Genomic DNA, 115,343 nt, shown 5'->3' with positions numbered 1-115,343 from the left:
CGTCGCCAGCCAGCAGGCATCTGCGCAAGACGCGGCCGCCAAAAAGCCGAACATCCTCGTCATCTGGGGCGACGATATCGGCACTTGGAACATCAGCCACAACAGTCGCGGCATGATGGGCTACAAAACCCCCAACATCGATCGCTTGGCTAGCGAAGGCCTCGCGTTCACCGACTACTACGCGCAACAGTCGTGCACCGCCGGCCGCGCCGCCTTCATCAGCGGCAGCGTCCCCGTACGATCGGGCATGACCAAAGTCGGCATGCCGGGCGCGAAAGAGGGCTGGCAGAAATCCGACGTGACGATGGCCACGGTTCTCAAGAGCCAAGGCTACGCCACCGGCCAGTTCGGCAAGAACCACCAAGGCGACCGCGACGAACACCTGCCGACGATGCACGGCTTCGACGAGTTCCTCGGCAGCCTGTACCACCTCAACGCCGAGGAAGAACCGGAGAATCGCGACTATCCCCGCGACATGAAGTTGCCCAATGGCAAAACGTTTCTCGAGCAGTTCGGCCCGCGCGGCATTATCAAGTCGAAGGCGGACGGCAAGGGCGGCCAGACCGTCGAGAGTCTCGGTGCGCTGACCAAGAAGCGGATGGAAACGATCGACGACGAAACTGTCGCTGCTGCAAAGGAGTTCATCACTCGCCAGGCGAAGGCTGGCAAGCCCTTCTTCTGCTGGTGGAACGGTACGCGGATGCATTTCCGCACGCACGTGAAGCCCGAGCACAAGAATCTGGCTGGTCCCAACTCCGACGAGTACAGCGATGGCATGGTCGAACACGACCTCCACGTGGGCGAACTGCTCAAGCTGATCGATGAGCTGGGCCTCGCCGACAACACGATCGTGCAGTACTCAACCGACAACGGCCCCCACTACAACACGTGGCCCGACGCCGGCACGACGCCTTTCCGCAGCGAAAAGAATTCCAACTGGGAAGGGGGCTTCCGCGTTCCGTGCTTCGTTCGCTGGCCGAACCATTTCCCTGCCGGAGAGACGTTGAACGGCATTGTGGCGCACGAAGATTGGCTGCCCACGTTCGCCGCCGCCGCAGGGGCCCCGAATATCAAGGAAAAGCTGCTCAAGGGGGGCGTCGAACTCAACGGACGCACCTACAAGAACCACCTCGACGGCTACAACCAGCTCGACTACCTCAGCGGCAAGGCGAAGGACTCGCCCCGCAAGGAGTTCATCTATGTGGGCGACGACGGCGCCGTGATGGCGATCCGCGTGGGCGACTGGAAGGCGATTTACCTCGAACAACGGGCCGAGCAACTGCAAATCTGGCGCGAGCCGCTCACCCACTTGCGTCTGCCGTTGCTTTTCAATTTGCGGCGCGATCCGTTCGAGAAATCGCAACACAACTCAAACACGTATCACGACTGGATGCTCGACCGGGCGTACGTCCTGGTGCCCCTCCAAGCGGTGGCCAGCGAGTTTCTCGTCAGCATGAGAGAATTCCCCCCCAGCCAGACGCCGGGCGACTGGAGTCTCGAATCGCTGGAGAAGCAGATTAAGAACATGACCGCCGGCGGCGAGTGACCGTACCGCAACCATGCAAGGGAGGCCGTCGTCAATGACGGCCTCCTTTTTTAATTGAGTTGATAATCGATAAGGATTATTTTACTAGCCTTTATTGCCGGTGCGAGGCTCACGCCGCCCGCCTTCGCCCCCTTTTCGCGAGGGAGAAGAGCTGGTGGCGCGGGCAGCATGTACGCGACGTGGCTGGCGGTCTAATGGTGACGCGGCGAACGCAGCCTCACGGCTCAGCGATTTCCAGCTCAAGCGAGCAATCCTCATGCAGAGGCTCGGCAAGCTCCTGCAGCCGCTCGGCGGTGACTAATTCCGCTTGCAGCGCCCGCTGCCGCTAGCGTGCTTAGTCGGCGGCCTTTCTAGCAAGTCGAATCACCTCGTGCCACATTCCCAGTGGAGAGACGCCGGCGTAGCCGCTCTCCTGGCCATCGTTGCACTCAATAACGATCCACTCGCCTTCGATCGTTTGCGCCATGTCGACAACCAGAAACGGGCAATCAATACGCTCTGCAGCCGGCCGCGCAACGGCGAGGCATTCTTGTCGCTCCCGTTCAGTCCAGGAGTATCGCGTTGCCTGCGACCAGTATGGCCCGGCGCCGACGAGTTGCTTCCGCCACCAGAAGGTTCGGAACTCAAATGAAGGCGATATCTTGATGGCGCCGTCGCAGGGTACGCTCCGCAAACGCACGAACTCACGGACGACGCACTGCTGCCAGTTCAGAATGCCGTCTCGACGATAGTCCTCGACCAAGCGTGCATACTCCGTCGGATTGCGCGCTATGCATTTTTGCGGATCGTGGCGGCTGGTCTGGCGCGCGCCCTTCACGAACACAGGCCAGCCCAGCCTATCCGCAAACGCATCCGCCGGCGGCGGCGCATCAAACCAAGCCGACTCCGGCGTCGACTCCTCAACGAACGGGTACCATTACGGCAACTCGCTGCCGTTGCGATGTTGCCTCGGCGAATTAATCAGTTTAACACCATACGATGTTAGTCCCGCGAAGAGCGCGTCGTAGTCAGCCGGGGCGCCGACGCGCGCAATCGCAGTCACGTCGCCTGGCGAGGCCCACGGACGCCGGCAGGCAAACGTAGAATCAAAAGGGAAATCGTAGGCAGCGTTGCCGGTCTGCTTCGAGAGCAGCCAGAACTCTTCCTCAACAAGCGTCAAATCGCAGCCTTCCGGTAAACGATGCATCATTGCTCGCCCTTGGTGTCCGTTGCCTACCGGCGTCGGTCGAGTCGATAGCTAGCCCCGCGAATTTAGCAATCGTCGACGAAAAACCGATGCCCATTGAACACCGCATGCGACTCGATTTCCGCCAAGGTCCAGCAGTGGTCGCACCTAAGGTCGCAAGCCACGCCTCGAAATTGATTCAGCACCAGCCGCGAAATCTCCCACACCTCGGTCTCGCCCGGAATTCGGCCGGAGACGTCCACCATCACGGAAACGTAAGGCAGGGCGCCCAAGGCCTCCTCAAGCATGACGAGATCCTCGTCCCAAGCCTCTAGCAGCAGATCGTCGTAGAACCCGAGGTAAAGCGTCGCCGACTCTGGCCCGATGGGCCACCGCCAGGCTTCGTCGCCATTCGCCTCGGCGATCTGGGAACAGAACGCCGCAACTTCATGCCGCGCAGCGCCCGCCAGATGAAAAAGGACTGATCGAACGTTAATTCAATCCTTTGTTAACGGAAATTACGATGCCAAGGTAGTTTCGAACCGCTCAATCGCATCAACGAGCTCAAGCCGAGTCTGACTCATCGCCACCGAGAGTGCGGCTGATCAGCGCGCCAACCACCCGAATATCCTCCATATCGCCAGCCCTAGCAACGTCCCCCTGGACTCTCTCAATCCTTCTTCGCATACCGCCGCAAATACTCTCGCATCTTATCCGCTTTCCTCGCTGAAATCTCCCCGCCTTCCAGCTGCCACACAATCGCCAACTCGATATCCGCCTCATTGAGCGAGCACCAGTCCCAAAGCATTCGCTCAAAGTTCAACCACCCCGCCGTCTCCCAGGCGAACATCCGCATCGCCGTCACTTCCTTCGGCGCCAGCCCGCGTCGATAAAGCTCCGCGAGCACCCGTTCGTAGTACTCCGACGAATACTCGGTGTCGACGACCTCCTCGCATACCAGTTCCCAAGTCGAAAACTTCGGCAGCGGCGCGTAACTCCCCACCGGCGCCAATCGCGACGCCGCTTCAGCGAGCGCTCCGTCGCGCCCGATTCGTTTCATGAACGCCTGTGTGATGAACTGCCGCATCGCCGCCTCCTAAGCAAACCCTCCGCTAATACGAGTTAACCAACTCAATAGTCCGAAACTAAGCTCGCAAAGGCTACTCAAGATAAGGATGACGCGACCGCACCACAGGTTCGGCCCAGTCGCCCGCTCCCCGCTCTTTACCAACCAGCCCCCTTCTCCCCACGGGAGAAGGGCCGTGGATAAGGGCTAACGCTCCCTCAAGCCCGCCTTTCTCACACTCACCCGCCACGCAAGCACCCCAACGCCATCCCCCCGCCACGCTATAATCACTTCCCGCCAAGTCCTCTCACTTCAAGGAGCCTCCCCATGAAACCTCTCGCACTTGTTCTCGTTGGCATCGCCGCCGGTTGGGCCGCGTCGGGCGTCGATTGGAGCCGTGACGCCGTCGGCCAGGAAGCCTCGATCATCACCGAGCGTCTCGCGCCCCCCGAAGCCGTTGCCAGCGCCCCGGCCGAGCCGATGATGATGGCCCCATTCCTCCCCCAACTGTCCGGTCGCTTCCAAATCGCCTCTGAAGCGGGCGCCTGCTACCGCCTCGACACCGTCACGGGATGCGTATGGCACATTACCCTCCACATGAAGCCCCGCGTCGTCGCCGAAGGGGTCGAAATGCCAATCATGCACTAAGCCGGCATGCTCAACGCCATCCGCAATGCGCCCAGGCGGCATGCTCTCGCCCCTCGAGGCATGAGCATGCCGAACCCTGCGTAGACGCCAACTCACGCCCCATTCGGCCTGAGTCGCTTCAGCGACCAGGCGATGCCGCGCCAGACGTTAGCTTAGCTCCTGAACTGCAGGCAGCACCTTCTGCAGCTCTCGATACTCGGAGACCGCGACGCAGCCAAGAATGCAATCTTGCCCGCCAAGATCGTAGTAAAAGTAGACCTTCGTCGGATCACACCGGCCGAGCAACATCACGAAATAACCGAAGAGCCCGGGATCGACCCAGTCGTCTTGTACCTTGCAGTCGATGCGCACCGGCTTTCCTTGGCACGTAAAACTGAGCCAAGCCGTCTCTTCGTCGACGTCCACATGATCCTGAACGTCCGCCAGCGGGAGCGATCCACGCGTCATGTCGGCCATGCGGCGCGCGATGCGGACGTAAGACCCGTCGCCTTCGATGCATTCAGTGTCGAAGTGCCACACGTTTTCGCTGTAAGGCGTCCATGGAGGCTCCTCTTGCGCCGAACCGAGGCAGAGTAGCGCCAGGTCCCAATCAGCTTCATCGAGCGCCTCGCGCCCCCATGCGTCGACGAGATCAGCGACGCTGAACTCCTCCTTGAGGTGAAGCCCGCAACGCGCCAACACATCCAATCGTTGCTCAATCGTCATCGAAGGCCTGTTGCGAGGGTGAAGGCTGAACTCGCTTTCATGTTCGCATTCTAGCGATGGCGGCGGGGCGAAAGCTACTCGCAACGCATCCACAGACGACCGCTTTCCCGCCGGGCCCCGTGCTCTTACGTCTCGCGGCATGCGCAAGCGAACCCTGCGTCGACGCCAGCTCGCACCGCAGCATGACGACGCGACGCGAGCAAATGCCGCCCGCCGTTATCCTCCGTAAGAACGGTCAAAGAACTTCTTGGCTGGCATCACGTCGGTATACCCAGGCCACTTCGCGTGAATCTGGCTGACTAAGCCATGCGCCGGCGATTCCGGCGAGCAAGTGAAGTCAAAGTCGCCGCACGCGTCTCGATAGTCGGGCTCTGAATCCTCAATGCAGTACCGCAGCAGCCATTCATAAGAACTCGGGAAGATCGCGACCCGCACCTCCACATCTCGATGGCGGCTGTCGTACACGGCGAGCGGGCTGGAAAACCTCTCGAGCAGCTCCTCCCAGGCAATCAGCGTCGGCTCCGTCAGAAAGCCGCCATGCTCGTGCCAATCGTCGCTGACGTAAACGTCCGGAAATGCGCCCTGTAATCGACCGCCCGCTAGAAGCAGCATTTCTTGTAGGATGCCCAGCTCGTGTTCGTCGCACGTCGCCACGACCATGCCGTCGAACGGTGCCGTAGCGGTCTGCCAACGGCGTTGCAGTTCGGGCGTCACGCTTCTTCCTTGGCTCCGAACGCAGTGGAAAGTGCCAGTGTACGGCTATCAAGCTACCTCTGCTGGGCGCCATGCTCTTGCCCTTCAAGGCATGAGCATGCGAACCCTGCGTGGCCGCCACCTCATCCCCCAGCATCCAGACGCTTCGCGACGGGCATGCCACCCGCCGCCCCGCTTCCCGGCCGGAGGCTCGATCGCGCTGCATCAGTCCCTGCGCTTCCATTCCGGAAATAACGCCGCCCAACAACTGCGCAGCCATAGTTCCTCATCTAGCTGCAGGCTCTCGTCGCGAACCGTTTCATCGACGTTGCTGACAATGATTTCTTGACTCCAATCGATGTCGCCGCTGCGCAGTTTCACCTCGCCGCTCAAGTCGACGGCGAGCACCCATTGCCTGCCTAAAGAGTTCTCGAAATATCCGCGGTAACGTAGCGGCTGGTCGCTTGTGATCGTGAACGGCGCCCCTCCCTTAACGTGATGGTTCGAAATTTGGAACAGCAGATTCTTCATCTAGTTGGTTTGCTGCACGGGACGAGGACGTCACTAGGAATCAAAGTATTTCAAAGCCGCTACTACACCCACTGGCGACGTGCGGAGCGAAAAAATCAACTGTCTCACTGCTGTTCAGCGACCGGGTTGTTCTCGCGTCTTCGGCGCCAAAAACGCCAGCCGTGGTGCCGAACAACATAATAGGGAATCAAGAAAGCGGCGACGAACACCGCAACGCCAATCGGATTCTTGCCGAAAGGTATGGTGGCAAGGAACAAAAAGAATAGCGCGCCTGGCAAGATTAAGCGGCGATATTTCATGCGAGCTTGTAACGGCGACCATGCTAAGTCTCGCCGATCACCTTCGTTTGCTGGGCGCACGTTCTCCAGCATCGTATCGTCGCACGCACCGATGGAGAGGTAATTCTGCTGCGACTGCCTTAGCGAGAATGGGTTCTGTCCACCCGCAAAGTCGGGGTTTTCAAATTGAACTGGATCGTCCTCCCAATAACAGATTGGGCATATCTCGGAACTCCCCCGCGATTCGATCGTGATGTAGCCACAGCATGGGCAAGTGCATTCCATGCCGCCCACTCTAGCCGCAGCCGAGGCGAGTGGCAAAGGAAAGCGCTCACCTCGCCACAACCATCCCCAGCAGCCCAGCCACAACCGTCGTAGCGATAATCGCCGAGCGGAGCATGAAGCGCCGGCCAAGACGGAGCGCGCCGATGCTGGCGAGAGCGAAGACTAGAGCGGCATACCAGAGAGGGAAGCGAGTATGCCCCTCTCCGAATGCGAAACGCCCCTCCGCGTCAACATCTGCTGCATGGGTTCGCGATCTCTCCGGTAAAATCGGCGAGGACTTTACCACCCAGTTGTCGGAACCCGCCAGGAACCCTCGCGCAGTGATCCGAGTGACATCGAGGCTCCCAGCGCACGACTCGAAAGCCAAACGCGAGTTCGGCGCGAGATGGAACACGTAAACATCCTGGCCGCTCAGGCTCCATCCCCACAGCCCCAAGCACGCCACGCTCAGCGCGAGGCAAATCGTCGCCAGGGCGTAGCGGAGGTAGGTGAGCATGCAGGGCAGTATAGCGGACGGCGAGGGAGGAAACTATTTGGTGGAAGCAATGCACTGGCTATAGTGGCCGAACGAGTCCATTCAACTCAGCCTGGAGAGTACGACAAATGCCAGCCGAAAGGGTGTTCGAGGCACTGGTTCACGTCAGATGTAGAACTCATCGCAAGGGGACAATGCTCAGGGATGTTCGCATTGAGATGCTCGGCGATCAAGCATTCATCACGGGGCGTGATAATATTGCACACTCCTGGCAACGCTAGGGATGGCTTGCCGGTCTGGTTGCCCGTTTCGGATATCGCCGGATTGGCTGAGTTTCCAGACGAGGAAACCGCTCGGCGGTGCTCCGACGAAATTGAACGAAGAGGCGAAAAAGACGAGTAGCTCAGCCAAAGGAGAAACCTGCCAGCTGCACACCGCCCGCAAAGCAGCCGGCGGAAGGTTCGCTATCCGCGTCCGCCGGCGGTTAGCCGAACAGCCCCAGTGCAGCCCAGACTCCCAAGATCGCGGCCACGAACGTCATCGCGAGAAATAGGCCTCTCATAGACACCCGCCAGTTCCGCTTTCGCCACTCAAAAATCGAGATCCCGATCGTGGAGAACACCAACATCATCGCGGATATCGAAAAGGCAGCCACACACCACGCGTGATCGATGAGCGACAAGCCAACTCCCGCCAGCATTCCCCAGCATGCAAATATCTGCATGTATCGCAGCGTCTGAATCGCCTTGGCCGAGGAATCGTCGTTCATGGAACGCTGATGATACGCATTCGTATGGCACGAGCGAAACGAGAAAGATTGCCCCGCCAGATTCGCGGGGCGAGTGAGTTGTCGAAACAGCCAAGTTTAGATCCCGGCGAGCAAGTCTTCGTCGTCGAACTCAACTACCGGCGCCACCCACCGCGCGCTCGTCGCCCAAGCCGAACGCCGGGCGCCACTGGCGTGTCGCCATTGCGAAGCGAGGTGAAAATACGACTACTCGTTGGCGTGCAAGTAGCCTGAAGGGAAGGCTACATGAGACCTAAACGGTTAGTTACTTACGACGACTCATTTCTTATTCAAGCATTACTACGATTCATTCGAAGCCAAACTTTTCGAAGAACCTTCACATTCGGATTGCAACTAACCTGCTTCTCCGTTGTGTTCGCCGTCACCGCTAGTTGCGAATCTGAGGACGTTGGATCGGCTAGGAATGCTTCGATCACTGCGATCTTCGATGCACCGCGTGATACACGCCCGCGTTTGGCGGTAAGGCAAACAGACTGCAGATACTCAGCGACAGGTCCCCAAGCGGCACGATCTTCCGCTAATCGCGACCCTTCAGCAAACCCAGCCGTATGCAAGTAACGCTGCAGCGCGCTGCCAACCGCTTGGTCTGATTCTCTAAACAGGTTCCGGCCAATCAGTCGCCCAAGCCAGTACCTGACCGTGACGAGCTCCCCACCCATCCACGCCGTCGATGCGAGCTGTTCATGCTCGACAGATCCGACTGACATTTCGAAAGCTAGCGCAAGTGATTCCATTTGCAAGGCACGTTATTAGCGGAATAGATATGTCGATCTGGCGGCAACCTCTTTAGTAAATATGCTCCAGCGTAAGCTTTGGTTTAATCCTGAAAATACCATCTAGAAAATGGCCACTCAATTCGCTATAGTGGTCGCATGTCCATGTTCCGCGCCACCGCGGTGCCTACGCGTCATCCGTCGGGAGGGGGCCATGCTCCATTCGCACTTCGGCCGCTCATAGCACCGTTGGTCGCCAGCCGGCTCGCCCTCGGCGGGGGAGGCGAGCAAGCCGCACGGTCGCCAGCGACGCGCCCGCTCCCTCCGAGACGCCCCATTCTGCCACTCTTGGCATTTCTGCCGCCGACAGCTTCGCCGCAAACCCAACGAACCCAACAACTTCCGAATTGTGTCGCCAAAAACGCGTGTGGCGACAAAATTCACCCTCTCGCAACCGGGTGGCTTTCGCATCGCCGTGGCCACTGGGCGGAAACAGACGTTCTCTCTGTGCCTCGATATCTACCACGACGCGCAATCTCCGGTCGGCCAGCCGCGGCCAAAAATGCCACCCCCTCGCCGCGCCCCGCATCAAGCAACGAACTTTCTCACTCTTCTCCTGTGACATCGCCCCCGTCCGCGCATTATTAGGGGTATGACGCACGATGTACCAGATTCGCCGAACGACGACGACGCCTTGCTGGTTCGGGCTCGGACCGATCGCGAGGCGTTCGGCGAGCTCTGCGATCGCTGCTATCCCCCGATTTTTCGCTACTGCCGGCGACGGCTGTTTCGGTGGGACGACGCCGAGGAGGTGACCGCCGAAGTCTTTCTGAACGTCGCGCGGTCGATGCACGGTTTTTGCGGCGGCGGGCATCGCGACTTCATGCGGTGGGTCTACGCCATCGCCGCGAATCAAGTGAATGCCCATTTGCGGAAGAGCGAGCGACGCGACCGGCTGCTGCTGGCGGCGGCCCAAAATGGGGCCGTCAATTCGTCGCCAGAGGCAAAGAACGTTGGCAGCTTCGCGGCGCTCGAGTGGCCGAGCGTCTATCAGTCGCTCCTGCGACTGAGTTTGCGTGATCAATCGATCGTGGTGCTCCGCTACTTCGAGAGTATGCCGCACCGCCAGATTGCTGAAATCTTGAGGATGCGTCCGGGCGCCGTGCGGACGGCGGAAATGCGGGCCATTGAAAAACTGCGACGCGATTTAGGAGTCATCACATGAACGAAGCCAACGACAATTTCGGCGAACTACTGCAAGGCTGCTCGTTTGACGATTCGATTCGCGACGCGCACCGACGCGAGGTCCGCGAGCGGGCAATGCAAGTCTTCGACGAAGCAGCGGCGGCGCGGGCTTCTGCCGTCGTCGTTGAGCGGCCGGCATCACAGCGCTGGACGAAACGGCAACTCGTGCGACGGTCGCTGGCCATGGCCGTGGCGGCGAGCCTCTTGTGGGGGCTGAACATGTGGCGGCAGGCGCCGGGCCCCTCAGCTGAGCCGAGCGAGCAGCTCATGCAATTGGCTGCCGCGCGATCGGAAGCTCGCGATGCGGCTGATGAGCGGCTGGCGACCGCGATTGATTTGCTGAGCACGTTCAACGACGAGCACGCAGCGCAGGCGTTCGCCCAAGGGATCGATGTCTGCGTGAGCGAACACAACGGCCGGCTGACGGCAATCGAACACTCGTTAGCGGGACTGGGAAGCTAGCGAGACTGGGAAGTCAGTCGAGCGTTTCATCGTGCTCGGCTGCGAGTTTCTTCACTTACGTAACGGATGAGTAGTCACGGACTTTTATTTGAAGGAGTTGGTTGCCATGAAGTTTGGATTTTTACTGGTTGTGTTGTTGATTTCGCGTCTGGCGTCGGCCGAAGCCTGGACCCCGCCAAAAGATCCCGATCCGATGAAGATCTTGCAGGAGGTCGACGTCGATACGCAAGCGAAGCGCTACGAAGAGTCGCTCGCGAAGCTCGAGTGGTTCTACGAGCACGCGCTGGAATATCAGCCGTCGCTGACGGGCGTCCGGTTGTCGTTCGCCCTCAGCAACTGGGGGAAGTTGGGCCAATCTTACCCGCCCGCGCTGGTGAAGCTTCGCGAGGTTCGCGACGCCGCCAAGGCCCGCATCACCCCCGAGGAGGGACGGAAGATCGCGTTCGAAGACTTCCAAGAGTTTACGAGCATCAACCGCGAGCTAGGCGACGCGGAGCAGACAGTGGACGCCTTCCGCGCCCTCGACGCCGCCGATACTGACGCGGCGCAACGGGTCTTCGCGTTGGCTGAACCCGCGCTCATTCGAGCGAAAGATTATGAACTGTGCGGGAAGTACATCGACGCCGATGAATCGCTCGAGCAGATTCTCAACAGCTACAAAATGGCCGAGAAATTGGCAAAGAACCCCAAAATAGGTGACTCGTATATTAAATATGCCAACAAGAAGTTTCTCAATGATTCGGCGACGCTGGTGGCTTTGCTCGTGGTGAACGATCGGACCGCCGAAGCCGAAGAAGTCGCCCACGAACTGAAGAAGGTCGAAGGCGACGGCAAGCTGCACGCCAAGCTGACGACGGAACTCGACAAGGCGATTCAAGGCGTCGTGCCGAAACCTTGGCCTTAATCGCGGCGAGCATGCTGGCTGGTCGTCGCGTCGACGTTGGGGCTATTCGCCGCCGCAGCCTCCGCGACGCCCGACGCTCCGCCTTCGACCGCCACCGGCGCGGCCGAAGGCGCCGTCGTTGGGGCAGGGGAGGGCGACGCCGCTGGAGCCGTAGCTCCTGCGAAGCCAACGCCGCCGCTCTCGCCCGTGTCGATCCCCTCATCGCCGCGAATGAAGTTCCGCGGATCGCTCCGCGGCAAGTCGCCCGGCAAACTCGCCGCCGCCGCCGCGGCTGCCGACGGGCTCATCGGATCGAGCGTGGGGTAGAACGGATTAAATCGCAACCGCTGGGCATCGAGCGCCGAGGCAATCTCTGTCCGCCGCCCCTGCTGCCGCTCTTGCGTGAGGAACCGCTCGATCTCGAACCGCGACTGCAGCCACTCGGCGCTGCGGCCTTGCCGCTGCCGAACGCTTTGCCGCGCGGCTTCTTGCTCACGCATCAGAGCGAGTGCTTCTTCCTGCTGGGCTTCCCGCGCCTCGTCCTCGACGGCCCGTTGCACTGCAATCCCGCGACGCTGTGCTTGTAGCCGCTGGAGCCACACGGTCATTTGTTCTGCCGAGAGGGCGCTAAGCCGATTCAAGAAGGCCTGCGCCTCGCGCTCGCTTGAGCGGGCGGATCGCTTGCCGACCTCAAGCACGTAGCGCCGCGCTTCGAGCATCTCCTCGCTGTTCCAAACGGCAAGCCGCGCAGCTTCTTCTCGCTCCGCGTTGGTGGCGGCGCTAGTTGCACCATCCGGCCGGTAGCGATCATCAACGCTGCTCCCCGGTTGACTCGCCGCCCGGGCCAGCGCCGCCACCGCCGCGGCCTGCCGATCATCGTCGGGCGACGCGCCAGTTGCCCGAGTGAGTGCCGGAACCATCGCATGCGGAACCTCGTCCGGCGGCGCGGCCATCGCGGTGAACGCTGCCAAACAACTCCACCAAGCTGTCCCGCTGAGCATGCGCTTCATTGATCTGACTCCACGCCGACTGGCCCAGGCGACCGCGCGAGCGCATCGCATTCCCAGCCTGGAGTCTAACCGAATCGGCCGCCAACCGCTTCACGGCGAAGAGGAATTCTCAGTTCACCGCAGCCGAACTGAGCACCGTGGAAAGCTCACCGCTTCTACGGGCCTCGTTGGAATAGAATTCCTCGCCGTTTACCATCAGCTCGCGCCGTCAGCCGCCAAAGGGTGGCCATCGCTGCCCGCCTCGGCGACTGCCGTCGCGGTCGCCATCGACTCAAGCGGTTTCGACGCTTTCGCGCTAGCGCGATCGTTTTTGAGCAACTCTTCCAGCCGATGGGCGACGCGTTCGAGTGCAGCGGCGGAATCGTACCACCAGTCGGGCGACCAAATGCGGATGACGTTCCAGCCGAGGTTTTCCAAAACCTGCTGCCTCGTCTTGTCGCGATCGCGCGCTGCCGCCGCTCGATGATAGGTAGCGCCATCGCACTCAATTCCGGCCAAATACGCGCCTGGCTTGTCAGGGTGAACGATGCCCAAATCGATCCGGAACCCCGAAACGCCCACCTGCGGGACAACCTGCCATCCTTTCGTAGCGAGCCGCGCCGCCACCGCTTCTTCGAAAGGGGAATCGAAGCTGCCGACCGACCCTCCGTAGCGGCGAGCAGCGCCAACGGCCCCTTGTCCGCGTACTCCAAGAAATTCTTCAGGTCGCGAACGCCTTGCTTGCCGGTTTTGTCGGCGCTGATCTGGTCCCCCTTGAAGGACGAATAGACAACCAACTCTTGCCGAGCTCGGGTAACGGCAACGTTCAAGCGACGCTCGCCGCCGTCGCGGTTGAGAGCGCCGAAGTTCGTCGACAGTTTTCCTGCAGCGTCGGCGCCGAAAGTGATCGAGAAGAACATGACGTCGCGCTCGTCGCCCTGCACGTTTTCGAGGTTCTTAACGATCGTCGGCTCGATGCGATCATCCGAGAAGTACCAATCGAGCTCCGGATAGTCGCGCTGCGCCTGATCGAGCAAGTCTTGAATCAACGACTGCTGCTGACTGTTGAATGTAATGACGCCGAAGGTCAATCGTTCGGCCTCCGGCAACTCCAGACAGCGCCGCATTCGCGCCACGGCGTCGGCGACGATCGCCGCAGCCTCGTCGCGATTCGTACGGCTTTTGCCGCGATCATACTTGTTCTCCGGCATGTGCCGCAGCGAGACGCCGCGATCGGCCGACTCGGCGGCGGGAAACGTCACCAACTTGTTGCCGTAATAGTGGTAGTTCGAGAATGCGATGAGCGATTCATGGCGGCTCCGGTAGTGCCAATTGAGTTGCATCGTCGGCAATCCCGACGCCTGCGCCTCGTCAAGAATGCTTTCTAGATCCTTCTCGTGATCCTCGAGTTCTTCGTTCGCCTCGTCATCGTCGGCTCGGCCGAAGAAGTTAGTCGGCGGCAGCTGTTTCGGATCGCCGACGATGATCGTTTGCCGTCCGCGGGCGATGGCGCCGATCGCATCCCAAGTGGTGATTTGCGACGCTTCGTCGAAGATTACCACGTCGAACGTCGCCTGGTTCGTCGGCAAGTACTGCGCGATCGACAGCGGCGACATGAGCAAGCAGGGAGCGAGCTTGCCAAACGATTCGGGCATGCCGCCGATCACTTCGCGAATTGACTTGCTCGGCCGCTTGAGACTCATCTGATGCCGCAACAATCCAAGTTCCGATTGCTTAGGCACGCCGTCTGGCGCCGGGAGATCGTGCGCCACGGCCTCTCGAGCTCGCACTGCGGCCGTGGCCCGCGCGAGTTCGTCGATCTTGCAAAAGTCGCTGATCGCCTCCTCATGCTTGAATCGCTGAAACTTCTGCAGCGTCTTGCTCCGGTCGATGGCGATCGGCAACCACCATCTTGAGTAGGCCGTTTTGAATCGCTTCGCCGCATCGCGCGGAGCGAGCCTTCGCGACTCGAGTTCGACGATGAACGTTGCGAGCCCCGCCGTGGCGGCGCGTCGTTTGACGTCGCACCAAGTAGTCCACCGCTGCAGCTGCGTTCGGTGGGTTTGAACATAAGCCGCGGCCCGCTGCGAGTCGCCGACGATGGTCTCCGACGTCTTCTTTACCGGGCTGCATCCCGCGATGGTCGAAAAGTCGCTCAAAGCGGCTAGGAATTGCTCGGTCGCACGCAAGAATTGACTTGCTAATTCAAGGGCAGCCGAGGAGTTCGTCGCCCCCTTCAACGTCGGTTGCAGCGTCTTCGTGATTTGATTCGTTGCATTTAACGGCTGACCGACGGCCAGAATCGACTGGCGAAGCTCCCCCGCACGCTGCAAGTGGCTCTGCAATGCGGGAACGTCGGTCTCGAGGCGTTTCCAACGCGGCGTTCCGTCTGCCAGCGGATTCTGAGAGATCGCTTCGAACTGTTCCCGCATCTTCCGTATCGCAGCGAGATCCGTTGCCGGGGCCGCCGCTCCCGAAGCGGCGTAGGTCTGCAATAGTTTGGCGACCTTTCGCTTTGCCAACCAGGACATCGGCCAGAAAGACGCGCATGCCTTTCTCCACTTCTGATCGAGATCGTCCAACGGAAGTTTGTGCAACGCATCCTCGCCGTACTCGGCTCGCAATGTCGCTCCTGCGTTGCGGTAAGACTCGATCGCCGAATTCAACTCGCCCGCTGCGGCCGGCAATTTAGCGAATTGTTTGTGGAAAATAATCCGCACGTCTTCCCCGGCGACTGCAAGCAGCGCCTTCGCCAACCGCCCTAAACCGGCGATGCGGTCGAAAGATCCATCGACTATTTCCGGCGTCCCCAACGCATGCCCGAAGTGCGAAATGGCCGCGGTCATTTGCGTCGCAGCTTCCGCCAGACGACTGCACTGAGCGAGTAACTTTGCTTCCCATGCAGCAGACCACTCGACGGTCTTCACCATCGACAACCGCACGTTCGGATCGATGTTGCCGAAGGTCAGCGCCGCGTCGTCGATGATCGCCTCGAGGTCGCGGTAAGCGGCGGCGTTGTGCTGCGCGCCGGGAGGCCACTCCAGCTTCGGACATTCATCCTCAGCTCCGCGCACCGACGTTCCCAGTCCGTCGAAGACGCTCCAACCGTTGGAATGTTTGGCATGAATCGCCCCGACGTAGGCATTGAGTTCGTCACGGCGGATTCGGAGTCGTTCGCTTACTTCCAGCCACTGCCTTCCCTGTACGCGCCGATTGCCTAGCCAGGCAGACTCCAACTGCTCAAGAAACCGGCGGCGTTCCGCGCGATTGGAGTGGAGTTCGACGCAGCAGTCCCCCAAACCGTGAGCGCGCAGTCGCCGATGGACGACGTCCAGCGCCGCCGTCTTTTCGGCGACGAACAGCACAGTGCGCCCCGTCGCCAGACACTGAGCAATCATGTTGGCGATCGTCTGGCTTTTGCCGGTCCCGGGAGGGCCGACGAGGACGAAGTCTTGCCCCTCCGACGCCGCCATCACCGCCGCGAGTTGCGACGAATCAGCCGGCAATGGGTGATAAATATCCTTCGGCTCGTACTTCACGTCGATTTCATGCGGAAGCGGGATGGCTCCTCCGCCGCCGGAAGTGAACGGCTTGTCGGGATCGCGAATCAAATGGCGAACCACGCGATTCTCTTCCAACTTCGAGACCCGATCGACCAAGTCCTTCCACATGAGGTACTTCGCGAACGAAAACGACGCGAGCGCCGCCTCGTCGATCACCTCGAAGCCGGGAATGTCGCGCACCGCCTGCCGCATCAGCTCCATGACTCGCGGCACGTCGATGCCGCTCGCGTCGGTCGGCAACTCGGTCTCAAACCGCGAGATGTCGCAACCGAAGTCCTTTTTGAGCAGCTGGATCAACGTTGCATTGAACCGCACGTCGTCTTCATGATGCATCAGGCAGAACGGCGAGACGGCGCTGCTCCGAATCAACTTCGCCGGAACCAACAGCAGCGGCGCGCGATACGACTTCGGATCATCGGCGCTTGGTCGCCACTTCAGAAAGCCAATCGCCAGAAACAGCGTGTTCGAACCTCCTTCAGCGAGATCGTTGCGTACGTTGCGATACAGCGTCGTGAGGCGACCCTGCAGATCACTAGACGAAATCGGGCAACAAATCTCGTCGCGTTGCAGCGCTTGCCGAGCGAATTCCAAATCAAGATCTTGCTGCGTTTGCTTGCGATGCAGCTGCGCGTCGCGCTGGCCGTGCGGGTTCTGCTCGGGCAGCGAAGTGAGCCGTAGTTTGCCGCCCGCCGCAAGCCGGTCTTCCAATTTCGACACATCGGGGCAGAGGATGGGCGTTGATTGCTTGTTGAGTTTAAAATTGAGCAAACGGTTGCGTAGCGATAAGTCGAGCAACTTTCGCTGCCAACGTTCGACGCGCCCGGCCGGAGTCGTCGGCTGGATTTCCGTTTCAGCAGCCGGCAATTCGCCGAATGACGTCGGAATGTGCAGCGCAGGAGCTCCGTCGGTTTCCACCGCCTCCCCGTTCGCTTCCGCCTTCTCATGCGACGCCAGCGGGCGAATCTGCGACATCCGCGCTCGCGTCACGTCGATCACCGCCGCAAACTGCTGTTCACGCGACTCGCGCGTCGCTTCCAGCGAGGCGTTGATTGCATCTTCGAAACGCCCCGCCGGTCGCTGGGTCGCGAGCGTGGTTTCGAACGTGACAAATTCCTTCGCCGCGATCGCTTTGCGAACTTCGCTGCAGTCGCACTCAACCATGCGTTTGAATGTTCGTTCGATTAGCCAGACGCCGGCAAAACTGTGCCCCTCGGTCATGATGATCGCGCTATTGAGCCCGACCGCTTCGAGCGCGGCGGCGAACAAAAGCGTCGAGTCGAGACAGGTCGCCAACCGTTCGGCGAGAATTGTCGCCGGGCGTCGAATTTTTTGCCCGACTTGCTCGAAACTACGCGGCGGATTGGCATACGTGAGCGACTCGTCGGCAATAGCTGACCAAATCGCCGACGCCAGCACGTAGGCTCGACGCGGATCGTGGCTTTGATAGCCATCGAGTGCCGACGGAAGATGATGGTTCTCCAGAATCGTGGCGGCTTTGCGCAGGATCGAAGCGACTGCAGGATCGTTTGGCATTACAAACGCAGCAAGCAACTCGGACATCGAAGGCATCCCGCCCCACTCGTCGCGTGCAAGTACTCGAATTTGACGAACGTCCTCCAGGAGGACTTTCTCATGATGGCGAATGCGGAATGTCGCCAAGCCAAGTTCCGCCTCGTTCAGCCCGTTGAGGTAACCAGGATCGAGTTGGACGTCGCGATCGCGGATTGTCAACGTTTCGCCTGGCCGCAGTTGCTGCAGCAGCCACGTTTTTGTTCGCACGAACGCCGGCGAGGTTTCGAGTTCGATTCGCAGATCGGCATAAGCTTCCGTCGAATCGTTCCGTATCTAGAGCGAACGCAGCAATGGCGTCGAATTCTGGCATGACGCCGCATTGACGCAGCGTGCGACGTCGGCCAAGAGCACCAGTTCCGGTTCGGTCGCCTCTGCAGCTTCGACTTCCATTTCTTCCAAACCTTCAACAAGTTCGTTTTCGCTCATGAGCGTCCTCTCTCCACACCGTTTGCGATGCGAATACTAGAACAACCCTGGAATACCCACTTCACAACAAGCTTTTAGGGGCCTAGCTCACCAGAAATTTGTGGGCGAGCATGGGAGGGCGCAATCCATACATCCGGCGAATAGCGGCCTTTTCTACCCAAATTGCCTCCGCTGGGCGGCCAGTAAGCTCCCTTCGGTCGGTGCGATTACCTAGCGGTAAATTGGCGCCATTTCAGCGGGCGAACACGCGTTCGCGCCGTTGTGAGAGCGCGCTCGCAAGCATGTTCTACCCACCCACTCGGTGGTGCGCCGCTCCGAAATCGCCTAGTTTCCTAGCTTCTGCAGCGGCTCAAGGCGGGGTGCGGGCTCGGCATGCTAGCTGCATGAGTGAGAAAGTACCCGCCCTTCCCGCAGGTTTTGGCGACACTTCCGAGCAGCAAACCCCTTCTCCGAAAGCACTTGCGGAAATATCGCGGACAATCGAATGCGATGCCGCACAGGCTCGCTCCTGTTCAATTGCCGGCCACCATCTCTAGCGTACCCCTCAGCTCCGCCCCCCATTTCCCCCGTTGCGGTCTGACGTAACTTCCGTATACTAAGCCGTTTACCCTACAACGACCGATCAATACTGGTCGCCCACGGGCTCACCAATGTGAGCCTCAGGCAGCGGTCATCGGATGGCCCGGCCTCACTCGCGGCGACCAGACACATAGCGTTTTTCGAGAAGTAGACAGGATTGATCATGGCCAGAAAGTGCGAAGTCTGCGGCAAGGGCCCTCAGGTTGGTAACCAGGTCACCATCCGCGGTAAGAAGAAGTACCTCGGCGGCGTCGGTACCAAGATCACCGGCATCACCAAGCGGACGTTCAAGCCTAATCTGCAGCGGGTCAACGTCGTGACCGCCGGCGGCTCCAACAAGAGCCAGCTCGTTTGTACCCAGTGCATCCGCTCGGGCGGCGTGAAGAAGATCGTCCGCGTCGCTCCGTTCAAGCTGCCCGTCGGCGCTGCGAAGGCCTAAGCCCGATGGCGCTCACGCGTGCCGACGTTGAAAAGGTCGCGCTGCTCGCCCGGCTCCGGCTTACCGAAGCCGAGCTGGGAACGATGACGGAGCAGCTGACCCAGATCGTCGGCTACGTCGACCAGCTTGCCGAAGTCGACACCGAAGGCGTTGAGCCGATGGCGCATGCCGTCGAAGTGACCAACGTCTTTGCGGAAGACGTCGTCGCGCCAAGCCTGCCGCGCGAGGCAGCGCTCGCCAATGCTCCGCGGCAAAATGGCCGTGGCTATTTGGTGCCGCCGGTCTTGGGTGAGTAGCAAGTCAGCGTTCAGCCGTCAGCGTTCAGCAGTCAGCCCGACGGCGTCGCGTGCATGTCTGGCTGACTGCTGAACGCTGAAGCTGAGAGCTTGCCGCCCATGTCTATCGTCGATCGCCCCGCCACGGAGCTTCGCAAGTCGTTGGCCGCGGGCGAACTCACGTCCGTCGAGCTGACGCAGGCGTGCCTCGATCGCATCGCCGCGCACGATCAGTCGATCGGCGCCTTTCTCCGCGTCGACGGCGAGCGCGCCTTGGAGCAGGCAAAGTCCGTCGACAAGCGGCGCGCTGCGGGCGAAACGCTTGGCCCGCTCGCCGGCATTCCAGTCGCGGTGAAGGACGTGCTGTGCGACTCGCAGGCGATCACCACCTGTGCATCGCAGATGTTGGCCGAGTTCCGCCCGCCGTATGATTCGACGGTCGTGGCGCGGTTGAAGCAGGCCGACGCGGTGCTGCTTGGCCGCACGAACATGGACGAGTTCGCCATGGGAGGCTCGACTGAGAACTCAGCTTTTCAACAGACGCGCAACCCGTGGGATCCGACGCGGACGCCGGGCGGTTCGAGCGGCGGTTCCGCTGCAGCGGTGGCGGCGCGCTTCGCTCCGTTGGCGATCGGCACCGATACCGGCGGTTCAATCCGCCAACCTGCGGGGCTCTGCGGCATCGTCGGCATGAAGCCAACCTACGGCCGCGTCAGCCGTTACGGACTCGTCGCGTTTGCGAGCAGTCTCGACCAAGTCGGCCCGTTCGCGACGACGACCGAAGACGCCGCACTGTTGCTCGAAGCGGTCGCCGGTCACGATCCGCGCGACTCGACGTCGATCAATCGCCCGACGCCGCCTTATACGGACTCGATCAACAAACCGCTTGCCGGTTTGAAGCTTGGCATCGTGCCGGAGCATTTTGGCGCCGGCCTCGATCCCGAAGTCGCCGCCGCGGTGAAGAGCGCGATCGAAGTTTACAAATCGCTCGGGGCCGAGGTGAAAGAGGTCGCCCTGCCGCACGGCAAGTACGGCGTCGCCGCTTACTACGTGATTGCTCCAAGCGAAGCCTCGAGTAACCTCGCTCGCTACGACGGCGTGCACTACGGCTTCCGTGCCGATCAATCGTCGGCGATTGCAGATCTCGCCGCGGAACGCCAAGCCTCCGTCGCCGCCGGCAATGGCGCCGCGGCCGACAACGTCGACTCGCCGCTGGTGCGGATGTATCGCAGCACTCGCGAAGCCGGCTTCGGGCCCGAAGTGAAGCGCCGCATTATGCTCGGCGCCTACGCGCTGAGCGCCGGGTACTATGACGCTTATTACCTGAAGGCGCTCAAGGTGCGGCGGCTTATCCGCCGCGACTTCGACGAAGCGTTCAAGCAAGTCGATCTTATTGTCGGCCCCGTCACCGCGGGCCCGGCGTTCAAGCTTGGCGAAATGGTCGACGATCCGCTGGCGATGTACTTGGTCGACCTCTACACCGTGAGCGCCAACCTCGCCGGCATCCCGGCGATCAGCCTCCCGTGCGGCATGACCAAGGCAGGCCTTCCCATCGGCTTGCAACTCCAAGGCCCGCCGCTCGAAGAAGACCGCCTCCTCCGCGGCGCCCGAATGTTCGAAGCGGCAACTGATTGGCACACGAAGCAACCCACGCTTGCGGGGGCGAAATGAGCGACGTTCCCTACACCACCGTCATCGGCCTTGAGGTTCACGTCCAGTTGGCGACGAAGAGCAAGCTCTTTTGCCGCTGCAGCACGCAGTTCGGCGCCGAGCCGAACACGCAGACGTGCCCCGTTTGCATCGGCATGCCCGGTTCGCTGCCGGTGATGAATCGCCGCGCGTTCGAGCTCTCGCTGAAAACGGCGGTCGCGCTCAACTGCAACATCCCCGAGTTCACCAAGTGGGATCGGAAGCAGTACTACTACCCCGACTTGCCGAAGGGATACCAGATCAGCCAGTTCGATTTGCCGATGTCGGCCGACGGTTATCTTGAGATCAGCGATCCGAAGGATAAGTTCGAGCCCAAACGCATCGGCATCATCCGCGCGCACCTCGAAGAAGACGCCGGCAAGAGCGTCCACGACGAAGCGCACGGCAAGGCCGACAGTGAGATCGATCTCAACCGCACCGGCACGCCGCTGTTGGAGATCGTCTCGCAACCCGATATGCGTAGTTCCGCCGAAGCGCGGGCCTTTCTTGACGAACTAAAATTGCTGCTCACCTACATTGCGGTCTCCGACTGCAACATGCAGGAGGGAAGCTTGCGCGTCGACGCGAACGTCAATCTTCATCTTGAGAAGGATGGCAAGAAAATCGCGACGCCGATCGTCGAAATTAAAAACATGAACAGTTTCCGCGCCGTTGAACGGGCGCTGGAGTACGAGGCCCCGCGCCAATACCGCGAGTGGCAAGAAACGGGCCGGCAACTCGGCGAGGCGCCGAAGCAAACCCGCGGTTGGGACGACGTCGCCGGCGTCACGCGCGGCCAACGCAGCAAAGAAGAATCAAGCGACTATCGCTACTTCCCCGACCCCGACTTGGCGCCGGTGATCACCTCTGCCGCCGAGGTGGAAGCGGTGCGTGAATCGCTCGGCGAACTCCCCGCCGACTTACGAACGCGGCTCGCCGAAGGCTACAACCTTTCGCCCTACGACGCCGACGTGCTCGTGAACCAGGGACGCGCCGTCATCGACTACTACCTCGCCGTCGCAGGGGAATCGGGCGACCCGAAAGCCGCCTGCAATTGGGTCACCCAACAGGTGCTCCGCGAGTTGAAGGAACGCGAGCAAGCGATCGATGCATTCGACATTAGCGCCTCGAAGTTGGCTGGCTTGATCACCGCCGTGAACGATGGATTGCTCCCTTCGACACGCGCTCCGGAAGCGTTCCAATTGATGCTCGCCCAAGGCTGCGACATCACCGCCGCGCTCGCGGAGTTGAAAATCGAGCGGGTCGACGAGTCGGCCCTCGTCGAGTTGGTAAAAGAGTTGCTGGCTGCCAACCCGAAGACGGTCGCCGACATTCAGGGCGGCAAACTCCAAGCCGCCGCCTCGCTGATCGGCCAGGCGAAAAAGAAGAATCCCAACGTCGACCCGAACCGCGTCCGCGAATTGGCGATTGAGCTTGCCACGGCGGGCAACTAGCCCCGGGCTCCGCCCTGGGGGTCGGACGCCATTCCGGAAAACGTCGTCGCGCGTGGCGCCGCGCGACCCCCGGGCAAAGCCCGGGGCTAGGAGCGAAAACACCCGTTTTCCGCCCCGTTCGGCACAATTTCCCAAATTCCGCAATTCTCCCCGTAACCGCCGCCCCGCCTCCGTTAAGTAACTGAGGCTCATCAGGCGCGAGTTCTTCCCGGCGGCACTTTTCTGGGGAAACGGCCCGCCTGCAGCCGCGATCAGACATGCGGAGAATTCAGGCGTTGCGGCATCGCCCGTGACGCCTGGGTTCGACCGCCAGCGGCGTGCGGACGCTCTTGAGGCGTCTCAAAACATCAGCTTTGCAACACTCGTCTCGACATCTGGGAGTAACGCTACTGTGAACATCCGCAATCGATTCTCGCGCCTGCTCGGCGCGGGGGCGGCCCTCTGCCTGGTCGCCGCTCCGCTGCAAGGAGCCAACATCTATTGGCAGGGGACGAACGTCTCGGGCAACCTCATGGGGCCCAACTACACCGACGGCGTCACCAACAATCTCACGCCCACCGCGAGCGACGTCGTTCACGTCGGCGGCGGCGGGACGGCTTCTTACTCGACGCCAGGCACGGTGAGCCTGCAGAAGCTGCGCGTCGGCCACAACACTGCGGCCCCGGCCAACCCCGGCACGGGCATCGTCAATCTCAGCAACGGCGCCAAGATCGATCTCACCGTTGGCGGAGCCGGCGGAGCCAATGCCTCGCTCTGGGTCGGCAACGTGCAGAACGGCACGCTCAACATTGATGGCGCCGGCACCAGCGTCACCGCGGCCCGCTTCATCGCGATCGGCTACGGCAACAACATCGCCCGTATGGGCACGGTGAACATCACCAACGGCGGCTCGCTGATCGCCACGCTCGGGAACATCAATCTCGGCGAATCGAACAACGCGATGAACGGCGTGCAAGGCCACGTCAACGTCGACGGTACGGTCTCGGCGATGAGCGCTGGCTCCGACCTGGTCGTCGGCGTTTACGGCGCCAAGTCGACGTTCACGCAAACGGGCGGTCAAGTCTCGATCGACGATTCGATCGAAGTCGGCGCCAGCACCAGCCTCGTCGCCAACGTCGGTTCGAGCTACAGCATCTCCGGCGGCACGACCACGCACAGCGGCAACTTCTTCCTCGGCCGCGGCGCCTCGGTGAACGCCACCGTCAACATTTCCGGCACGGCGATCCTCAACACCGGCAACCGCTTCCTGATGGGCGCCGGCACGGCGACCGGCATCGTCACCAACCACTCGGGAGGCACGCTCAACACGACGCTCGACCTGCGCGTCGGCGACTCGGGCAGCGGCGACACGACCTACAACCTGAGCGGCACGGGCGTCATCAACTCCACCACCGGCGGCATCGTCGGCCGGCAGGGCGCCGCCAAGTTCTTCCAAACTGGCGGCGTCGCCAACTTCAACGGCACGCTGTCGATCGGCAACCGCGAAACGGCCACCGGCGCCAACAGCGGCCTTTACAGAATTTCGGCCGGCGATCTGAACATCGCCACCGCGCTCAACGTCGCCAACAACGGCGTCGGCGAGTTCCGCGTCGTCGGCGACGACGCCACGATCGACGTCACCGGCGCCGTGAACATTTCCAACGGAGCCAACGGTCTCGGCACGCTCGCGTTCGAACTCGAAGCCGGCGACCTGCTGTCGCAAATGGCCGTCACCGGTACGGCGACGTTCAGCGCGGGCGCCGCGCTGGTGTTCGATGCGACCAACGCCGCACCAATGCAGAACGTTTACAACCTGCTCACGGCGGCGAGCATCGTCGACGGCGGCATCGCCTTCACCGCCCCTGTCGGCTGGAGCTACCAGATCGTGAACGGCGGCAACGGGCAGATCCTGCAGGCAGTGCTGGCCGTACCCGAGCCGAGTGCAATTGGGCTGGCGGCGCTGGCTGGGTTGGCGCTGGTGCGCCGACGTCGCTAAGCCGCGAAGCGGCGCCCGCACCGAATACATCATGTTCCCCATTTAGCCCCCGGTCAGTGACCGGGGGCTATTTTTGCGCTCAGCCGGTTAGCCCTCTAAGAATTGCCCGCGCTATCTCGGAGAGCGAGGCGGCGCAAAAGAGCTCCGTGGGCGCTCGACGTACCGAACAAGTTCCGTCGTCTCGAGCGTACAGCGATAGTGATACTCGGGCTGGCGCGACAGCTCGAGGTAGCGGCGACTCCATTCCCCGGCAATCGACGCGATTTGTTCATTGGCGTCGCTCGCACCGGCCAGCGCGCAAGTGACGCCGCATGCTAGCAGCGGGATGAGCGGCCCTCTCCCCAACCAATGGCGTTCGATCAACCGGAGCATCGCGGGCATCACTTGAGAATCTGCGGACCGTACATTTTCGCAAGCGCCGCGGCGACGCACTCCGCGAGATAGGCGTTGCCCCGGGCGTTCGGGTGCAGGCCGTCGTCGCTCAATCTAGCGGAGACGTCGACCCACGTTCCCGGCGGCATCGAGGAACTCCATAACACGAGCTGCCGAATCGCCGTATCTGAAATCAACTCCAGATCGTACTCCCTGGCCAGTTCCCGCTCCAAACCGTCGAACCAATCGACGATAAAGCCGCGCGGGATCTCCACCAGCAGGACGTTGGCGCCAACCGCTTCGGCGGCGTCGATGAGCTGCCGCAAGTTGTCGGCGGTCGCGTCGCGCGAGGAGCCCTGGAGAAAATCGTGACCTCCGAGCTCGATTACGACCGTCTGCGGCCGGGCTTCGCGCATCCGTCCCAACAGCTTCAAGCTGTCGACGGTCGAGCTGCCGCTGACGCTCAGGTCGATCACCGGCACAGCCAACCGTTCCGCGAGTAACTTTGGGTAGCCGAATGCGGTGAGGCTATCGCCCATGCAGACCACCGGCCGGTCCGAGAGCGCTAGCCGTCGACTCACGTGACTCGCCGCTGCATAGTCCCAGGCGAACCAGGCCCAAGCTGCCCACAACAGAGCGGTCGATCCCCACACGATGCTTCGCCGCGAAAGAGGAGAGCGCCATGCGTGCAACCAGCCTGCCGCCACGACGCCGCCCATCGTCGCCATCAACGTCAGCAAACTAACCGACCAATCAGGCCGCTTCGCCGCGACCACGGTGAAAGCAATCACCAGCGGCGCCCAACTCGGCCGGCCATTCCACGCCGCCCACGTATGCAAAGCCAACCACGCCGCGATCATCCACGGAATCGCGGCTGGAAATGTCAGCAGAGACAAGGCGATAGCGATGCAAACGATCAGCATTCGAGCGATTCGTCGTATGCTCGCCATGTTGTAATCGCTCCCACCGGCAACAACGACAATCCGAGATGCTATCATTATGATGCAAGCGGCATCGCAGAGCGATTGGTTGATCCTGTAGCGCCGCTGAATTATCTAAATTTGCCCTCCGACTGCTTCACGAGGCGGACTTCGCCCCCAGTGAGCACTGCACCGTGGATCTACTCCACGCGCCTGTAAAAGTTCCAGCAGCATGAATGCCGTCACCGCAACGAAAGTCCTCATCGTCGGCGCCGGCCCGACCGGTTTACTCCTGGCCGCTGAACTCCAGCGCCGCAGCGTCGCTTGTCGGTTGATCGACGCCAATCCCGAACCGCTCCACTGGGATCGCGCGACCGTCGTTCATCCCCGTTCGCTCGAGATTTTCGAATCGCTCGGCATCGTCGCGTCGCTGCTCGCCGCTGGCGTCAAGCAACGTCGCGCCCTCATTCACTCCGCCGGCAGCGTGCTGGGCGACATCGATCTGTCGATCTGCGGCAGCCGCTACGGGTTTAATATTGGCATTTCGGAAGAGGTGACCGAGACGATCCTCACGGAGTACCTGGAGCAACTCGGCGGCCATGTGCAGCGTGCGTCGCGACTGGTCAATTTAGAACAAAACACCGACGGCGTGCTGGCGACCGTCGAGCACAATGGCGTGACGGAGCAAATCGCCGCCAAGTGGGCCGTCGGCTGCGACGGCGTCCGCAGTGTCACGCGGCAATTGAGCGGCATCGAACTCATCGGCCACGATCGGCCCGATCCCTGGGCCGTGTTCGACACGACGATCGCCGGTTGGCCCCACTCGTACGAGGCGAACTACGCCTACCTCGACGAGCCGCCGGTGATTCTCACCGCGTTGCCGAACCAGCGGTGGCGGGTCTACCTGCGGCCATCCTCGGCGGAATCAGATTTACAAGCCGACGCGGCGTCGACGCTCCGCCGTTACCTGCCGGGAATCGTCTTCGAAAATGTCTCGCACCCCACACGCTTCCACTGCCACACGAAGGTCGCGTCGCACTATCGCTCGGGCCGCGTCTTCCTCGCCGGCGATTCGGCTCACGTCTGCTCGCCGTCGCAAGGCCACGGCATGAACAGCGGCCTGCAAGACGCATTTAATTTGGCTTGGAAATTGGCACTCGTCTGCCAAGGCAGCGCGGCCGACAGCATCCTCGACAGCTACGAAGCCGAACGCCGCCCCATCGCTGAGATGATCACCGCTTCCGGTTACGCCTTCGAACAAGCCCAGTCGATCACCGATCCCGCCGAGCGCCGCGCCCGCGACGAAGAACTGCGCGCCATCTTCGCGAACCCCGCAACCCGCCATCACGAATCAATCGCCGAAGCGGAACTCGACATTGACTACTGCACCTCGCCGATCGTGATGGGCGACCGTCACGACGCCCTCGCACCGGGCCATCGCCTCCCCGATACGATCGAAGTCCGCCACCCAAACGGCGCCGCGGGGTTGCTACACGAATTGGCCCACCGGCCAGGCCACACGGCACTCGTCATCGGCGCGGGCGCCGCGGACGCCGCGCCAGCGGGGCAACTCGCTGCCTCACTCGCAGGCGCCAGCTTCAACCCGCAACTCGAAACGACGGCAACGCTCATTGCCGGGTCCGACGAATCACATCCTCACGCGCAACTCGCCGCTGCCGCCGCCCGCCAACTCGGTATCACTGGCCTAACGCTGCTCGTCATCCGCCCCGACGGGCATGTCGGTCTGCGGGCCGACAGCGATCATCTGGATGCAGTGCAAGCCTATCGAGCACTGTTCCAATAGCCTAACCCCTGCGATCAGCCCGCTCAGGCTAGATTCGCAGCCGAAGCCAGCGACGCCGCCGTCAGCGAAGCGGCCGTTTTCCCTTATTTTATGCTGGCGACCCCCGATTCCCGCCTGCTAGGTTATAGGTACCGCCGTCGCCTCGCTCGCGCTGCTCATTCCCATGCTGGCCGCGGGGCGCCCACCTCCCATGCTCCTCCGGGAACATCGCCTGTGCTCAACAACCTTCTAAATGGCGCCGCCGGGATTTCCAATCATCTGGCCGTCGTCATTGGCGTCAGCATGGTCTTCTTTGCCGTTCAAACGATCCTCAGCTTGAAGCTTTACGCACAGGCGTGGGATCAAAACCGGATGCTTCGCCAATTGCTGCGCGAGCTCGACAACGGCGCGAGCGGCCGGCCACTGGCGAACGAGGCGGTGGTCGACTTCCCCTGGCTCGATTGGGTGCTGCGGGTCTTCCCCGCGAGCGGCGATCAGCGGCCGACCAACTTCACGCGCGAAAACGCCCTCGAAGAACTCGACACCCGCGTCGCCAGCGAATGGGCCTACTTGTTGCTGCAGCGGATGGGCATCATGGCGCCGCTGCTCGGCGTGGTACTCACGGTCATCGGTTTCTACTGGCTCGAAGTCGACAACGCCGGCGACCAGTCACTGCAGACAATTCTCGCCGCCGTGACGCCGCTTATTTGCGGCGTCGGCGCCGGGGCAATCCTCGCGCTCGTCAATCAGGTGCTACTGCAAGGCGTCGGCGGACGGATCGAGCGGCTCCGCATGTCGGCCCGCACCTGGTTCGACGCCGTCATTTGGCGGAACATCACTCACGGGGCGCCGAGCGAGGCGATGCGTGCGATCGGCGAAATGGAGACGTTCGCCAGCATCCTCGTCGGCACGGCTAAGCGGCATGCTGAAAGTTCTGAGCAAATCGGCCACTCGACCGCGCTGCTTCAACAGGCGGCATCGCAGTTTGAGCGAATCATCGGCGGCATGAAGGGCGAGATGCAAGGCATCCCCGCGGCACTCGGCGTCATTCGCGACGCAACGGCCGCGTCAGCTCAAGCGTTGCAAGATTTGGTGCCTGCCGGCGAACGGGCGGTCGCCAACCTCGACGTGTCGGTCGCCGCGTTCCGCACCACCATCGACCAGCAATTCAGCGAAGCGGCGAAGCTTCACCATACGGCGAGCCAATCGCTCGCCGCATCGGTGGATCACATTCAATCGTCGAGCGAGGCCCTCACCGCTCGTACCGAGCAGTTCAACGGCTCCGCGGCGGAGACAGCCCGCTCGCTCGCGCAAATCGACGCCTCGCTGAATAACGCGGCCACCATGCTCGCCGCCGCCAGCAATCGCATTCAGTACGCAATCGAACACGACGCCGGCCCCGCCCAATCCGCCCTGCATGGCGCCGCGAATTCCGTCGCTCAGTCGGCGGAAAAGCTGTCGGGCTTCGTCGAGCATGGCATCCAGCCCGCCGCGCACGATTTGGCGACGCTCCACCACTCGCTGCAGCAGTTGCAGGGGACGCTCGCGTCGATCGAACGCTTCAGTGCGTCGCGTGAAGACGTCGACAAGCTGATCGCCGCGCTCGGCCAAGCCGGCATGATCGCCGATGCAATCGCCGCGCTTCCGGAGCAGATTCGCGACCTGATGGAGCAGAACGTCGAGCACCACGGCAGCCTCACCGCCGCTCGTCACAAGAAGACCTGGCTCTACAGCCGCCCCCGCTAGCAGATTATTCAGCGTCCGGAGCATGAAGCATGCAGCTTGAACGAGTCACCTCGCGATCGAGCGAAGCCGGCCTCGCCGGTTGGATCGCGAGCAACGACGTGACGCTCTTCACCATGGTATTGGTCATGGTGATCGCTATCTTTTTGCATTCGAAGCTCAACAAGGGCGCCGCCGAGCAGAACGCACTCGCCCATCAGAACACGGCGATTTCCGCGACCCTCGCCGCGACGGCGCGCGAACTCGAATCGGCCCGCCAGCTGCTCGCTGAAAGCAAGGACCGGCTGACGCTCACCCAAGCGGAGCGCGACCAGTTGCAGGCAAAGCTAGTCGAAAAGCTCACGGCGCTGGCGGAGCTTAACGCGAAGCTCGACGCCCTGGTCGCCGAGAAGGGCGATCTCTCCCGCCAGCAGAAAACGCTCCTCGCCGAGAAGGAAGCGCTCGCCAAGGAAAAACTGTCGCTGGAGGGAGCCCGTGACACGGCCAGCGCGACCAACGTCTCGCTTCAATCAGAACTCGAATCGCTCACCGCGAAACTCGCCGAGAAGATTGCCGCGCTAGAGGAAATCGAAGCCCAGCGCGACCGGCTCGCGAAGCAAGCGACCGAGTTGACGACGCTCGTCACCGCGCTGAAGACGCGGCTCGAAGAGATGAACGTCGACATCAGCTCAGCCAAGCAGCTCGCCGACAAAACCGCCGAGGACTTGCGGGGCCAAGCCGCCGCGGCCGATAAGAAGGCCGAGGATTATCTCGCTGACCTCAAGCGGGCCACCGAGATGCTCGCCACGCTCAAGCTGGAAAAACAGCAACTGCAGACCGAGCTCACCGACGCCGAGCGCAAACGCCAAGCCGAGCTTCTCGCCGAAGCGGAAAATAACCGCGCCCTCGTCGGTCTTCGCGGCCCAATGCGGAAGGTGGCGATCCTCTTCGACGCCTCCGGCAGCATGCGGCAAGAGGGCGCCGGCGGCAGCGACCGCTGGAGCGAAGCGCAGGAGATCACAGCCACTTGGCTCAAGCATCTCAACGTTCAAGAGTGCGTGCTGATCGTCTACTCGACTGATGTTCGCACGTTCCCGAACGACGGCAAACTCGCCGAGCTCCGCGGCGAGCAAGGGGCGCTGATGCGCGAACTGTTGCTGCAACAGCTCGCGACCGTTTCGCCCGGCGGCTGGACCGACACGCACGCCGCCTTCCAGAAAGCATATGAGTACGACGTCGACACGATTCTGCTCCTCTCCGACGGGGCGCCAAGCAAAGTCGCCTCCGGCGTTTACCAGGACGAGCTCGCTCAGCAGATTTATCAGCTCTGCCGCGCTCACGCCGGCATCCCGGTCAACACGATCGGCCTCGGCAACTATTTTGACAAAGACATGTCGAACTTCTTGAGAACCGTCGCCAACCTCACCGGCGGCGCGTTCCGCGGCGAGTAATCGCATGCAACGTGCGTCGGTATCTCTAGCCCCGGGGTTCGCCCGGGGGTCGGTTTCTACACCGCGTCGCAACTATGCGCGGCGCCACCCCCGGGCGGAGCCCGGGGCTCGGAATGCGGAGCGGAGTAGAGGTTTACTCCCGCGCTAGAATCGCGATCATTGTCTGGTACCCCCGCTTACCATTCACTTGTCGCACCTCAGGGAAGCAAACGTGCCCACGATTCTCCGCGTGCTTGCTCTCGCCGCCGCTCTCATCTCGACGCCGCTCGCCCACGCTCAACCGGTCAACGACGGCATCACCGTCGCCCCTACCGATTGGCCTTGGTGGCGCGGCCCAAGCCGCAACGGCGTCGCCGATCCCGATCAAACGCCGCCGACCGAGTGGAGCGCCACGGAAAACGTCGTTTGGAAAACCCCCGTCCCCGGCCGCGGCCACAGTTCGCCGACCGTCTTCGGCAAGCACGTTTATCTCGCCACGGCCGACGAAAAAGCAGAAACCCAATCGATCGTCTGCTTCGATCGAGCAACCGGCAAGCAGCTGTGGGAAACGGTTTGCCATCGCGGCGGCTTGATGCGCAAGAACGAAAAGTCGTCGGCCGCTTCGGGCAGCGTCGCCTGCGACGGCGAAAGCCTTTTCATCTGCTTCGCCAACAGCGACGCCGTGTTCGTGACGGCGCTCGCCCTCGACGGCAAGCAGCGTTGGCAGGAGAAGATCTGCGACTACACGATTCATCAGGGTTTCGGCGCCTCGCCGGCGATCTACCAATCGCTGGTCATCGCCTCGGCCGACAGTCACGCAGGCGGCGTCCTCGCCGCGCTCGATCGCAAGACGGGGAAGCTCGTTTGGAAGCACGACCGCCCGCAAGAACCGAACTACACCTCGCCGATCATTCTGCACGCCGCCGGCAAGGACCAGCTCTTCCTCACCGGCTGCGGCCTCTTCTCCAGCTTCGATCCCCTCACCGGCAAAGTCTTGTGGGAAATCCCGGGCGCCACGATCGAGTGCGTCACCTCGACCGTCACCGACGGCGAACGCGTCTTTTGCAGCGGCGGCTACCCGAAGAACCATCTTGCGGGCGTCGCGGCCGATGGTTCGGGCGAACTCGCTTGGGAAACGCGTGATCGCGTTTACGTCCCTTCGCTCGTCGAACGCGACGGCTACCTGTTCGGCGTCCTCGACGCGGGCGTCGCCACATGCTGGGAAAGCGCCACCGGCGATCAGGCTTGGAAGAAACGGGTTGGCGGCGAGTTCAGCGCCTCGCCCGTACTCGTGGGAGACGTGATCTACGCCACCAGCGAAAAAGGCGAAACATTCGTCTTCCGCGCAAACACTAAGAAGTACGAAGAAATCGCCGTTAACAAACTCGGCGATCTGGCGATGGCGAGCCCCACGATCTGCGGCAGCCGCATTTACATGCGCGTCGTCGAGCAAGTCGACGGCGAACCACAGGAAATGCTCTACTGTCTTGGCAATCAGTGAGCTGTCGCGATTGGCAACGACGCCGATCAACTTCACCCGCCGCGTTGATAAGCCAGCCTGATACTTAGGGCGATCCGGAGAACGCATGCCATCGCCCCCACCTCACGATGCTGCGTCGGACTCGCCGCCGCCGAACTCCGCCACGAGCCGCACGCGGTTTGATCATTACCGCGAGCTGGTGCGGACCAAGCGGTTGCCGAAAGGGGGCGGCTCACACGGCGAAGGACACCACCGCGAGGAAAAGGGGCGGGTCCGCTCCGCGCGGCAGCTCGCGTGGGAATTCATCTGCTTGCTCCGTCCCTTCCGACTGCAAGTCTTTTGGATCCTCGCTTCGGCAACGATCGCCACGCTCATTGGTCTACTGCCCCCCGCCGGCACGAAGTTTATCATCGACTACGGCCTCAGCGGCCGGACGCTTCCCGAGCCGTGGCGCAGCCGCTTCCCGCAACTCGCCGATCCACACCGGCTGCTGTTAGCAACCGTGGTCGCGGTGGTCATCGTCTCGCTTGTAAAAATCGTGATCTACCTGTGGGGGCGGTGGTACGCGACGAAAATTTCGAAGCAAATTCAACTCAACGTGCGGCAGCGCGTCTTCGAGCATGCCGTGCGGTTGCCGCTTCACCGTGTGCAGCAAATTCGCTCGGGCGGCGTCGCGTCGATCTTGCGCGAAGACGGCGGCGCCGTCGGCGAGTTGATGTTCGGCATGATCTTCAATCCGTGGCGAGCGGTCATTCAGCTTGTCGGCAGCCTCGCGATCCTCGCGTGGGTCGACTGGAAACTGCTCACTGGCGCCATCATCCTACTGCCCGTCGTCTTCTTCACGCATCGCGCGTGGATCAGCAACATCCGGCCGCAGTTCCGCGTCATTCGCAAGCAACGCGAGCAAATCGACGCCGGCGCGGCCGAATCGTTCGCCGGCATGCGCGTCGTGCGGGCATTCAGCCGGCAACGCCGCGAGACCGCCCGCTTCGTCACCGACAACAACCTCATGGCACGGCAGGAACTCTACGCCTGGTGGTGGATGCGCGGCATCGAAATGGTGTGGGAAGCCCTCATTCCGATCGCCAGTGCGGCGCTGCTCTTCTATGGGGGCTGGCAGGTGCTTGCGGGACAGATCACCGTCGGCGACCTGATGATGTTTCTCGTCTACCTGCTGATGCTGCTTGAACCGCTCGCGACGCTGGTCTCGAGCGCCACGCAGTTTCAGAACAGCCTCAGCGGCCTCGATCGGGTCCTCGACCTGCTCGACGAAGCTCGCGAAATGCCCGCTTCGCCGGACTCGATCAAGGTCGATCGCCGCGCGATTGCCGGCGCCATCGAGTTTGATAATGTCACCTTCACCTACCCCGGCGGCGAAGCGCCAGCACTCAGCGACGTAAACTTGAAGGTGCAGGCGGGCCGAACCGTCGCCCTCGTCGGCCCCAGCGGCGCCGGCAAGACGACCCTCAGCAATCTCGTGGCTCGCTTCTACGACCCGACCGCCGGCCGCGTGCTGCTCGACGGCCGCGACCTGCGCGATTACGACGTCGAATCATTTCGCGCGATCCTTGGCATTGTCGAGCAAGACGTCTTCCTGTTCGACGGGACGATCGCCGCTAACATCGCCTACTCGCGCCGCGACGCAACGGACGGTGAGATTCGCGCCGCGGCCGAAACGGCCAACGCCGCCGAGTTCATCGACCGCCTCCCCGACGGCCTGCTAACCGTCATCGGCGAACGGGGCGTCCGCCTGAGCGGCGGGCAGCGGCAACGTCTCGCCATCGCCCGCGCCGTGCTCGCCGATCCGAAATTGCTGATCCTCGACGAAGCGACGAGCAATCTCGACACCGACAGCGAGCAACTTATCCAGCAAAGCCTCGCGACGCTCATGCAAGGCCGCACGAGTTTCGTCATCGCCCACCGCCTCAGCACAATCGCCGGCGCCGACCTGATTGTCGTTGTCGAAGGAGGCCGCATCAGCCAGACCGGTACACACGCTGAGCTGATGGCCCAAGGGGGCAAGTATCGCAGCATGGTCGAGCAGCAAATTCACATGACGCTCGGCAGCATGGCCCCCGGCGGCTGACTCATTTCATCGCGACGATTCTCCATGCCCCCCATCCCCCTCATCACGCTCACCACCGACTTCGGCGAAGGGAGCCCCTACATCGCCGCGATGAAGGGCGTCGTCCTCGCACTCAACCCGACGGTGCAAATCGTCGACGTCACGCACGCCATCGCCCCGCAAGATATTCGCGGCGGGGCGATCATTCTCGACGAAATCACCCCGCTATATCCGAGCGGCACGCTGCATATTGCCGTGGTCGATCCGGGCGTCGGGTCGGCCCGGGCGCTTGTTTACGCCGAGATCGGCGAGCAGCGCTACATCGGCCCCGATAACGGGCTGTTCTCGCGGTTGGCGAGTCGGCTCGGCGCGTCTAAGATACGTGCTATCACCGAGGAGCGGTGGTTCCGGCAGCCCGTGGCGCCGACGTTCCACGGTCGCGATATCATGGCGCCGGCGGCAGCGCATCTCAGTCTCGGGGTTGATCCCGACGACCTGGGCCCGCCCCACGCGCAGCTTGTCGAACTCGTCTGGCCGGGAGCAGTGAAAGTGGCAAATCGCATCGACGGCCAGGTGACGGCGATCGACTCGTTCGGCAATCTGATCACCGACATCACCCGCGAAATGCTCGCCGGCGTTCCGACCGACGAGACGGTCGGCATCTTCTGCGACGAGCACGAAACCCGCTGCATTTTCAACGCTTACGCCGATCAGCCCCCGATGACGCTGATCGCGCTCATCGGCTCGAATGACTGCCTCGAACTGGCGATCGTCGACGACAGCGCAAAAATCATGCTCGGCGTCCGCGTCGGCACCCCGGTGCAGGTTAAATGGTAGCTGACGCGACGTCAGTGGTCCGTTGTCAGCCGTCAGTGGCTGCTGCCGCTTGTTCCTGCCTCCCACCCGCCTCGGGCACCCTCCCCGTGTTCGCAACTGATCACGGACCACCGACAACTGACATTTTCAGAATGCCATGCCCACTCCAGCTGAACTAACTGATTGGGATCTTCGCCACTTCTGGCACTCGTTCACCCAAATGAGCGAGTACGAGTCGATGATTATCGAGCGAGCCGAAGGGTGCTGGCTCGTCGACGTACATGGCCGCCGCTACCTCGACGGCGTCAGCAGCCTGTGGTGCAACCTACTGGGGCACCGCCATCCGCGGATTGAAGCCGCCGTCGCCGAACAGCTCGGTCGACTGCCCCACGCGACGACGCTCGGCATGGGGAACGTTCCCGCGGTCGAACTCTCCCGCCGGCTCGCCAAACTCGCTCCCGGCGACCTCAATCGCGTCTTCTACGCGAGCGACGGCGCCTGTGCGGTCGAAGCGGCGTTGAAAATTGCCTTCCAGTACTGGCTGCAATGCCCGCAGCCGCGGGCCGGCAAAACGAAATACCTGGCGTACGATAGCGCGTACCACGGCGATACCCTCGGCAGCACCGCGGTCGGCGGCATCGAGCGATTCCACGCCCTCTACCGGCCGCTGCTGTTCGACGTACTGCGATTGCCTCCGCCCGACGTTCGCACCGGCGACGCGGCGTTCCATTTGGCGAAGCTGGAGGCGATGCTCCAGGAGCATCACGCCGAGATCGCGGCGCTGGTGATTGAGCCGCTGCTGCAAGGCGCCGCCGGGATGGTGATGCAACCTCCGGGTTACCTTCGCGGCGTCCGGGAACTCACCAAGAAGTACGACGTGCTGCTGATCGCCGACGAAATCGTCACCGGTTTTTGCCGCACAGGCCGCATGTTCGCCTGCGAGCACGAAGGGGTGACGCCTGATATGCTCTGCCTCGGCAAGAGCATCACCTCCGGCACGCTGCCGCTGGCCGCGACGATTGCCACGGACGAAGTTTACGAGGCGTTTCTCGGCGACTACACCACCGGCTGCACGTTCCACCACGGCCACACCTACGCCGGCAACCCGATGGCGGCCGCCGCGGCTTGCGCGACGCTCGACGTCATCGGCGACGAACGCGTGCTGGAAGAAACCGTCCCGCGGCTCACGGAACGGTTGGCACGCGCCCTCGCGCCGCTGCAAGATCATCCCCGCGTCGGCGACGTGCGGCAACTCGGCACGGTCGTCGGCGTCGAGCTGTGCGCCGATCGCGCTACGGGCGAGCTCTACCCGCCTAAAGGACGCCACGGCTACCATGTCTGCAAACAGACGACGGGGCAGGGGGTCTGGCTGCGGCCGCTGGGCGACGTGATCGTCGTGATGCCGCCGCTGTCGATCAGCGATGCCGAACTAGACCTGCTCGTCCGCGTACTCAGAGAAAGCATCGACGCCGTCTGCAAGTAGCTGCAATCGCAGCCACAGCCGCCGGTCAACGACCGGCCGGAGCGTTACTGCAAACGCTCACCAAGCCGTCAACCGCTCACAGATCACCGCGAAGCGCCCTGCGGCGAAACGGATCTCGCTCCGGCGGCTCGTTGAGTCGCGGCTATTGAATGGCGGCTATCTGCGGCGCTAATACGTCAGCGTCGGGGTCCGCTTCTTGAACACGCCCGCCGGCTGCACTGTCTTGCGCGGAAGCTGCTCACCGAGCTTCTCCGGCGGGAAATCTTCCGACCGCGAGCCGTAGCCCATAACGATCGAGCGATTGTCGACGCGCCAGCCCATCAGCTTGATGAATTCGTCCAGCGGAATCGTCTCGATGCCGAGGCGACCGGCGTCTTCGCTGAGCGTATTCCAGGTTTCGCGGATCGCCTGATCGCGAGCCTGCGTCCCATCGGGGTATTCGCCCAGCACGAGGTAGCGGGTCTCAAGCTTCAGTTCACCGTCGAGCGTTCCCGCATCGTTGATCGCGGCGTCGACGCGACCGTTGCTCGCGGCAATGATATTCTTCAGCTTCTGCAGGTCGTCCTTGCCATCCTTATCGAGGTCGATCTCGCCGGCGATGGCGAACCCGACCGTCCGGCCACGATCCCACACTTGGCTGAAGATGCGGTCGCCTGTGAGGATCGGGTTCTTCGGATCGTCGGAAGTGATCTGAGCTTCGGCCATGTGGCCGTCGATGATGCGGGTGATCTCGATGCTTCCCTTCTTGGCGGCCGCTTCGGCGTCGGCATTTCCTTCGCCGGCGACGCTGAACGTCACTTGCGGGCGCAGGCCGTCGTCCGAACCGAGGTCGATCCACACCTTGCCGTGACGCTGATTGACCCACGTAATCCGGCCATCGGCCGGCTGCGCGAAGGCATCAACCTTCGGCAGGCCCTCTTGGAGCTTTGTGATCATCCGCTCCTGCTTGATGCTAGCGTTTTCGGCGGTCGACTTTTCAGCTTCGAGCTTCGACATCGCCTCGGCGTGCGTCGCGCGATCCTTCTCCATGCTCGCGGCAATGGCGGTGTTCTTCGCGCTGATCTCGTCGTATTGCTGCTTCGACTTCGCCTGCACGTCGGCCAAGTCTTGCTTAGCCTTTTCCAGAGCGGCGAGATGCTCCTTCACGCGGGCGTCTTTCTCCGCTTCCAGAGCGACCAGCTTTTCCTTCAGGCTTTTCACTTCAGCCTTCGTATTCACCTCGTTCTTGACGAGCTTTTCCTTCTCTTCGAAGACGTTCTCCAGCATCGTCTTGTAATGCTTGCTGGCATCGTCGTCGCCGATGCCGAACCGCTTCATGTCTTCGTCGAACTGCGGCTGCAGCGATTCGAAGAGCGCGTCTTCTTTGAAACCAATCCAATTCTTGTAGTTACCCGCTTCCGCTTCAGCTTTGGCGACTTTGGAATTGGCGTCGTTCGTTTCGGCCCGCGCGGCGTCGCGTTCCGCGAGGTAGGTCTTCCGTGAATTGTTGACAAGCACCAATCCCACGCCGATGAGCAGGAGGAGGATCGTTAGAACGATCACGACGGCTTGAAGACCTTGATTCTCTTTCGCGGCCATGCGGCGACCTCAGTGTGCTGAATCTGCGCTAACTTTTCTGTTCGCTAACTTCGCGGTTCGTCGGACGGGCGGGAGCGGCAAGTCGGCGGGAAAAGATCTCGGTGGGAAAAGATCAACGCGGCGACTCGACCAACGCTTCCGCGCGGCGACCTCGGGCGATAGAATCGCCGTAAGTCGAGCTTAATTGCGGGATTAGGGTGTGTCAAACACCTGCCAGGCCAGGGCCGTTGCGACCCCGTCGAACCGGTTGGGCAAGCCACGCGCCTCTCCATCACTATTTTATGGCCGGTATTCGCCGGGCCCAGAGAAATTTGCCGACAATGGCCAAAAGAGCTCGCCAAACGACGTTCCTGGGCATGGACGAACCGGAATCGCAGCCCGCGGCCAAAGCGAGTCGCGCCTCTGTGGGGGTGGTGGTAAACCACGTCGCCTCGCCAGCCGAAGAGGCCCCACCAGAGGGCCCCCTTACGATCCGCGATTGGACGATTTACGTCGTCGACTCCTACTCGCTGATTTTCCAGGTCTTCCACGCAATGTCGGGCTCGGAGCTGACCAGCCCCCGCGGCGAACCGGTCGGCGCCGTCTACGGCTTTACCCGCGATCTGGTCCAGCTCATGGAGCGAAAACAGCCGACAGCCCTCCTCTGCGCGTTCGACCTCTCCGGCCCGACATTTCGCCACGAAATGTACGACTCCTACAAAGCGGACCGCAGCGAGATGCCCGAGGCGCTCGTCTCGCAGATCCCCAAAATCCGCGAAGTCGTCCAGGCGATGGGCATCCCGGTGGTCGACTACCCCGGCTTCGAGGCCGACGACGTGATGGCCACGGTCGCCCGCCTGTGCGAGGAAGGGGGCGCCCGCTGCCTACTGGTGACGGCCGATAAAGACTGCCGGCAACTGCTCACCAGCCAAACGGCGATCTACAACATCCGCAAAGATCTCGAATACGGCGGCACCGAACTCTACGGCGATTGGGGCATCGCCCCCGAGCAGGTCGTCGACTTCCAGTCGCTGGTGGGGGACAAAATCGACAACGTCCCCGGCGTGCCTCTCATTGGGCCGAAGATCGCCAAGGAACTCCTTGAAAAATACGGCTCGCTGGAAAACGTCCTCGACCACGCCGGCGAGGTTGGCGGTAAGCGGAGCCAAAACCTCATCGAGCACCGCGAAGCGGCGCTCCTGTCCCGCAAGCTGGTCGAGCTCGACAAGAATGTGCCGATTGCCGTCGACTGGAGCTCGGCCCGCATCGGCGGCTTCGACGAAGCGCGGCTGGCCGATCTCTTCCGCGACTACGGCTTCCGCGGTCTCGCCGAGCGCGTGATGGCCGTCGCCGGCGCGACCACCGCGAAGACGCCGGGCCAGTTGATTCCCGCGGTAAGTGATTGGGACGGCGACTACCAGGTTGTCGATACCCCCGAAGCGCTCGCGGTGCTCATCAGCCAGATGGAACAGCAAGAGCAGCTGTCGATCGACACCGAAACGACCGCCATCTCGCCGCGGATCGCCGAGGTCGTCGGCTACTCGTTCGCGTGGCGGCCAGGGCAGGCGTTTTACGTTCCCGTCCGTGGCCCCGAGGGCGATCGCGTCCTCGATCCCGCCGAGACCGCCGCAGCCCTGAAACCGATCTTCGAAAACCCAGCGATCACCAAGATCGGGCAGAACATCAAGTACGACATCATCGTCCTCCGCACGCTGGGGATCGAGCTCCGCGGCGTCGTCTTCGACACGATGGTCGCCGACTATCTCATTGACTCGGGCGAGCGGACGCACAACCTCGACCATCTCTCGCTGAAGTATCTCGGTCACGAAACGATCCGCATCGGCGAGATCATCGGCTCGGGCAAGAACCAGCTCCGCATGGATCAGGCGTCGGTCGCCGCCGTCGGCGAATACGCGGCCGAAGACGCCGACGTACCGCTGCGGCTGATGCCGATCCTCGTCGATCGGCTCTCCGCCGACAATCTCGCCGAGCTCAATGAAACGATCGAAGTTCCGCTGATCGACGTCCTCGCCGACCTCGAATACCTCGGCGTCAGCGTCGACGTAGCACGCCTGAAGGAACTGAGCGTCGAATACAGCCAGCGACTGCAGCAACTAAAGATCGAGATCGAAGAACTTGCCGGCCGGCCGCTGAACATCGACTCGCCGAAGCAACTCGCAGAACTGCTGTTCACCGATCTCAAGCTGCCGGTGATCAAGAAAACGAAAACCGGCGCGAGCACCGACGCCAGCGTGCTCGAGGAACTCGCCCCGCTCCATCCGCTGCCGGCCAAGATTGTCGAGTACCGCCAATACTCCAAACTGCTCGGCACTTACATCGACGCGCTGCCGGAACTGGTGAACCCCGCCACCGGCCGCGTCCACGCCTCGCTCAACCAGGTCGTCGCCGCTACCGGCCGGCTCAGCTCTAGCAACCCGAACCTGCAAAACATCCCTATCCGCACCCGCGAAGGCCGCGAGATCCGCTCGGCGTTCAAAGCAGGCGAACCGGGCTGGGTACTGCTCGCGGCCGACTACTCGCAGATCGAACTCCGCGTCCTCGCCCACTACTGTGGCGACCCCAGCCTGCGGCAGGCGTTCGAAAACGACGAAGACATTCACCGCCTCGTCGCCAGCCAGGTGAACGGCGTGTCGATGGACGCGGTGACCAGCGAAATGCGCCGCGGCGCCAAGGCGGTCAACTTCGGCATTATCTACGGCCAAAGTCCGTTCGGCCTGGCGAAGGGCCTCGGCATCTCGAAGGAAGAGGCGTCCGACTTCATCGAGAAGTACTTCGCCACCTACCCGGGCGTGATGGACTACCTGATCGACACGCTGACCCTCTGCCGCGAGCAAGGATACGTCACCACGTTGTTCAACCGCCGCCGCGCGATCGACGGCGTTCGCCCCGTGCCGCCGGGGCTGCGCGAAAAGTCTGGCACGCTACGATTCCTCAACGTGCCGGAACGAACCGCGGTGAACGCCGTCATCCAGGGAACCGCCGCCGACCTCATCAAGGTGGCGATGATCCGCATCCAAGATCGCCTGAAACAAGAAAAGCTGCCGGGCCGGATGCTGCTGCAAATCCACGATGAACTGCTGTTCGAAACGCCCCCCGAAGCTGCCGCGGAACTCGCCACGCTCGTCCGGCAAGAAATGTCGACCGTCGCCGAGCTCGCCGTGCCACTCAAAGTCGACGTAAAGATCGGCCCCAACTGGGCAGCGTGCGAAGCCTGGGAAGAATAACCTAGCCCCTGGCTCCGCCAGGGGGTCGCGCCGCGTGCTAAAACCGCGTTCAATACTAAGAACTGAGTGAAGCGCTTGCTCACCTCCCGGCAGAGCCGGGGGCTAGAAATGCCCCTGAACCCCGACACCTGAACCCTAACGCCATGCTCACCATCGGCCTCATCGGCGGCATCGCTAGCGGCAAATCAGCCGTCGCTGCTGCGCTCGCCAAACGCGGGGCCGTCATCTACGACGCCGACCGAATTGGCCACTCGGTCCTCCAGCGCCCCGCCGTCCGCGATGAACTTGTCGCCCGTAGGGGCGCCGGCATCCTCGACGGGGCAGGGGGGCTCTCACGACCCGCAATCGCGAAGCTCGTCTTTGGCGATACCCCGGCAGCGAAGGCGAACCGCCAGCACCTTGAGGAACTCCTCCACCCCCTCATTCGGGCCCAAATCGAGGCCGAAATCCGCCAGCTGCCCGACACGGACGTGCCGGCCGTGGTAATCGACGCCCCTCTGCTGCTCGAGTCGGGTTGGAACGAGGTCTGCCAGGCGGTCGCGTTCGTCGACACCCCTCGCGAGCAGCGGCTCACCCGCGCCGAACAAAATCGCGGCTGGTCGGCGGAAGAATTTGCTCGCAGAGAAGCCTCCCAAATGCCGATAGAGCAGAAGAAGGGTTGGTCGACCCACATCATCCGCAACGACGGCTCGCTGTCGGAATTGGATGCCGAGGTCGACCGGTTCTGGTCCGCGGTTAGGCGTCGCTAGCTTGGTAAAAGCCGCAAAACTCCTCCAAGCTGACTTCCCCTGAGCCCGGCCGGTTGCCATACTAAAGGTCGCTTTTGAACGAGTGTGGCCGAGGTCCCCGCCTTTACCTTGGCAGTTGGTCCAGCGTCGCCGATTCCTGGCGAGGCTCGACAGATAACGACTTCCTAGTGATTCCCGTTTCGTAGCGTGTTGCGCCGTAGTCCTGGCACGGGACTGCAGCGTCGTATCGTCGTGCACCAATCCCTCCCGTTGGCGCGTTTCATGCGCCGACGACTCTCCCTCTTTTCCGATTTTCAGGAGTTAGTAGCCATGGCAGAGACCGGCAACCGCGGGCCGCGGTACAGTCGGCCCCAACAGCCCTTCCCCCGTCAACGTCGTTCGTACGACGAAGGCGTGGCGCCGATCGACCGTCAACGTTTGGCGGAGCTCGAGCAAGAAGAACCGCTGTCGTTCGCCGAAGAACTCGACAAAGCCGCTGAGCGCGTCCGCCGCGTCGGCAGCAGCATCGAACGGACCGACAAGCCCGATCCAAACATCCATATCGCCGAGCTTCAGCGATTGAGCATGCCCGAGCTCATCGAGATGGCGGAAGAAGAGAACATTGAAGAAGCGAGCGGCCTGAAGAAGCAGGACCTCATCTTCCGGATTCTCAAGGCGCGCGTAAAGTTCAATGGCATGATGTCGGGCGAAGGAACGCTCGAAATTCTGCCCGACGGCTTCGGTTTCCTCCGCTCGCCCGACTACCACTACCTTTCCTGCCCGGACGACATCTACGTCTCGCCGAGCCAGATCCGCCGCTTCGGTCTCCACACCGGCGCCACGGTCTCCGGCACGATTCGTCCGCCAAAGGAAAACGAGCGCTACTTCGCGCTCCTGCGGGTCGAGTCGATCAACGGCCAAGACCCGAACATGGTCAACAAGAAGGTCTTGTTCGACAACCTGACGCCGGTTCATCCCGACGAACGGATCCGCATGGAAACGACGCCCGACGAAATCGGGATGCGCGTCGTCGACATGATCGTCCCCATCGGCTTCGGCCAGCGCGGTCTCATCGTCAGCCCTCCGCGGGCCGGCAAGACCGTGCTCATGCAGAAGATGGCCAAGTCGGTTCTCGCCAACTACCCCGACGCCTACGTCATCATGCTGTTGATCGACGAGCGTCCGGAAGAAGTGACCGACATGGAGCGCCAAGTGAAGGGCCCCAACTGCGAGGTCATCTCCAGCACCTTCGACGAAACCTCCGCCCGCCACGTTCAGGTTTCTGAAATGGTGATCGAGAAGGCGAAGCGGATGGTCGAGTACGGCCGCGACGTCGTGATTTTCCTCGATTCGATCACCCGCCTGGCCCGCGCCTGGAACAGTGAATGCCCCAGCTCGGGCAAACTCCTGTCCGGCGGTATCGACGCCAACGCGATGCAGCGGCCGAAGCGGTTCTTCGGTTCGGCCCGCAAGGTCGAAGAGGGTGGTTCGCTCACCATCATCGCCACGGCGCTCGTCGACACCGGCAGCCGCATGGACGAGGTGATCTTCGAAGAGTTCAAGGGTACCGGCAACCAGGAGATCGTCCTCGATCGCCGCTTGGTCGACCGCCGCATCTGGCCCGCCATCGACATCACGAAGAGCGGCACCCGCCGCGAAGAGATGCTGATGGATCCCGAAGAGTACCGCCGCGTCAGCTTGCTGCGTCGCGTCCTCAACGAGATGAACGGCCCCGACGCGATGGAACTGCTCGGCACCCGGCTCCGCAAGACCGGCTCGAACGCCGAGTTCTTGATGAGCATTAAGGACTAGCCTTTCGCGAACGCTGCAATGCCGACGATCAGTCAGTTCTACGGCATTACGATTCGCATGTATTTCGATGATCATGCGCCGCCGCATTTCCACGCCTACTATGGCAGCGATGCGGCGGCGATTGACATCGACAATTTGCAGGTCCTCGAAGGCAAGGTACGGCGCCGCACACTCGCGATGGTCGTCGAATGGGCGACGGCGCACCGCGCAGAGCTCCGCGAAAACTGGGATCGCGCGACGGCTCACCAGCCGCTGCAGGAGATTGCTCCCCTGGATTAAACCTATGGTCAGAGTTGCTTCCGTACGTCCGCTCGAAAATTCCCAACTCGCCGTTCAATTCTCGGACGGCACGGAAGGAATTATCTCGATCCAAGATCGGCTGTGGGGACCTGTCTTCGAACCATTACGAGATCCCGCGATATTTGCGCAAGCATTCGTCGACGACTTCGGCGCCGTCGCGTGGCCCAACGGCGCGGACTTGGCGCCGGACGCACTCCACCGAACGCTGTGCAACGCCTCTCCGACTGTTCAACAGACTCACTGATTCGCCGATGCCTTCCACTCCCTGGTCCGAATTCACCGCCGTCGGCGCCGACAAAATTCAGCGTCACCTATTCCTCTGCGCCGACCAAACGAAGCCGAAGTGCATCGACAAAGAGTCGAGCCTCGAATCTTGGGACTACCTGAAGCACCGGCTGAAGGAACTCAAACTCACCGGCGACGGCGGCGTCTTCCGCACGAAGGCCAACTGCCTGCAGGTTTGCGCCCGCGGCCCGATCGCGGTCGTTTATCCCGAAGGAGTCTGGTACCACTCCTGCACTGTCCCGGTGCTGGAGCGGATCATTCAAGAACACCTCATCGGCGGGCAAATTGTGGAAGAGTTTCACTACGCTCCGCCGGAAGTTGTTTAGAGTCGCCGGCCTCGGGTTGCCGAAGCCCACATTCGCCATTCAGCATTCCCCATTCATCTTTTTATCACCGCTCCGGCGGGTCGTTGACCCGCGGCTACTATGCCTAACGAAATCCAACCTGCCGCGCCCGACGCTCACGACCGCTACGCGATCGTCGTCGCCCAGTGGAACCAATCGGTCACCGGCGTCCTGCTCGAAGGCGCCGTCGCCACGCTCCGCGCCGCCGGTGTCGCCGACGACCACATCGACGTCGCCTGGGTCCCCGGATCCTGGGAACTCCCGCTCGTCGCCCAGCGGTTTGCCGAGGGGGGCGAGCATGCCGCGGTGATTTGCCTCGGCGTCGTCGTCCGCGGCGAAACCTCGCACGACCAGCACATTAACCGCGGCGTTAGCCTCGCTTTCAGCCAAATTTCGCTGCAATTCGACATCCCCGTGCTATTCGGGGTCCTCACATGCGAGTCGATGGAACAAGCCGTCGACCGCGCCGGCGGGGCCCACGGCCATAAGGGGCAAGAGTGCGCCGAAGCCGCCCTGCACATGGTCGGATTGCTCAAGAACTTACCCGGCGCCTAGAATGTTCTCAGCCAGTTAACCACGAAGGCTCGAAGACGCGAAGGAATTCACGAAGCGGAGAGACAGCGTCCGCGAATTCTTCGTGCCCCCTCGATGCCTTAATGTCTTCGTGGTGAATCTCCCCCAACCAGCCCACCGCCATGTCCCGCCGCAGCCGCGCCCGAGAAATCGCCCTCCAGGCCCTCTTTCAAGAAGACCTGAACCCCGAAAACGCCCTGGGCAACCTCGGCGTGTTCCTCGCGGCGCGCCTGCAGGAAGAAGAGCAACGCGAATTCGCCAAGCTCCTCGTCCTCGGCGTGAAGCGCAACCAAGCGGAGCTCGACGCCCTCCTCGCCGACAAGGCCGAGCACTGGTCGGTCGGCCGCATGCCCGCCACCGACCGCAACCTCCTCCGCCTCGGCGCCTACGAAATCCGCTACTCGGACACCCCGCACCGCGTCGCGATCAACGAAGCGGTCGAACTTGCCAAACGCTACGGCACCGCCAACTCGCCGCAGTTCATCAACGGCATTCTCGACAAGCTGATCGAGCGCAAGTAACCAGGGGTTCGCAGCGCCGTAAAGACAACCATCTCAGACCCGAGATCTCACGAGCACGCCGCACAGCAACGGTAGGTCGCGATGCCCGATTGGTACCGACCTTACCTGTTGCTCGTCGCTCTGATGGTGACGTCGTTAGCCTCCATGGGAGCGCTCGCGCTTTGGGCAACCGCCTTCGGCGGCCGTCGTCTCGCCCGAGTTGCGATTGTTCTGCTGATCCCAGCGCCGCTGCTATTTCGCCAAGCTTATGACTTGTACGCCTTATTTGCGATGCAAACGGCGTTGATCGCGGTCGGCGTTGCGCTAACGCGCGGAAATGCGTTGCGCGGACCCCGGGAGCGGACTAGCGTCGGGGCAAACGCTCCGCTGTCCCCGTTGGCCCCGCGGTTTTCGCTCACGACGCTTCTCGTGCTCACCGCCGCGATTGCGGTTGGCTTGACGGCCGTCATTCAACTTCCGAAATGGGAGAATCTTGCCTGGCGGACAGTGTTACTCAGCGCCGTCGGCGGGGCGACGGGGACGCTAGCTGGCGCCTGGCTTTGCAGCGCGAAGCGCAGGTGGCTTGCCGCGCCTGCCGCTCTCATCGTCTGCATCGCCTTGGGAACGTTTGTCTCATCCCTCGACTGGTTCTTTGAAGCAACGCTGCAAATCGCCGGCTGGCCGCCGCGATTCCTAACGCCAGCATCGTTTATGGGTTCTCCCGCGAACTACGACGACTACGATGCTTGGGTTTTTATCCCTCTCGCGATTGCGCTGGTCACGTCGATTCTCACTTTTCTGTGGCGCGAAGCCAATTTGCGTACTTCGGACGGCATCGCGTCGACGCGCCGGCGGCGGCGAAACGGCGCGCGCGGTGCGTTGGTCGCATTCGCTCTCATCATTGCGGGACTTCCGCTCGCGGCGTTGATCGCGTTAGTGCGGCCGGCGCCGCTGCCGAAGCTCGTGATGCCCGTCCCGAACGGGCATCACGACTTTCTCCGCGCCGCAATTGTCGCCGCTGCAGGGGACTTTAATGTCTCGGACATTGACAACGCTTCGATTGACCGGGTGTCGCCGCTCGCCGCGGGCGCTGACGCGATTGACGCGTTGATTGTCTCGGCGCTCGACAAGCCGTGCTATGTTCCCACTAACTACGGCTTGCCCCGTGCCACGCTGTCGCAAGAGCAGGTCAATGACCTTTACGCGGTCGAATTGGCGCTCAGCGCGAAAGCTCGACTAGCGGTACTGGAGGGCCGTTTAGACGACGCCGTCGACGTGTATCTACGCGCGGCTGAATTTGGGTTCGCCGCTAGCCGTGGCGCAATGGTGCATGAAGGTGCGCTCCTGCGAGCCCGGTCGAGCTTCGGCACGAGAGGACTGTACGCCATTCGCACCCGGCTTTCCGACGAACAACTCGCCAAGTGCGTCGAACGATTCTATGCAATCTCCGCAAGCGACGAGTCGATGGACGAAGTCCTCTACCGACACCGCGTTTGGTCCGAACGCCGTCACGGCTGGCATGGCCATTTGAAGTTTCTGCTCGAAACAATCGCCGTGAGGGACGGTGACGCCTTAGGCAGCGACTACTGGCATCGTGAAACCTTTCGTCACGGCTACCTCTGGAGCCATGCAATCACGCGACTTCTGACGTGCGAGTTCGCCCTCGCTCGATACCATCGGAAGTTTGGAAAATGGCCCGAGACGCTCGCCGCACTCGTTCCCAAATACCTCCCCGCCGTGCCGATCGATCCCTACAGTCCAACCGCCGACGAGCTGAAGTACCGCACCACCGAAGACAGTTATCTGCTCTACAGTATCCATAGAGACGGCGTCGATCACCACGGCCGCCCCACGCATCCTGCCGAGTGGGACGTCAAGAAATTCCGCGACCTTCGACTCGACCACGCGTTCTCCAAGTAGCCCGCTGCTTACATGGTTGCGGCTCTACCCAGCGGATCATCGCAGCCTCGACCTTGCCGGTGCGCGAAACTCTACCGCTCGCTCCCGGCGAATCGAGCGTAACGCCTACGCCGCCCCATGCGGAATCGTGCATCGCGCGTTCCCGCACTTGTCGATCTTTGCGTCGAGCCGAGGCACGGAATGTCTCGCAGCATGGTGCTCTTTAAGCACTCGGCTAACGACGAACGGAGTGGCGGATGTCGACAGTATTGCGCGGCGCTGCGGCGCTTTTTCTTGGCGTGAGCATGATCGGCGCGGCTCAAGCCCGCCCGGCCCTCGATGCGGCGCTCGACGCCCCCGCGTGGGATGAATCATCCACCGTCGCCAACGACGACGTACAACTGACGAACCCGCTCGTCGCCGACGCAATCCAACTCGCCAGCGCCGACGAACCGACGCTCGCCACGAGCGATAGCGGCCTCGCCTGCGACGCCTCGGTCGACTGCACCGACGACGTAAACTGCGGCGACCTCTGCGGCTGCGGCCCCAAGTGGTATGCCTCGGTCGGCGCCGTCTTCCTCAAACGCGATCGCCCCGATGCGGGCACGGTCGTCGCCGCGAACCCCGCCGGCACGCCATTCTCCAGTGCCAGCGATTTCTCGTTCAACTACGACGCTGGCGTCGACGTTGGCCTCGCCCGCCGCTTGGCCGGCGGCACGATCGTCGAAGCCCGCTACTTCGGCGTCGACTCGACCGATACGAACCAATTCGTGACGCCCGGCGGCTTTATCGGGGCCGGCTTCACCGGCCCCGCTAATACGAGCTTCAACGGCAAGTATCTCACGATGCTCGACAGCACCGAGATCAACCTCCGCCGTCCGCTGAACGACCGTCTCTCGATCCTCGGCGGCTTCCGCTGGGTCGAGCTCAAGGACGAAATGTCCTACAAGATCAACGGCAACGTCGCCACCGGCACGTACGAGTACAACAACCGCCTCTACGGCGCCCAAATCGGCGCCAACTACTCGCTCGCTCGCCCGACCGCTCGCTGGATTGCCAGCGCTGAGACCAAGGTCGGCATGTACGGCAACGTCGCCGACGGCGGCATCTTCGAATACCAAGGCAACAACTTCATCGGAGGCTTCGCCGACGGCCACACCACCACCGCTTTCGTCGGCGAAATCGACCTGACGCTCGGCTACCGCCTGACGAAGCACATCGTCGTCCGCGGCGGCTACCAGATGCTGTGGATGGACAACGTCGCCCTCGCCGGCAACGCCGCCAGCCGCAGCCTGCTCAACCCCAGCCTACTCCGCGACATTGACTTCAACAGCCTGTTCTACCAAGGCGCCATGACCGGCGTAGATTTCACTTGGTAGCGCGAGCAATGCTCTCAAACAGCACGGGCCTAGAAAGTTCGGCCTAAGTCGCTTCAGCGACCAGGCGCCCCGAACGAAACGCCCAGCGCATTCTTCAAAGCGTCATGCTCCCGCCCGGCGAGAGCATGACGCTTTTTTTGCACCCGAACCGCATCGCCCCGCTCAGCGGCCGCCGGCTAGTACAGTACCCCATGATCCGGCTGGATCGCCGGCGGCAACGGGCTTTCACCGAGCGCCTGCTCCAGGTTCCGCTCGATCGTCCGCGCCAACGAGGTGAGCGGCACGTCGTCCACGCGATTCTCAAACGGATCTTCCGTGCGCGAGCCGATCAGGTCGAGCGACAAAAACACGAAGCTCACGGTGATCGAGAGTGGAATCATGATCCAACCGAACGCGGCGCTAATCGCAAACGGCAGCAGCGTCCCGTGAATGCGGACGAAGACCCTCGTAAAGTAACTGTACGGCCGAGGCAGCGGCGTTTTCTTGATTCGTTCGGATCGCCCTTGGACGTGATTGAGCTCGACGAGCGTTTGGTCGAGATACACCAATAAGTAGTCGCTCAACCAGTTCCGATCGCGCGCCGCTCGCAGGTCTTGCCCTTGGATCTGCAGCAGTGCATCAGGCGGGTTGTCGGACCGCCGCATCGCTCGGAAATCTTCGTCGCTGATAAATTTTCGGCATTGGTCGTAGTCGTGGCCCGCTTCGCCCGGCTCTTCTTCCGTGTCTTCCAGCGGGAATGATTCGATGGTGCGCAAGTACACGCGGAGTGCGTAGATGAACGCGATCTGCCGCCGAATCAGTCGCCGCCGCATCGCCTGCAACTCCTCTCGTTCGCCAGGATCAGCGCTGAGCAGCGTCAACACTTGCCGCGCCCAGGCCCGGCTGTAGTTGACCCCCAGCCCCCAAATCGAGCGGGCTTCCCACCACCGGCTGTAGGCTTCGTTGTTCTTGAAGCCGAGAAAGATCGCCAAGGCGGTGCCCATGATCAGCACGGGTTCGAGCGGAATCTCTAAGTCCAGCGTTTTGAAGCGCGTCCGCAAGGCGTAGACGCCGCTAGATACGAGCGCAAAATACAATAAGCTCGGCCAAGCGTAATAGAACGTCCAGGACCAGGGGATATCGCGACGTACAAACATCGGGGCCTCGCGCAGAGATCAGAACGGCGAAAACCTACCAATAGCGACGGCGTCAAGGTAAACAGGATCACCGCCGTCGCCTCCGAGCGGCCTGCCGGCCACTCCGCCCGGTGGTAGGGACTTCCTAAGTTAGAACTCAGTTCGCCGCCATGCCAAGAGGGCTGAGAGCGTAGACCTCCGAATCTTTGCGGACGCCGCCCTGCAGGCGGTATGAATGACAAGCGGTCTGATGGTAGCTCTGACGCCCAAACATGCGCATGCTGAACCCTGCACCGACCGCAACAACCTTCTCGGCATGCCAACGGCCCACGGCAACCCGCGCCCCGCCGCGAACTCGCCGTCGACTGGTCGTGTCAGCAACCGTATAAGTTCCGCCAGCTTCCCACGCGATCGATACGGCTCACGCGAATTCACTGCCGCCCTCGCAAACGCCGTACACTACGACGAAGTCGTCAACAAGGAATGCGACGCCATTTTCTCGTGGAATGATGAACGTGACGACCGGAAGCCGCAAAACCTCTGAGCCGCTGCTGGCCCTCGACGTCTGCTACTCCGGCGAGACCGCGCACGTCGCCGGTCTGACGTTTGCTTGCTGGGAAGACGCCGAGCCAATCAGAATTCTTGAGTCGACGCTCCACACCCCGGCGGAGTATCTCCCCGGAGAGTTCTACCGCCGCGAGCTCCCCTGCCTGCTGGCGCTCATCGAAAGCTTCGAGTTGTCGCCGGAGATCATCGTCGTCGACGGATTCGTCTACCTCGACGGCCACGATCGACCCGGACTGGGCAAACGCCTGTTCGACGCCCTCGGCGGCCGCACGGCGGTCATTGGCGTCGCTAAGTCGCCGTTCCATGCCATTTCGCCAGCGTGCGAAGTCTTCCGCGGACGGAGCAGTCGCCCCCTCTACGTCACCAGCGCAGGCATTCCCCTCGACGCGGCGAAAATTCACGTTGCGAGGATGCACGGCGCCCATCGCATGCCCACGCTCCTCAAACGAATCGACGCCGTCAGCAAAGCCTTCTAACAGGGAAGCGTCCCATAATCCGTTTGAACGCCTGGTCGCTTAAACGAAGCGGGGGCTGCGCCGCCGCATGAGCGACGTCATGCCAACCGCCACGGTCGCAAGCAAAGTCGCACCGGCCGGTTCGGGCACTTGGTGCGTCGTCCACAACATCGCCTCGCTGAGGCCCGTCGACGCATTCACCGCCCAACCGGCAACCCAAATATCCCCGTTGTTCGCGACCCATACATCCTCCGCTCGCGAACGGCTGAAGCCAGTCGGCAAGAATGCGTGCAAATCCAGAAAGCTCGCAGCCGTGCCCGACCAGAGTCCTGCGTGGTCAAGATTTGCATTCGCCTTCGGCGAAAAAAAACTCGCAAAGCCCGCCTGGTAGCCAGCGTAGTTGCCCAGCAACTCCGAAGCAGCGGCAGTCAATGGATGCATGTTCACAAAGCTTGCAGCCGTGCCAGTCCACATCGCGGCCTCCGGCAATGCAGCGAAGCGCGCGAAGCCAACTTGTTGCGAAAGTCCGCCCGTCACGAACACGTCGTTGGCGATCGACTGCAAAGCGCCCGCCGGATGTAAATCAACGAATGAGGCCGCTGAACTGTACCAGAGCGCCGCGTGCTGGACTGCAGGCAAGACCGGATTCTGCGCGTTCGGCAGATAGGCCCATCCAGCCTGTTGCCCGAAGTGCGTATCGTTCGCCTGCGAATTCGTGGCCCCCGCTGGGTGCAAGCTCTGCCACGATCCGGCTGTGTCGTTCCAGATCCCGGCTTCTTGGTAATTCGGACCGGCGTTCTGCGTAATAAACAGCGCCGCGCCTGCTTGCATACCCGCAAAGACGCCGTTCGCATCGGCAACGAATGTTGAGTAGTTCGGCGGGGCCGGCGGTTGTAGAGAAACGACCGATCCTGGCGTGCTCGTCCACAACGTCGCGGCGCCTCCCGAACCGCCAACGTGCTGAACTCCATCGGTTCCCAGCACGCGACCTCCCGCGTTTTGCCACCCGCCGAGGTTAACGTACGACGCGGCCGTTCCGGTCCACAGTGCGGGTTGGATGCTCGTCGTTCCGGGGGCGCTGTCAACCCAGCCGACTTCAATGCCGTTGCGAATCCCCAAAGCCTGCGACTCGGCAGCTGCTGCTGGATGCAAGTTGATGACCGACCACTGAGCGCGAGCACTTGAAGTTGCGAAGAGGGTCGAGCAGCCGACGAGGAGCGCCGTCAGATTTCGTCGAGCAATAAACGCGATCAGAGCTGTGCGATTCATTAGCAGGCTTCCCGGATGAGAGAAAAAGAGGCGAAACCCGGCCCATGGAACAGGACGCCGGATCGGAGATCGGCGACTAGTATAACTCGGCTGAAGCGGGCGCTGAATCTTTTTAGTGGACGCTCCGCTGAGACGTCGGGCGGCATGCCCTGGCCCCAGACACGAGCATCCTGAACCCGGACACCCCTCGGCCTGAGTCGCTTCAGCGACCAGGCGGCGCCACCACATCGCGTCCCCCCATCGGTAGCCTGGGTTGGCGTCAGCCTACCAGGGCGACGCAGCCGCAAGAGGCCCCCGCCTTCGGGCCGGGCGCTATGCTCTAGCCCCCAAGAGGCAAGCATGCCGAAGCAATGATCGGAATCGCCTTCGTATGGCTTGGCTCCGCGTTCTGGTGCTACGAATACCTCAACGCGATGTAGCCATCCGGACTGTGTATATTCCACCCATTGTTCGGGTCGCCATTTCTTCTTTACGCCACCTACCGGATCGAAGACTGGCGGCCAATTGTGTTTGCAATTGCGGCGATCGTGCCGCCGCTAATCATCGTCGCCGGCTAGCCCATGCCCCGCCCCCGCTTCACCCTCCGCGTTGCTCTGGCGCTCGTTGCCATGCTTTGCGGCTGGCTCGGATGGCAGGCAAGCATCGTCCGGGAGCGAAACGCCGTTCTAGCAGCGGTGCGAACTCATCATGGTCTAATCTTTTACCACGATGCATCTGAATTGCCGTTGGTCAGACAATGGATGGGCGACACGGCCGCCGACTGGATCATGATTTCCAAAAACTCGCCGCAAGATCTGCAGGACCGCATCAAGAGGGCGTTTCCCCGCACTCAGCTAAACGTGATTGCGCAGGAGGGCATTGAACTCTTTAGGCCGTCCGCTGAGCAGTAACGGCTTCGCCCGCTCGTCCCTGCTGGCGGCGAAGTCGCGCGAGGGCGATCACTCGCCTCAAGCCAACTAGGCTTCGGCGTTAACGGAGTGAAGGCAAGCGTAGCAGCAATAGCGGATAGGCTTATCAGGCCGGAAACCAATACCCATCCGACGAACAAACCAACGCGTCTTACGCCTTGCTCTCTTGCAGAAAAATGGCGAGCGAAGTGAAAGCATAGCGCACCCGCCATGATGGTGGTCAGAACGATCGACCCGGTGGCGATCGCGAACAGCTGCATTGGTCCAGCCATCATGAAAGCTAGGGACAAGGCCGGTGGGATTGCCGGACCTGCCAATCGCCAGAGAAGCGAAGAAATCTGATCGTCGGCTGCGAATATCGCCATACTCGCCACTCTACCGCTCTCGCTCCCCGACCGCAAACTGACGTAAGGCCACTGGCGCTAACGTCGCCGCGAATGCGAGCAATGTCATGGCCGCAGGCTCTGGCGCCGCAATCTGCGATTGTGGACTTCCGGCATGCCGTTGCCAGATTAGGAAAGCGATCGCCACTTGACTCCGGACGAAGTTAGGGAAGGTCGACCTTTAGGCCGCAATGCTTGCATTCATCCGTCGGCCAACTCGACCACCAAGCGAGGAGAAACAGCTTATTGCACTGCGGGCAGGGCCAGTTCAGTAAGCGATACCAGGCGATCACAGCTCGCACAACGCAAACGACCATAACCGCTGCGATCGCGAACGCAGCGAGGCCGACCCACGGCTGGTCATCAACGCGTAAAAGAGAGCTTCCTTCGAAAATTGCAAACTCGATCAGCGCCAGAAGTAAAAATGCAGCACCAGCGAGCCAGAAGCGGCGACGAAGGAAAACGTATTCCGCAAATTGGCTACTCATGCCTCGCATTCTACTCCGACCGTCGTCCAGCGAAAGCATACTGAGCGGGTAGCCGGGGTTAACGCCAGCCGCAAGAGGCCGGCATCGAACGCCAACGCCCAAGGCGTCCCCACGCCCCCTATCCCCTGGCTCCACCAGGGGGTCGCCCACCACGCCAAGCGGCGTGGCCCCCAAGCGCCCCGACAACGCAGAAAAAGCAGCATCGGGCGCCATGCTCTCGGCCCCCAAGGCGTGAGCATGCCAGAGCCCAAACCCTAAATCATCTAGCAACTTCACATGTCGACGCTCCGCGACGACATGCCACCCGCTACAGATTTCCCACCGCTCAACCTGTGCGACCGATTTCTTCAGACCACCGCGTTGACCATTGGCAACGCCACGCGGTTGTCTCTCGGCATCATTTTACACAGTAGGCTTCTATACAATTGCTTCTCGTCTCTCATTCTCTTCGCGTGGCTGTGAATATGAACGTCGCACTTGTTATGGGTGGAACCGGGAATCCGATTCCTTCAACGGAGTATGCGGATTCGGCGCGTGACTCTTACATCACAGGCCCCACCGGGGACGTTCCTTTCACCCCGACCAGCGCCTTCCCAGATCCAAGGGCCGTTCAGCAACCGTCGCACAACGACACCGTCACAATTAGCCCAGAGGCCCAGGCGGTGGCCGATGTGCTTGACCCGACTAGCTAATCGCACGGAGACTGCGGCGAGCATGAAAAACGCCGCCAGGTAGCAAATACCTGGCGGCGTCCCCTAGCTATCTGAGCGAGTACTAACGCACGCTACGAACGAAACCGCCGTCTGGCAGCAGTGATGGCGACGCCAACGATTGACGCGAGCGCAAGCGCGCTAGGCTCCGGAACAGTCCCGACGACAATGTTGTCGTACAGCATCCCGTCAGCAGAATCGAGCGTTTCGATAATCTGCACTTCGTTGAACGGCGTCGAATCGATGACGCCTAGAAAGAAGACGTTTTGCAGCCCCCAACTGGGACCGACCTGGACCGGAACGTCTACGAACAGATTGGTCGCGGTGTCACGCAGGCGAAACGTCGTCGGGTTGGAGCTGGCCCCGTCTCCTCCCTGAATAACGAATGCGCCAAACCCGTTGACGTACTGGTTGAACGTGAAAATCGTGTTCCCTTGCGGAAAACCAACAGCATCAAGCTCCAGCAGCGCTTGCGTGTTGATCGTGAAGCCCGGGGCGGCTTGAGCCAACACGTTTTGGCTTGCGGCCGTGATGCCCGTAGCGCCGAAGCTCAGAGTCGGATTGATGCCGACCGACGTTTCGATGGTATCGACGCCGAATGAGCCAAGCGCTGCCGTGAACTGATTGAACTTCGCCTGAGAATTCGGAAACGAAGTCACCGACGCCGTCGTGTCGTCCCGATCGAAATAGACGTTAGGAACCGCTAACGCGCGGCCGGCCAACGCGGACACGATGCCGGCGGCAAAGAGGGTGTAACGCAGAAAGCTCGTTTTCATTAGACAGACTCTGGTTGCAGAACAAGGTTAGGAGGTGTGGCAGAACGTGGGCGGGATAGCATTATGTAAACGCTGACGGACGGACGCAACAATCCGGCTGAGTAAGAGCCTGAACCGTCGTTAGGACGGCGACAACCCCGCCTCGTCAGTCGACGCCGCGTCGGCCCCGTGCCGCAAAAGCGCCCACACGGTCGCCGCGCTCGGGCACGCCCCCCGCACATTGGCCATGAGCGGCTTCCGCCCGCGGGCAAACGTCGCATTCGGATCGACGCCCCACCCAAGCCGCTCCGCCACGAGATCGGCGTCGCCGCGCTCCGCCGCGAGCAAAAGCATCCGCTCAAACCGCCGCCGATGCTGCGGAGACCTCGCCATGTCACGGAACTCGTCCATGGGCCCGATGATACCGCACCGCGCAAGCCAAGTCCCAATCGCGAACTATGTCCCCGCGTTCCTCTAGCCCCTGGCTCCGCCAGGGGAGCGCCCACCACACCAAGCAACGTAGCCCCCACGCGCCCGACAATGCAGAAACAGGATCATCGGGCGCCATGCTCTCGCCCTTCCAGGCGTGAGCATGCTGAGCTCAAGATCAAACTCAACCAGCGCCCTCGCATGCCGAAGCTCCGCGACGACATGCCAGCCACTGCTTAAACGATCTCATTAATACACTGAAGAGAAACAGCTATTGATGAACTATCGCAACTCATCCAGCCACTCTCGTGCGGACTCGCGAACTGCCACTGATCTTTCAAGGTCCAAATCGACGGTAGATTCGAATGGGAAAGAGACGATCTTTTCTAATATCCATTTCTTCCTCGTGCCAAATATTGCGTGTGTTAAATCACGGTCGACAACACTAGTCCGAAAGGACACACGCGCCATATGGTCTTCATCGAAGTGACTCTGATCAATATCTTTGCTTATCAACCTAGTCAGCTGTGGGAGAACGAGTTCGGGAGCTGTGCGAACGGCGCGCTGGAGAGTTGGCAAAAACCAATCCCATTGACCTGCACTCGCAGGAGCCACCAAGCCTTCATAATGCTCATGAGGTACCACAAAATGCCTAAGCGCTCCGGGATGCTGCGGACTAAGCGATTTAACAAAAGCACTAGCGCGGCCCGCGCTAAAGTAACGGCGAGCGTACGCCAGCATCTCGTCCCTCATGGTCTGCACTTCGCTACTGCTAACGATTCCATGCTTTCCTGTCCAGTAGTGGAAGATGTCGTTGTAGAACCCTAAGCTTTGGCGCAATGCTTTGCGCAACTGAATTACTAGCCATTGCCGGCGATCACGTGTCTGAGCTGGCCGGCGATTGACAACTCTCCAAACGCGGATAATCGCCCAGTGCTCCCCACTAGCACTCGCCCCATGCTTGTCCAAAAGCACCTTAAACAAAGTCTCCGCAAGTTGATACAAGTCTGGAGAGGGCATGCGAGAAGCAAAGTACTCCCACCCATTGCAGAACGCCTCAGACTCAATCATTCGATTGGCAAGCTTCTTGATCGCATTTTTGTCGACTTTACAATCATCTATGTAGTCTATGACTTCTTGATCTCTGATTTCATTAGGCGATATCTCTTCGGCGAATGCACGGCTCCAGTAGTCGACGTGCGATCGGGCCGAAACCCCTTGAAGTGAATTTCGATTTAGCGAGCTCCTGCCTCCTAAAATCTTACTCGCGCCCGGAAACAGAAAATCAATTAAATGTCGCAGTGAATCGGAATCCCCAGGGGCACTAGCAATAACTTCTTCAAATCTTGCAGCTAGTTGTTTATTTTGCTCCTCTTGCCTCTCTCCTAAAGAGGAGGCGTACCCTTCGTTTGCGCCAAACACTAGTTCGTGGCGATATTGGTGAAGAAAGTCGACCGCTTCAGGCGAGCTATACCGAAGCGCGGTAACGACTATCAAGTCATCAATGTCGATCTCACCATGCAAAGATTCCCACGCAACACGAACACGACGGTCGAGGAACTTGAGCTTCCGCGGAGTGTTCACCAAGGCCACTATTGACTCTGTAATTGGGCGGAACCAACCTAAAGCTACCTCAGTATCGAACTGCCGTCGCTGTTCAGCGGATCCTAAATCGATATCCTCGTCCTTGAAAAACTGCAGACAATCTTCTCGAAGGCGGCTTAGAACCTCTTTTGCTTTGTTGCGAGGCAATCGCGGTATCGGCTCGATGTGCTCACACAATCTGGTGAAATCAAGTTCGGGCAGACGCCCAGCTGCCAGGATAAAACAAATTTGGGTACTATCTCGAAACCTAGCGAGCAGGGCGGCGACGGCGGAAGTGTCAAACTTCGCTCCGGCATTGCGGTCTAGATCCTGAATTGCAACAACCAGACGAACGTCGCATGCAATTAAGGCGCGATCTAACTCGTTGATGATATTCTCCGGCTCAGTCCGCTTGCCGAGAAGGCTTTCCATTGCGTTGAGGTATGGATGCGTCGCGGAAATTGCCTTCGCATACTGATATGGTAGCGTGCTCATAGCAGCGCAATCAATCTGCTCGCCAATCCGCTGCACAATCCCTTCTAAAATTCCTTCGATTGCTGCGGATGCATCGTGGAACCCCCAACACTCCACTTCGCAGAACCACAGCTCTCGTTCAGTCGCATACGACGCCTGCTGCTTCACCATGTTGACGATACTAGATTTGCCACTGCCGTACTCGCCAACAATTCCAACGGTCGCTTTCGATTCTCCCAGTAGCCGCCGGGTAATTCGCTTCGCGATAAATTGATGATCAAAACGATCGTCGTCCGCACTCTCAATAGGCCGCTCGATTGCAGACCAGCTCTCTGCTAGCTCAGAGCTTGTGGCACTCACACGCCTACAGCTAAGCCAGCGACTCAACTTGTCGAACAAAGATGAGAGATAACTGCCCGCAGGTAACTCGTATATGATTGCGATGAGGGCTAGTAGCGATATTGAGGTAAGTACTGTGATCCAGTCGACCTTATCGAAACTTGCAACTAGAAGCCCTGATCTTCGCATCGCGAACAGCACTATTCCGGCAATGAATCCCCCCCAAAGAGACGATGGGTAACTCAAATAACGTAGATGCCTTAACCGGAAGCCCCCCAACGAGCGAAGTAACTTGATTGCTAGAAATCCGACAATCGCAATGTAAATGCCGGACAGCACAGGAAACCGGTCCACGAAATGGACAATGGCTGCCTGCACCCGAAAAAACCACGAGTTTCCGACGTAATCAAGGAGCTGCCAAGCTAGCGCCCCCATCACTCCTAAGAGGACGACATCGCACCAACGCCGTCGAATTGCATCAAAGCGCTCCACGTTCCATCCTACAAAAACTGTGGCTTCATTCTCCTCGTGCCGCCCCACGTCGACACAGCAGAAAAAGAATAAACTGGATCGTTACATTTTAATAGTCCGCCGTTCGGGGCCCAACCCGTGAGTGTTGGCAAACCAGTCATGCTGGCTACAAACGTGCTCTGCCCTGTCGACCATCGCGCGACGACAGGCCACCCTTGAAATCCCCTCTCTCCTCCGCCGCGGGGTGGCCGAAACTGGCAGCTCGGATTCAGCCGCTTCTTCCTTTACGGTGGAGCATATGCCCACTAACTGCGCCGTGTGCCAATGGCGTGTCGCCAGTGCGAAGTTCGCTCACGGCCGGGGCTATCGACCGACTCGCAAGCAGCCTGAACGACAAGGCCACTTGCGACACTTAAGTAATGGAGAACGAGTACCGACTGCCCACTGGCGACACGCCAGTGGCACCCTAAGCGACAACACAACTCCAATCCCAACAACACGTTCCGAATTGTGCCGCCAAAAACGCGAAAAGCGACAAAAAGCAATCGACGACACAATGCGACGCCGGCCGCTCGCGGAGCGACAGACTTGTGTCGCCTGTCGCCCCGCGTGTCGCCTCAATTCGCCGCCTGCAACTCCAACCGCCGCAACGACTTCCGCTTAGTGTCGCCAAAAATGCAAAACGCGACACAAAGCGACGTCGACGCGACATGACGAACAAATCGACGCCAAAAAGAGAGACACGGAATCACACGAAGCAACACAAAGTAAGTGGGGAGGCAGCGCGAGGAAAAATCCGGTTCCTCAATCATTCCCCATTCGCGCAAATTCGCGTGATCCGCGGTCAACTCTCCGCATTTTCAATCAACCACGGCTCACTCCACCACATTCCGCCCCCATCCCATTCCGCTAAACTAAAGAGTTTCACCGCTGCTCGTCATTCGCTGGATCGCCGCATGTCGCTTTACCTCGCACTCGGATCGCCCACCACCGAAATCTCGCTTGACGAGTGCCGCGCGGCGCTGCGCGACGTCTTCGATCGGCTCGGCGTGCGGCAACGGGTGCTGCTCGTGCCGCCCGACTACTCGCGGTTTGCCAGCCGGGCCGGCGAGCTGTCGTGCATCGCTCACGATTACTACGGCGAGCGGCTCGTCGACGTCCTCCCCGCGCTCGGCACGCACGAGGAAATGTCGGAGAAGCATCGCACGAAGATGTTTCCCACGATTCCGGCCGAGCTCTTCCGCTACCACAATTGGCGGACCGACGTCGAGACGGTCGGCACGGTGCCGGCGGAGTTTGTCTCGCAGGCGACCGAGGGTATCTACAGCGAGCCATGGCCGGCGCAACTCAATCGCCTCATCTCGCGCGGCGGGCACGATCTCATCTTGTCAATCGGGCAGGTGGTGCCGCACGAGGTGATCGGCATGGCCAACTACAACAAGAACTTGTTCGTCGGCGCCGGCGGCGTGAAGGGGATCAACGAGAGCCATTACATTGGCGCCGTCTACGGCATGGAACGGATGATGGGCCGCGGCGATACGCCGTTGCGGCGGATCCTCAACTACGCCGAGGAGCATTTTTGCCCCGAGCTGCCCGTCATTTATATCCAGACGGTCATCGGGCCGAACGCGGCCGGCAAGTCGGTGATGCGCGGGCTGTTCGTCGGCGACGATCCCGAATGTTTTTGGCGGGCGTGCGAGCTGGCGTTCGCGGTGAACGTGACCGTCGTGCCCGAGCCGTTTCAAAAGTGCGTCGTTTACCTCGACCCCGAGAAGTTCCCGAGCACGTGGCTCGGCAACAAGGCGATCTACCGCACGCGGATGGCGATGGCCGACGGCGGCGAGCTGATCATCCTGGCGCCCGGCGTGCGGATGTTCGGTGAAGACCACGAGATCGATCGCCTCATTCGCAAGTACGGCTACATGACGACGCCCGAGGTGCTGGCGGCGGTCGAGGCGAACGCGGAGCTGCAGGATAACCTCTCCGCGGCGGCGCATCTCATTCATGGTTCGAGTGAGAAGCGGTTCCGCGTGACGTACTGCCCCGGCGGGCTGTCGAAGGCGGAGGTCGAAGCGGCCTGTTACGAGTACGGCGACCTGACGGAGTACAGCCGAAAGTACGATGTGACGAAGCTCGCCGACGGCTGGAATGAAACCGCCGACGGCGAGCGCGTGTTCTTCGTCCGCGACCCCGCGATGGGGTTGTGGAAGTACCAGTAGGCGGTGCGTTTCCCCTAGCCCCGGGCTCCGCCCGGGGGTCGGATGCCATGCCGGCAATCGTCGCCCCGCGAACTGCAACCCCCGGGCGGAGCCCGGGGCTAAAATACCCCCAATACATCCATTATCCGAATCGCCGGCCGCAAGTTACGCGAGGACTTCCACCCGCCGCTCCACGCGAACTTCCGTCTCCATCTCCGCCGTCACTCCCGAACCGCGATAAGTGCCAACAATCGGTGCAGTGCCCGCGGCCGCCGCCGCGGCGGCCACAGCGACATGACTCTGAGCAACCGCCAACCCGCGTGACGGATCGTACCCTCGCCACCCGGCGCCGGGGATATAGGCTTCCGCCCAAGCGTGCAGCTCGCCCCCGTCGCGATAGAGCTCCGACTCCTCATACCCGCTGACGAACCGCGCCGCGATGCCGAGCGAGCGGCAGACGTCGACGAAGAGCGCCGCCAGATCGCGACAGGCTCCGCGCTTCTCGCGCCATGTCCGCTCCGGCGACCAAACGCCTGGCTCTTGCCGAGTGACGCGCTCGAAGCGTTCGAAGATGGTGTTGTTGAGCGACGTGAGCAGCGGCACCAACTCGCCCCGCGCCGCATCGCGGATGCGCGAGGCGAAGATCGCGATTTGATCCGGTTCGCCGAGCCCGTGCGGGTTGCGGTGGAGGTACGGCCGCAGCGCATCCGACTCCGCCGCATAGAAGACCGGGAGCCGCGAGCGGCAATGATCGGGAAGGAAGTCGAACGGATTGTCGCGCAACGTTTCGACCGACGCTCGGCACGTGATGGTCAACGAGCGATGAACGCCGTCGAACCACAGATGGGTCACCGTGTTGCCCGCCGAGTCGAGGCCAGACGACATCCCCGCCGGTTGCGGATCCACGTCGAGCGAGAACTCCTGCAGCAGCTGAGCCCCGTCGCTCCGCGGTTGAAACCGCAGCACATGCGGCTCCAAGAAGACCGCTTCCGAGAAGTCGTACCTGGTCGAGTGCCAGATTTCCAATTCCATGACCTGGGCTGCCTTGTAGTACGGGGTATGAATCGCCCCCGCCGCGCGGGGGCGCTACTGCCGAAACTTGAGCCGCCTGGAGGTCTCCTTCCTCGTCCTGGTTGCAGCGAGTGTTCCTCGCCGCACGCCGACTCCTCATGAATCAGCGATCTCTCTCACTCAATGGGTGCGAATCGTGAGCGCTGCGTTACTACGTCGCCAAGTTACTACGTCGCCAGCTGAAACTGCGATTGCGTGGCAGGCGTTTGCCGCTGGACCGCGACGTCGATCGTCCGCATCGCGAAGAACGTATCGGAAATGCCCTCGCCAATCGAGTTGAGCCGCTTCTGCAAATCGTCGACAAACTCGTGGAGGCCGCGTTCGATGATTTGCTGCGACGACGTGTAGGCGAGTTCCGCCCGGAGTTGGCCGAGTTGTTGCTCAGGCTTGTTGACGAATCCGCCGATCGCCGAGCCCGAGATCGCGTGGAGCGACTCGTTCGCCTTCGTCAGGCAGTAAAGCACGGCCCGCGGGAACTCGCGATCGAGCACCAGGAACTGCACGACCGAAGCCGGTTCCAGCCGCCCATGCCGCTGCCGGTACATTTCAAGCGCACTCGCGGAGCGGAGCAGGGCCGACCACTGGATATCGTCGAACGGCGTCCCCACATCGGCGGGGCTCGGCAGCAAGATGAAGTATTTGACGTCGAGGATCCGCGACGTTTTGTCGGCCCGCTCGATGAGCCGCGCAAGCCGGCAGAAGTGCCATCCCTCGCCGTGGGTCATCGTCGCGTCGGTGATCCCCATGAATTGCTGGCCGGAGAAGCGGATCTGATCGAAGAAATCGTACGACTCCTCGAACGCCGCCGATTCGGCGCCACTCTCGCGGAGCATCAGGTAGAAGCGGTTGATGTGCTCCCACATTTCCGACGAGATGCTTTCGCGGACGGCGCGGGCGTTCTCGCGAGCCGAGCGGACGCACGACATGATCGAATTCGGGTTCTCGCGATCGAACGTCAGGAAGCGGATAACGTTCTGCTTGGTCGCCGTTTTGTATTGCTTGGCAAAGGCTTCGTGGTCGCCGGTGGTGATCACCAGCGGCAACCACTGCTGCTCGCCGGCGCCCGGCATATCGAGGTTGAGGTTGAGGTTGACCGCGATGAAGCGCGCGACATTCTCGGCCCGCTCCATGTAGCGGCTCATCCAGTAGATCGATTCGGCGACGCGGCTGAGCATGAGTTCAGAGCAGTAAGATTTCGAGGCGGATTAGGTTGTGACAGGGGCAACAGCGGGAGCCGGGACCGGGGCAGGGCGATCGCTCATCACCCAAGTATCCTTGCTGCCGCCGCCCTGCGAGGAGTTGACGACGAGCGACCCCTTGCGGAGCGCGACGCGCGTGAGCCCGCCCGGCAGGACGTAAATCTCTTTGCCGTAAATGACGAACGGCCGCAGATCGACGTGCCGCCCCTCCATGCCGTTCTCGGTGAGTACGGGCACGCGGGAGAGGTTAAGCGTTGGCTGCGCGATGTAGTTGCGAGGCTTCGCTTTGATCAGTTCGGCAAAGGTGGCTTGCTCTTCCTTCGTCGAACGCGGACCGATGAGCATGCCGTAGCCGCCCGACTCGTTGGCCGGTTTCACCACCATCTTGTCGAGGTTGGCGAGGACGTGGTTCCGCTGCGTTTCATCCCAACAGACGAACGTTTCGACGTTTGGCAGGATCGGTTCTTCGTCGAGATAGTAGCGAATGATCTCGGGAACGTAGGCGTAGACCACCTTGTCGTCGGCGATGCCGGCGCCGGGGGCGTTCGCCAGTGCGACGTGCCCTTCGCGATAGGCTTGCATCAGACCGGGGACGCCGAGCATCGAGTCCGCGCGGAAAGCCTGCGGATCGAGGAAGTCGTCGTCGATGCGGCGGTAAATGACGTCGACCCGCTCGAACCCGCGCGTCGTTCGCATATAAACGTAGCTGTCGTGAACGACGAGATCGCGCCCTTCGACAAGCGGAATGCCCATCTGCTGAGCAAGGTAGGAGTGCTCGAAGTAGGCCGAGTTGAACGAACCCGGCGTCAGCAGCACCACATGCGGCTGGCGAACGCGGTGCTGCATTTGCGCCTGAAGCGCATCGAGCAGCCGGCTGCAGTAATCGTCGACCGGCAGCACGTGAGCCTGCTCAAAAATCTGCGGGAACGTCTGCTTGATGAGTTGGCGATTCTGCAGAACGTACGAGACGCCCGACGGGCAGCGAAGATTATCTTCGAGAACGTAAAACTGCCCTTCGCGGTCACGCACGAGATCGACGCCGGTGATGTGACACCAAATCCCCATCGGCGGATCGAGGCCCATGCACTGCTGCCGCAAGGTGGCGCAGCTACGAACCACGAACTCAGGGATCACGCCGTCGCGGACGATCGACTGCTTGTGATAGATGTCGTCGATGAACTTGTTAAGCGCGATGATCCGCTGCTTCAGGCCCCGCTCGAGCCACTTCCATTCGGCCTCAGGGATGATCCGCGGGCAAATGTCAAACGGAATAATCCGCTCCGAGCCTTCTTGATCGCCGTAGACGCTGAACGTGATGCCGAGCCGCCGCATCGAGCGTTCGGCCGCCATTTGGCGACGTTCGAGTTCGTCGGTGCGAAGCTGCCAGAAGCGATCGTACAGCGCCCGGTAGTGTGCGCGGGGCTTCCGATCGGCGTCGAACATCTCGTCGTAGAAGTCGCCGACGTCGTAGGCGTCGAACCCAACCGCCGAGGCTTCGGCGCCGCCGGGTTGGCTAGCATGGCGGGAGCGGGCGGCAGCGAGAGTTCCGTCTGGAGTCATGGCAAGCGTCTGTCTTCTGTACAGCAGCGGCAAGGCGTTGGCGGCGGGCAGTCAGCACAGGCCAACCAGCAGTGTGGGAGCAACTTATGCGCCACCAAGTAGAACGCGCATTTCTCGCGTTCACGGGAGCGGCGACAGCTGGGAGGCCCATCATCCGCGCAGACGGTGCGCGTTCGGCGCGCAACATCCGCCGGCGACCGTGAGGATACCATTATTAGCCGAATGGAGTCTGCGCTATTTCCGAGAGGCAAGAAATCAGCGAGCCGGCGCGGGCGACCAGGGCTGTTGCGACACGCCCGAAGTAAACGACGCAGCGCCGCTGGCGGTCGAGAAGGAGCCGGGATTGAGCGTCGCTTGCGAGACGAACACCGAACGATCGACGCCCCCGGCTGCATGCGGCGCAGGTTCGAGGAGGGCTGGCATTACGTGAGCAAGCCCGGTCGTTGAACGGTGCGCTGGGGTATAACTGGCTCCTGAGTGCCCGGCGGGTTGATTGAGTGACTGTAGATGAGCCGCGGAAGGTGCGGCATGCTTAGCAGCAGTCGCACTCGTTAACGAATGTGAATTGGTGGACGCCCACTGCGATCGAGTCGAAACAGGCGTCAAAAGGCGGCCGATATTCTCTGGTTTGGCGGCAGCGCTGCGGAGGGATTGAGAACGCAGCGTTACAGGCGTTAAGTTCGCCGCTCGCGTTGTGGAGTTCCACGCCGCTTCGTCGCGGGCGGATGCTGCCAAAGTAGCTCCACCAATAAAAAGCCGCGGCGCGGATGCCGCCGCTGGGATGCTGCGCACCAGCGTTGCCGGCTGCATCAGCTCAGGGTCGGCGCCGACGGCAGATTCACTGGCAAGCACGACGAATAGGAGGCCTAAATAAACCGAGAATCGACGCAACTGGAAGCCTTGAGAAATGTGGAAACAACCGAGGAATGTAGCGTTCATCGTCACCGTGACCCGCTGGTGATGCCGCCTACGGCATGCCCGCCAGCGCAGCAACGCAACTGGTGCGCCGATCTGCACGTCCGGCCACAAATGTCGCTCCGACAGGGACTTAGCGGCGCTCGGCCGACGCCTACCCGCCTGCGGATGACAATCTCGTAGGCAACTGTCGCCCAGGAATGTCGCAATCGTCCGCTCGCTGTGCGTTTAGCCCCAGCACAACGACCTAGCCGAAGAAGCCCCGCTTCGAGAATGACTTACGGGCCGTCGCTTCGTCCGACTGGATGTCGAACACCTTGTTCAGCTTGGTGATCTTGAAGACTTCCAAGATCTCCGGAGCCACGCTGCAAAGCTTCAGCTTCGCCTTGAACTCGTCGCACTTCTTCTTCATGGCGACCAGCTTGCCGAGCATCGCGGAGGCCATGAACTTGACCGCCTTGAAATCGACGACGACCTGGGTTTCTTCGCTCTTGCCGATGACTGTGTAGATGTCGTCGAACAGTCGTTTTAACTGCTCAGGATCGATCAGACGCTCGTCGTGAATACGAATCGTCAAGATGTCGTCTTTGGCGTAAGAGTCGATGGGCATGATCGGTTGGCTCGGGCGGAAAATGGCGGCGATTGGCGTGCGGAGAAGCGTTCCAGGCGACGCCGCGTTTGCGGGGCGTCGAGCGGGCAGATTCTAGCATTGCGGACCCTGCTTGGCGATGTTCGGCGCCATTTGTCTGCAGATTTCGTGCTTCACGCGATCACGGGGAGCCGAAATCGTCTCGCCATAGCCGTGCAGAGTCGCCTTTCAATGATTAGGCTGGGCGGAGGCGAACTCTCTAGCTGAACTCTGCCCGACGATGCGTCTGCCTCTCAATGTACTTCTCGGCGTCACCGCCGCCGTGCTGATCAGCGCCGGCGATGCGGCGGCCTTTTATTCCAACGGACGCTGGGCTTCGACGGCCAGTTCGTCGCCGACCGCGGCCGTAGGGTTCCCCGTCACGCTCACGTGGAGCCTCGTCCCCGACGGCACGCCGCTTTCTAGCGGCGGCGTCAGCAACCTGGTGGCGTTCCTCGACGGCCGGTTCAACTACGCCGGCGGTGGATCGGACCTCACGCTGCGGCCCTGGTTCGGACAAGTCTCGCAATCGTTTACCCGCTGGACCGATCTCAGTGGGCTGACGTTCGCATTCGAAGCGACCGACGACGGAGCAACGCACGGCAACTTTGCCGGCGCCCTCGGCATCCGCGGCGATGTGCGACTCGCCGGCAAGTTCATCGACGGCGTTGGCGGAACCAATGCGATGACGGGGTTTATCCCCAGCGCCGATCTCACCGTCGATACGGGCGATAGCCCCTATTTTGGCGCCTCGGCGAACAACTATCGCGCAATGCGAAACACGCTGATGCATGAGATCGGCCACTCGTTCGGGCTGGGGCACGTCGACTCGAACAGCGCCGCCTTCCTGATGGAAGGCTTTTCGAATAACTCGTTCGACGGGCCGCAACTCGACGACATTCGCGGCATTCAGTGGCTCTACGGCGACAAGTACGAACGGCTCGCCGGCGCGGGCGGTAACGGTTCGATCGCTCAAGCGACGCCGCTCGGCATCATTGCGGATGGCGCGACGCTAACGCTCGGCGCCGACGCCGCCACGGGCACGCTCGTCTTGGAGAATGAGACGAATTTCGTCAGCATCGCGAACTCTAACGACGTCGATTATTTCGCCTTCACCGTTACCGAACCCTCGAGCGTCGACCTCACGTTGACGCCTCGCGGGGCGAGCTACAACGAGCGGATCGGCGGTACGAACAATAGCTACACGACGACGAACGCCGCCCAAGCGAGCAACCTCAGCCTGGAGCTGTATGGACTGGTCAACGGCGTCGCGACGCTCCTCGCGTCGGCGGCGACGCAGCCGATCGGCGTAGCCGAGTTGCTCACGGACATCGAGCTGCCGACAGCCGCCGATTACTTCGTCCGGGTGGCGGGAGACAGCAGCAACCTGCAGTTCTATGAGTTGGCGATTGGCGTCGCCCACACGCCCGTCGTGACCTTGCCGGGCGATTTTGACCTCGATGGCGACGTCGACGGGGCCGACTTCCTCGTATGGCAGAGCGGCTTCGGGAGCAGTTACGACGCCGATGACCTCGCCATCTGGCGGGAGCATTTCGGGGCGACTTCCCCCATAACGACAGCCGTGGCCACTGTTCCCGAGCCGATCGGAGCGCTGCTGATGACCGCCGCCTTTGCCGGTTTGGGGCTGACCGGTCGATTACGGTCTGCCGCAGGGCGTCGTTGGTTGAACGGCAATCCGGCGTCGTTTTCTTGAACACAATCGCCGTTCCGCCTATACTCGCCCGTGACCCCGAACAGATTTCGGGGTTCCCATCTTCGCTGGAGGCGGCTGAGATTGGCGAGTGGGCGTGTTGAGTTCGCACCAGTGATTCGTGTGGAGTAACGCTCATGCAATTAGATCAAGCTGCTTCTTCAGCGCCGTCGGCGTTGAAGCGCCGGGCGGCCTACGCCCTGGCTGCCGGCGCTGCTGCCGTCGGCGCAACGGATGCCGATGCTGCCGTCATTTACTCGGGCCCGCAGAACATCAGCATCAACTCTGGCAACTCCCAGACGATTAATCTGGATGGTGATGGCTTCAACGACCTGTTGTTGAAGAACTACGTCTTCGGAAGCGGTCCCTACCAAGGGGCAACCGTCTCTTTCTCGCCCGGCAAGCTTGTCGGATTTACGAGCGGCCTTAGTTACGCCTCGGCGTTGACCGCTGGCAGCCCCATCAACAGCTCGACGTTGGGTCCGTCATTCTTCGGCTCGATGGCGTTTGGCGCCGCCAATCCCAACGCACAGTTCAACAACGTGACCAACGCTTACTTGGGATTGAGCTTTCCCTCCGGCTCGAACACTTACTACGGTTGGGTGCGCGTCGACGTGAATAACGCCGCCGGCACGTTCCTCGTTAAGGACTGGGCCTACGAGAGCACTGCGGGCGCCGGCATCGCCGCTGGCGCGGGCTTGGTTCCTGAACCTGCCACGCTCGGCCTACTGGCCTGCGGCGCCGCCGGCATCGCGGCCATCCGTCGGCAAAAAGCGGCTGCCTAGGCAGTCTGTCGTTGCCGTTCGTTCGCTTCGTCAGCGCATTCCCGCGTGACGAGGCGTCGTTTCTGCTTAGCAATTGACGCTGGTTGCCGACCGCTGCGGTCGGCAACCAGCGATTTCTGATATGGAGTCGATCATCACATGAGCGTTGAACACGCTTCAAGTTCCGCGGCCGCGCTGCGCCGTCGCACAGGCTATGCGTTAGCGGCGACCGTTGCTGCGGCGGGTTCGGGCACTGACGCCGAAGGCGCGGTCGTCTACTCCGGGCTCCAGGAGATTTCGATTGCTCAAGGGAACCGGCAAGCCTTGAGGTTCAACGACGACGCTTACAACGACATCGTCCTGAAAAACTACATCTTTGCTGCAGGCAACTATCAAGGAGGAACGATCCCGTTCTCTCCTGGAGCCGTCTCTGGATTTACGGCGAACCTCTTCAACTACGCAACGGCCCTGAACGCCGGAGAGGTGATCGATCAGTCTACGCTCGGTGGCTTTGCTTTCTCGCTCGCACTCGGCAGCGCTAACCCCAACGCCCAGTTCATTAACGCTGAGAACAAGTACATCGGCCTCGCGTTTCCTATCGGCCCGACCGATCTCTACTACGCGTGGATTCGCGTTTCCATCAACAACGCTGCCGGAACATTCATCGTCCACGACTGGGCTTGGCAAAATGAAACCGGCGTGCCAATCACTGCCGGCGCCGGCGGCCTTGGCGACTTCAACGTCGACGGCGTCGTTAACGGCGCCGACTTCCTCGTCTGGCAGCGCAGCTTCGGCGATCCCTACGACGCGGCCGACCTCGCTGATTGGAAGTCCGCGTACGGCAATGGCGTCGCTGCAGCACCAACAGTCGCGGCCGTTCCTGAACCAGGCGCTCTCGGCCTGCTCGCGGCTGGGGCAGGGGGGCTCGAAATTTTGCGGCGGCGCCACGGACGCCGAAAGTCGTCGTGAAGCCGATCGAACCAGTTCGATCTCCCTCCGGGCCGCGGCGAGTGCTCCTCGTCGGGTGGGACGCCGCCGATTGGCAAATGATCCACCCGCTCATCGAGCAAGGATTAATGCCGACCACTGCGTCGCTCCTCGGGACCGGCGCTTGGGGCAACCTCGCCACGACGCGACCGATTCTCTCGCCGATGCTATGGAACACGATTGCCACCGGCAAACGCCCCGACCAGCACGGCGTCCACGGCTTCACCGAACCCACGCCCGACGGCAGCGGCGTACGGCCCGCGGCGAGCACCAGCCGCAAGTGTAAGGCCCTCTGGAACATCCTCACGCAAGGCGGGCTCCGCTCGAACGTCGTCGGTTGGTACGCCTCGCATCCGGCCGAGCCGATCGCCGGCGTGATGGCTTCGAATCAGTTCGAGCAGTTCACCGTCGCCGACGACGTGCCGTCGCCAGTCGCCGCTCATGCAATCCATCCGCCTGAAGTCGCGGAACAATTGGCGGCGTTCCGCGTGCTGCCAGGCGAGATCGACGCCACGGCGCTGCTGCCGTTCGTGCCAAGCGCCGCGCAGTTGCTCAATCAGCCTGAGCATCGCCTCGGCAAGTTACAGCACATGCTTGCCCAGACGGCGACGATTCACGCCGTCGCCACGCACCTGATGACCTCGACCGAGTGGGACTTCACGGCGGTCTACTACGAGGGAATCGATCGCTTTGGTCACGAGTTCATGCACTGCCACCCGCCGCAGATGAAGCAGGTAAGCGACGCCGAGTTCGAGGCCTATCGCCACTGCATGACGGGCATCTATCGCTTCCACGATATGATGCTGCAGACGCTGCTGACGCTCGCCGGCGAGGAGACCGCGGTCATCTTGATGTCGGATCACGGCTACTACAACGACCACCTCCGTCCCGACCCGCGCGAAGGTCAGTCGGGACCTACCGACTGGCATCGACCGTTCGGCATTCTCGCGGCGCAAGGCCCCGGCATTCGCCGCGGCGCCCGGCTTTACGGGGCGAGCATCCTCGACGTGACGCCAACGGTGCTCCACCTGCTTGGCCTGCCGGCTGCGTACGATATGCCAGGCCGCGTCCTCGCCGAGGTACTGGAAAACCAGACGCCGCGTGAGCGGATCGAATCGTGGGAGGAAGTCGAAGGCGACGCTGGCCTCCATCCGCCCGACTTGCGGATCGATCCCGTCGAAAATCAAACAGTCCTTGCCCAGCTCGCGGCGCTCGGCTACGTCGACGCCCCCAGCGACGACGTGCAGAAGACGATCCGCGATACGATCGCTTGCAACCAGTTCAACCTCGCCCAGTCGCTCGTCGATTCGCGGGACTTCGCCCGCGCGATCAAGGTGCTTGACGGGCTCGATGCGAGCGTTCGTGACGCCGGGCCCACGCGGTTGCTCGCCGCATCGTGCTATCTCGGCCTTGACGATCGCACGGCAGCCCGCTCCGCCATTGAGGGTTTGCTTGCCGCAGCGCCGAACGAACCGCGACTTCACATGATGCTGGGAACGCTTGAGTTTGCGGAAGGGAATCCGGAAGAAGCATTGCGGCATCTGGGCATCGTGACCGCCGCCGAACCTCGATTGCCCGGGCTCCACATCAAGCTCGGCGAAGTCTACCTCTCCACGAAGCGCTACGACCGGGCGATCGCCGCGTTCGAAAAAGCATTGTCGATCGATCCCGATAGCCCGGTCGCCTACGCGGGAATGGGCCGTGCGAAGCTCGAACTCGGCAACCCGCAAGCGGCGCTCGACGACGCACTTATCGCGGCTGAATTGGTCCACCACTTCCCGCGGGTCCACCTGACGATCGGGCAAGCCCTGACGGCGCTCGGCGACGACGCCGGAGCAGTGGAAGCGCTCGAGCTATGTGTGAAGCAGGCGCCCCGCTTCAGCGATGCCCATCAGGCGCTCGCCAGCGTTTATCGCAACCTGGGAAAGATAGACAAAGCGATGGCCGCCGAACTCCGCGCGAAGGGGACGCTCGCTTGATTTCCACCCCTTCGACTACTAGCTTGAAGCACGTTGTCGCCTGCACAAGCCAGCAGGACGACGATCGCGTCGTCCGCTCGGCGGATGCGAGACGACGCCGAGCTTTCGCGTTCAAACCCTTTGAGGTCAGCATGCCGTTGGCATCGACGTCCGCCGTTTCGATCCGCCGCAACTTGCGCGGCTTTACGCTCGTCGAACTACTGGTTGTGATCGCCATCATCGGCGTATTGGTCGCCCTGCTTCTACCGGCGGTACAGGCAGCACGCGAGGCGGCGCGCCGAAGTAGTTGCACAAGTAACATCAGACAGACTGGGTTTGCCGCTCTTAACTACGAATCGGCAAACAAGCGATTTCCCGGACATTTGTCGAGCTTTAACTACGCCAATCAAAACGCGAGTCAGGATAGCCAACTGCGGCCGCAGCAACATACAGGCGTGATAACGTTCTTACTGCCGTACATGGAAGCGCAAAGCGTCTACTCGATGTTCTCAGCCAACACCAAACTCGGAGTTGATGCGTACGATGAAGCGTTCTACTCGTTGAGTTCAACCACGGCTTGGGAGGCAGCGCACGCGCAACTCTCGACGCTGCTTTGCCCCAGCGTGGGTTCCGAACTACCGCAACGGTCACGGATCAATAAGGTCTACGGCAAACTGGGAGACAGCGGCTTCTTGGAAATCACCTCATGGGGATTCCTACCAGAACAGAATGTCGGGATCACCCACTACCTAGGGAGTTCCGGCGTGTGGGGACAAGTGGGACCAGCGACGGGCCAGAAATACACTTACCAGATGAATGGCGTCTCCAGACCCGTCGATGACGACCTCATCGGAATTTTCGGAATTAGATCGAAAATACGCCCCGGTCAAATCATTGATGGGTTGTCGCAAACGCTGATGTTCGGCGAGGCGCCAGGAACAATCGGCTCATCAATTCCCGACGATGAAGACACATCTGGAAGTTACAGCGGCTTCGTCCAGGCTTACGCTTGGGCCGGGTGGGGAACGATGCCTACCAAAAATGGCCTCGATTTGGCATTCGAACAAACGCTGGCCAAGGGCGGCGTCTACTTCACAAAACGTTGGTACTACGGTTCGGTCCACTCGGGCGACGTCGTGCTATTTTGTTTCGCGGATGGCTCAGTCCGGCCATTGAGTAAAAGCATCGAAACGACTCTGTTTCAATCGCTGTCCACCATCCGCGGCGAAGAATCGGTTAGTGCCGACGCCCTGTAGTGCACATTCGGTCGACCGATCAAGCTGCTTATTGGAAAGGAATGCCATGCAACGCGCCCGCGCAATTCTGCTACTGTCGTTCGTCATTGCCGGATGCGTGGGGTGCGCCGAGGAGAAGAAGGTGACGTTCCCTGACAAAATCTCGTCACCCCCGGGAACCGCCGAACAGCAGCAGGAAAAGGCAGAAGCAGCGCTCTGAGCCAGCTGCTTGTCACCCCTTGCTCTCGATCGCAAGATTCGCTCAGCAAGCGCCACCCTGACTGTGGAGGAGCGCACGTCAGCGCCGGAGGCGCCTCGCGCACTATCCTTGCATTTATCGCGCGACTGAAGCCTCTGAGACTAATCCTTCGCCGCCCACCAGTCGTCGATCTCTTTGGTCAACTTGGCGACGACCTCAGGATTCTCCGCCGCAAGATTGACCTCCTCTTTGGGATCTTGCTTGATGTTGAACAGTTCAACCTGGCCGTCCGGCTCGTTTGCCGCGTTGGGAATGATCAGCTTCCAAGGCATCGAAACGCACCAGCGATGCTCCAAGCTGGTCGACGGTCGATGCAAGTCGACTGCCTCGTGAGTAAAGGTCTCGCCGAAGATCGCCTTCCGATCGGCAACCGCTTGGCTATCCAGAAGGTTCACGCCCTCCATGTCCGCAGTCGGCTTCAACCCGACGGCGTCGAGAATGGTGGGAGCGATGTCGATGCTGGAAACGGGCGTCGGGACCATTTTCGGCGCCACCTTGCCGGGCCAACGAACCATGATCGGCGTTCGCAAGCCGCCGTCGTAGGGACTTAGTTTCGAACGTCCCCCGGCTTGGTAGCTCTTGGGATCTTGAATCCAGCCGTTGTCGGTGACGTAGACGACGATCGTATTGTCGGCGAGGCCTCGCTTGTCGAGTTCGTCTAACACTTCTCCGCAGGTCTCGTCGAACCATTCGACGGTTGCAAAGTATCTGGCCACAAATTTCGAGGAAGCCTTTTCGCGATACTTGGCCACGAGCCGCTCCGGCGCGTTGTGAGGCAAGTGCGGCATCATCGGCGCGTACCACAAGAGGAACGGTTTGCCCTCGGTCCGATCGAGGAACTCGCGCACTGGCGTGATGCCGTCGCGACCGATTTGCAGGCCTTCGTCGCCATGCCGACCCTTACGGCTGGCGTCGCCGTGGGTCATCCCCTCGGTGAACCCGCCGCGGTTGTAGTGGCCTTCCCACCACTTACCAGCCTGAAAACTCGTGTACCCCAGCGGCGCGAGGAGGCGGGGAAGCGTGGGCGATTTGTCGATGTAGGCGATTTGTTCGTTGCGCATCTGCAGCCGCTTCGCCTCGTCCGGGTTCGGCGGCGGATCGTTGCTGGTAATCCGATGTTGATGCGGATAGAGACCTGTGACGATCGACACAAGGCTGGGGCGGCAAACGCTGCTGGGAACGTAGCCATGCGTGAAAGTGAGGCTTTGGCTTGCTAGCTCATCGAGGCGCGGCGTCTCGATTCGATGATGGCCCATGAAGCCGTAGTCGCGATAGCCTTGGTCGTCGGAAAGAATCATGACGATGTTCGGCGGCGACTTCTTCGCGGGAGCGTCGGCGGCCTGGCCGAACTCCGGAGCCAAGATAGCGACGCACCAAGCGGCGAAGATGCGGAACAGCATGGAATGCTTCATGGCGAATGACTCTCTATGTCTCTCGGCGGGGATCTCGATCGCAGCGGCCGAATGATGAATTTGCAGGCGGGAAGGCGCCGACTACTTCGACGCACGATTCTGCGCCGACTCCCGAGCATCTTCGGGCCGGGTAGGATCGTAGTTGGGGTTGGGCTGCGTCATTTGCGCGCCGACGGAATCGCGCCATTGATGAAGAGCGCCACGCAGTTCTTCGACCTGTTGCGGCATCGCGCTGGCCAAGTCTTTCGTCTCGCCGATATCGTCGATAACGTTGTACAGCTCGCAGCGGCCGTCCGAGTAGTACTCAATGAGCTTGAGGTCGCCACGGCGGATGGTGCCGTACGGCGTAGCGCCGCCCTGCTGATAATGTTGGTAGTGGGGGTAGTGCCAAAACAGATCGCGATCGGCGAGGCCGCCCGATTTTTCGAGCAAGGGAACGAGGCTTACCCCGTCGAGCGGCTGATCCTTCGGCGTCGGTAGTCCAGCCAGTTGGGCGAGCGTCGGATAAATGTCCATCGTAATCACGGGGACGTCGCATTCACTGCCCGCAGTCGTGACGCCGGGCGCGTAGATGACCAGCGGGACGCGAACGCCTCCCTCGTACGCCGAGCCTTTGCCGTAGCGAAGCGGTGCGTTCGATGTGGTCGGAATGCGACCGCCGTTGTCCGAGGCGAAGACGATGATCGTGTTATCGGCAATTTTCAGCTTCTCTAGCAAGTTACGGATGCGGCCGACCGTTTGGTCCATGCTTTGGACCATGGCGCCATACGCGGCGTTCTGATGTTTGAGATCGGGAGTGACCTTCGCCTGGTGCTGTTTGATCAAACCCTTCTTCGCCTGGATCGGCGTATGGACGGCGAAGTGAGGCATGTACAGAAAGAACGGTTCCTTCGCACTCGAGCGAATGAACTCCGCCGCTTCGGCGCCGAGACGGTCGGTAATGTATTCGCCCTTCGGACCTTGCGCGAGCGTCTTGATGGCATACGGCGCGAAGTAGCCCGGCTTGGGCTGCGGCGAGTCGTCGCCCGCGACGTTGACGTCGAAGCCATGTTTGGTTGGATAGTACTCCTCGCCGCCGAGATGCCATTTGCCGATCGACGCGGTGCGGTAACCGGCGCTCTTGAACAGTTCGGCGAGCGTCGTTTCCTCCAGCGGCAAGTGCTTCGTGAAATCGGGGACCAGGAGCTTCGGATTGCCCGGCGGCAGCCCCGGAATCCAGTCGGTCACGTGGAGCCGTGCGGGATATTGTCCGGCCAGCAGCGCCGCCCGCGTCGGCGAACAGACGGTGCAGGCGGAGTAGTTGGCAGTGAACCGGACGCCGTCTGCGGCGAGTTGGTCGAGATTGGGCGACTGGTAGAGATCGCTGCCGTAGCAGCCGAGATCGGTCCACCCCAAGTCGTCCGCCAGGATGAGGATGACGTTGGGTTTCTTGCCGGCAGCGGGGGCGGCTTGAACAACTGAACAACCCAGGATGGCTGCCACAAACAGAACGAATTTAACCACTGCCAGCCTCGCCGAAATCTTGGAACAAGTTGCCGCGCTAATAGGACATATCGACGGTCTCGCCGCCGTCGCGCGACCCCAACGCGTTCCAGACAAACCGATCGATGGAGTCGCCGACAAACCGGGTGCTGGCGTCGGCCATGGTGACGTTCACTCCGCCGCTGTGTTGGCTTGAGGCGGTCGTGGCGCCACCGTCCTCGTTCACGGGAGTCGCCGTGAGATTCCCGCCGGAGGACGCTTGAGTACAACTGTTGCCGTTGGGGGGCATGATGTGATTATACCTGGTGGGCGAGTAATCTCCGTGCGTCCAATTGCGGCCACTGCAGGGAAATTGCGTGGCGCGCGACGTCTGATTGGCAGGAATGACCCCCGAGCAACTCGTGTAGATCGAGTCGGCCGACGCCCCTGTGCCGCTGATCTTGAACCAATCGCTAGCGACCTCGACGTTGGTTTCATTGCCGTCGCCGCGGACTTTCTCGCTGTACATGGCGGTGTTGGAGAGGCCGTCGGTGATGTGCGACGCCTTAACGATGACATTCGTGATGTAGATGCCGTTGTTTAGTTCCTCGGGCTTCGGAAGGGCGGCGGTCGGTTCGGCTGTTTGTCCCGGTTGGTTTCCGCCGTTGCCTCGGTAGCTGGTGCGTCCCCAATCGTACTGATCACCCGTCGCAGCGCAGAAAGTGCCATTCACTCGATCTTCCGTGTCGGTGGGGCAAATTAAAAATTGAATCTTCGACATCACCGCTTGCGCGTTGGCCGGCGCGGCTGGCGCTTTCGTAAAATCAATTAGCGAATGGATGCTCGAGCCTTCAACATAAGGCAGCACCCGTGACAAATGTCCCCACTGCGTGTTGTTGACCCCTGGAGTTGGATAAATCTTGGGCCGACCAAGCGGAAACGCCTTATTTGCCGACTCGTAGTTGAGCGCCGCAAGACCGATCTGGCGTAGATTATTGGTACAACTCGAACGGCGGGCCGCCTCGCGAGCCGCCTGAACGGCAGGGAGCAACAACGCCACCAGCACGCCAATAATGGCGATGACTACCAAGAGTTCAACGAGCGTGAAGCCTTTTGGGCTAATCGCCGCGGCGCGTCCTGCCGAAGTTTTTTCGCGCGTCGTTCGGTATCGAGCCATGTTGAGTAACCTCTGCCCCTGCCAATCCGGCTCTCGTTCAACGCTGGTGCCCGAGCGTTTCAGCGCAATCGCTCACTGCGCGCTCATCGTGAGGTAATCTCAGCTCAAACGACGGCGCCGTTGAGCGAGCAAGAGGCCGCCAACCGCCGAGGCGATCAAGGCCAAGCTTGCCGGTTCCGGAACTGCCCCGACGGCAGGCTGTGCAGCGGCCTGACCGAACTGATCCTTCCAGACGGCGAGGTCGGCGTCGTTCACGACGTTGTCGCCGTTAGCGTCGCCTTGTATTAACCCGCCGGGAGCGCCGAAGCCGCGCTGCCAAATCAAGAAGTCGCGGCCGTCGACGACGTTATCGTCGTTGAAGTCGGCGTTCAGTGTCGGCGTACTGGTGTTGAGCGTGAGGACGACGTCATTGCCGCTGCCGCCCGTGTAGCTCAACAGATAAGAGACGCCAGCCAGGTTTACCGCGGCGCCTTCGCTGTAATTGCTAAAGACGCCGGTGATCGCCCCTTCGCTCTCTTTGGAAATCAGCGTGAACGACTCGATGCCCGTTGGAACGAACGCGCCCAACGAGAAATTCAACGTCGATCCGCCGAGATTGAGGTCGTTGTTGACGACCAGTTGGTCATACTCTGCCCCGGAAACAGCGCCCGAAATATCGAACGTGATGCTCGAGGCGGCGTCGAGCGTGACGTTGCCGTTCATCGTGAGCATACCTGGAGCGGCGTCGCCGGGGGCGATAACGCCCCCCGCAACGCTTACTCCCACCGGCGCTGCCCCCGTGCCAATGAATCCGCGCCCGCCGATGATGCCGCCGTTATTAACAGTCAACGCTCCCGTGCCGACGCCCGAACCTGTCGTATTGTTGACGAGCAAGACGCCGCCGGAGACAGTCGTTCCACCGGAGTAGAGATTGGCGTTGGTCAGTTCGAGCGACTCGACGCCCGACTTGGCGAGGGCGAGCTTGCCCGGAATCGTCGCCGTGTTGCCTGAGTCGCGAATCACGCCTTCAAAACGCGAGGTCATGACCGCGTTGACGGTCAGCGTCGAGAGCGAATCGGCTTGAAGACTGTTCGATTCGATGACGCCGGCGCCAGCATTCGTGGAAAGGAGGCCGCCGACTGCTTCTTGTCGATTGGTGCCGAGGCGAATCGTTCCTTGACCAGTGGTGGAGGTAAATCGAATAAGGGCCGCGTCGGCAATTTGATGATCCTGCTGGAGGACGACCACTGATGTGCCGCCAATGCTGAGCGTGCCGGGGACAGCGGTAGCGCCTCCAGTCTTGTTCAGAAACAGCATGCCCGCAGAGACGCCCGTCCCGCCTGCATGCGTGTTCGAATCAGTCCCTGTCAGGTAGAGATCGCCATTCCCCGTTTTGGTCAGGCCGCCGGTGCCGCTGATCGCCTTGGTCAACTTCGCCACCGCAGTGGAATCGCTGTTGTTGACGGTGATGTTTGCGGCGGATTGCAATTCGATGGGGCTGTTGAAGTTGGTCGTGACGCCTGTATTTAGTTGGAAGCGCAGGGCGCCGTCGTTGTTCGAGGGACCGCCGACGACCCCCGTTCCGTTGAGCTTCAGCGTGGCCCCTGCTCCAAGGTTGATGTCCGTCACGGCGGCGCCGATTTGGAGTTGACCGCCGGCGTTGATGGTAAAGCTTTCCGCGTTCGTGAGTAGCGTATTCGAGATGAATCGCATGGCGCCTTGGTTAATCACATAGCTGCCGAAGAACCCTTCGCCCGCGCCCAAAGCGGTCGTGTTGTTGATCGAAAGATTCGAGTTTCCGGCCTTCGTAAAGGTGATGCCGGCGGCGGCATTGATTTTATTCGTGAAGACAGTTCCCGCATTGAGCGCATCGCTATCGACGTTATCCTGCGTCACGACGAGATTCGAGAGCAACACGATCACGGGACGAACCGTTGTGGCTCCGTTGCCGACGCCAGCAGTTTCGGTGTAGCTGGCCGATCCCGAGCTAACCTGAAACGTCAGCGTGCCAGGCGTTCCGCCGCCGATCGACGTGCTGAGATTGCTGTCGGCATTGATAATCTTAAGCGAACCGACCGTGATACCTCCGGGAACGTTGGTCCCCAAGGTCCCGTCGGTGGTAAAGAACGGAACGTTAACTTCTGCGGCGGCGTCCATCGCGTTTGGGAAGACAGCGCCGGTTGGCGAGCCGCCAACGGTCCATCGATTGCCGCCGTTCCAGTTGGGCGTCGCCGTACCGTTGGGTACGAACACATATTGTGCGTGCGCTACTTGAGATGCGACAGCTAGCGATAAGCAAGCCAGCAGGAAACGTGCCGTGGAAATACCGTATGGTGCCATCTCAATTGTCCTTCAGGAAGTTTAATTCCGAATTCAATCGCCGCATTGCGAACTGGCTTCGATGCGCGACAGGAGCTCCCGCCAGGGCACCAAAATTCCTTAAAAAGCGATGCGTGTAAGCACTCGCCGCCAAGGCCAGTTGCTGAGAGGGAATCGTTTGTGAGTAGTAGGTTTTGAGGAGAGCAATCGTCAGTACGCCGCTGTCACCGAAACGATTGACTTTTATGTTCGCTTTGTGCAATATGAACTTGCACAAACGATTGTGCAAGAGAAATTTGGAAAAATATGGGTGACTGGCTATTTGGAGTCGTGCGATGCCCGCTGGGCCGGTAGCACTCAAGCAAATGGCGGCCGCGGGCAAAGCGCGTCAGTGCCGCATCAGCGTGAAGAGTGAAGAGGGCGTGCTGCTGGCCGCCAAAGGATTAGGGGTTCAAGCGAGTCACGTCGACCGTTCCTTACGGAGTCGTAAGTCTGGCTTGAATGCGATTTTGGTCGCTGAGGCATCGAACCCCGTCTTCGCAGCTACCGAGCGCGGGGCGGCCGTTCGAGCTCGGCAGCATGGTTTGTCGATCGAACAGGCAGACGAAACGATCACCGATGATCAGACGACGATTCCGATACAAACGCCGGCGATCCTCGACGAAGACGAACCGCTTGCTTGTCGGCGTTGTTTTCTTCTACCTTCTGGTGATAGGGAGGTTGATTGCTTCGAAGTTGCAAGCCTGATCTGAATCGTGGCTCCGTTATTCAGTTCCACTAGATTTCACTAGAGAATTGGTTGCGAATACTGATGAAAGCTAAAATTGTCGTCGTCGGAAGCTCGAACACCGACATGATCATTAAGCTCGACCGCATCCCGCTCCCAGGCGAGACGCGATTAGGGGGCGAGTTCCTAACCGCGGCCGGCGGCAAGGGAGCTAATCAGGCAGTGGCCGCAGCACGGGCGGGCGGCGACGTGACGTTCGTGGCGCGCGTGGGCGAAGACATGTTCGGCGAGAAGGCGATCACGGGGCTTGTCGAGTGTGGAATCAACGTCGAGCATGTCCGTCGCGATCAGCGCCCGTCTGGCGTCGCGCTCATCTTCGTGGGCGAGGGCGGCGAGAATAGCATCGCCGTGGGCAGCGGCGCGAATGCCATGCTCTCGTCAGCCGACGTTCGCTTGGCCGAGACTTCGATTCGAGCGGCTGACGTCGTGATGATGCAATTGGAATCGCCGCTGACGACGGTGCAAGCTGCCGCTGAATCGGCGGCTGAGAAAGGCGTTCCCGTTATCTTAAACCCTGCGCCTGCTCAGCCCCTTCCCGACGCATTGCTAAAGCTGGTTTCCGTCCTGACGCCCAATGAGACTGAAGCAGAATTGCTCACCGGCGTTAAAGTGGTCGACGACGCCAGCTGCAGCCAAGCTGCTGACCTACTACTCGGCAAAGGCGTCGGAGTCGTCGTCATCACCCTCGGCTCCAAAGGGGCGTTTGTCGCGACTCCCGGATGGCGACGCCACGTGGCAGGATTTGCCGCCACCGCCATCGACACAACGGCCGCCGGCGATTGCTTCAACGGGGCCCTCGGCGTTGCGCTAGCGGAGGGAATGGAGATGCTTGCCGCGGTTCGCTTCGCCAACGCAGCGGGATCAATTGCAGTCACCCGAATGGGCGCCCAGCCATCTGCGCCGACTCGAGACGAGATCGAGAGACTGCTGGCCGACAATCCGGCACAAGCAGTGGAAGGCGCGGCCGCTCTGAACGGCCCACACACGCACAGCCGTGCCGCAAGAGCGCACGCGGCTCGCACTTAAGATTCAGCAAATGGGCGGGCCACCGTTCGATGCCGGGCCGCGTGACGGCAGTTCATGTTGCACACGTCGTGGCTTCGCAAGCTCCTTGAGCAGGAACGTCAACGACTCGCTGAAGTCCGCGCAAACGTCGACCAACGCTTTGCAGTCGCGGACGCGAGATTAGCGAAGGCTGAGACCAAGCAGTTCGCGGCCGACCAAGCTCGTAGCCGTGTCTCTAGACGTGACAAGATTGTCCGAGACAAAGTAACCGCCCTGCCGGAGCGACCGCAGACCCAGGCGCCCGCTTATGGAGGGGTTGCGACCCTCGTCGAACGGCTCGAAAACGATCACTCCGGCGGCGGAGTCTCGCACGAGCATTAGAAAGACGCCTTACAAAGATACCAACCCAAAGGACGCAACGGACAGTTCGGTGAGACGTCCTCCATCCGCCGCATCCTCCCCTGAAGCTGCGGATTCGACCATCTCACCGACCGGCCAACGCCCGAATCGAACAGCTGTAATCGCTGAATTGGTAATGAGTTGCGACCAGGGCGTGAGCGTTTTAAGAAAACGATGTTGAGAATCTTCGGTCTTGAGTGCATACATAGGTAGCTACTCGACCAAACCGGAGGCTTCTCAATGCCGTCTGCTCCGGCCAACCAAACTAATGATTTCGCCTTGCTTTGGGCCACCGCGTTTCCGCGCGTTCGCGTATTCGTGTTGATGTGCATTCCGCGCCACCACGACGCGGAAGATGTCATACAAGAAACCGCCGTGGCGGCGGCCACTGAGTTTGCTAACTTTGATCGTGAGCGTTCGTTCAACGCGTGGGTGCTGGGTATCGCTCGCAACCGCGTCCTCCGCCACTGGCGTGATCGAAGTACCTCTCGTCAAATCTTGTTCGACGAGGAGACGCTACTAAGCGTCGAGTCCGCTTTTTCGAAGATCGAGCTCAATCCCGATCCAATGCACGAAGCACTCGAATCGTGCCTCGCAAAACTGACCGTTCGCGGACGACGTCTGATTGAGCATCGGTACATTCAAGGCCTGAAAACCGAGCAAATATCTGAGCGGACTGGAATCACCGTCCAATCCGTACACACGCAGCTCTACAGGGTCCGCCAAATACTCGGCGATTGCATCCGGCAGCGCCTCGGCAGGGGGGACTCCGCTTGCTGAACATCGACGATAGTCGCTTGCTGGCCATATATAGCTCGTTTCTCGATGGGCGCGAACTCAACGAGGCGGAAGCTTCTGCGCTGCGGGTCTGGATCGCCGAGAGCGAAAGCAATGCATCGCGACTCGTCGAATTTGCTATCCTCCACAGCACGATCGCCGATCGACTGATGATGCGGCGATTGCTGGACGATCTTGCTGCGAATCGTCGTGCGGCGATGATCATGCCTGCGATGCTCGCTGAAGCGATCGAGGACATTGAAGCCAGTTCTCCTCGAGTAACTCCGCTGGTGAAGGAAGAGTTGCCAGAGCCGGCAGCGCTACGCCCGTGGCAATATCTATCCGTGCCGGTGGCGGCGATCCTACTCGTCGCCGCGCTGGGCGTATGGTCGACCTTCAGAGCGAGCGAGACGACTGTCCCGCAAGCCATAGTGGTTGCCGAACAACCGTCGACCGCGGTAATGCCAACGCCTGCCCAGCCCGTCTTGCCAAAAGTCGTGGGAAGGCTGGGGGCGAGCTTCGACGCTATTATGGCCAATCGCGAGCCGCTCAGGCCGCGCAGCGAACTCATCGAAGGAGAACGCCTTCGTCTGTTGGGCGGCGTGCTGCAACTCAACATGGCGAGCGGCGCCGTATTGGTCATCGAAGCTCCGAGCGATGTGACGCTCGACGGCGAGGCTGCGATCTCGCTCGCACAAGGGAAAGTTGCGGTTCGCATCGACGGATCTGCTAGCTCATTTATCGTCGACACGCCGACTTCGAAAGTTGTCGACCTGGGAACAGAGTTTGGCGTCGAAAGCAATCCTGCAGAGCAGGATCGCGTGATGGTGTTCGACGGCTGCATTGCACTCGTCGAACCGGCGATACTTAAGCCAGAAGCTGCGATCGCGGCTGCGCGAGACGTTGGCACGCTGCAAGTCGCTGCGGGTTACGAAGTTAGCCTCTCCGACGCCAAACAGTCGAACGCTGCGGCGAAGGTGCAATCGCTGACAAATGAGCGGTATTTCGTGCGTCCTGACGAAATCACAGTTCGCCAGCGGGCCTTAACTGGCTCGGAATACGACCTGCGCCTGGCGGAGCACTATGAACGCCTCCGAATCAACGGGCTGGTAGCTTACCAGCCTTTCGACCCAGCGTCGTACGGGCGAGAGTTTTCGATAGGAATCGCCCCCCATGGGGTGACTTCGGCGGCCAACCTCTTGTTCACTGGCGACACGGGAGGCGGCTGCATCGAAGTCAGCGGCGGCCCAGCCTTCCTGCCCCTCGATACTTCCGCTGCAGGACCATTTGGCCGAGCTGGCCTGGTGAAACCGAACGGATTAGTTGGGCAGAGTGAAAACGACCTGTGGCTGACTTGGACCACTCAGCGACTAGCGGCAGACCCGGAATCGACCGGATCAGCCGGCGTTTCCTTGATGTTCGGCGAGCGAAGCGACTTTGACGAACCGATTTTCATCGGCCGAGGATTCGGTGCTTTGGAGCAATTCAGCGTTCAATCTGCCTGGGGCGGCGCGTTGCCTCCCGATGGCGCTCGTATCGACACGCTGTTGGATTCGAATACGGAAATGGCCGGCGTCCAAGCAAAGCTTTCCGACGCCCGGAAGCATCGTTGGCTGGCTCGTATCGAGTTCCGCGAGGGAGCTGATCGCGTCTCTGTCTGGATTGACCGGGATTTGGCGTCTATCGACCCGAATGCGCCTCACGCAAGAATCGAGGACGTCGACATTGAGTTTGATCGCCTCCGTTTTGCCGTCAATCGCGAGGCGGAAGTCTGGCGTTTCAGCAACTTCGCGGCAGCGACGAACCTGCGCGCCTTGCAAAACCTGACGAACGTCGGCAAGTTCCACATTGATCACTAGCGGACAATGGGAGTTGCTCGTTTGCATGAGCACGAGCGACAACTACCTAGTACGGAAGAAGTTACGCCTAATCCGTTAATTTTTCGAAAAAATTATGTTCAGAAAGCATGAGCGAGCGTGCAATAGCTCGTAGATACAACTTCAAACCCATCTTTTCATGTCTGATTGCTCGGCGGCGTGCACGATAGCGTTACTACTCATCTAAGAACCACACGCCCTGATTCTTGCATTGCTGTTCTTCACAAAGCAGCCCGCTGTTCGTGGGTTGTTCGGAGCGATATTGCCTAGAGTCGAAGGTTTGCGGTTGCGAACGGGTCGCCTGCTGCTCGGAAACCGCTGTCCAAACTGACAACTGATAACTAATGAGGTCACCTGATGAAGCGAAAATCTCTTCTTGCAGTTACGGCTCTGGGCGTTGCGGTTGCTGGAAATAATGGCGTCGCCTCCGGCGCGCAGTTTCTGTCCGCCAGCGACTTTATTATTGGCATTGATCGCGATGCTGCGGCGTCCCACAGCTCTTATCCCCTTGGCGAGTTGCCGAGCTTCGCGCATGACAATGTGAACACGACGAAGTATTTGAACTTCGGCATCAATAAGACGGGCATCATCATCACGCCGTTCGGGGGAGCGACGACTGCGCAAAGCATCCAACTGACGACCGCAAATGATGCGGAAGAACGCGACCCTCTCAACTGGCAGCTTTACGGGACGAACGACACGATCACGAGCACTGACAACAGTGCGGGCACGAACGAAAACTGGACGCTCATCGATCAGCAGAACGCATTGCTGCCCGCGGCACGGAATACGACCGCTCCGGTGCAGGCGTTTACCACGACCAACACCACTGCCTATAAGTCCTACCGGGTCGTGTTTCCGACCGTCAAAAACACCGATAATGCCAACTCAATGCAGATTGGCGAAGTTCGCCTGTTTTCGGACGCAGCAGGCACGAGCGCCAATATCTTCAACGAGCTCGACACATCCTATGCGATTCAGTTGCCGGTCCCTGACTCGCGGTCGTACAGCTACGAACGCGCCAAAGAGATACTGGACGGCACCGGTCCGCGTAATGACTTGCCTTCAGACAGTGGTTATCCGGGGGGCGAAAATCCGTCGTTTGTCGTGGATGGCACAAATGCCAAGTATCTCAACTTCGCTGGGGCCAATAGCGGTTTTATCGTGACGCCGGCAGCAGGGTCGAAGACGATTAAGAGTTTCGCTCTAACGACGGCCAATGACGCCGCCGATCGCGACCCCACCTCTTACTCACTGTTTGGCACGAACGATCCAATTAGTTCGCTGGACAACAGTCTCGGCATTGCCGAAAACTGGACGCCGATCAGTTCCGGTGCGATCGCTCTGCCAGCGGATCGCAATACGCTGGGAGCGACGATCAATGTGACGAACAACACCGCGTACACCAGCTACAAAATGCTGTTTCCCACGGTCAATGGCAGCAACCTCATGCAAATCGCTGAGGCGCAGTTCTTCGACGCGACGAACACGGACTTCTTGAATCCGGGCGATGTGGTGAAGGCCATTGATGCCGACACGAAAACCGGTCTCGATACAAAGTACCTCAACTTCGGTGGCGTGAATTCAGGGTTTATCGTCAGTCCCGCGGCAGGGGCGAAGGCACTTTCTCAATTCCGCATCACGACAGGCAACGACGCCGTCGAACGCGACCCCGCATCCTACGAGATCTACGGAACGAACGACACGATCGTTAGCACCGCAGACAGCCAAGGGACCGGCGAAAATTGGACGCTGGTTTCTTCCGGGGCACTCACCCTACCGGCAGATCGAAAGACTGCGGGTAGCTTGGTTGCCGTCTCCAACTCCACCTCGTACAAGTCCTACAAAGTCGTTTTCCCGACGATTAAGGCAATCAACGGCGACGGCACTCCCAACACCGACAATTTGATGCAGATTGCTGGAATCGAGTTCTTCGATGCTTCAGCCCCCCCCTCGGCAGACGTCGATGGCAGCGGCATCGTTGATGGCAAAGACTTCCTGATCATCCAACGCACCAATACGAGTCTGATTCCCCTGTGGAAGGCGCAGTTCGGCGGCCCGCCGCCAACTGTTGGCGCTGTGGTTGCCTCGGTGCCGGAACCGACCTCCATCCTGTTAACTATCGCAGCGGCAGGCGGCTTGGCTGCCGCCGGCCGTCGGCGGCTCAAGTAATCGCACGAGAGCATACATCTGCCAGAGCCCGTACAAGGGCTTGCATCGTCCTCGGCGACGGTGCAAGCCTTTATGGTGGAGTAGCCAGAGAACAGCAGAGGAGCGGCGCGGGCGTTGACGTTGATTTGCGGATGACCAATTAGTTCGAGGTTGGCGATGGAAAAATCGAGGTTCTCGCGGTGCCGTATTCACTCGGCATTTACGCTAGTTGAGTTGCTTGTCGTGATTGCCATCATCGGCGTGCTGGTAGGGCTCCTACTGCCGGCCGTCCAGGCCGCGAGAGAAGCAGCCAGACGCTCGCAGTGCACGAATAATGTCAAGCAAATGATGCTGGGGATGATCAACCATGAGTCGGCGAAGAAAGCGTTCCCGAGCGCGGGAATCATTCCCTGGCCGTTGATTACCGACTATGCTCCGGGGGGGAAAGCCTACGGTCCAAAGGATCAGGGCATGGGCTGGCCTTTCCAGATTTTGCCGTATATCGAAGGTCAAAATGCGTCCAACTCCGCCGACCAGGTTACTTTGGACAGCATCTCGATGCCAGTCATGAATTGTCCGTCGCGTCGCGGACCAACGCGTGCGGCAATCTCGAATAACCCCAACGGCCTTACTTCTTACCCTTACTTGATGGACTATGCGGCAGCGATGCCGTTTCGGTCGAGAGCTCAGCTGGGAATTGGCGAGGGTGTAGCCAATCCGATGTTCGCCCCGCAAGGGAACGACACGCGTGCTTGCGGCACGTTGGAGTTCTGGGGCTATTCCGGTGGTAAGGCCCGCCACGCCGCTGATGTAATGCAGTACCTTCCGGACACTGGAGCGTATAAAGGTTTTCACGGCGTCATAGTACGGAGCAATCTCCTCGTGCAAGGAGCGACGAAGACAATCACTGGGTTCTACACCAAAATTTCTTATGCGCAGATTGAGGACGGCTCTAGCAACACGCTGGTGCTAGGCGAGAAGAGACTGCGACCATCGGAGTACATCGGGGGGAACTCATACGACGACGACAGCGGTTGGACAAGCGGCTTCGACTTCGACATGCTGCGATCGAGCGCTTGCGAGTTCGGCCCAGACGAAGAAACCAGCGATGAATCTGCGTATCGTTTTGGCTCCGCCCACGCATCGGTGATGATCTCGGGGTTTGCCGACGGAGCCGTTCATCCGATCGGGTACGATATCGACCTGGAACTACTAAACAATCTTGCACATCGGTATGACGGCACGGTCGTCAATATGAGTGGCCTTTAGACTTAGGCGAGACTGCAAGGTAGAAACACGAAATCTTGTTGCGCAACTTAGCCTTTGATGATCTATAGAGTTTCTCAGCGATTCTTCCTCGCCCTCGCGACTTCGGATCTCAAACGGCAAACGGCATTCCTCACCGCAGAAACCTGCTCATTTTAACTCCATTGATGTTTGACCACTGAGAGAAGCGGTCGCGGCGCCGATTTTGGCTATAAGTTTGCGCTTGGTTGGCTCGATTCTTCGTCGTCGGCCGCTTCTCTTATCCTTAACAAGCGCTTGCTACGGCGATTCGGAATGCTTGAGCCTGGTCTTGCTATTCCTGTCGGCGGCCCACCACGACGAGCCCATGCGCCGCACGGGACCAGCTATGAACTTACGCCTCCGCGCGTTTGCGCTCCTTCGTTCTCCCCTGCGCGAATCGGTACGCCGGGCATTATCTGTTGAGAAGCTCGAGACTCGCGACATGTTCGCGGTCAACGTCCTCATCACGGAAGTGATGGCTTCGAACGGGACAACGATCGCCGACGGAGACGGCCAGTACTCCGATTGGATTGAGATCTACAATCCAACAGCGGCGCCAATCAACTTAGCAGGCTGGCACCTCACGGACGACGAGGACGAGCTGGCCAAATGGACGTTCCCGGCGAACGCCCAGTCGGTGCTCGATCCGGGCGAATATCTGGTCGTATTTGCGTCGGGCCAGCTGACCAACAACTACATCGATCCGGCGGGATATCTCCATACAAATTTCGCGCTCAGCTCCGACGGCGAGTATCTGGCGCTAACGAACGCCGCCTCGACGATAGTGAGCGAGTTTTCGCCTCAATTCCCCGCGTCGCGTCGCGACGTTTCGTTCGGACTTGTCGACAATGCGACGACGATTCCGCTGATCAATTCGTCGAAGACGGCGAAGGCGCTCGTGCCAACGAACGGTTCGCTCGATTCAGCGAACCCGAACGTTCCGCCCGCGTGGACCTTGCCGGGCTTTAACGACGCGTCGTGGGCCACGAGCGTCGGCGGGCCTGGCGTCGGGTTTGACCTAGGAGATACGCCGCCGCCTAACATCCCCAACGGTACGGTGCTTCCGGAGGGACTAGTAGGAAACGACTACACTGATCCCGACGAAAACGGCATCCTCGACGGGACGATTTTCGCCGGCGGTTTTCCCGGGTCGCCGGCGAACGAAGAGCCCCCGAAAGGATTGGACAATTCGCCGGACTCGAAGTGGCTGGCCTTCACTCCCGCGGGAACGTACTACGGTTTTCGATTTTCGAACGGGACGCAGCGCGTCGTTGACTCGTACACGATCACCTCCGCCAACGATGCCCAGGAGCGAGATCCCTATTCTTGGACGCTCAGCGGTTCCAACGACGGCGTCAACTACACCGTCGTCGACGCCCGCACGGCACAGAGCTTTGGCAGCCGCTATGAAACGCGGCTCTACCAGTTCACGAACACGACGGCTTACGAGTACTACAAATTCGATATTCAAACTCGCTTCGGCGCCACAGGCCAGGTGAGCACAAACGCCTTGCAGGTGGCGGAATTCGAACTGCTGTCGAGCGCTGGCACTGATTTTACCCCGCTCATCAATCTGAATGTCGCCGCCGCTTACACGCCGGCGAAGACGAGCGTGTATCAGCGAATTAAGTTTAACGTGGCGGACCCGGCGGCGCTTGCCACGCTCAGACTTGAGATGCAGTACGACGACGGCTTCGTCGCCTACTTGAATGGGCATCGGGTCGCGTCGGCCGGTGCGCCTGCCTCGGTGAACTATCAGTCGAATGCGACGACAGAGCGCACCGACGGCGAATCGCTGGTTCCGAGCGCGTTCAATCTTACGCCATACCTGTCCGATCTGGTGGCGGGCGAGAATGTGCTTTCGATTCAAGTGCTGAACCGAACGGATGCGAGCCCCGATCTGCTGTCGCGGCCGCAATTGATCGCGACGCAATTGATCGACGACACGAAGCTGCTGCGCTACATGACCAAGCCGACTCCTGGCACGCCGAACGTGGACGGCTACGAAGGGATCGTCGAGACGCCGCAGTTTAGCGCGCAGCGAGGTTTTTACGACGCGGCCTTCCAACTCTCCATCGCCAACCCGACTCCCGGCTCGCAACTCTACTACACGACGAACGGCGACGCGCCAACGCCGACCACTGGAATCTTATACACCGGACCGATTTCCATCACCGGCACGATGACGGTTCGCGCCCAAGCGTTTCGGGCGGGGTATCTCAATTCCACTCCGGCGACGAGCACCTATCTGTTCGTCAACGACATCATTCGTCAGAACACGCAATCGACGCTGAACAACGGATTCCCGGGAACCTGGGGAAGCGCTGCGGCCGACTACGGCATGGACCGCGACGTCATCGGCAACTTCAACTCGGCCGGCGTTCCCACGGGGGGCGACTTATATGGCGGCGTCTATGCCGCAACGATCAAGAATGATTTGAAAGCGATTCCCACGCTATCGCTGGTGATGGACATCGACGACATGTTCGGGCCGTCGGGCATCTATTCGAATCCGACGGCGGGGGGCTCGGCTTGGGAACGACCGGTCTCTGCCGAACTCATTTACGCCGACGGGACGCCAGGCTTCCAGATCGACGCTGGCATCCGCATTCAGGGCGGGGCGTTCCGATCGCCGTCGCTCAGTGCGAAACACGCGATGCGCCTGCTGTTCAAGGGCGTCTACGAGGGGAATACCAAACTCGACTTCCCCTTGTTCGGCGAGGACAACGCGACGTCGTTCGACACGCTGACGCTGCGGATGGACTCGAACGACGGCTACGCCTGGGACGCCGCTGGTTCGCAGGCACAGTACGCGCGTGACGAGTTCGGACGGCGCTCTCAGGAGGCGCTCGGCCAAGTAACCCCGCATGGCAACCGCGTGCATCTCTATATCAATGGGGTGTACTGGGGCATCTACAATCCAGTCGAGCGGCCCGATGCATCGTTCTCGGCCAGCTACTATGGCGGCTATAAGGAAGACTGGGACTCGATCAATTCAGGAGCCATCGTCGACGGCGACATGACGGCTTGGAATACGCTGCTCTCGCTATCGCAAGCGGTAGCGTCCGCTGGTAGTGAAACGGCTCGTACAGCGGCCTACATGAAGGTGCTCGGCCTGAACGCAGACGGCACCGACAACGCTGGTTTCGACACGTATCTCGATGCGACGAATTACGTAGACTACCTGATGGTCAACTTCTTCATGGGGAACAACGACTGGCCGCATCGCAATTGGTGGGCGTCACGGATGCAAGGCCCGGAGAGCCAAGGGTTTGTGTTCCACATGTGGGACGCTGAAACGACGATGGGCCTAGGTTCGGACATTAACACAAACCGACTGGGAGTCTCCGACCTCGTTGCTGCGCCGTACGCGGCGCTCAAATCGAGCCTGGAATTTCGGGTGCTCTTCAGCGACCGAGTCCATCGCGCATTCTTCAACAATGGCACCCTTTCAACGCAAGCAAATACGGCTCGATATCAGGGGATTATCGACGAATTGAGCCAGGCGATTGTCGCGGAATCGGCTCGATGGGGCGATATGCACAGCGGCACGCCCTACACGAAGGCCCAGTGGCAATCCGCGGCGACGAATGTGCTCAATTATCTCAACAGCCGCAACAACGTCTTCTTAACGCAGTTGCGTAATGCGGGTCTTTACTCCAGCGTCACGGCTCCGACATTTAACAAGTTTGGCGGGCTCGTTACGCCAGGCTTCGATCTAACGATGTCGGCTCCCGCGGGAGCCACCTGGTATACGCTCGACGGCTCGGATCCCCGCGAGATTGGCGGCGGTTTCAGCCCGACGGCGATGTTTTACACCGGCTCCCCAATCGATATCAACGCCGGGGTAACTGTGCGAGCGCGCACCATTAGCGCCGGCACGTGGTCGGCGATCAACGAAGCGACCTTCACGGTGGCGGCGCCAGCTAGCGGCTCGAATCTGCGGATTTCGGAATTCCATTACAACCCGGCAGCGCAACCGGGAGTCGCCGATGCCCAGACGCTCGAGTTCATTGAGCTATTCAATCCGAGCAACGCCCCCGTGAGCCTAGACGGCGTATCGATTTCGCAATTCGTGACGGAACCATACGCGTTCCCTAACGGCATGCTGATTGAAGCTGGCCAGCGACTAGTCGTGGCGCGAAACCCGTCGATTCTGCTTGCTGCGTACGGCTCATCGATCAACGTCGCGCCGACAGGATATGCGGAGGGTAACCTCTCTAACAGCGGCGAGCGGATCGTGCTGGCAGGGCCCGGCGGCGTCATTCAAGATTTCACCTTCGACGACGCGGGGGACTGGCCGTCGGCAGCCGACGGCGGAGGAAAGTCGTTGGAGATTATCAACCCGTTCGGCGATCCCTCGAGCGGGTTAAACTGGCGGGCGAGCTACTACCGCGGCGGGTCGCCCGGGACGAGCGGCGTTGCGCCTACGGTGGCGGGTGATTTTAACGCAGACGGCGCAGCAGACGGTCGCGACTTTTTGGCCTGGCAGCGAGGCTTCGGTAAAGTCGCCCTCACAGCGTCGGCAGCCGATGGCGACGCCGATGGGGATCGCGACGTCGACGGCGCGGATCTCACTTTGTGGAAAGCCAACTTCGGCGCAGCGCCCGTTGTGGCCGCCATGGCCGCAAGCAGCGAAACGAGCGCGGTTTCGGCGGCAAGCGAGCTTGTGATGGCCGTGTCGGCGCCGCTGGATTCGAACGCGAACTCGGGCGACCATTTTGCTGGCATCGCCCAACGGGCCGAGCAGCTCCGCAATAGCGAAAAGGAATCGCGACCTAATAGGGCGTTCCCGCGCGAGCGCATCGCTTACGCGCTCGCGGATGGTTCGCTGCGACCGACGACTGCCAGCGCCTGGGATCGACGGGATTTCCGGGGCGCCCGCAGCATTCCCGCTCTTGGGTCGAGCGACGACGTCGACGCGACCGACTGTGCATTTGGCGAGCTTGTCGCATCAGATCTGCAAGCAGACGTTTCTCAGGACCTAGCGGCGGCGCGGTAGCGCGGGGCTCGCCCACGATGGGAAAGCGTGCGCGCCGACTCGGCGTTGCTGTCGATTTTCTAGAAGGCTCGCATTCTCGATCTCGGAGCACTAAATTGAACTAACCAATGGCCGCTCATCGCTTCTCTGCGGCCGCTACGATCTACGCTGAGGAGTTGCGCCATGAGCCGGTTCCGCCGCAGTTTTCGTCAAACAATTCGCTCTGCGAGCGAACTTCGCCAACTTAGGATTGAAGCGTTAGAACCTCGCCAATTGATGGCGGGCGACACTTATCTGGTGAACTTCGAGTTCAATGAAGCGACGCCAGTGACTCGCTACCTGCGCGACAGCGGCGCGGTATTTGGCGCGCGCGGAGGAGGTCTCTCGTACGGCTGGTCGATCGATCATAGCAACGCGGCATTTCAACGGAACGACGCCGCCGCCGACCAGCGGCTTGATACGCTCATCGCATTCCATGCAGGAGCGTCGTGGGAGTTCGCGCTAGCCAACGGGATTTACGAGGTTACGATCGCCGTCGGCGACCCTGCCGACAATACGGCCGTTCACACAATCAATGCGGAAGGGGTCAATTTTTGGAATGCCGCGCCTGATCTCAATGGCGCGATGGTGAAGACGATGCAGGTCGCCGTCAGCGACGGCCGGCTGACGCTCGATGCCGGCGCTTCGGCAGAAGGGGCGACGCGGATCAACTACATTCACATCGTCGGCTTGCCGAGCGTCGCCAATCCTGCGCCGAACACGCCAACGATCACCGAGCCGGCTATCGTCGGCCAAGTGGTCAACCCTTCCGACGTTCACATGGAGTCGACCGGTTACTTCGATTCCAACGGCAACGCCCACAAGTCGACCGATTGGGAGATATGGACGACCGGGCCGAATGCGGAACCCGTTTGGCAAACGCTCGGCATCAGCGGCTTGGAGCGATTTCACACGCACTTCGGCGACGGCATCTTCATCAACAGTCGCGCAGGATTTCACAACCTTGCCGCGAATACTGCGCACGAGCTGCGCGTTCGATTCCGCGACGACACCGGAGCGGTCAGTTCGTACGCCGTCAGATCGTTTATGACGGGCGCTCTGACCGCGACGGTTCCGTTGGTGATCAAAGACGTAGCCACCGCTCCCACGCCGACCTGGACGACGCTATTCTCCGGCCCCGTGGAACTGGCCGGCCCCACGGGTATCTTGAGCCCCGGCGATCCGATCATCCCCGTCGACTCCGACGGCAACAGTAGTACTCCAGGCAATGAAACCGCACCCAACGCAATCGACGGGACGCTCAACAAGTATCTCAATTTCGGCAGAACAAACTCGGGCTTCATCGTCACGCCGTCGAACCCCGCTTCCGTCGTCACCAGCTTTCAAATCACGACCGCGAACGACTCAACTGATCGCGACCCGTCTGGCTGGCAACTTTTTGGGACCAACCAGCCGATCGCCAGCGTCGCCAATAGTACGGGGTTAGCCGAAACCTGGACGCCGATTGGAAGTGGCTCGCTTTCATTGCCGACGGCTCGCAACACCTTGGCGACCGCGGTGACTTTCTCGAACTCGACCGCCTACTCGTCGTACAAATTGATCTTCACCGGCGTTCGCAACTCGGGAACTGCCAACTCGATGCAGATTGCGGAGGTTCAATTCTTCGGAACCCCGGCCGCGGGGACGCCTCCATCCCTCAGCTTACAAGCAGGTTCGAATGGAAGCCCGTTGCTAACAATTGCCGGAGCCGATGCTGCGGGCAATACGCTCACCAACTACGCAGCGATTGGAAACGACGTCGCCGTGCGGGTTGTCATCCAAGGCGGCTCGAAGGGAGTTCACCTCTCGCAAAGCAATCTCGCATTTACCGACGGGGCCGGCGTAGCGCATACGATCTACTTGCCAATCATCAACGTTGCGGCAAATCAGCGGCTCGACTTGTGGGTCGGCGAGGATGGTTCGACCTACTACGGCACTTCGCTGCAAACGATGCCTGATTTTTCGCTGTTGGCCCGAACGAGCGAAGCAAGCCTCACGAACCCATTTGTTCCGCAACTGGAAGGGTACGTCGTCGAGGAGGTTGGAAGCGACTATCGACTGCCGGTCAACATTGCGTTCGTACCGAACCCCGGTCCGGACGCCGACGATCCGCTGTACTTTGTCACCGAACTCTACGGATCGATTCAAGTCGTCACCCGCGACGGCACGAAGCACGAATTCGCGAGCGGGCTTCTCGATTACAACCCGACCGGGCCAATTTCGGGAACGGGCGAGCAAGGGCTCACTGGCATTGCCGTGCAACGCGACTCCACCAATCCCGAAATCTATCACCTCTACGTCGGCATGCTGTGGGATAACGGCGCGCCCGCCGGAAACCTGACGCACTATCCGAAGGTCGAACGGATCGACAGCGCGGCGGGCGGACTCTCAATGGCATCGCGAACCGTGCTGCTGAACATGCAGCCCGAAACACAGGGCCAATCGCATCAGATTTCCAACATCACTATTGGGCCGGACGGCAAACTGTACGTCCACAACGGCGATGGCTTCGACGCCAGCAAGGCGCTCGATCTCAATTCGTATCGTGGAAAGATCCTGCGGATGAATTTGGACGGAACCGCGGCTTCTGACAATCCATTCTACGACGCCAGTAACGGCATCACGGCGCGTGACTATGTATTCGCCTACGGCTTGCGCAATCCCTTCGGCGGAGCTTGGCGAGCTTCGGACGGCAAGCACTACGAAGTGGAAAACGGTCCCAGCGTCGACCGATTCGCCAAGGTTGAAGCCGGCGTGAGCTATGGCTACGACGGCTCCAACGCTTCGATGGAACTACACGCCATCTACAACTGGTCGCCCTCGCACGCGCCAGTAAATATCGCGTTCGTACAGAACGAAACTTTCGGCGGCAGCAAATTTCCAGACTCGATGCTGGATCGCGCGTTCGTGAGCGAGTCAGGACCGACCCGCGCTCAAGGGCCTCAGCAAGAGGGCAAGCGAATCGTCTACTTCAACCTCGACGCCCAGGGAAATCGCATCGGCGAACCGATGACGCTCGTCGAGTATCGCGGCACTGGCTTCGGCTCGATCGTCGGGCTTGCAGCAGGGCCCGACGGTCTCTATTTCACAGAACTGTACGATGATGACGCCGCCGGCAACGACTACACCGCGCGCGGCGCTCGCATCTTTCGTATTCGATACGTCGGCCAACCGACTGGCGACTACAACTATGACGGCGGCATCGACGGCGGAGACTTCCTTGCTTGGCAACGAAACTACGGATCGGTCACGCAACTTCGTCCTGATGGCAACGCGAATGGCATTGTAGACGCCGCCGACTTGAGCGTCTGGAAAAACGCTTTTGCCGCGTCGTCGCCGCTGACGCTTAGCAGCGGCCCCTCGGCGGTTGCAGCGAACGACCAGAGCCGAGAGGCGCCTGCGGTCGCGCTCATCTCCGAAGCCGAGTCGATGCAGCCCGACTCAAACCCCACGGTGCTCGCCGGACTCACAATTGAGGGGACGCCACGCGCCGACAGTTCGCGCCATCGGCAAGACCGGCAAATTAACTCGCTACGAAGTCGGAAAAGCGATTTCGATCACCGCTTGCCTCCACAGCCACTATCGGCATCGCTCTGCGACCACACGATGCGATCCTGGCCGTCGTCATTTGCGATCGAATTCGCAGATGTCGCTGATGATTCCGCAACTGAAGAGGAAATCATGCTACATTCCCTGCGGTACTGACGCCGGCTCCGGTATTGACCAAGAAACCTTTTGGGCATTACGGTCGATGGCCCGCAAAATTACTGAGGCGTTTGGGGCGAGGACGTGAAATATATTCTTAGGAGCCGTGAATGTGGATCCGCCGCCTTCTCGCTGGCTTGACTCTCACTGCACTTGCACGTTTGAAAAAGTCCATCGACCTTCTCAAAACTGATTCCAGGATAAAAGCCTCGCTTCGCCGTCGAGTCAGCATTCAGGCATTGAAGGCGCCTCTGCATTTCGTAGGCGTTGTCGCGCTCCTCGCTATTTCCGCATGCGGAGTTCAAGCGCAAACAACGCCCCAAAATTTGCTTGACTGGGGGATGGATGCTTACGCGAGAACCTCGGCAAGCTTGAAGGTTCCAGGGAGTGCTCTCTTCGCCGAAACCGCCGCACTAAACGGACAACGCTCCGGCGGCGATAGCGGTTTCGCCTACGTCTGGCCGCTGAGCACGCAGTTCCGAGTGCAAACGGCGCTGACGAAATACGACCCGGCGGCTTATGCCGCGCCATTGCGTCAGTTCTCCGACGAAGCCCGGACGAGGTATTGGAAAACAGCCGGCGGCGGTTATCGATCGGGCGTCAGTAGCGGAGCAACGTTGTTCTACGATGACAACGCGCACATGGTCGTGGCACTCATGGAGGCTTTTCGACTGACGGCTGATCCAATCTATCTTGCTCGCGCGAAGGAGACATATAGTTTTGTGCTCTCGGGTGAAGGCCCTGCCGGCGGCGGCGGGATCTATTTCAGCCAGCCGGATAAAACAGTTAAGGAGACGATTTCCACGCTACAAGGAGCGCGGGCCGCGCTGATGCTGTATCGTGCGACGGAGCAGCCTTCCTATCTCCAAGACGCGACGCGGTTATACGAATGGACCCGCACGCACGTGCAGGAGTCGGACGGTATGTTTCTGGAGCGATACTATCTCTCCGGCCCGAAGGCGGGAACTGCCGGCGACTACGCGCTCGTGAACGCCGCCGGCGACGCCATTGCCGTGCAGTTAGAGTTCTTCGCGGCCACGGGCAACGCTGCCAATTTGCAGGAAGCCCAACGAATTGCCGGACGCTCGCTCACGAGATACTTCAACTCCACAACCGGCGCCCTCAACGACGAAGGGTTTTGGGCTTTTGAACTCGCCGACGCCCTGTGCGAACTGACGCGCGTCGACGGCAATCCGCTGTGGCGAACTCGAACAGTCAACGCACTTCGCTGGCTGCACGACAACCGCCGTGATCCCAACGGACATTACGACGCCCTGTGGGGGCGTGGGGGAACGCAGACGACGGCGCTAACATCGTGGGACCTCAATGACAATGCAGCCGTCGCGCGGGCATTTCTGCAGGCGGCGCTGACCGAGCCCCTGCCAGGAGACTTTAACGCTGACGGCGTTGTCGACGCCGACGACCTCGCTCGCTGGAAAGGCGGTTTCGGCCTCACCGGGAGCGCGTTGCTTTCGCAAGGAGACGCCGATCGCGATCGCGACGTTGACGGCGCCGACTTTCTTATCTGGCAACGGCATTTTGGCGAGCAGACATTAGTGAGCACCGCTTTCACGACGGTCCCCGAACCGCACTCGCTGGCATTAATAGGCTTAGCGATTGTCGCCGCTGGAGCATGCCAAAAATCAAATCGCACTCAAGCTAACTATTTCCGTTCGCGGTCGAATTGACGCTTTAGCGATCCACACGAGCTGAACAGGTCCGCAGTAGCCCGCAGCCGTCAATTCGCTCCTCGCACGCACTGTCGCTGGACTTCGGAAGTTTGCGACCAGAGAGCGGGGGCGGTAGAGTAGCGAAATGACTCGAAGGAAGCAATCATCCGGCGGCCGCGGCACAATTCGCTTCGCCGGGCTACGAATTGGGAATGGGCTGTACTTGGCTTTCGTGTTCATGCCGCTGATCGTTATCCTCATCAACAGGAGAGGCGTGTTTACCGAGAGCGAACGGTCTTGGCAGACAATGAGTCTGATCACCTCGCAGTTTTCACTCCTCGCTTTAGGATCGCGGTGGCGTGTTAGGAAGTGGCGCATGGGCTTAAAGACGGCCTTCGCCTTGACCGCCTATGTCATACTGATCGGCCTCTTTTTGAAGTGGACGTTTAGAGACAATCGCACCGGCATCGTCGCTTACTTGATGCTTTCAACGATCTCCTTCTACGGGTCGGCTGCGTGGTCGCTTTACGTATCTCGGCGCGGCGACTGGGGGACTTGGCGGCTAGGCGAATCGAGGAAATATATTCGCCGGATTCATGATCGCCAGAACAGCAACTCGCGGTCGGAGGAGACGCCGTTTGATTCATCGCCTAGCGATGCAGCGCCGCTCCCCGTTCGTTTCATCCTCCACGGCAATCACACGATCCGCGGCGAATCTTGGCAAGGCGCGTTTGTTGCGGAATTCTCGAACGCCCCCGCGACTGTCTACTGGCCAACTGAAAGCAAATGGCGTCGAGTTGCCCCGGAATGGGCTCTACCTTGCTGGCAATCGACGCTTGACCAGTTACGTATTTGGTGCGACGCAGAGGACGCCAATCTACAAATTGACGACTCTGCGCGTATCGAGTTCGCGTGAGCCGCGTCACCGATCACGCAACTTGCGGCAATCGCGAGGGCGACGCGCTAACTAAATTGAGACGGAAGGTAGCAAGGTTGACGGCTGGTAAGCGGGGCGGTGGAGTGGCGGCTAATGGCAAATTATCTCGTCGATTGATGGAAGCAGAAGGGCGTAGTATACCTGTGGCGCTTCCCTGCTCAGCGGCGAAATTATCCTGGCTGGAATTTCACTGCGGACGCAGTTGGCTGTCAAAGCCTGATTGAGTTGATCGATTTGATGGCGAGCGGCGAGTGGAGCTCCACGCAGGCCATCCAGTTGAAACAACCTACCGACTCGATTGCCAGCCTGCCAGGATTTGACGGCTCATGGCATGCAGCGAACATTGTGTCGCTGAAGTATTCGAGCTAGAAGACGCCTGCAACGTATTGGGAAATGCTCAGATGATCGCACTTCCCCCGTGCTGATCGTTGGGCGAGATAAGCTCATCGACTTCCGGTCGGCGATTGTGAGCGTATCCCAGCGCGTTGGCGACTTCTGCCTTCACTCTGAGGAGCAGCCTGCTCATGAGACAGATACCAAACACTCTGCAATCTGGTTTTGGTAGGCCTCTTTCTTGCGCAGAGGAGTGACGGGGACATGGAGCTACGCAGAGGGAGATTATAGTTGCTGAGTTCTTACCAGCCGACGCTGTACCGCGAAAGCGATGATCACACCCCACAGCATGCTGTTAAGCGCTATCGCGAAGAATGGGGCGGCAGGCGACTCAGCAATTGCGCTGCTTAGAACGGGAGCAAAGCCGATCGGTGCAAGCAGCGCCCACCCCGCTAGCCAGAGAGCGTAGCGAATGGCATAGGGGATTATAGGCTGCTGCTGAAGCCAGCTGTTGCCAAATACCAACAACAAATGCAGCATTCCGAACGCAGTAGCCATCGGCTTTAATTGCTTCATTCCGTCAATTTCCTTCGCCGCATTCGTTTTGCAAGCCGGGGGGAAACGTCCCCTAACGCAAGCCTCTACTCTCCGACAGGACGGTGTGGCCATTGAACACTAGACGCGAATAGACGCTCAGTGGCGACCACTGTTCGAGTTGAGTCGCTTAGAAGCACTACTGGCTAACGGCCGACTTCGAGAAGGCGCCCCCCCCAAAGCGCTGCATAATCCGGTGCAGTCAGGAGCCGCATCGGCTGGCAGTGAGAAGTCCGGAGGCGAAGAATCCTCAAAAAAATCGCGAGTTCCCCGAGAGATCAGGAGCGAGACAGCACGCCCGGCAGGACTCGAACCTGCGACCCGCAGATTAGAAATCTGCTGCTCTATCCAGCTGAGCTACGGGCGCTTAATCGTTTGATACTAACAGGTTGCGTCGGCCATTTCCACCGTCTGAAAATGGGCGACACTCCATAAACACTCCAAAAGTCACGCTATCCCGGTTCGCAGCACAGCCGGAACATGAAGCTTCGCCGCAGTCCCGGCTCGCTTCATCCGTTCCGCCGCATTGATATATCGGCGGGTCGTCGACGCGGCCTGATGGCGCATGAGCTTTTGTAACAAGTCGGCATCCAAGTTGTCGACATTCGCGTTTGCGAAACCGAACCGCAGACGGTGAAAGGCGCCGGGGAACTCAACTCCCGCCGCCGCCTTGAGAGCGGCGAAGTCAATCCACAGCGTTCGCTCATGGTGGGGCCAGTCAAATACGAATGGTGAGAATTCTACAATCGCCCGTAGATGCTCGACAACGGTCGGATGCAACTCTACCCGAGCCGTGCGCCGTCCCTTGGTGCTTTCAGCATCTACTGTGGCGATACCAGACTCCAGGTCTAGGTCCGCCCGTCTTAGATCGAGAATCTCTCCGATTCGCCATCCCGTCAGATACGCGAACGCAAGAATTGCTCTCCACCAATCGCCAGCCGGATAGTGCCTCTCGGAAGGCCGTACCATGGAGTCGCAAGCATCGTACAGTGCGGTAAAGGTGGCGTCGTCGATGAAGTACGGATCGCGCTCAGGTTCCCGAAGAAATTCAAAATCGGGAACGTCATTGACCATTCCCCACTTTTTGGCCTTCCTAAACGCGACTTTGAGCGACCTCAGATTAGCATTGACGCTCGCTGGAGACAGTTCATCACTTTCACCGGCTTGGCGGTCGCTCTTCCGCTTGGCGATGAAGCGGTCAATGTCAGACGTTCCGATCGTGTCCATGTAGCCGGGCGAAATTAGCCGCTGAAAAGCTTCAAGGGCTCGACGATATTCCTTGAGCGTGCCTGCTGATCTCGTCGCCGCTACGGTGGCTTCAAATTCGCGACGGAAGTCACCCCATGTCGTTCGCTTATTCCCAAAAGTGCAAAGACCGAGAGATAGCTCTGCCTCTACTTTCTTTCGGAATTTCTCCGCGTACGATTTCACACCGACCCGCTTGGATTTCTTCTTACCGTTTGCGTCGAACCAACCGACCGACCACGGGCATTTAGCCCCAAGCCTTTTCTTCTGCCTAGAGTCCTGAAATAGCCAAGCGTTCATGATTTGTTGCCTTCCAAGTAATTGACCAAGTCATCGCGCATATAGGCGTGACGACCACCAACCTTCGTTGCCTTGATTTCCCCGCGCAAGCGAGCGTCGCGCAACACATGCGACTTTACACCAAGCGCTGAAGCCGCTTGTGGCTCCGAATAGGCAAGGCGATTGTTTGGAATCACCGTATCGCTATCGCGGGCCGCTGCTAAAGCCTTCGACACTGACGACTGTATAAGCCGCTCCAAGTCCTGAACTGTGAGGTTCGCAATCATCTCAATCCGAATAGAAAAGCCGACTGGCTCGACAGCGTCGTTGGAAAAAGGGATGGGAACCCCCGCGCCGAAGCGCCAACGCTGTCGAGCCAGTCGGCTGTATTAAGTTAGTTTCCCATGATCCGAGTTTTCCACGCTCGGTGTTGAGGGGCGCCATTTTGACGTTACATCCAAACGGCGCCAAGTAGCTACCGCACCAAGCGGAAGCCCAAATAAGTAAGTAGCTGCTGTATCTCACGATGGTTCAGCGTGCAGCGCCCGCTGATGAAGCCATTTACATCAGTGCGTTCTATGCCGAGTAGTTTGAGCATTTCGCCCAACTCTGTCGGTGATTGTTCACTGAGCGCGTTATCTAATTCAAAACGAAAATCCATTGAAACTCCAAGAACGGCAGCCACCGGCGCGCAGCGGCGTTAAATCTACGCGCCGGCAACTGCTAAGAATAAACTGACTGAGCGGGGGACTGGGGACGCGAACTTCCCCGTTGCCCGCACCCGCTCAGTCAGCCGAAAGTAAGAAAAGCGACCGACGACGCTCGTGAAGGCAAATTCACGTCGCCGGCCGCAAAGATTAAAAGGCAACCGGCAACGCATAGAGCAGAGCGTCACCGGTCACCCAGACACAGTTACACAGAGAGGGCGAAAGTGTTCGCCCATCGCACATCGACGAGTTGCATGCCGCAACTTCCACGTTTAGTTTCAACGGGTGTTACAAGTTGTGCTAAGTCCTTGCACTTCGCACCGCCACCCCATTCATTGCGTTCAGCGTCAGAAAGTGTAGCTAAGAAGCGATCGTTGAATTCCTTCAAATCAATTCGCTTACCTTGCTGACGCTCCAGACTCTTTTCGGCAAACTCTTCAAATGCGTTCGAATTGAGTTCCGCAGCACGACGCTTGTTCTCCGTCTCAATCACCGGCAACCGCAGGCGTCCCCGTAACGTCGGAAGCTTTAACGTCATCAGCGTTCGCATGAAAGCAGGGGCTTCACTGCGAAGCCTCGCCTTCAACTCTTCCTTCGGGATATCTGCGTCCGGCTCGCGAACGTGCATTACAACGATTCGCGTGTCGTCCTTGAATACTGGACACGCACTGCGAAAGTTATTGCATTGCACCCACTTAGTGGAGTTGGCCGTCATGTATTGATCCGTTCGCATCTGGCGAATGGCGATCATCGGCGAAGTGACCCAATCCTTGATTTTATCGATGGCATTCTTTTCGACGGCAATGTTTGTTTCTTCAATCACACAGAGAATGGCGTTCGCTAGCTCCCCATTGAATTCGTTGTTCCGCTTCAAGGCACGATCGGCACGAACGCACCCTTTAGTCATTAGCAGGCTTGCGGCTTCGTGAAAGGTCGACTTGCCGTGATTCTGCTTCCCAAAGAAGAACAAGTAAGGAAGCGGTTCAAACGGACAGCGAATCATGCAAGCAATCCACGCCTTCAGATAGTCGCCGCCGCAGAAGATGTAATCTTCGCGACACCAATCAAGCTCGTTGATGGAGTCGTCCAAGTCGGCCCCGCTATGCTTTAGCACCAAGTCCCACGTTGGATGCGTCGAATCATCGTCGGCTGGCTGATAAGCCAACTGTGCTGCATTTAAGTTCCATTGGCGACCGCCGGGATACTCGACTTGGAACGGCAAGTTAACAAGCTTCCAAGGCTGGTAAAGAGCGTTGCCGAGCAGCGGATTGATATCGTTTCGACGAACGCCAACCGCTTCTAGGCGGTTCTTAATATCATCCTTAACGCACTCGACCCACTCATTCTCATTGCGCAACACCCACCCAGCATCATCGCCGTCAATTCCCACCAGCTTTCGAAACACTTCATCGAATTCGCCACAGAGTTCTTCTCTTTGGCTAACTGACTCTAACACCTTGTAAAACCATTTGCCTTTATCGACCCAACCTGCAATGTTCGCTTCTGTTGTCCCCTTCTTGATTTTCACCACGAGTCGCCCGTCTTTCGAGCTACCAAGCCGCACTTCGCGATTCAGGGTTTGCGGTGGAAGCGTTAGTTCATCGCCGAGACAAGCAACCGTTTCGACGATGCCGTTGTGGTCAGGGAAGACGAACTCGCCGGTGTCGGCATCCTCAGCCCCGCCGTGGAACTTCGCAGCAACGCGCAACGATGGGCGACAATTGAAGAAACAGTTAGAACGCCCCGTACTGTCGACGCTCCACATCGGAGATTCCTTGGCAGTGCCGAAGCGATAGACGCGCCAAGCACCGCCCTCAACCGGGAACATGTAGCAGTTCGGTTCAGCCGGATTGTTCCCTTCAGAGACTGTGCGAAACACGCCCTTAATCGGGATGTTTTGCGCATCGAAGATGTTCTGGAGTGCTTTCGTCTTGGTGTGGAGACAGTGATAGTCATCCATCCAAATCGTCGTGTAACCTGATTCGCTGAGTGCCGTCATGAGAGCTTTATGTTCTTCATCCAGAGGCACTTCCTTGATCGCGGTCGAAAGCGCGGCAACCGACTCATCGGTAGCAAGCTTTCCCTTGCCCTTTTTCACGACGGCAATGTGGTCGCGCCAATTTGCCGGCAAATCAGATTCCGTGAGATAGTGCGTCGCCGCTTTAATCAACGACAGGCCGAGACCACCTGGCTCCAAGTCCTTACGCCAAATCCACATGTTCCCGCCGCAACAATCGATGCGGGAAGCGAAATCAAATCCGGTTTCCGAACTCATCATCCCCAGCACGCAACGAGCGAGGGCGGAGTGAACCGTGTGGTTCTCAGTCGGAACGTCAACGTGAACGTAGAGATGTAGTCCCGCTCCACCGGTGGAACGGCGGACTTCAACGTAAGGAAGAGCTTGCGCCTTATCGCGAACGGCATTCAGTTCGTCATCCGAAACGCCAACGCCTTTGGCGTGGCCGACGAGAGCATCGAAGTCGAAACCAACCCACCGAGACGTGCGAGCCTGCCAATCCCACCCAGTAGAACCGATACAATCGGCATGTTCGCCAAAAGCCCAATTGAGCGGATAATCGTTAAATTCAGGCTCTGAGTCGGCATTCTTGGGAACACGGATGTTCCACCAAGACTTCATACCGTCTGTGTAGCAGCCCGGTTTCTCTTCTACGGGCCACCCGCCAACGCTTGAGACGAGAACCTGGGTTTCCATTCCCGGATGCCACCGGGCGAGAAGATCAGGGGCAATCCCCTGCTCGCGATGATACGCGAGGAAGTTATCGAGACCTTGTAATACTGTGTCCATTGTTCCTTGAGGGGTTGGGGAATGATTGCTCTATAGGTATAGAGGTCCTTTCTGCCAAAAAATGCACAAAAGAAAAATAAATAAATCTGTTGTGCATTTTTAGGCAAAATGGACCTCTATACATGTAGAGGCGATGAGTGTTCTCGCCTTGCGAAAGAGTTCTGGTGTTCGCCAGAGAGCGGGGCGACTTCCGGCGACGAGGTGCGTGGCTACTGCCCTAGCACGATTGCTCTATAGGTATAGAGTCCTTTTTTGCCGGAAAATGTCGAACAGGAAAAAACTTTTCTGACACCCGACATTTTCAGGAAAAAAAGGACTCTATACATGTAGAGGCGATGAGTGTTCTCGCGTTGCGAAAGAGTTCTGGCGTTCGCCAGCGCGCGAAAAGACCTCAAGCGGCGACGAGATGTGTGGCGGTCGCGTGACCGCGATTGCTCTATAGGTATAGAGGTCTTTTCTGCCGCAAAATGCACAACGGAATTATTTATTTTTCTGTTGTGCATTTCTTGGCAGAAAAGACCTCTATATATGTAGGGGCGCTGAGCGGTCTCGCTTTGGTAGGAGGTTTGGCGCGAGGCCGTGTTGAGTCGCAGTGCGGACTCATCTCAGCACCTCATCGCCGCCTGACGCTCTACCTCTAATACCTCCGTTTTGCAAAAAAATGACGAACAGCTCCGCCGCGAATCCGGGAAATACTTTTGTTCGTAACGGATATTCCGGTTGTCCTGGCCATGCGGCCGGCTGAGGTCAACTCGACCAAGTATTCGAACCAATCCGCCCGAGTTGACCCGCCATTTTTTGGCAAAATGGAGGTATTAGATGTAGAGTAGCAGTCGAGAGCGGCGTCTGCGGTCGCCGCCCCCGAACTGCCCTCCGAAAGCTAATCGACCATCAGCAGATGGCGAACGGCACTCGGCACGGCAAGCTTGGCGTCGGTCCGTAGAATCGCCGCCACGCCCGTTTGATGGAATTCCGCGAACCGCTCGCCATAACGGCGAACCGATAGGCTGCCGGCTTCACGGACGAGATACTGGCCGAAGTCGCCGCACAGGATGGGCTTCGACTCCGCCTCAATCGTCGGCATCGCCGGATTCATGTAGATCGGCATCCCGAATAGGCGACCGTTCTGAACCGCCAGATTCCCATATCCATCGTCGATCTTGCGGACGACTTTGAATGTGTCGGCGCTCATCATAAAGCCCGACTTTGGCCAAAGAGCGGCGTCGACTGAGTGCTGTAGCTCGACCAGATCGTCGTAGGTGATCACGGTCGCGGACGCAGCCGTATGGCCCGGCGTCGATCCGGTGACGATGCCTTGGGGTTTCCCGCTCCCGTCACCGGTGGTGAAGTGCAAATTCGAAATGCGAGCGATGCGGTGCCCCAGCACTTTGCCGAGATGCCGCAAAAAGCTTGGCGTGGCGTCGGTCACAAGCTGGTTGCTGACGCGTACGATTTTGCTGGCGTACTTGTACGCACCGAGCGTGAAGTTATCGACCGCGATTTCCTCCGTCGACATGTAAGCGTTTTCGGCGATTTGAACTGCCGCTTCGCTGTCGTCAGTGGTCGGGACAGTTAGCGGCTCGCCATCGTCGGTTTCAAGCAGCGTCGCGATGCGGCGAACTGTGTTGAGCTGATCCACCGTCGAGTAGAAGCCGTCATAGAACGCACTGCTGACGGCAGACGAGCTGGCACTTTGCATCGCACGGAATTGCAAATGCACGCCACTAGGCTTCAGCCCGTGACGGTTGAATAGATCGGGATCAGCCGTTCCATGCTGAAGCCAACCAGATAAAGCACGCGATTCTTCGCGTACAGCGTTATTAGTAAAATCCACAATTATCCTTTACTCCAGAGGGGAGCGAGAAAGGCGTCGATTGACGCCAAGTAAGAAGTAGCCCGTAGGCCGTTTAGAGCGCAGCTTCAAGCTGTGCCAGTTTCAGTTGCCGCAGCCGTAGCTGGAGGGCTGGCCAGTCTTTTCGCTCTTTTTCGATGGCTTCAAGCTCATCGTTGCGAAGGCCAGTCGTAGTCGCACCGTATGCCGGCCAAGTTACCGGCCCAACGTCAAACAATTGAATGTCGGCCAACCAGCGAATGCTGAGCCCGTCACGCTCTTCCCAAGTCACCTTGAGTGGCTGGAAGGCGAACGAACTGCCAGAAAGGTCGCCCCGTCGGATTTTCGCCAACACGCGTTGGTGGTCTGGATCGTTGCGATCAACGGTAATTTCGTACCGCAGTCCGTGGCTGTCGGCTGATAGCCGGCAAGTGCCGGAGCTGACCCTGCCCAGCAAATTATTAGCATCGTGATTAAACAATGCCCTAGCGTCGTGGCCATCTCTGATGGCCCGGTCGAACGCCCCCGGTCGGATGCGTTCGACGATGCCTTCGCCAAGAACATATTCCGTCCCTGGCTGACCCGTGTAGAAGACGGCACTGTAGCCGACGACTACCGCAGCACCGTCTCCACGGTACGTCGCCTTTACTTTAGAGTTGCCCGGTCCCGTGTTACGAAGTTCGATCACGACGACGCCTCAAACTGCTTGATATCTTCGTGGATCAGAACAAGCTCTTCCTTGATGTCGTCCATGAGACGATCCAGGCGGCTCCAATCCCCAGGCACGCTGGTTTTCTCAGTGATAAACTCAACCAAGAATTGACAGTAGTTGACGCGACGCATCAGTTTTGAAAGCTCCAATGGAAGCTCCTTAAAAGAGAGTGCCGGCGGCCCGCACCCCAATGGATGCGAACCCGCCCGGCGTTTATGGAATCGAGTGACGGCCAGAGTGGCCAGAAGTGAGCGAGAATCGCTATACCTAACTATCTTAGTTAGGGTCTTACGATTGCGATTTGCGCAAGATTTCTTGCGAAAAAGTGAAAATAAGTCCTGAAACCAGTCGTTCGGTCCATGACCTGTGTAGGAGTGTAGGCAAATGCAGCATTTTCTCCTTTTCCATATATATTATTATTTTATTTTATTTAGTAGATCATATATGAAATAGGTAAATAGCTACACCTACATACACACCAGCACGCCCTCGCCCGGCGTCTCTCGTCAGCGTCCCTGCTGGCCCTCGGCCTGAAGGCCCGGAATCTTGACGGCCGCTTTTTGGGCCACTGGCAGGTCCGCCCCGGATTGCCCCCGGAGGTCCCACCGGCAGGTAAAAACGCGGTCAATACAGGACGACTTGGGCTCCGGTCTTCAGGGCGGGAATCACCACATATTGAGTGCCATATACCTTTGGAGGAACGACGAATGACCTAAACGACCCGGCGATTCAAAAGTGATTGTTAATCTGCGGACGCAGCCATGTTGGCTGCGTTCTTTTTTTGCCGGCCGCAAAGCGGCCAAGATTCTAGATGAGTAAGAAAAAGTACAAACGCATCAAACGTGCGTTTCCTAAGAAAGAATTACGCGGCATTCATGATCGCCTAAAAGCTGGCGACACCACGGCACTGCCGCTCTGGTGCAAATACTTCGAAGTGTTCGCACGGATTGACGCAGCTACGGCAGTCGACAAGGTTGTCGGCCGCCCCTGGGAGGAAGAGCGCTTCGACCGCTATCTGCATGTAGGGTGGATCGCAGCCGCTCGGGAGGGTGAGAAGTTGATGAGCGACCCGAAACTGGTAATGCGGCAGCCGGAGAACTACGTGCGGAAGTCGATCATTCACGCTATCGCCCGTGAGGATATGGACGACCGCCTAAAAGGGATGACTAACAGTCGTGGCATCAGCCGCTGCAAAAATCCCGAACCGGAATCGATTGTGATTTCGCAGGCGAACCGCGACGTGTGGGAAGATTTGAATAAGGACTGCTCGTCATTCCAACGCGAATTGATCGAGCGCCTGCGTAACGGAGAAACCCCCGACCAGATCGAAAAGGAGATGAATCGCTCTAAATATCAGATCGACAATGAGATTGCCGCTGTTGGTAAGAAGTACCTGAAGCGACTGAATGGTTACGGCGAAAAGCTTGATTGGCTTGAGCGTCGCGTGAAAACGCTTGCGAACTCACGCCCGCGAAACAAGCAATCGAACGATTGGCCGAGAGCCAAGGTTTCGAGATCGCCTAGCCGACAACCTGTGTGATGAAAGGCGGACTGGGGCAACCCAGTCCGCCTTTTCTATGCCCTAATAGCCCGTTCTAGGCCCCCAGCAGCCCCGCTGGCGCGGTCGGATCGCGGATAGCTCCCGGAAGGGGCCTTAAAACGCCCCTATTATACAATTTAAGATTGCAAATCGTTTCAACGTCGATGAGCCGGGGGGATGGGGCATGCGGGGGGATGGTTCCATCCCCTTACAGAATATAAGACTCTCTATTTCTACACGTAGACTGTAAACATCCCCCCGGATGGCCCATCCCCCCGGCTACGGCTTCGCGCCGGAATCAGGTAGGTCAGCGAAGGTTTCGAACGGGCCGACCGACAGAGCCACGTTTCAAGGGTGACAAGTCCCAGAATGCCAAGCAGCAAAGTCGACGGCTCAGGAACCGCAGCGGACGTTGGCGACGCCGAACCCGTAGTTGCGTGCAGATTGACGCACCAGTGGCGTGACGGACGTTACGCATGAGCAGGTATCGAAGACTGAGAATCACTCATCGTCAAGTCCGCGAGTGCGTCCGAGCGAGACGAGTGTGCCGTCGATCCAGTTCGCGACAGCGTGAAGGCTTTCCGGAAAACAGTGGGGAGGTTAGGGGATGATGAGACTGGCTCTAGGCCCTACAAAACTAGGGTTTTTGAGCCGTTGAGAAATAATGTTAGACATGGCTTACAAATAAGCCTGTGCATCGGGAGCAAGATTCCCGCGAAGCTCTAGAACTCGGTGGGCCAATTCCTGCAACTCGGAACCATCGACTTCGATTACTAAGACGTTAAGCCTCTTGGGGCCTACGTCCGGGGCGCGGCCTTCGGGCGGCTGGGGAATGAACTGCCCGTACTCTTCACCGCCATTGCCGTGAACCACGATGCCATCGGCTGCGATTATCTCATCATCCGTCAGGTCAGCGTAATAGACCGGTCCCATAGCGTCCCTTTTAGTCAGAAAAGTGGCCGTTTGCCCAGCCAGAATACACTCGTCGCAACGGCGTGGGCAAGTTCGTCAAATTAACTTCTCCGGTCTGGGCGATCTTACGTGGCAGGAGGATTTTTAATGAGTAAGAATTCCGACCCGTTGGCGGGGCTCTACCGAGAATTGTGTGACGCCTGGGAAGCTTGGCCCAACCGGGAGAAGCCTGGATCGTGGCCAACCATGAAGATGAACGACTTTTACGGGTCGCTGCGCCGAGACTACCCAGACCTCGCAAGCCGTATGCCCCCTGAACGTGGGGACGAAATATGGCAGCGAGTTAAGTATCTGCTGAGCGACCATGAGGAAGCGATGGGCCGCTCGCTGTAGAGGCTTGAAATAGAAACAAAAAATCCCAGCCTCAGTGAACTACTGAGGCTGGGCCTATCGATTTGCCTACTGCTCCCTATTGGGAGGCCGAACCACTGGGGGTAGCGGGGGAACGGGCAAAGGTAGCCTATCCCTCACTAGGTCGCGGCCCGCGTAAACCTTAGTAATCGGCGGAGCCGGTGGTTTAGGTGGAGCAGCAGGGGTTTGCGGCGGATTGTTATTGTTGGTTTCTGCCATTCAAAACACTCCGTGTTATCTTCCGCGCTGGTCGCTCTCCATGACATTAGTTATGGTCGGCGGCATCGGGCGGGGTGGGGGTGACATCGGCGGCGGAACTGGCCGCGACGGGGGGACCGCTGGTCTGGATGGCGGTTGATTGCTCATTATTTTTAACTCCATTAAGGGCGCACTGAACGCAATAGCCCGGCAGCGTGCTTATCAGCATCAAGACGACTGCCACAACAATCGATCGCTTTGCCCACGTCTGGTAGGTGTGCTTTTAAGAACCAGCTGGCGATTGGTCTCGCCGGCCTCTACATATTGTTGCCGTCGCAACTTGCCTAATTCAAGCGCAACTTTCTCAGTTAGCGCAGGGTCTTTATGCCAGTGTGCGTAGTGTTTTTCGTACCCATCAACAAACTGTGCAAATTCGAGGAGGGGAGGCAACGTAGCTTTTTTTCTGCGGCCAAATGGATTTACCGACGTAGTAAAGTGCGACAACCAGCGTAATAAAGTAAGGGATGGTCAGCGCCCATAGGCAAAAAGTGGCAAAGCTAAAATTCGCCTTCGCCAACATTTGCATGTAGTACGCACCGACGCCCAAGAGCCCCGCTACAATACCAACTCGAAATCCATCCGCTGTGTCGAGCTTTTGTTTTTGCTCCAACTCAGCGTTGTACCGCTCTTCAAAGAACTCTTCTATATATTTGTTCACTAACTGTCAAGCATTTTTAGGCTGGCTGACTTGGGAATTTTCCCTTCCACTTCCGCCCCGCTTCATCAGTAACGATTACGGAATCCGCACGTTCAACGTCAATTTCCGTTTGCGCAATGACCATCGCCGCCGATTGTCCCTCGCTAATGGTGAACGAGTTACGCCAGACGCCGAACACCATCAAACTGTCATCATTGCCTCGGTATTTGACGGTAATTGGTGAGCAAAGGACAACGGGGCGACGCCCGGTGTTTGACGCTCTGAAAATGACCTGCGTCCCTTGAGTCGCCGTCGTTCCCATATTCGTTTGAACTGTGACCGCGACTATGGCCCGGTCGCGGCGGTAGTTCAGCACACTGAGGATAAGGCCCACAGTGGCGATGAACGAACCGTAGCATGCAAGGATTGTGGTAATCATCGCGAATCCCAAGACTCGATGTCGGAATTCAGTGATTGTAGCCGGAAAAATGACGGCGCAAAGAAAAACGCCATGCCTCTCGGAGACATGAGGTTCAGCAGAAGGCGAAGTAACATTCTGCCGCATGTCCGATTATAGACGCCTATGAAGGCCAGCGGCTTGCCATTGGGAGCTTACGGAATCCAGTCATAGCTCGTCTGTTGCAGCTTCGGCTCACTCGCGGGTTTCGCGATCGGGTCGTTGTTGTGTCGAATGCGAAGCGCGTAGCCGGAGCCTTCACCCGTGTTCAAACTGAAATTGATCCACCAGACAGTGCTATACCCCGCTTCCTGACTACCCCACTCATCCAACCCGGAGATAGTGGAGCCTTGGGGGATGGAGCGCGTGCGCAGCACATCGGCGAAGAGCGGGTTTACGCTGTCTGGTAGAGTCGGTAGTTGGGCCTGTATGGCCGCCAGAATCTCCGCCTCTGTTAGCCTTGGTTCATGCTGCCCGACCGGGCTGTCTTTGCTACTGGCGTTGAATGAAACAACGGCGTCCGCAAGAGAAACGGCCGGAAGCGGGCGGCGCGGCATGTAAAACAGGGCAGCGGCCGCCGCTACCATGATGGCGACGCATAAAGCGATTCGGTATGCGGTGTTAGAGCGTCGGTCGTTGGGTGCTTCTAAGGTCATCGCCGAACCTTCCCAGTGAATAACCGCCCGCACGTGTGATGCGCGGCAAAGGCATTGCTGCTTACAATATTGCTCAGAAATAAGAACGCAGCACTACGCCGACCGCCATGCCACACTAGCCAACGCTTTGATCTACCGCCCGCCTGCCTCCAATCCAACAACCCGATCCGCTATAATGCCTTCCCGCCAAGTCCCCTCTTCCCACGGAGCTTCCCATGAAACCCCTCTACCTGTTAGCCATTGGCGTCGGTGCCGGTTGGGCCGCCAGCGGCGTGGATTGGACGCACGACGTGCTGGCGCAAAATGTTCTGACTGACGCACCGCCGGCAACACTTCAGCAAGATGCACCTGATGCGCCGCCGGTGCCAACCTCCCGTGCCATTCCAGCCGATGGGATTCTCGACCCATCGATTCCAAGACCACGTCGCGTCTATGAGACTCGCGTGACCACAGATTCCAACGGCGCTCGGCATTCGGAAGTTATGTCGCGGCTAGTCAACGCAGACGGCAGTATTGTTTCTGAGCCGCCGCCGGGACTTGTCGGCCGCTTCCAAGCTACCGCCTACGGCTCGCCTAGCGGTTCCGGCTGCTTTGTCGTCGACACGATGACCGGGAAGACGTGGCACGTCGCCCCCGGAATCGGTTGCCGAGTGCTTACCGAAGCTTTGACGCAATCGTCCGCACCTCCGTCTTCCCCGTCGCTCGCTCCGATGCCAAGCTACAACAATGAACCGTCACTGCCTCAGCGGCGCTCAGTCGTCCCCACGCCCAAGGCTGAACTTGCTGAACCTGAATCCGACGCCAACTAACCCTAACGCCAAATGCTCACCTACTTCCGCTACACCTTGGCGGCGATTTGCCTTGCGGCGAGCCTGGGCTGCTTGGCGATGTGGTGGCGTAGCTACTACCACCGCGACGTTTTGCTCGGTCCCGGTCCGATGCCGCACAAGTTCGTAATAGGGGCCCAATCTTGCGAGGGCTACGGTACGGTGCGATTCATTACACCGCAAACTGCTCCCTCTGAGACGAAGGTCGCGTGGCAATACGAAAGTCGCGAGCTGTCGACTACAGAACGCGATCGATTCCTTCAATTCGTAGGGAATAACGGCCGCTTCATTTGGCATGACGATACCGAATATGGCAAAGGCATGTTCTTCCCCTTTTGGTATCCCGCCCTAGTCTTCGCACTCGCCGCCGTCGCGGCGTTTCGCATAGGCCGGTTCACGCTGCGGTCGGCGTTGGTGGGAACGAGCGTCGTCGCTGCGTTACTGGGGATGGTTGTGGCGTTGTGAAGGGCCTACGCCTTCGCTCGCAAATCGGCGATCGTCACGCCGCTAAGTCGCTTCCGTGCGTCGGTCACGATTCCGTCGAACGTCTCTCGAAGGATTTGTTGCGACGACGGCACTAGCCCTTGGCACCACACATCTTTGCCGCCGTCGAAGTGGTCTATCGATTCGTAAATATCCAGCAAGCTGATTCGATTCGCGGGTCTGGCAAGTTTGTAGCCTCCGTCCACGCCGCGTACGCTTGTCAGGACGCCTGCGTTAACTAAATGCCGCAGGATTTGCAGAACGAATCGCTCCGGCATTTTCGCCGTTTCGCAAATGATCCTATTGGCAAGAGGTCGCGAGCCGCCGTTGGCGGCGATTTGCACGACTGCTGCTAAGGCATACGAAACGGCGCTGCTGAATTTCATCGTGGATGGCAAGCCTATGTGTGATGCGGTTGGGGACGAACCATCGGTTCGACGAGCATCGCACTATCTCAGCTTTTCGATCTCGTCCGCAATGGCGTCGAAGCCATACTTGCGAGCAACCGCAATTAGCTGTTCTGGGGACGGGTTGGCGGCGGGGCCAAAGCTGCCCGTCGTCGCGATCGCTTCTGCAACCTTCAAGCAGAGTACATCGAAAAGCGATTCACATTTAACCGATCGGCCGTCGACGTGAGTGGTGTAGGACTCCGCACTTTTCTTGCCGATGACTGATGACGACATCTCGTCTTCCTGCAATAGTTACGGGAAAGTAAGCTACTGCGGGAGTATAAGTAAGACAATTATCGCCGGCGACTGCAAATTTGTGGCAGAAGATTGCAGTAATCTACCGGCCCGCCGCCCGGCCATTCCAAGGAATAGCGTCGCGTACGAAGACGCCGCTCGTTCCCCTGTTGATGGATAGGACGTTCGCTGTCCCGTCATGGAACCAGCGAGCCTCTAAGGCTTCTGGCGGGGCGGCTGCGCGATCTTGGACGTAGTACCACTGTCCTGCCTGCTCCCAAGCGAAGACGTTTGGCAACCGGTCATAGGTTGGCATGGGTGCGATCTAGAGAACGGCCGCTGCGCATAATCCAACTTCCTGCCGGTTGAACTTGTAGCAGTTCCGCTAGAGATTGCAATGGAAGTGCGCACGAAGAAAGA

Annotated in this window: 101 protein-coding genes, 1 tRNA gene and 1 pseudogene (1 of these 103 running past the window's edge); 52 read left to right on the top strand and 51 right to left on the bottom strand. The window is 60.0% G+C overall.

What is annotated here, in order from left to right; genetic code table 11:
* A protein-coding gene (locus ACQY7R_RS01245; protein WP_428303782.1) for an arylsulfatase crosses the window boundary here: on the top strand, positions 1-1,546 show its 3' portion. The gene continues 53 nt to the left of window position 1, outside the view; 1,546 of the gene's 1,599 nt are visible here — the last part of the coding sequence; the start codon falls outside the window, past its left edge; its stop codon occupies positions 1,544-1,546.
* A gap of 334 nt (positions 1,547-1,880) precedes the next feature.
* On the opposite strand, the gene ACQY7R_RS01240 is transcribed toward ACQY7R_RS01245, so the two are convergent.
* From ACQY7R_RS01240 to ACQY7R_RS01225, 4 genes are all read right to left on the bottom strand, one after another.
* A complete protein-coding gene (locus tag ACQY7R_RS01240) occupies positions 1,881-2,369 on the bottom strand; it encodes an ATP-grasp domain-containing protein (RefSeq protein ID WP_428303781.1) in 489 nt (162 codons plus the stop codon).
* 93 nt (positions 2,370-2,462) lie between these two features.
* The gene (locus ACQY7R_RS01235; RefSeq protein ID WP_428303780.1) at positions 2,463-2,732 is read right to left on the bottom strand and encodes a hypothetical protein; all 270 of its coding nucleotides are present in this window, start codon (positions 2,730-2,732) and stop codon (positions 2,463-2,465) included.
* A 65-nt stretch (positions 2,733-2,797) separates the two neighbouring features.
* A complete protein-coding gene (locus tag ACQY7R_RS01230; protein WP_428303779.1) occupies positions 2,798-3,019 on the bottom strand; it encodes a hypothetical protein in 222 nt (73 codons plus the stop codon).
* A 362-nt stretch (positions 3,020-3,381) separates the two neighbouring features.
* The gene (locus ACQY7R_RS01225; protein ID WP_428303778.1) at positions 3,382-3,798 is read right to left on the bottom strand and encodes a hypothetical protein; all 417 of its coding nucleotides are present in this window, start codon (positions 3,796-3,798) and stop codon (positions 3,382-3,384) included.
* A 306-nt stretch (positions 3,799-4,104) separates the two neighbouring features.
* Here ACQY7R_RS01225 and ACQY7R_RS01220 point away from each other — a divergent pair, with 306 nt between their 5' ends.
* A complete protein-coding gene (locus tag ACQY7R_RS01220; protein WP_428303777.1) occupies positions 4,105-4,425 on the top strand; it encodes a hypothetical protein in 321 nt (106 codons plus the stop codon).
* 147 nt (positions 4,426-4,572) lie between these two features.
* Here ACQY7R_RS01220 and ACQY7R_RS01215 read toward each other — a convergent pair whose 3' ends face one another.
* From ACQY7R_RS01215 to ACQY7R_RS01190, 6 genes are all read right to left on the bottom strand, one after another.
* Positions 4,573-5,130 carry a hypothetical protein gene (locus ACQY7R_RS01215; protein ID WP_428303776.1) on the bottom strand — a complete coding sequence of 186 codons (558 nt, stop codon included), beginning with the start codon at positions 5,128-5,130 and terminating at the stop codon, positions 4,573-4,575.
* 216 nt (positions 5,131-5,346) lie between these two features.
* Positions 5,347-5,844, bottom strand: coding sequence for a hypothetical protein (locus tag ACQY7R_RS01210; RefSeq protein WP_428303775.1), 498 nt, complete (start codon positions 5,842-5,844; stop codon positions 5,347-5,349).
* A 204-nt stretch (positions 5,845-6,048) separates the two neighbouring features.
* A complete protein-coding gene (locus tag ACQY7R_RS01205) occupies positions 6,049-6,354 on the bottom strand; it encodes a hypothetical protein (RefSeq protein ID WP_428303774.1) in 306 nt (101 codons plus the stop codon).
* Positions 6,355-6,458: 104 nt separating this feature from the next.
* Positions 6,459-6,917 carry a CPCC family cysteine-rich protein gene (locus tag ACQY7R_RS01200; RefSeq protein WP_428303773.1) on the bottom strand — a complete coding sequence of 153 codons (459 nt, stop codon included), beginning with the start codon at positions 6,915-6,917 and terminating at the stop codon, positions 6,459-6,461.
* A 46-nt stretch (positions 6,918-6,963) separates the two neighbouring features.
* The gene (locus ACQY7R_RS01195; RefSeq protein ID WP_428303772.1) at positions 6,964-7,413 is read right to left on the bottom strand and encodes a hypothetical protein; all 450 of its coding nucleotides are present in this window, start codon (positions 7,411-7,413) and stop codon (positions 6,964-6,966) included.
* A 463-nt stretch (positions 7,414-7,876) separates the two neighbouring features.
* Complete coding sequence (locus ACQY7R_RS01190; RefSeq protein ID WP_428303771.1) at positions 7,877-8,161, bottom strand: hypothetical protein; 285 nt, start codon at positions 8,159-8,161, stop codon at positions 7,877-7,879.
* Between the two features lie 1,404 nt (positions 8,162-9,565).
* Between ACQY7R_RS01190 and ACQY7R_RS01185 the strand changes: the two genes are divergently transcribed.
* The 3 genes from ACQY7R_RS01185 (at position 9,566) to ACQY7R_RS01175 (ending at position 11,524) form a co-directional block, all read left to right on the top strand.
* Positions 9,566-10,138, top strand: coding sequence for an RNA polymerase sigma factor (locus ACQY7R_RS01185; RefSeq protein ID WP_428303770.1), 573 nt, complete (start codon positions 9,566-9,568; stop codon positions 10,136-10,138).
* Complete coding sequence (locus ACQY7R_RS01180) at positions 10,135-10,620, top strand: hypothetical protein (protein ID WP_428303769.1); 486 nt, start codon at positions 10,135-10,137, stop codon at positions 10,618-10,620. The genes ACQY7R_RS01185 and ACQY7R_RS01180 overlap by 4 nt, the downstream gene beginning before the upstream one ends.
* A gap of 106 nt (positions 10,621-10,726) precedes the next feature.
* Positions 10,727-11,524 carry a hypothetical protein gene (locus tag ACQY7R_RS01175; RefSeq protein ID WP_428303768.1) on the top strand — a complete coding sequence of 266 codons (798 nt, stop codon included), beginning with the start codon at positions 10,727-10,729 and terminating at the stop codon, positions 11,522-11,524.
* Here the strand turns inward: ACQY7R_RS01175 and ACQY7R_RS01170 are convergent.
* From ACQY7R_RS01170 to ACQY7R_RS01155, 4 genes and pseudogenes are all read right to left on the bottom strand, one after another.
* Positions 11,521-12,513 carry a hypothetical protein gene (locus ACQY7R_RS01170; protein ID WP_428303767.1) on the bottom strand — a complete coding sequence of 331 codons (993 nt, stop codon included), beginning with the start codon at positions 12,511-12,513 and terminating at the stop codon, positions 11,521-11,523. The two genes, ACQY7R_RS01175 and ACQY7R_RS01170, sit on opposite strands and share 4 nt — an antisense overlap.
* 195 nt (positions 12,514-12,708) lie before the next feature.
* Complete coding sequence (locus ACQY7R_RS01165) at positions 12,709-13,074, bottom strand: DUF559 domain-containing protein (protein WP_428304973.1); 366 nt, start codon at positions 13,072-13,074, stop codon at positions 12,709-12,711.
* A gap of 215 nt (positions 13,075-13,289) precedes the next feature.
* A pseudogene (locus tag ACQY7R_RS01160) lies at positions 13,290-17,027 on the bottom strand (DUF4011 domain-containing protein); the annotation flags it as partial.
* Positions 17,028-17,900: 873 nt separating this feature from the next.
* Positions 17,901-18,053, bottom strand: a complete 153-nt coding sequence (locus ACQY7R_RS01155) for a hypothetical protein (RefSeq protein ID WP_428303766.1) — start codon at positions 18,051-18,053, stop codon at positions 17,901-17,903.
* 742 nt (positions 18,054-18,795) lie between these two features.
* Between ACQY7R_RS01155 and rpmB the strand changes: the two genes are divergently transcribed.
* The 5 genes from rpmB (at position 18,796) to ACQY7R_RS01130 (ending at position 24,464) form a co-directional block, all read left to right on the top strand.
* Positions 18,796-19,071: a 50S ribosomal protein L28 gene (rpmB, locus tag ACQY7R_RS01150; protein WP_428303765.1), complete on the top strand. Its 276-nt coding sequence runs from the start codon at positions 18,796-18,798 to the stop codon at positions 19,069-19,071.
* Positions 19,072-19,076: 5 nt separating this feature from the next.
* Positions 19,077-19,367 carry an Asp-tRNA(Asn)/Glu-tRNA(Gln) amidotransferase subunit GatC gene (gene gatC / locus ACQY7R_RS01145; protein ID WP_428303764.1) on the top strand — a complete coding sequence of 97 codons (291 nt, stop codon included), beginning with the start codon at positions 19,077-19,079 and terminating at the stop codon, positions 19,365-19,367.
* Between the two features lie 99 nt (positions 19,368-19,466).
* On the top strand, positions 19,467-21,017 hold the full coding sequence (locus ACQY7R_RS01140; protein ID WP_428303763.1) for an Asp-tRNA(Asn)/Glu-tRNA(Gln) amidotransferase subunit GatA: 1,551 nt from the start codon (positions 19,467-19,469) through the stop codon (positions 21,015-21,017).
* Complete coding sequence (gene gatB / locus ACQY7R_RS01135; RefSeq protein ID WP_428303762.1) at positions 21,014-22,489, top strand: Asp-tRNA(Asn)/Glu-tRNA(Gln) amidotransferase subunit GatB; 1,476 nt, start codon at positions 21,014-21,016, stop codon at positions 22,487-22,489. Before ACQY7R_RS01140 ends, gatB begins: the two co-directional genes overlap by 4 nt.
* A gap of 391 nt (positions 22,490-22,880) precedes the next feature.
* Positions 22,881-24,464 carry a beta strand repeat-containing protein gene (locus ACQY7R_RS01130; RefSeq protein WP_428303761.1) on the top strand — a complete coding sequence of 528 codons (1,584 nt, stop codon included), beginning with the start codon at positions 22,881-22,883 and terminating at the stop codon, positions 24,462-24,464.
* Positions 24,465-24,844: 380 nt separating this feature from the next.
* Here ACQY7R_RS01130 and ACQY7R_RS01125 read toward each other — a convergent pair whose 3' ends face one another.
* Positions 24,845-25,759 (bottom strand): GDSL-type esterase/lipase family protein, encoded by a 915-nt coding sequence (locus tag ACQY7R_RS01125; RefSeq protein ID WP_428303760.1) that lies wholly within the window; start codon positions 25,757-25,759, stop codon positions 24,845-24,847.
* A gap of 229 nt (positions 25,760-25,988) precedes the next feature.
* Here ACQY7R_RS01125 and ACQY7R_RS01120 point away from each other — a divergent pair, with 229 nt between their 5' ends.
* From ACQY7R_RS01120 to bioA, 7 genes are all read left to right on the top strand, one after another.
* The gene (locus ACQY7R_RS01120; protein ID WP_428303759.1) at positions 25,989-27,560 is read left to right on the top strand and encodes an FAD-dependent monooxygenase; all 1,572 of its coding nucleotides are present in this window, start codon (positions 25,989-25,991) and stop codon (positions 27,558-27,560) included.
* 213 nt (positions 27,561-27,773) lie between these two features.
* Positions 27,774-29,285 carry a hypothetical protein gene (locus ACQY7R_RS01115; RefSeq protein ID WP_428303758.1) on the top strand — a complete coding sequence of 504 codons (1,512 nt, stop codon included), beginning with the start codon at positions 27,774-27,776 and terminating at the stop codon, positions 29,283-29,285.
* A 29-nt stretch (positions 29,286-29,314) separates the two neighbouring features.
* Positions 29,315-30,712, top strand: coding sequence for a hypothetical protein (locus ACQY7R_RS01110; protein ID WP_428303757.1), 1,398 nt, complete (start codon positions 29,315-29,317; stop codon positions 30,710-30,712).
* Positions 30,713-30,923: 211 nt separating this feature from the next.
* Positions 30,924-32,192 (top strand): PQQ-binding-like beta-propeller repeat protein, encoded by a 1,269-nt coding sequence (locus ACQY7R_RS01105; protein ID WP_428303756.1) that lies wholly within the window; start codon positions 30,924-30,926, stop codon positions 32,190-32,192.
* Positions 32,193-32,277: 85 nt separating this feature from the next.
* On the top strand, positions 32,278-34,257 hold the full coding sequence (locus tag ACQY7R_RS01100; protein ID WP_428303755.1) for an ABC transporter ATP-binding protein: 1,980 nt from the start codon (positions 32,278-32,280) through the stop codon (positions 34,255-34,257).
* 24 nt (positions 34,258-34,281) lie between these two features.
* Entirely contained in the window at positions 34,282-35,073 is a 792-nt protein-coding gene (locus ACQY7R_RS01095; protein ID WP_428303754.1) for an SAM hydrolase/SAM-dependent halogenase family protein, read from the top strand.
* A 136-nt stretch (positions 35,074-35,209) separates the two neighbouring features.
* A complete protein-coding gene (gene bioA, locus ACQY7R_RS01090) occupies positions 35,210-36,535 on the top strand; it encodes an adenosylmethionine--8-amino-7-oxononanoate transaminase (RefSeq protein ID WP_428303753.1) in 1,326 nt (441 codons plus the stop codon).
* A gap of 168 nt (positions 36,536-36,703) precedes the next feature.
* On the opposite strand, the gene ACQY7R_RS01085 is transcribed toward bioA, so the two are convergent.
* Positions 36,704-38,113, bottom strand: a complete 1,410-nt coding sequence (locus ACQY7R_RS01085) for a hypothetical protein (protein ID WP_428303752.1) — start codon at positions 38,111-38,113, stop codon at positions 36,704-36,706.
* 320 nt (positions 38,114-38,433) lie between these two features.
* Between ACQY7R_RS01085 and polA the strand changes: the two genes are divergently transcribed.
* The 10 genes from polA (at position 38,434) to ACQY7R_RS01035 (ending at position 49,157) form a co-directional block, all read left to right on the top strand.
* On the top strand, positions 38,434-41,337 hold the full coding sequence (gene polA / locus ACQY7R_RS01080; protein ID WP_428303751.1) for a DNA polymerase I: 2,904 nt from the start codon (positions 38,434-38,436) through the stop codon (positions 41,335-41,337).
* A 143-nt stretch (positions 41,338-41,480) separates the two neighbouring features.
* On the top strand, positions 41,481-42,086 hold the full coding sequence (gene coaE / locus ACQY7R_RS01075) for a dephospho-CoA kinase (protein ID WP_428303750.1): 606 nt from the start codon (positions 41,481-41,483) through the stop codon (positions 42,084-42,086).
* Between the two features lie 309 nt (positions 42,087-42,395).
* Positions 42,396-43,877: a transcription termination factor Rho gene (rho, locus tag ACQY7R_RS01070; RefSeq protein WP_428303749.1), complete on the top strand. Its 1,482-nt coding sequence runs from the start codon at positions 42,396-42,398 to the stop codon at positions 43,875-43,877.
* An 18-nt stretch (positions 43,878-43,895) separates the two neighbouring features.
* Positions 43,896-44,156, top strand: a complete 261-nt coding sequence (locus tag ACQY7R_RS01065) for a DUF4160 domain-containing protein (RefSeq protein ID WP_428303748.1) — start codon at positions 43,896-43,898, stop codon at positions 44,154-44,156.
* 4 nt (positions 44,157-44,160) lie between these two features.
* Positions 44,161-44,421, top strand: coding sequence for a DUF2442 domain-containing protein (locus ACQY7R_RS01060; protein ID WP_428303747.1), 261 nt, complete (start codon positions 44,161-44,163; stop codon positions 44,419-44,421).
* Positions 44,422-44,428: 7 nt separating this feature from the next.
* A complete protein-coding gene (locus tag ACQY7R_RS01055; RefSeq protein WP_428303746.1) occupies positions 44,429-44,788 on the top strand; it encodes a (2Fe-2S) ferredoxin domain-containing protein in 360 nt (119 codons plus the stop codon).
* A gap of 99 nt (positions 44,789-44,887) precedes the next feature.
* Positions 44,888-45,361, top strand: coding sequence for a 6,7-dimethyl-8-ribityllumazine synthase (gene ribH / locus ACQY7R_RS01050; protein ID WP_428303745.1), 474 nt, complete (start codon positions 44,888-44,890; stop codon positions 45,359-45,361).
* Positions 45,362-45,501: 140 nt separating this feature from the next.
* Entirely contained in the window at positions 45,502-45,900 is a 399-nt protein-coding gene (gene nusB / locus ACQY7R_RS01045; RefSeq protein ID WP_428303744.1) for a transcription antitermination factor NusB, read from the top strand.
* Between the two features lie 81 nt (positions 45,901-45,981).
* Positions 45,982-47,799 (top strand): hypothetical protein, encoded by a 1,818-nt coding sequence (locus ACQY7R_RS01040; protein ID WP_428303743.1) that lies wholly within the window; start codon positions 45,982-45,984, stop codon positions 47,797-47,799.
* A 236-nt stretch (positions 47,800-48,035) separates the two neighbouring features.
* On the top strand, positions 48,036-49,157 hold the full coding sequence (locus tag ACQY7R_RS01035; RefSeq protein ID WP_428303742.1) for a BBP7 family outer membrane beta-barrel protein: 1,122 nt from the start codon (positions 48,036-48,038) through the stop codon (positions 49,155-49,157).
* 176 nt (positions 49,158-49,333) lie between these two features.
* Here ACQY7R_RS01035 and ACQY7R_RS01030 read toward each other — a convergent pair whose 3' ends face one another.
* Complete coding sequence (locus tag ACQY7R_RS01030; protein WP_428303741.1) at positions 49,334-50,293, bottom strand: bestrophin family protein; 960 nt, start codon at positions 50,291-50,293, stop codon at positions 49,334-49,336.
* Between the two features lie 214 nt (positions 50,294-50,507).
* Here ACQY7R_RS01030 and ACQY7R_RS01025 point away from each other — a divergent pair, with 214 nt between their 5' ends.
* Entirely contained in the window at positions 50,508-50,816 is a 309-nt protein-coding gene (locus ACQY7R_RS01025; protein ID WP_428303740.1) for a hypothetical protein, read from the top strand.
* Complete coding sequence (locus ACQY7R_RS01020; RefSeq protein WP_428303739.1) at positions 50,788-51,315, top strand: endonuclease V; 528 nt, start codon at positions 50,788-50,790, stop codon at positions 51,313-51,315. The genes ACQY7R_RS01025 and ACQY7R_RS01020 overlap by 29 nt, the downstream gene beginning before the upstream one ends.
* Positions 51,316-51,354: 39 nt before the next feature.
* Here ACQY7R_RS01020 and ACQY7R_RS01015 read toward each other — a convergent pair whose 3' ends face one another.
* Positions 51,355-52,563: a hypothetical protein gene (locus ACQY7R_RS01015; RefSeq protein WP_428303738.1), complete on the bottom strand. Its 1,209-nt coding sequence runs from the start codon at positions 52,561-52,563 to the stop codon at positions 51,355-51,357.
* Positions 52,564-53,123: 560 nt separating this feature from the next.
* Here ACQY7R_RS01015 and ACQY7R_RS01010 point away from each other — a divergent pair.
* Complete coding sequence (locus ACQY7R_RS01010; protein WP_428303737.1) at positions 53,124-53,453, top strand: hypothetical protein; 330 nt, start codon at positions 53,124-53,126, stop codon at positions 53,451-53,453.
* Positions 53,454-54,018: 565 nt separating this feature from the next.
* Here ACQY7R_RS01010 and ACQY7R_RS01005 read toward each other — a convergent pair.
* The 4 genes from ACQY7R_RS01005 to ACQY7R_RS00990 form a co-directional block, all read right to left on the bottom strand.
* The gene (locus tag ACQY7R_RS01005; RefSeq protein WP_428303736.1) at positions 54,019-54,342 is read right to left on the bottom strand and encodes a hypothetical protein; all 324 of its coding nucleotides are present in this window, start codon (positions 54,340-54,342) and stop codon (positions 54,019-54,021) included.
* 784 nt (positions 54,343-55,126) lie between these two features.
* The gene (locus ACQY7R_RS01000; RefSeq protein ID WP_428303735.1) at positions 55,127-55,828 is read right to left on the bottom strand and encodes a hypothetical protein; all 702 of its coding nucleotides are present in this window, start codon (positions 55,826-55,828) and stop codon (positions 55,127-55,129) included.
* 120 nt (positions 55,829-55,948) lie between these two features.
* Positions 55,949-56,200 carry a hypothetical protein gene (locus ACQY7R_RS00995; protein ID WP_428303734.1) on the bottom strand — a complete coding sequence of 84 codons (252 nt, stop codon included), beginning with the start codon at positions 56,198-56,200 and terminating at the stop codon, positions 55,949-55,951.
* 318 nt (positions 56,201-56,518) lie between these two features.
* A complete protein-coding gene (locus tag ACQY7R_RS00990) occupies positions 56,519-58,972 on the bottom strand; it encodes a P-loop NTPase fold protein (RefSeq protein ID WP_428303733.1) in 2,454 nt (817 codons plus the stop codon).
* A 1,088-nt stretch (positions 58,973-60,060) separates the two neighbouring features.
* Here ACQY7R_RS00990 and ACQY7R_RS00985 point away from each other — a divergent pair.
* Positions 60,061-61,323, top strand: a complete 1,263-nt coding sequence (locus tag ACQY7R_RS00985; RefSeq protein WP_428303732.1) for a D-mannonate epimerase — start codon at positions 60,061-60,063, stop codon at positions 61,321-61,323.
* Between the two features lie 144 nt (positions 61,324-61,467).
* Here the strand turns inward: ACQY7R_RS00985 and ACQY7R_RS00980 are convergent, their stop codons facing one another.
* The 5 genes from ACQY7R_RS00980 to ACQY7R_RS00960 form a co-directional block, all read right to left on the bottom strand.
* Complete coding sequence (locus ACQY7R_RS00980) at positions 61,468-62,334, bottom strand: transglutaminase family protein (protein ID WP_428303731.1); 867 nt, start codon at positions 62,332-62,334, stop codon at positions 61,468-61,470.
* Between the two features lie 206 nt (positions 62,335-62,540).
* Positions 62,541-63,548: an alpha-E domain-containing protein gene (locus ACQY7R_RS00975; RefSeq protein ID WP_428303730.1), complete on the bottom strand. Its 1,008-nt coding sequence runs from the start codon at positions 63,546-63,548 to the stop codon at positions 62,541-62,543.
* A 30-nt stretch (positions 63,549-63,578) separates the two neighbouring features.
* On the bottom strand, positions 63,579-65,015 hold the full coding sequence (locus tag ACQY7R_RS00970) for a circularly permuted type 2 ATP-grasp protein (protein WP_428304972.1): 1,437 nt from the start codon (positions 65,013-65,015) through the stop codon (positions 63,579-63,581).
* Positions 65,016-65,387: 372 nt separating this feature from the next.
* The gene (locus tag ACQY7R_RS00965) at positions 65,388-65,555 is read right to left on the bottom strand and encodes a hypothetical protein (protein ID WP_428303729.1); all 168 of its coding nucleotides are present in this window, start codon (positions 65,553-65,555) and stop codon (positions 65,388-65,390) included.
* A gap of 739 nt (positions 65,556-66,294) precedes the next feature.
* Positions 66,295-66,657 carry an STAS domain-containing protein gene (locus ACQY7R_RS00960; RefSeq protein WP_152099339.1) on the bottom strand — a complete coding sequence of 121 codons (363 nt, stop codon included), beginning with the start codon at positions 66,655-66,657 and terminating at the stop codon, positions 66,295-66,297.
* Positions 66,658-66,916: 259 nt separating this feature from the next.
* Between ACQY7R_RS00960 and ACQY7R_RS00955 the strand changes: the two genes are divergently transcribed.
* From ACQY7R_RS00955 to ACQY7R_RS00930, 6 genes are all read left to right on the top strand, one after another.
* Positions 66,917-68,389: a matrixin family metalloprotease gene (locus tag ACQY7R_RS00955; RefSeq protein ID WP_428303728.1), complete on the top strand. Its 1,473-nt coding sequence runs from the start codon at positions 66,917-66,919 to the stop codon at positions 68,387-68,389.
* A 134-nt stretch (positions 68,390-68,523) separates the two neighbouring features.
* On the top strand, positions 68,524-69,171 hold the full coding sequence (locus ACQY7R_RS00950) for a PEP-CTERM sorting domain-containing protein (RefSeq protein WP_428303727.1): 648 nt from the start codon (positions 68,524-68,526) through the stop codon (positions 69,169-69,171).
* Between the two features lie 138 nt (positions 69,172-69,309).
* Positions 69,310-70,119, top strand: coding sequence for a PEP-CTERM sorting domain-containing protein (locus ACQY7R_RS00945; protein ID WP_428303726.1), 810 nt, complete (start codon positions 69,310-69,312; stop codon positions 70,117-70,119).
* Positions 70,116-72,116: a tetratricopeptide repeat protein gene (locus tag ACQY7R_RS00940; RefSeq protein ID WP_428303725.1), complete on the top strand. Its 2,001-nt coding sequence runs from the start codon at positions 70,116-70,118 to the stop codon at positions 72,114-72,116. The genes ACQY7R_RS00945 and ACQY7R_RS00940 overlap by 4 nt, the downstream gene beginning before the upstream one ends.
* Before the next feature lie 131 nt (positions 72,117-72,247).
* Positions 72,248-73,351, top strand: a complete 1,104-nt coding sequence (locus ACQY7R_RS00935; RefSeq protein ID WP_428303724.1) for a DUF1559 domain-containing protein — start codon at positions 72,248-72,250, stop codon at positions 73,349-73,351.
* Between the two features lie 46 nt (positions 73,352-73,397).
* Positions 73,398-73,550 carry a hypothetical protein gene (locus tag ACQY7R_RS00930; protein WP_428303723.1) on the top strand — a complete coding sequence of 51 codons (153 nt, stop codon included), beginning with the start codon at positions 73,398-73,400 and terminating at the stop codon, positions 73,548-73,550.
* Between the two features lie 140 nt (positions 73,551-73,690).
* Here the strand turns inward: ACQY7R_RS00930 and ACQY7R_RS00925 are convergent, their stop codons facing one another.
* From ACQY7R_RS00925 to ACQY7R_RS00905, 5 genes are all read right to left on the bottom strand, one after another.
* Positions 73,691-75,001: a sulfatase family protein gene (locus ACQY7R_RS00925; RefSeq protein WP_428303722.1), complete on the bottom strand. Its 1,311-nt coding sequence runs from the start codon at positions 74,999-75,001 to the stop codon at positions 73,691-73,693.
* Between the two features lie 81 nt (positions 75,002-75,082).
* Positions 75,083-76,504: a sulfatase gene (locus ACQY7R_RS00920; protein ID WP_428303721.1), complete on the bottom strand. Its 1,422-nt coding sequence runs from the start codon at positions 76,502-76,504 to the stop codon at positions 75,083-75,085.
* Positions 76,505-76,541: 37 nt separating this feature from the next.
* Positions 76,542-77,639 (bottom strand): DUF1559 domain-containing protein, encoded by a 1,098-nt coding sequence (locus ACQY7R_RS00915; RefSeq protein WP_428303720.1) that lies wholly within the window; start codon positions 77,637-77,639, stop codon positions 76,542-76,544.
* Positions 77,640-77,738: 99 nt separating this feature from the next.
* Positions 77,739-79,958 carry a beta strand repeat-containing protein gene (locus ACQY7R_RS00910; RefSeq protein WP_428303719.1) on the bottom strand — a complete coding sequence of 740 codons (2,220 nt, stop codon included), beginning with the start codon at positions 79,956-79,958 and terminating at the stop codon, positions 77,739-77,741.
* 1 nt (position 79,959) lies between these two features.
* Positions 79,960-80,199 carry a hypothetical protein gene (locus ACQY7R_RS00905; protein WP_428303718.1) on the bottom strand — a complete coding sequence of 80 codons (240 nt, stop codon included), beginning with the start codon at positions 80,197-80,199 and terminating at the stop codon, positions 79,960-79,962.
* A 103-nt stretch (positions 80,200-80,302) separates the two neighbouring features.
* Between ACQY7R_RS00905 and ACQY7R_RS00900 the strand changes: the two genes are divergently transcribed.
* The 3 genes from ACQY7R_RS00900 to ACQY7R_RS00890 are packed head-to-tail and all read left to right on the top strand — an operon-like array spanning position 80,303 to position 82,110.
* Positions 80,303-80,689: a hypothetical protein gene (locus ACQY7R_RS00900; protein WP_428303717.1), complete on the top strand. Its 387-nt coding sequence runs from the start codon at positions 80,303-80,305 to the stop codon at positions 80,687-80,689.
* A 59-nt stretch (positions 80,690-80,748) separates the two neighbouring features.
* Positions 80,749-81,750 carry a ribokinase gene (gene rbsK / locus ACQY7R_RS00895; protein ID WP_428303716.1) on the top strand — a complete coding sequence of 334 codons (1,002 nt, stop codon included), beginning with the start codon at positions 80,749-80,751 and terminating at the stop codon, positions 81,748-81,750.
* 54 nt (positions 81,751-81,804) lie between these two features.
* Complete coding sequence (locus ACQY7R_RS00890) at positions 81,805-82,110, top strand: hypothetical protein (protein ID WP_428303715.1); 306 nt, start codon at positions 81,805-81,807, stop codon at positions 82,108-82,110.
* Positions 82,111-82,119: 9 nt separating this feature from the next.
* Here the strand turns inward: ACQY7R_RS00890 and ACQY7R_RS00885 are convergent, their stop codons facing one another.
* Complete coding sequence (locus ACQY7R_RS00885) at positions 82,120-82,335, bottom strand: hypothetical protein (RefSeq protein WP_428303714.1); 216 nt, start codon at positions 82,333-82,335, stop codon at positions 82,120-82,122.
* A 33-nt stretch (positions 82,336-82,368) separates the two neighbouring features.
* Between ACQY7R_RS00885 and ACQY7R_RS00880 the strand changes: the two genes are divergently transcribed.
* The 8 genes from ACQY7R_RS00880 to ACQY7R_RS00845 all read left to right on the top strand — a co-directional run bounded on the left by ACQY7R_RS00880 (position 82,369) and on the right by ACQY7R_RS00845 (position 99,531).
* On the top strand, positions 82,369-82,908 hold the full coding sequence (locus ACQY7R_RS00880; protein WP_428303713.1) for a sigma-70 family RNA polymerase sigma factor: 540 nt from the start codon (positions 82,369-82,371) through the stop codon (positions 82,906-82,908).
* Positions 82,902-84,764, top strand: coding sequence for a FecR domain-containing protein (locus ACQY7R_RS00875; RefSeq protein ID WP_428303712.1), 1,863 nt, complete (start codon positions 82,902-82,904; stop codon positions 84,762-84,764). Before ACQY7R_RS00880 ends, ACQY7R_RS00875 begins: the two co-directional genes overlap by 7 nt.
* 375 nt (positions 84,765-85,139) lie before the next feature.
* The gene (locus ACQY7R_RS00870; RefSeq protein WP_428303711.1) at positions 85,140-86,954 is read left to right on the top strand and encodes a PEP-CTERM sorting domain-containing protein; all 1,815 of its coding nucleotides are present in this window, start codon (positions 85,140-85,142) and stop codon (positions 86,952-86,954) included.
* Positions 86,955-87,176: 222 nt separating this feature from the next.
* Entirely contained in the window at positions 87,177-88,202 is a 1,026-nt protein-coding gene (locus ACQY7R_RS00865) for a DUF1559 domain-containing protein (RefSeq protein WP_428303710.1), read from the top strand.
* A 460-nt stretch (positions 88,203-88,662) separates the two neighbouring features.
* Positions 88,663-93,222, top strand: a complete 4,560-nt coding sequence (locus ACQY7R_RS00860; RefSeq protein WP_428303709.1) for a lamin tail domain-containing protein — start codon at positions 88,663-88,665, stop codon at positions 93,220-93,222.
* A 162-nt stretch (positions 93,223-93,384) separates the two neighbouring features.
* On the top strand, positions 93,385-96,945 hold the full coding sequence (locus ACQY7R_RS00855; protein WP_428303708.1) for a PQQ-dependent sugar dehydrogenase: 3,561 nt from the start codon (positions 93,385-93,387) through the stop codon (positions 96,943-96,945).
* Between the two features lie 341 nt (positions 96,946-97,286).
* Positions 97,287-98,633 carry a glycoside hydrolase family 76 protein gene (locus ACQY7R_RS00850; RefSeq protein ID WP_428303707.1) on the top strand — a complete coding sequence of 449 codons (1,347 nt, stop codon included), beginning with the start codon at positions 97,287-97,289 and terminating at the stop codon, positions 98,631-98,633.
* A gap of 220 nt (positions 98,634-98,853) precedes the next feature.
* A complete protein-coding gene (locus ACQY7R_RS00845; RefSeq protein WP_428303706.1) occupies positions 98,854-99,531 on the top strand; it encodes a hypothetical protein in 678 nt (225 codons plus the stop codon).
* A gap of 418 nt (positions 99,532-99,949) precedes the next feature.
* Here ACQY7R_RS00845 and ACQY7R_RS00840 read toward each other — a convergent pair whose 3' ends face one another.
* The 10 genes from ACQY7R_RS00840 to ACQY7R_RS00795 form a co-directional block, all read right to left on the bottom strand.
* Entirely contained in the window at positions 99,950-100,078 is a 129-nt protein-coding gene (locus ACQY7R_RS00840; protein ID WP_428303705.1) for a hypothetical protein, read from the bottom strand.
* A 92-nt stretch (positions 100,079-100,170) separates the two neighbouring features.
* Positions 100,171-100,461, bottom strand: coding sequence for a hypothetical protein (locus tag ACQY7R_RS00835; RefSeq protein ID WP_428303704.1), 291 nt, complete (start codon positions 100,459-100,461; stop codon positions 100,171-100,173).
* A 311-nt stretch (positions 100,462-100,772) separates the two neighbouring features.
* Positions 100,773-100,846: transfer RNA gene (locus ACQY7R_RS00830), tRNA-Arg, on the bottom strand.
* Between the two features lie 80 nt (positions 100,847-100,926).
* Positions 100,927-102,024, bottom strand: coding sequence for a tyrosine-type recombinase/integrase (locus ACQY7R_RS00825; RefSeq protein WP_428303703.1), 1,098 nt, complete (start codon positions 102,022-102,024; stop codon positions 100,927-100,929).
* Positions 102,021-102,290: a helix-turn-helix domain-containing protein gene (locus ACQY7R_RS00820; protein ID WP_428303702.1), complete on the bottom strand. Its 270-nt coding sequence runs from the start codon at positions 102,288-102,290 to the stop codon at positions 102,021-102,023. The genes ACQY7R_RS00825 and ACQY7R_RS00820 overlap by 4 nt, the downstream gene beginning before the upstream one ends.
* Before the next feature lie 188 nt (positions 102,291-102,478).
* The gene (locus tag ACQY7R_RS00815; protein ID WP_428303701.1) at positions 102,479-102,688 is read right to left on the bottom strand and encodes a hypothetical protein; all 210 of its coding nucleotides are present in this window, start codon (positions 102,686-102,688) and stop codon (positions 102,479-102,481) included.
* A 227-nt stretch (positions 102,689-102,915) separates the two neighbouring features.
* A complete protein-coding gene (locus tag ACQY7R_RS00810; protein ID WP_428303700.1) occupies positions 102,916-105,516 on the bottom strand; it encodes a primase-helicase family protein in 2,601 nt (866 codons plus the stop codon).
* 880 nt (positions 105,517-106,396) lie between these two features.
* Complete coding sequence (locus tag ACQY7R_RS00805) at positions 106,397-107,215, bottom strand: phage major capsid protein (protein WP_428303699.1); 819 nt, start codon at positions 107,213-107,215, stop codon at positions 106,397-106,399.
* 208 nt (positions 107,216-107,423) lie between these two features.
* Positions 107,424-108,035, bottom strand: a complete 612-nt coding sequence (locus tag ACQY7R_RS00800) for an HK97 family phage prohead protease (RefSeq protein WP_428303698.1) — start codon at positions 108,033-108,035, stop codon at positions 107,424-107,426.
* On the bottom strand, positions 108,032-108,208 hold the full coding sequence (locus tag ACQY7R_RS00795) for a hypothetical protein (protein ID WP_428303697.1): 177 nt from the start codon (positions 108,206-108,208) through the stop codon (positions 108,032-108,034). Before ACQY7R_RS00795 ends, ACQY7R_RS00800 begins: the two co-directional genes overlap by 4 nt.
* 662 nt (positions 108,209-108,870) lie before the next feature.
* Here ACQY7R_RS00795 and ACQY7R_RS00790 point away from each other — a divergent pair.
* A complete protein-coding gene (locus ACQY7R_RS00790; protein WP_428303696.1) occupies positions 108,871-109,599 on the top strand; it encodes a hypothetical protein in 729 nt (242 codons plus the stop codon).
* A gap of 233 nt (positions 109,600-109,832) precedes the next feature.
* On the opposite strand, the gene ACQY7R_RS00785 is transcribed toward ACQY7R_RS00790, so the two are convergent.
* Together ACQY7R_RS00785 and ACQY7R_RS00780 are read right to left on the bottom strand one after the other, a co-directional pair.
* Complete coding sequence (locus tag ACQY7R_RS00785; RefSeq protein ID WP_428304971.1) at positions 109,833-110,042, bottom strand: PEP-CTERM sorting domain-containing protein; 210 nt, start codon at positions 110,040-110,042, stop codon at positions 109,833-109,835.
* Between the two features lie 235 nt (positions 110,043-110,277).
* Entirely contained in the window at positions 110,278-110,532 is a 255-nt protein-coding gene (locus ACQY7R_RS00780) for a hypothetical protein (RefSeq protein WP_428303695.1), read from the bottom strand.
* A gap of 126 nt (positions 110,533-110,658) precedes the next feature.
* On the opposite strand from ACQY7R_RS00780, the gene ACQY7R_RS00775 reads away from it, so the two are divergent.
* Complete coding sequence (locus ACQY7R_RS00775) at positions 110,659-110,904, top strand: hypothetical protein (protein ID WP_428303694.1); 246 nt, start codon at positions 110,659-110,661, stop codon at positions 110,902-110,904.
* A 631-nt stretch (positions 110,905-111,535) separates the two neighbouring features.
* On the opposite strand, the gene ACQY7R_RS00770 is transcribed toward ACQY7R_RS00775, so the two are convergent.
* The 3 genes from ACQY7R_RS00770 to ACQY7R_RS00760 form a co-directional block, all read right to left on the bottom strand.
* Entirely contained in the window at positions 111,536-111,838 is a 303-nt protein-coding gene (locus tag ACQY7R_RS00770) for a hypothetical protein (protein WP_428303693.1), read from the bottom strand.
* A gap of 16 nt (positions 111,839-111,854) precedes the next feature.
* The gene (locus ACQY7R_RS00765; RefSeq protein WP_428303692.1) at positions 111,855-112,256 is read right to left on the bottom strand and encodes a hypothetical protein; all 402 of its coding nucleotides are present in this window, start codon (positions 112,254-112,256) and stop codon (positions 111,855-111,857) included.
* A 173-nt stretch (positions 112,257-112,429) separates the two neighbouring features.
* On the bottom strand, positions 112,430-112,930 hold the full coding sequence (locus ACQY7R_RS00760) for a hypothetical protein (protein ID WP_428303691.1): 501 nt from the start codon (positions 112,928-112,930) through the stop codon (positions 112,430-112,432).
* A 215-nt stretch (positions 112,931-113,145) separates the two neighbouring features.
* On the opposite strand from ACQY7R_RS00760, the gene ACQY7R_RS00755 reads away from it, so the two are divergent.
* Positions 113,146-113,739, top strand: coding sequence for a hypothetical protein (locus ACQY7R_RS00755; protein WP_428303690.1), 594 nt, complete (start codon positions 113,146-113,148; stop codon positions 113,737-113,739).
* A 12-nt stretch (positions 113,740-113,751) separates the two neighbouring features.
* Positions 113,752-114,222, top strand: a complete 471-nt coding sequence (locus ACQY7R_RS00750) for a hypothetical protein (RefSeq protein WP_428303689.1) — start codon at positions 113,752-113,754, stop codon at positions 114,220-114,222.
* Positions 114,223-114,227: 5 nt separating this feature from the next.
* Here ACQY7R_RS00750 and ACQY7R_RS00745 read toward each other — a convergent pair whose 3' ends face one another.
* The 3 genes from ACQY7R_RS00745 to ACQY7R_RS00735 form a co-directional block, all read right to left on the bottom strand.
* Entirely contained in the window at positions 114,228-114,626 is a 399-nt protein-coding gene (locus ACQY7R_RS00745) for an RrF2 family transcriptional regulator (RefSeq protein WP_428303688.1), read from the bottom strand.
* Positions 114,627-114,689: 63 nt separating this feature from the next.
* A complete protein-coding gene (locus tag ACQY7R_RS00740) occupies positions 114,690-114,923 on the bottom strand; it encodes a hypothetical protein (RefSeq protein WP_428303687.1) in 234 nt (77 codons plus the stop codon).
* Positions 114,924-115,026: 103 nt separating this feature from the next.
* Positions 115,027-115,239: a hypothetical protein gene (locus tag ACQY7R_RS00735; RefSeq protein ID WP_428303686.1), complete on the bottom strand. Its 213-nt coding sequence runs from the start codon at positions 115,237-115,239 to the stop codon at positions 115,027-115,029.
* Positions 115,240-115,343: the final 104 nt, after the last annotated feature.

Origin of the sequence: Lacipirellula sp., from assembly GCF_965279485.1 — a bacterium.
Lineage (GTDB): Bacteria > Planctomycetota > Planctomycetia > Pirellulales > Lacipirellulaceae > Lacipirellula.
This window is presented reverse-complemented; position numbering and strand designations above follow the sequence as displayed.

Bases quoted from the DNA above. Each gene is read 5' to 3' on its own strand.
- ACQY7R_RS01235 (WP_428303780.1), bottom strand. From the start codon at position 2,732: ATGCATCGTTTACCGGAAGGCTGCGATTTGACGCTTGTTGAGGAAGAG.
- ACQY7R_RS01230 (WP_428303779.1), bottom strand. From the start codon at position 3,019: ATGCTTGAGGAGGCCTTGGGCGCCCTGCCTTACGTTTCCGTGATGGTG.
- ACQY7R_RS01225 (WP_428303778.1), bottom strand. From the start codon at position 3,798: ATGCGGCAGTTCATCACACAGGCGTTCATGAAACGAATCGGGCGCGAC.
- ACQY7R_RS01220 (WP_428303777.1), top strand. From the start codon at position 4,105: ATGAAACCTCTCGCACTTGTTCTCGTTGGCATCGCCGCCGGTTGGGCC.
- ACQY7R_RS01215 (WP_428303776.1), bottom strand. From the start codon at position 5,130: ATGACGATTGAGCAACGATTGGATGTGTTGGCGCGTTGCGGGCTTCAC.
- ACQY7R_RS01205 (WP_428303774.1), bottom strand. From the start codon at position 6,354: ATGAAGAATCTGCTGTTCCAAATTTCGAACCATCACGTTAAGGGAGGG.
- ACQY7R_RS01200 (WP_428303773.1), bottom strand. From the start codon at position 6,917: ATGGAATGCACTTGCCCATGCTGTGGCTACATCACGATCGAATCGCGG.
- ACQY7R_RS01195 (WP_428303772.1), bottom strand. From the start codon at position 7,413: ATGCTCACCTACCTCCGCTACGCCCTGGCGACGATTTGCCTCGCGCTG.
- ACQY7R_RS01190 (WP_428303771.1), bottom strand. From the start codon at position 8,161: ATGAACGACGATTCCTCGGCCAAGGCGATTCAGACGCTGCGATACATG.
- ACQY7R_RS01185 (WP_428303770.1), top strand. From the start codon at position 9,566: ATGACGCACGATGTACCAGATTCGCCGAACGACGACGACGCCTTGCTG.
- ACQY7R_RS01180 (WP_428303769.1), top strand. From the start codon at position 10,135: ATGAACGAAGCCAACGACAATTTCGGCGAACTACTGCAAGGCTGCTCG.
- ACQY7R_RS01175 (WP_428303768.1), top strand. From the start codon at position 10,727: ATGAAGTTTGGATTTTTACTGGTTGTGTTGTTGATTTCGCGTCTGGCG.
- ACQY7R_RS01170 (WP_428303767.1), bottom strand. From the start codon at position 12,513: ATGAAGCGCATGCTCAGCGGGACAGCTTGGTGGAGTTGTTTGGCAGCG.
- ACQY7R_RS01155 (WP_428303766.1), bottom strand. From the start codon at position 18,053: ATGAGCGAAAACGAACTTGTTGAAGGTTTGGAAGAAATGGAAGTCGAA.
- rpmB (WP_428303765.1), top strand. From the start codon at position 18,796: ATGGCCAGAAAGTGCGAAGTCTGCGGCAAGGGCCCTCAGGTTGGTAAC.
- gatC (WP_428303764.1), top strand. From the start codon at position 19,077: ATGGCGCTCACGCGTGCCGACGTTGAAAAGGTCGCGCTGCTCGCCCGG.
- ACQY7R_RS01140 (WP_428303763.1), top strand. From the start codon at position 19,467: ATGTCTATCGTCGATCGCCCCGCCACGGAGCTTCGCAAGTCGTTGGCC.
- gatB (WP_428303762.1), top strand. From the start codon at position 21,014: ATGAGCGACGTTCCCTACACCACCGTCATCGGCCTTGAGGTTCACGTC.
- ACQY7R_RS01125 (WP_428303760.1), bottom strand. From the start codon at position 25,759: ATGCTGATCGTTTGCATCGCTATCGCCTTGTCTCTGCTGACATTTCCA.
- ACQY7R_RS01120 (WP_428303759.1), top strand. From the start codon at position 25,989: ATGAATGCCGTCACCGCAACGAAAGTCCTCATCGTCGGCGCCGGCCCG.
- ACQY7R_RS01110 (WP_428303757.1), top strand. From the start codon at position 29,315: ATGCAGCTTGAACGAGTCACCTCGCGATCGAGCGAAGCCGGCCTCGCC.
- ACQY7R_RS01100 (WP_428303755.1), top strand. From the start codon at position 32,278: ATGCCATCGCCCCCACCTCACGATGCTGCGTCGGACTCGCCGCCGCCG.
- ACQY7R_RS01095 (WP_428303754.1), top strand. From the start codon at position 34,282: ATGCCCCCCATCCCCCTCATCACGCTCACCACCGACTTCGGCGAAGGG.
- bioA (WP_428303753.1), top strand. From the start codon at position 35,210: ATGCCCACTCCAGCTGAACTAACTGATTGGGATCTTCGCCACTTCTGG.
- ACQY7R_RS01085 (WP_428303752.1), bottom strand. From the start codon at position 38,113: ATGGCCGCGAAAGAGAATCAAGGTCTTCAAGCCGTCGTGATCGTTCTA.
- polA (WP_428303751.1), top strand. From the start codon at position 38,434: ATGGCCAAAAGAGCTCGCCAAACGACGTTCCTGGGCATGGACGAACCG.
- coaE (WP_428303750.1), top strand. From the start codon at position 41,481: ATGCTCACCATCGGCCTCATCGGCGGCATCGCTAGCGGCAAATCAGCC.
- rho (WP_428303749.1), top strand. From the start codon at position 42,396: ATGGCAGAGACCGGCAACCGCGGGCCGCGGTACAGTCGGCCCCAACAG.
- ACQY7R_RS01065 (WP_428303748.1), top strand. From the start codon at position 43,896: ATGCCGACGATCAGTCAGTTCTACGGCATTACGATTCGCATGTATTTC.
- ACQY7R_RS01060 (WP_428303747.1), top strand. From the start codon at position 44,161: ATGGTCAGAGTTGCTTCCGTACGTCCGCTCGAAAATTCCCAACTCGCC.
- ACQY7R_RS01055 (WP_428303746.1), top strand. From the start codon at position 44,429: ATGCCTTCCACTCCCTGGTCCGAATTCACCGCCGTCGGCGCCGACAAA.
- ribH (WP_428303745.1), top strand. From the start codon at position 44,888: ATGCCTAACGAAATCCAACCTGCCGCGCCCGACGCTCACGACCGCTAC.
- nusB (WP_428303744.1), top strand. From the start codon at position 45,502: ATGTCCCGCCGCAGCCGCGCCCGAGAAATCGCCCTCCAGGCCCTCTTT.
- ACQY7R_RS01040 (WP_428303743.1), top strand. From the start codon at position 45,982: ATGCCCGATTGGTACCGACCTTACCTGTTGCTCGTCGCTCTGATGGTG.
- ACQY7R_RS01035 (WP_428303742.1), top strand. From the start codon at position 48,036: ATGTCGACAGTATTGCGCGGCGCTGCGGCGCTTTTTCTTGGCGTGAGC.
- ACQY7R_RS01030 (WP_428303741.1), bottom strand. From the start codon at position 50,293: ATGTTTGTACGTCGCGATATCCCCTGGTCCTGGACGTTCTATTACGCT.
- ACQY7R_RS01025 (WP_428303740.1), top strand. From the start codon at position 50,508: ATGACAAGCGGTCTGATGGTAGCTCTGACGCCCAAACATGCGCATGCT.
- ACQY7R_RS01015 (WP_428303738.1), bottom strand. From the start codon at position 52,563: ATGAATCGCACAGCTCTGATCGCGTTTATTGCTCGACGAAATCTGACG.
- ACQY7R_RS01010 (WP_428303737.1), top strand. From the start codon at position 53,124: ATGCCCCGCCCCCGCTTCACCCTCCGCGTTGCTCTGGCGCTCGTTGCC.
- ACQY7R_RS01005 (WP_428303736.1), bottom strand. From the start codon at position 54,342: ATGAGTAGCCAATTTGCGGAATACGTTTTCCTTCGTCGCCGCTTCTGG.
- ACQY7R_RS01000 (WP_428303735.1), bottom strand. From the start codon at position 55,828: ATGAAAACGAGCTTTCTGCGTTACACCCTCTTTGCCGCCGGCATCGTG.
- ACQY7R_RS00995 (WP_428303734.1), bottom strand. From the start codon at position 56,200: ATGGCGAGGTCTCCGCAGCATCGGCGGCGGTTTGAGCGGATGCTTTTG.
- ACQY7R_RS00985 (WP_428303732.1), top strand. From the start codon at position 60,061: ATGTCGCTTTACCTCGCACTCGGATCGCCCACCACCGAAATCTCGCTT.
- ACQY7R_RS00980 (WP_428303731.1), bottom strand. From the start codon at position 62,334: ATGGAATTGGAAATCTGGCACTCGACCAGGTACGACTTCTCGGAAGCG.
- ACQY7R_RS00975 (WP_428303730.1), bottom strand. From the start codon at position 63,548: ATGCTCAGCCGCGTCGCCGAATCGATCTACTGGATGAGCCGCTACATG.
- ACQY7R_RS00970 (WP_428304972.1), bottom strand. From the start codon at position 65,015: ATGTTCGACGCCGATCGGAAGCCCCGCGCACACTACCGGGCGCTGTAC.
- ACQY7R_RS00965 (WP_428303729.1), bottom strand. From the start codon at position 65,555: ATGCCAGCCCTCCTCGAACCTGCGCCGCATGCAGCCGGGGGCGTCGAT.
- ACQY7R_RS00960 (WP_152099339.1), bottom strand. From the start codon at position 66,657: ATGCCCATCGACTCTTACGCCAAAGACGACATCTTGACGATTCGTATT.
- ACQY7R_RS00955 (WP_428303728.1), top strand. From the start codon at position 66,917: ATGCGTCTGCCTCTCAATGTACTTCTCGGCGTCACCGCCGCCGTGCTG.
- ACQY7R_RS00950 (WP_428303727.1), top strand. From the start codon at position 68,524: ATGCAATTAGATCAAGCTGCTTCTTCAGCGCCGTCGGCGTTGAAGCGC.
- ACQY7R_RS00945 (WP_428303726.1), top strand. From the start codon at position 69,310: ATGAGCGTTGAACACGCTTCAAGTTCCGCGGCCGCGCTGCGCCGTCGC.
- ACQY7R_RS00935 (WP_428303724.1), top strand. From the start codon at position 72,248: ATGCCGTTGGCATCGACGTCCGCCGTTTCGATCCGCCGCAACTTGCGC.
- ACQY7R_RS00930 (WP_428303723.1), top strand. From the start codon at position 73,398: ATGCAACGCGCCCGCGCAATTCTGCTACTGTCGTTCGTCATTGCCGGA.
- ACQY7R_RS00925 (WP_428303722.1), bottom strand. From the start codon at position 75,001: ATGAAGCATTCCATGCTGTTCCGCATCTTCGCCGCTTGGTGCGTCGCT.
- ACQY7R_RS00915 (WP_428303720.1), bottom strand. From the start codon at position 77,639: ATGGCTCGATACCGAACGACGCGCGAAAAAACTTCGGCAGGACGCGCC.
- ACQY7R_RS00910 (WP_428303719.1), bottom strand. From the start codon at position 79,958: ATGGCACCATACGGTATTTCCACGGCACGTTTCCTGCTGGCTTGCTTA.
- ACQY7R_RS00900 (WP_428303717.1), top strand. From the start codon at position 80,303: ATGGCGGCCGCGGGCAAAGCGCGTCAGTGCCGCATCAGCGTGAAGAGT.
- rbsK (WP_428303716.1), top strand. From the start codon at position 80,749: ATGAAAGCTAAAATTGTCGTCGTCGGAAGCTCGAACACCGACATGATC.
- ACQY7R_RS00890 (WP_428303715.1), top strand. From the start codon at position 81,805: ATGTTGCACACGTCGTGGCTTCGCAAGCTCCTTGAGCAGGAACGTCAA.
- ACQY7R_RS00885 (WP_428303714.1), bottom strand. From the start codon at position 82,335: ATGTATGCACTCAAGACCGAAGATTCTCAACATCGTTTTCTTAAAACG.
- ACQY7R_RS00880 (WP_428303713.1), top strand. From the start codon at position 82,369: ATGCCGTCTGCTCCGGCCAACCAAACTAATGATTTCGCCTTGCTTTGG.
- ACQY7R_RS00870 (WP_428303711.1), top strand. From the start codon at position 85,140: ATGAAGCGAAAATCTCTTCTTGCAGTTACGGCTCTGGGCGTTGCGGTT.
- ACQY7R_RS00860 (WP_428303709.1), top strand. From the start codon at position 88,663: ATGTTCGCGGTCAACGTCCTCATCACGGAAGTGATGGCTTCGAACGGG.
- ACQY7R_RS00855 (WP_428303708.1), top strand. From the start codon at position 93,385: ATGAGCCGGTTCCGCCGCAGTTTTCGTCAAACAATTCGCTCTGCGAGC.
- ACQY7R_RS00850 (WP_428303707.1), top strand. From the start codon at position 97,287: ATGGATGCTTACGCGAGAACCTCGGCAAGCTTGAAGGTTCCAGGGAGT.
- ACQY7R_RS00845 (WP_428303706.1), top strand. From the start codon at position 98,854: ATGCCGCTGATCGTTATCCTCATCAACAGGAGAGGCGTGTTTACCGAG.
- ACQY7R_RS00840 (WP_428303705.1), bottom strand. From the start codon at position 100,078: ATGAGCAGGCTGCTCCTCAGAGTGAAGGCAGAAGTCGCCAACGCGCTG.
- ACQY7R_RS00835 (WP_428303704.1), bottom strand. From the start codon at position 100,461: ATGAAGCAATTAAAGCCGATGGCTACTGCGTTCGGAATGCTGCATTTG.
- ACQY7R_RS00825 (WP_428303703.1), bottom strand. From the start codon at position 102,024: ATGAACGCTTGGCTATTTCAGGACTCTAGGCAGAAGAAAAGGCTTGGG.
- ACQY7R_RS00820 (WP_428303702.1), bottom strand. From the start codon at position 102,290: ATGATTGCGAACCTCACAGTTCAGGACTTGGAGCGGCTTATACAGTCG.
- ACQY7R_RS00810 (WP_428303700.1), bottom strand. From the start codon at position 105,516: ATGGACACAGTATTACAAGGTCTCGATAACTTCCTCGCGTATCATCGC.
- ACQY7R_RS00805 (WP_428303699.1), bottom strand. From the start codon at position 107,215: ATGCAAAGTGCCAGCTCGTCTGCCGTCAGCAGTGCGTTCTATGACGGC.
- ACQY7R_RS00790 (WP_428303696.1), top strand. From the start codon at position 108,871: ATGAGTAAGAAAAAGTACAAACGCATCAAACGTGCGTTTCCTAAGAAA.
- ACQY7R_RS00780 (WP_428303695.1), bottom strand. From the start codon at position 110,532: ATGGGACCGGTCTATTACGCTGACCTGACGGATGATGAGATAATCGCA.
- ACQY7R_RS00775 (WP_428303694.1), top strand. From the start codon at position 110,659: ATGAGTAAGAATTCCGACCCGTTGGCGGGGCTCTACCGAGAATTGTGT.
- ACQY7R_RS00765 (WP_428303692.1), bottom strand. From the start codon at position 112,256: ATGATTACCACAATCCTTGCATGCTACGGTTCGTTCATCGCCACTGTG.
- ACQY7R_RS00760 (WP_428303691.1), bottom strand. From the start codon at position 112,930: ATGACCTTAGAAGCACCCAACGACCGACGCTCTAACACCGCATACCGA.
- ACQY7R_RS00755 (WP_428303690.1), top strand. From the start codon at position 113,146: ATGAAACCCCTCTACCTGTTAGCCATTGGCGTCGGTGCCGGTTGGGCC.
- ACQY7R_RS00750 (WP_428303689.1), top strand. From the start codon at position 113,752: ATGCTCACCTACTTCCGCTACACCTTGGCGGCGATTTGCCTTGCGGCG.
- ACQY7R_RS00745 (WP_428303688.1), bottom strand. From the start codon at position 114,626: ATGAAATTCAGCAGCGCCGTTTCGTATGCCTTAGCAGCAGTCGTGCAA.
- ACQY7R_RS00740 (WP_428303687.1), bottom strand. From the start codon at position 114,923: ATGTCGTCATCAGTCATCGGCAAGAAAAGTGCGGAGTCCTACACCACT.
- ACQY7R_RS00735 (WP_428303686.1), bottom strand. From the start codon at position 115,239: ATGCCAACCTATGACCGGTTGCCAAACGTCTTCGCTTGGGAGCAGGCA.